General features: G+C 43.0%; 111 protein-coding genes, 2 tRNA genes and 2 riboswitches (1 of these 115 running past the window's edge). Of the genes, 91 read left to right on the top strand and 22 right to left on the bottom strand.

Features of this window, described 5'->3' with window-relative positions; translation table 11 throughout:
- Positions 1-49: 49 nt before the first annotated feature.
- Both HMPREF9378_RS10810 and HMPREF9378_RS10805 read left to right on the top strand, forming a co-directional pair.
- Positions 50-123 (top strand) — tRNA-Arg (locus HMPREF9378_RS10810).
- A 46-nt stretch (positions 124-169) separates the two neighbouring features.
- Positions 170-243: transfer RNA gene (locus HMPREF9378_RS10805), tRNA-Pro, on the top strand.
- Between the two features lie 338 nt (positions 244-581).
- Here HMPREF9378_RS10805 and HMPREF9378_RS10800 read toward each other — a convergent pair.
- The 4 genes from HMPREF9378_RS10800 to HMPREF9378_RS10785 all read right to left on the bottom strand — a co-directional run bounded on the left by HMPREF9378_RS10800 (position 582) and on the right by HMPREF9378_RS10785 (position 3,226).
- Positions 582-899 carry a DUF960 domain-containing protein gene (locus tag HMPREF9378_RS10800; protein ID WP_002899683.1) on the bottom strand — a complete coding sequence of 106 codons (318 nt, stop codon included), beginning with the start codon at positions 897-899 and terminating at the stop codon, positions 582-584.
- A 127-nt stretch (positions 900-1,026) separates the two neighbouring features.
- Complete coding sequence (ntdP, locus tag HMPREF9378_RS10795) at positions 1,027-1,560, bottom strand: nucleoside tri-diphosphate phosphatase (RefSeq protein WP_002896978.1); 534 nt, start codon at positions 1,558-1,560, stop codon at positions 1,027-1,029.
- A gap of 86 nt (positions 1,561-1,646) precedes the next feature.
- A complete protein-coding gene (gene recX, locus HMPREF9378_RS10790; protein ID WP_002899684.1) occupies positions 1,647-2,423 on the bottom strand; it encodes a recombination regulator RecX in 777 nt (258 codons plus the stop codon).
- A 26-nt stretch (positions 2,424-2,449) separates the two neighbouring features.
- Positions 2,450-3,226, bottom strand: coding sequence for an aminoglycoside 3'-phosphotransferase (locus tag HMPREF9378_RS10785; RefSeq protein WP_002894527.1), 777 nt, complete (start codon positions 3,224-3,226; stop codon positions 2,450-2,452).
- Positions 3,227-3,281: 55 nt separating this feature from the next.
- Between HMPREF9378_RS10785 and rlmD the strand changes: the two genes are divergently transcribed.
- Positions 3,282-4,652, top strand: coding sequence for a 23S rRNA (uracil(1939)-C(5))-methyltransferase RlmD (gene rlmD / locus HMPREF9378_RS10780; protein WP_002913231.1), 1,371 nt, complete (start codon positions 3,282-3,284; stop codon positions 4,650-4,652).
- A 200-nt stretch (positions 4,653-4,852) separates the two neighbouring features.
- Here rlmD and HMPREF9378_RS10775 read toward each other — a convergent pair whose 3' ends face one another.
- The 4 genes from HMPREF9378_RS10775 to HMPREF9378_RS10760 form a co-directional block, all read right to left on the bottom strand.
- Positions 4,853-5,557, bottom strand: a complete 705-nt coding sequence (locus HMPREF9378_RS10775; protein ID WP_002899687.1) for an MIP/aquaporin family protein — start codon at positions 5,555-5,557, stop codon at positions 4,853-4,855.
- Between the two features lie 67 nt (positions 5,558-5,624).
- On the bottom strand, positions 5,625-7,451 hold the full coding sequence (glpO, locus tag HMPREF9378_RS10770) for a type 1 glycerol-3-phosphate oxidase (RefSeq protein ID WP_002899688.1): 1,827 nt from the start codon (positions 7,449-7,451) through the stop codon (positions 5,625-5,627).
- A 68-nt stretch (positions 7,452-7,519) separates the two neighbouring features.
- A complete protein-coding gene (glpK, locus tag HMPREF9378_RS10765; RefSeq protein WP_002913232.1) occupies positions 7,520-9,028 on the bottom strand; it encodes a glycerol kinase GlpK in 1,509 nt (502 codons plus the stop codon).
- A gap of 156 nt (positions 9,029-9,184) precedes the next feature.
- Positions 9,185-10,612: a helix-turn-helix domain-containing protein gene (locus HMPREF9378_RS10760; protein WP_002913233.1), complete on the bottom strand. Its 1,428-nt coding sequence runs from the start codon at positions 10,610-10,612 to the stop codon at positions 9,185-9,187.
- Positions 10,613-10,865: 253 nt separating this feature from the next.
- Here HMPREF9378_RS10760 and HMPREF9378_RS10755 point away from each other — a divergent pair, with 253 nt between their 5' ends.
- The 28 genes from HMPREF9378_RS10755 (at position 10,866) to HMPREF9378_RS10620 (ending at position 41,773) form a co-directional block, all read left to right on the top strand.
- Entirely contained in the window at positions 10,866-11,096 is a 231-nt protein-coding gene (locus HMPREF9378_RS10755; protein WP_002894544.1) for a DUF1858 domain-containing protein, read from the top strand.
- Positions 11,097-11,098: 2 nt separating this feature from the next.
- Positions 11,099-12,460: a DUF438 domain-containing protein gene (locus tag HMPREF9378_RS10750; RefSeq protein WP_002899691.1), complete on the top strand. Its 1,362-nt coding sequence runs from the start codon at positions 11,099-11,101 to the stop codon at positions 12,458-12,460.
- Positions 12,461-12,486: 26 nt separating this feature from the next.
- On the top strand, positions 12,487-12,741 hold the full coding sequence (locus tag HMPREF9378_RS10745) for a DUF1912 family protein (RefSeq protein WP_002899692.1): 255 nt from the start codon (positions 12,487-12,489) through the stop codon (positions 12,739-12,741).
- Positions 12,742-13,141: 400 nt separating this feature from the next.
- Positions 13,142-13,612 carry a ribonuclease H family protein gene (locus tag HMPREF9378_RS10740; RefSeq protein WP_002905172.1) on the top strand — a complete coding sequence of 157 codons (471 nt, stop codon included), beginning with the start codon at positions 13,142-13,144 and terminating at the stop codon, positions 13,610-13,612.
- A gap of 13 nt (positions 13,613-13,625) precedes the next feature.
- Positions 13,626-16,274, top strand: a complete 2,649-nt coding sequence (locus HMPREF9378_RS10735) for a valine--tRNA ligase (protein WP_002913234.1) — start codon at positions 13,626-13,628, stop codon at positions 16,272-16,274.
- A 104-nt stretch (positions 16,275-16,378) separates the two neighbouring features.
- Complete coding sequence (locus HMPREF9378_RS10730) at positions 16,379-17,437, top strand: DNA cytosine methyltransferase (RefSeq protein WP_002899696.1); 1,059 nt, start codon at positions 16,379-16,381, stop codon at positions 17,435-17,437.
- Positions 17,427-19,331 (top strand): ATP-binding protein, encoded by a 1,905-nt coding sequence (locus HMPREF9378_RS10725; protein ID WP_002899697.1) that lies wholly within the window; start codon positions 17,427-17,429, stop codon positions 19,329-19,331. Before HMPREF9378_RS10730 ends, HMPREF9378_RS10725 begins: the two co-directional genes overlap by 11 nt.
- Positions 19,328-19,726 (top strand): hypothetical protein, encoded by a 399-nt coding sequence (locus HMPREF9378_RS10720; RefSeq protein ID WP_002899698.1) that lies wholly within the window; start codon positions 19,328-19,330, stop codon positions 19,724-19,726. The genes HMPREF9378_RS10725 and HMPREF9378_RS10720 overlap by 4 nt, the downstream gene beginning before the upstream one ends.
- 25 nt (positions 19,727-19,751) lie before the next feature.
- Positions 19,752-19,913 carry a type II toxin-antitoxin system RelE family toxin gene (locus tag HMPREF9378_RS11830; protein WP_002899700.1) on the top strand — a complete coding sequence of 54 codons (162 nt, stop codon included), beginning with the start codon at positions 19,752-19,754 and terminating at the stop codon, positions 19,911-19,913.
- Positions 19,914-20,101: 188 nt separating this feature from the next.
- Entirely contained in the window at positions 20,102-21,526 is a 1,425-nt protein-coding gene (gene gndA / locus HMPREF9378_RS10710) for an NADP-dependent phosphogluconate dehydrogenase (RefSeq protein ID WP_002899701.1), read from the top strand.
- Between the two features lie 9 nt (positions 21,527-21,535).
- Positions 21,536-22,225 (top strand): response regulator transcription factor, encoded by a 690-nt coding sequence (locus HMPREF9378_RS10705; protein ID WP_002903255.1) that lies wholly within the window; start codon positions 21,536-21,538, stop codon positions 22,223-22,225.
- Positions 22,226-22,512: 287 nt separating this feature from the next.
- The gene (locus HMPREF9378_RS10700) at positions 22,513-24,705 is read left to right on the top strand and encodes a PTS transporter subunit IIBC (RefSeq protein ID WP_002903254.1); all 2,193 of its coding nucleotides are present in this window, start codon (positions 22,513-22,515) and stop codon (positions 24,703-24,705) included.
- Positions 24,706-24,722: 17 nt separating this feature from the next.
- Complete coding sequence (locus HMPREF9378_RS10695) at positions 24,723-25,538, top strand: endonuclease/exonuclease/phosphatase family protein (RefSeq protein ID WP_002903253.1); 816 nt, start codon at positions 24,723-24,725, stop codon at positions 25,536-25,538.
- Positions 25,539-25,709: 171 nt separating this feature from the next.
- Positions 25,710-26,183, top strand: a complete 474-nt coding sequence (gene nrdR / locus HMPREF9378_RS10690) for a transcriptional regulator NrdR (protein ID WP_002894570.1) — start codon at positions 25,710-25,712, stop codon at positions 26,181-26,183.
- Positions 26,184-27,338 (top strand): replication initiation and membrane attachment family protein, encoded by a 1,155-nt coding sequence (locus tag HMPREF9378_RS10685; protein WP_002903252.1) that lies wholly within the window; start codon positions 26,184-26,186, stop codon positions 27,336-27,338.
- Positions 27,339-28,238 carry a primosomal protein DnaI gene (gene dnaI / locus HMPREF9378_RS10680; RefSeq protein WP_002899709.1) on the top strand — a complete coding sequence of 300 codons (900 nt, stop codon included), beginning with the start codon at positions 27,339-27,341 and terminating at the stop codon, positions 28,236-28,238.
- A complete protein-coding gene (locus HMPREF9378_RS10675) occupies positions 28,235-28,951 on the top strand; it encodes an NADPH-dependent oxidoreductase (protein WP_002899711.1) in 717 nt (238 codons plus the stop codon). Before dnaI ends, HMPREF9378_RS10675 begins: the two co-directional genes overlap by 4 nt.
- A gap of 42 nt (positions 28,952-28,993) precedes the next feature.
- Positions 28,994-30,304 (top strand): ribosome biogenesis GTPase Der, encoded by a 1,311-nt coding sequence (gene der / locus HMPREF9378_RS10670; protein ID WP_002899712.1) that lies wholly within the window; start codon positions 28,994-28,996, stop codon positions 30,302-30,304.
- Positions 30,305-30,431: 127 nt separating this feature from the next.
- The gene (locus tag HMPREF9378_RS10665; protein ID WP_002899713.1) at positions 30,432-33,533 is read left to right on the top strand and encodes a DEAD/DEAH box helicase; all 3,102 of its coding nucleotides are present in this window, start codon (positions 30,432-30,434) and stop codon (positions 33,531-33,533) included.
- A gap of 54 nt (positions 33,534-33,587) precedes the next feature.
- Positions 33,588-34,247, top strand: coding sequence for a hypothetical protein (locus HMPREF9378_RS10660; RefSeq protein WP_002894576.1), 660 nt, complete (start codon positions 33,588-33,590; stop codon positions 34,245-34,247).
- 280 nt (positions 34,248-34,527) lie between these two features.
- Positions 34,528-35,862: a UDP-N-acetylmuramate--L-alanine ligase gene (gene murC, locus HMPREF9378_RS10655; RefSeq protein ID WP_002913235.1), complete on the top strand. Its 1,335-nt coding sequence runs from the start codon at positions 34,528-34,530 to the stop codon at positions 35,860-35,862.
- An 11-nt stretch (positions 35,863-35,873) separates the two neighbouring features.
- Entirely contained in the window at positions 35,874-36,386 is a 513-nt protein-coding gene (locus HMPREF9378_RS10650; RefSeq protein ID WP_002913236.1) for a GNAT family N-acetyltransferase, read from the top strand.
- On the top strand, positions 36,386-36,889 hold the full coding sequence (locus HMPREF9378_RS10645) for a GNAT family N-acetyltransferase (RefSeq protein WP_002913237.1): 504 nt from the start codon (positions 36,386-36,388) through the stop codon (positions 36,887-36,889). The genes HMPREF9378_RS10650 and HMPREF9378_RS10645 overlap by 1 nt, the downstream gene beginning before the upstream one ends.
- A gap of 62 nt (positions 36,890-36,951) precedes the next feature.
- A complete protein-coding gene (mltG, locus tag HMPREF9378_RS10640; RefSeq protein ID WP_002899718.1) occupies positions 36,952-38,451 on the top strand; it encodes an endolytic transglycosylase MltG in 1,500 nt (499 codons plus the stop codon).
- Between the two features lie 140 nt (positions 38,452-38,591).
- Positions 38,592-39,074 (top strand): transcription elongation factor GreA, encoded by a 483-nt coding sequence (gene greA, locus HMPREF9378_RS10635; RefSeq protein ID WP_002894584.1) that lies wholly within the window; start codon positions 38,592-38,594, stop codon positions 39,072-39,074.
- 153 nt (positions 39,075-39,227) lie between these two features.
- On the top strand, positions 39,228-39,848 hold the full coding sequence (locus HMPREF9378_RS10630) for a GTP pyrophosphokinase (protein ID WP_002899719.1): 621 nt from the start codon (positions 39,228-39,230) through the stop codon (positions 39,846-39,848).
- Positions 39,849-39,852: 4 nt separating this feature from the next.
- A complete protein-coding gene (locus tag HMPREF9378_RS10625) occupies positions 39,853-40,554 on the top strand; it encodes a response regulator transcription factor (protein WP_032908925.1) in 702 nt (233 codons plus the stop codon).
- Positions 40,538-41,773 carry a sensor histidine kinase gene (locus HMPREF9378_RS10620; RefSeq protein ID WP_002899723.1) on the top strand — a complete coding sequence of 412 codons (1,236 nt, stop codon included), beginning with the start codon at positions 40,538-40,540 and terminating at the stop codon, positions 41,771-41,773. Before HMPREF9378_RS10625 ends, HMPREF9378_RS10620 begins: the two co-directional genes overlap by 17 nt.
- A 116-nt stretch (positions 41,774-41,889) precedes the next feature.
- Here the strand turns inward: HMPREF9378_RS10620 and yidC are convergent, their stop codons facing one another.
- Entirely contained in the window at positions 41,890-42,813 is a 924-nt protein-coding gene (yidC, locus tag HMPREF9378_RS10615) for a membrane protein insertase YidC (protein ID WP_002899724.1), read from the bottom strand.
- A gap of 81 nt (positions 42,814-42,894) precedes the next feature.
- Positions 42,895-43,173, bottom strand: coding sequence for an acylphosphatase (locus tag HMPREF9378_RS10610; protein WP_002899725.1), 279 nt, complete (start codon positions 43,171-43,173; stop codon positions 42,895-42,897).
- A gap of 84 nt (positions 43,174-43,257) precedes the next feature.
- Here HMPREF9378_RS10610 and HMPREF9378_RS10605 point away from each other — a divergent pair, with 84 nt between their 5' ends.
- The 14 genes from HMPREF9378_RS10605 (at position 43,258) to yidD (ending at position 52,721) form a co-directional block, all read left to right on the top strand.
- Complete coding sequence (locus HMPREF9378_RS10605) at positions 43,258-43,998, top strand: TrmH family RNA methyltransferase (protein ID WP_002899726.1); 741 nt, start codon at positions 43,258-43,260, stop codon at positions 43,996-43,998.
- Positions 43,999-44,042: 44 nt separating this feature from the next.
- The gene (locus HMPREF9378_RS10600) at positions 44,043-44,534 is read left to right on the top strand and encodes an HD domain-containing protein (protein ID WP_002899728.1); all 492 of its coding nucleotides are present in this window, start codon (positions 44,043-44,045) and stop codon (positions 44,532-44,534) included.
- Between the two features lie 25 nt (positions 44,535-44,559).
- Entirely contained in the window at positions 44,560-45,243 is a 684-nt protein-coding gene (locus HMPREF9378_RS10595) for a Bax inhibitor-1/YccA family protein (RefSeq protein WP_002913238.1), read from the top strand.
- A gap of 103 nt (positions 45,244-45,346) precedes the next feature.
- On the top strand, positions 45,347-46,597 hold the full coding sequence (locus tag HMPREF9378_RS10590; protein ID WP_002913239.1) for a diaminopimelate decarboxylase: 1,251 nt from the start codon (positions 45,347-45,349) through the stop codon (positions 46,595-46,597).
- Positions 46,598-46,652: 55 nt separating this feature from the next.
- A complete protein-coding gene (locus HMPREF9378_RS10585) occupies positions 46,653-46,901 on the top strand; it encodes a YneF family protein (RefSeq protein ID WP_002894600.1) in 249 nt (82 codons plus the stop codon).
- Between the two features lie 98 nt (positions 46,902-46,999).
- Positions 47,000-47,794, top strand: a complete 795-nt coding sequence (racE, locus tag HMPREF9378_RS10580) for a glutamate racemase (RefSeq protein ID WP_002899734.1) — start codon at positions 47,000-47,002, stop codon at positions 47,792-47,794.
- On the top strand, positions 47,791-48,795 hold the full coding sequence (locus HMPREF9378_RS10575; protein ID WP_002899736.1) for a nucleoside-triphosphate diphosphatase: 1,005 nt from the start codon (positions 47,791-47,793) through the stop codon (positions 48,793-48,795). Before racE ends, HMPREF9378_RS10575 begins: the two co-directional genes overlap by 4 nt.
- A complete protein-coding gene (locus HMPREF9378_RS10570; RefSeq protein ID WP_002913240.1) occupies positions 48,774-49,295 on the top strand; it encodes a metallophosphoesterase in 522 nt (173 codons plus the stop codon). The genes HMPREF9378_RS10575 and HMPREF9378_RS10570 overlap by 22 nt, the downstream gene beginning before the upstream one ends.
- Positions 49,292-49,753: a cyclic-di-AMP-binding protein CbpB gene (cbpB, locus tag HMPREF9378_RS10565; RefSeq protein ID WP_002894606.1), complete on the top strand. Its 462-nt coding sequence runs from the start codon at positions 49,292-49,294 to the stop codon at positions 49,751-49,753. The genes HMPREF9378_RS10570 and cbpB overlap by 4 nt, the downstream gene beginning before the upstream one ends.
- Positions 49,750-50,481 (top strand): site-specific tyrosine recombinase XerD, encoded by a 732-nt coding sequence (gene xerD, locus HMPREF9378_RS10560; RefSeq protein ID WP_002894607.1) that lies wholly within the window; start codon positions 49,750-49,752, stop codon positions 50,479-50,481. The genes cbpB and xerD overlap by 4 nt, the downstream gene beginning before the upstream one ends.
- A gap of 1 nt (position 50,482) precedes the next feature.
- The gene (locus tag HMPREF9378_RS10555) at positions 50,483-51,193 is read left to right on the top strand and encodes a segregation/condensation protein A (RefSeq protein ID WP_002899740.1); all 711 of its coding nucleotides are present in this window, start codon (positions 50,483-50,485) and stop codon (positions 51,191-51,193) included.
- Positions 51,186-51,755 (top strand): SMC-Scp complex subunit ScpB, encoded by a 570-nt coding sequence (scpB, locus tag HMPREF9378_RS10550; protein WP_002899741.1) that lies wholly within the window; start codon positions 51,186-51,188, stop codon positions 51,753-51,755. The genes HMPREF9378_RS10555 and scpB overlap by 8 nt, the downstream gene beginning before the upstream one ends.
- Entirely contained in the window at positions 51,742-52,470 is a 729-nt protein-coding gene (locus tag HMPREF9378_RS10545) for a pseudouridine synthase (protein ID WP_002899743.1), read from the top strand. Before scpB ends, HMPREF9378_RS10545 begins: the two co-directional genes overlap by 14 nt.
- Positions 52,467-52,721, top strand: a complete 255-nt coding sequence (yidD, locus tag HMPREF9378_RS11020) for a membrane protein insertion efficiency factor YidD (protein ID WP_080555356.1) — start codon at positions 52,467-52,469, stop codon at positions 52,719-52,721. Before HMPREF9378_RS10545 ends, yidD begins: the two co-directional genes overlap by 4 nt.
- A 48-nt stretch (positions 52,722-52,769) precedes the next feature.
- Here the strand turns inward: yidD and HMPREF9378_RS10540 are convergent, their stop codons facing one another.
- Positions 52,770-54,209, bottom strand: coding sequence for a TrkH family potassium uptake protein (locus HMPREF9378_RS10540; RefSeq protein ID WP_002899746.1), 1,440 nt, complete (start codon positions 54,207-54,209; stop codon positions 52,770-52,772).
- Positions 54,210-54,214: 5 nt separating this feature from the next.
- Positions 54,215-55,564 carry a Trk system potassium transporter TrkA gene (gene trkA, locus HMPREF9378_RS10535; RefSeq protein WP_002899748.1) on the bottom strand — a complete coding sequence of 450 codons (1,350 nt, stop codon included), beginning with the start codon at positions 55,562-55,564 and terminating at the stop codon, positions 54,215-54,217.
- A 340-nt stretch (positions 55,565-55,904) separates the two neighbouring features.
- Here trkA and HMPREF9378_RS10530 point away from each other — a divergent pair, with 340 nt between their 5' ends.
- From HMPREF9378_RS10530 to HMPREF9378_RS10520, 3 genes are all read left to right on the top strand, one after another.
- The gene (locus HMPREF9378_RS10530) at positions 55,905-56,408 is read left to right on the top strand and encodes a tRNA (cytidine(34)-2'-O)-methyltransferase (RefSeq protein WP_009659168.1); all 504 of its coding nucleotides are present in this window, start codon (positions 55,905-55,907) and stop codon (positions 56,406-56,408) included.
- A gap of 116 nt (positions 56,409-56,524) precedes the next feature.
- Positions 56,525-56,671: riboswitch (FMN riboswitch) on the top strand.
- A gap of 131 nt (positions 56,672-56,802) precedes the next feature.
- Positions 56,803-57,360, top strand: a complete 558-nt coding sequence (locus HMPREF9378_RS10525) for an ECF transporter S component (protein WP_002899751.1) — start codon at positions 56,803-56,805, stop codon at positions 57,358-57,360.
- Positions 57,350-58,000, top strand: a complete 651-nt coding sequence (locus tag HMPREF9378_RS10520; RefSeq protein ID WP_002913241.1) for a phosphatase PAP2 family protein — start codon at positions 57,350-57,352, stop codon at positions 57,998-58,000. The genes HMPREF9378_RS10525 and HMPREF9378_RS10520 overlap by 11 nt, the downstream gene beginning before the upstream one ends.
- A 202-nt stretch (positions 58,001-58,202) precedes the next feature.
- Here HMPREF9378_RS10520 and HMPREF9378_RS10515 read toward each other — a convergent pair whose 3' ends face one another.
- A complete protein-coding gene (locus HMPREF9378_RS10515; protein WP_002913242.1) occupies positions 58,203-58,775 on the bottom strand; it encodes a TetR/AcrR family transcriptional regulator in 573 nt (190 codons plus the stop codon).
- Positions 58,776-59,115: 340 nt separating this feature from the next.
- On the opposite strand from HMPREF9378_RS10515, the gene HMPREF9378_RS10510 reads away from it, so the two are divergent.
- The 7 genes from HMPREF9378_RS10510 to HMPREF9378_RS10480 all read left to right on the top strand — a co-directional run bounded on the left by HMPREF9378_RS10510 (position 59,116) and on the right by HMPREF9378_RS10480 (position 65,473).
- On the top strand, positions 59,116-60,459 hold the full coding sequence (locus HMPREF9378_RS10510) for an MATE family efflux transporter (protein WP_002913243.1): 1,344 nt from the start codon (positions 59,116-59,118) through the stop codon (positions 60,457-60,459).
- 610 nt (positions 60,460-61,069) lie between these two features.
- Complete coding sequence (locus HMPREF9378_RS10505) at positions 61,070-61,369, top strand: MGMT family protein (protein ID WP_002913244.1); 300 nt, start codon at positions 61,070-61,072, stop codon at positions 61,367-61,369.
- Positions 61,370-61,428: 59 nt separating this feature from the next.
- Positions 61,429-62,376 carry a tRNA modification radical SAM protein MnmL/YtqA gene (gene mnmL, locus HMPREF9378_RS10500; RefSeq protein ID WP_002913245.1) on the top strand — a complete coding sequence of 316 codons (948 nt, stop codon included), beginning with the start codon at positions 61,429-61,431 and terminating at the stop codon, positions 62,374-62,376.
- Positions 62,370-62,921 (top strand): tRNA 5-(aminomethyl)-2-thiouridylate-methyltransferase MnmM, encoded by a 552-nt coding sequence (mnmM, locus tag HMPREF9378_RS10495; RefSeq protein WP_002913246.1) that lies wholly within the window; start codon positions 62,370-62,372, stop codon positions 62,919-62,921. Before mnmL ends, mnmM begins: the two co-directional genes overlap by 7 nt.
- A gap of 239 nt (positions 62,922-63,160) precedes the next feature.
- The gene (locus HMPREF9378_RS10490; protein ID WP_002913247.1) at positions 63,161-63,757 is read left to right on the top strand and encodes a TetR/AcrR family transcriptional regulator; all 597 of its coding nucleotides are present in this window, start codon (positions 63,161-63,163) and stop codon (positions 63,755-63,757) included.
- Complete coding sequence (locus HMPREF9378_RS10485; RefSeq protein ID WP_002913248.1) at positions 63,757-64,710, top strand: ABC transporter ATP-binding protein; 954 nt, start codon at positions 63,757-63,759, stop codon at positions 64,708-64,710. The genes HMPREF9378_RS10490 and HMPREF9378_RS10485 overlap by 1 nt, the downstream gene beginning before the upstream one ends.
- On the top strand, positions 64,697-65,473 hold the full coding sequence (locus tag HMPREF9378_RS10480) for an ABC transporter permease (RefSeq protein WP_002913249.1): 777 nt from the start codon (positions 64,697-64,699) through the stop codon (positions 65,471-65,473). Before HMPREF9378_RS10485 ends, HMPREF9378_RS10480 begins: the two co-directional genes overlap by 14 nt.
- A 541-nt stretch (positions 65,474-66,014) precedes the next feature.
- Here HMPREF9378_RS10480 and HMPREF9378_RS10475 read toward each other — a convergent pair.
- The 4 genes from HMPREF9378_RS10475 to HMPREF9378_RS10460 all read right to left on the bottom strand — a co-directional run bounded on the left by HMPREF9378_RS10475 (position 66,015) and on the right by HMPREF9378_RS10460 (position 69,738).
- On the bottom strand, positions 66,015-66,779 hold the full coding sequence (locus HMPREF9378_RS10475; protein WP_002913250.1) for a class I SAM-dependent methyltransferase: 765 nt from the start codon (positions 66,777-66,779) through the stop codon (positions 66,015-66,017).
- Between the two features lie 119 nt (positions 66,780-66,898).
- Positions 66,899-67,273 carry a hypothetical protein gene (locus HMPREF9378_RS10470; protein ID WP_002905901.1) on the bottom strand — a complete coding sequence of 125 codons (375 nt, stop codon included), beginning with the start codon at positions 67,271-67,273 and terminating at the stop codon, positions 66,899-66,901.
- Between the two features lie 111 nt (positions 67,274-67,384).
- Positions 67,385-68,947 (bottom strand): hypothetical protein, encoded by a 1,563-nt coding sequence (locus tag HMPREF9378_RS10465; protein ID WP_002913251.1) that lies wholly within the window; start codon positions 68,945-68,947, stop codon positions 67,385-67,387.
- Positions 68,944-69,738, bottom strand: coding sequence for an ABC transporter ATP-binding protein (locus tag HMPREF9378_RS10460; RefSeq protein WP_002913252.1), 795 nt, complete (start codon positions 69,736-69,738; stop codon positions 68,944-68,946). Before HMPREF9378_RS10460 ends, HMPREF9378_RS10465 begins: the two co-directional genes overlap by 4 nt.
- A gap of 74 nt (positions 69,739-69,812) precedes the next feature.
- Here HMPREF9378_RS10460 and HMPREF9378_RS10455 point away from each other — a divergent pair, with 74 nt between their 5' ends.
- Together HMPREF9378_RS10455 and HMPREF9378_RS10450 are read left to right on the top strand one after the other, a co-directional pair.
- Positions 69,813-70,937, top strand: coding sequence for an AI-2E family transporter (locus tag HMPREF9378_RS10455; RefSeq protein WP_002894636.1), 1,125 nt, complete (start codon positions 69,813-69,815; stop codon positions 70,935-70,937).
- A gap of 151 nt (positions 70,938-71,088) precedes the next feature.
- Complete coding sequence (locus tag HMPREF9378_RS10450; protein WP_002913253.1) at positions 71,089-72,429, top strand: hemolysin family protein; 1,341 nt, start codon at positions 71,089-71,091, stop codon at positions 72,427-72,429.
- Between the two features lie 367 nt (positions 72,430-72,796).
- Here the strand turns inward: HMPREF9378_RS10450 and treR are convergent, their stop codons facing one another.
- Positions 72,797-73,510, bottom strand: a complete 714-nt coding sequence (gene treR, locus HMPREF9378_RS10445) for a trehalose operon repressor (protein ID WP_032911121.1) — start codon at positions 73,508-73,510, stop codon at positions 72,797-72,799.
- A 187-nt stretch (positions 73,511-73,697) separates the two neighbouring features.
- Here treR and treP point away from each other — a divergent pair, with 187 nt between their 5' ends.
- From treP to HMPREF9378_RS10400, 9 genes are all read left to right on the top strand, one after another.
- Positions 73,698-75,743: a PTS system trehalose-specific EIIBC component gene (gene treP / locus HMPREF9378_RS10440; protein ID WP_002913256.1), complete on the top strand. Its 2,046-nt coding sequence runs from the start codon at positions 73,698-73,700 to the stop codon at positions 75,741-75,743.
- A 72-nt stretch (positions 75,744-75,815) separates the two neighbouring features.
- Entirely contained in the window at positions 75,816-77,447 is a 1,632-nt protein-coding gene (treC, locus tag HMPREF9378_RS10435; RefSeq protein ID WP_002913257.1) for an alpha,alpha-phosphotrehalase, read from the top strand.
- A gap of 188 nt (positions 77,448-77,635) precedes the next feature.
- On the top strand, positions 77,636-79,885 hold the full coding sequence (locus tag HMPREF9378_RS10430; RefSeq protein ID WP_002913258.1) for an endonuclease/exonuclease/phosphatase family protein: 2,250 nt from the start codon (positions 77,636-77,638) through the stop codon (positions 79,883-79,885).
- A 245-nt stretch (positions 79,886-80,130) separates the two neighbouring features.
- Positions 80,131-80,940, top strand: a complete 810-nt coding sequence (gene pflA / locus HMPREF9378_RS10425; protein ID WP_002899778.1) for a pyruvate formate-lyase-activating protein — start codon at positions 80,131-80,133, stop codon at positions 80,938-80,940.
- A 139-nt stretch (positions 80,941-81,079) separates the two neighbouring features.
- Complete coding sequence (locus HMPREF9378_RS10420) at positions 81,080-82,015, top strand: manganese-dependent inorganic pyrophosphatase (protein WP_002899779.1); 936 nt, start codon at positions 81,080-81,082, stop codon at positions 82,013-82,015.
- Positions 82,016-82,107: 92 nt separating this feature from the next.
- Positions 82,108-82,620 (top strand): YiiX/YebB-like N1pC/P60 family cysteine hydrolase, encoded by a 513-nt coding sequence (locus HMPREF9378_RS10415; RefSeq protein WP_002903235.1) that lies wholly within the window; start codon positions 82,108-82,110, stop codon positions 82,618-82,620.
- Positions 82,613-83,266, top strand: coding sequence for a DUF1803 domain-containing protein (locus tag HMPREF9378_RS10410; protein ID WP_002903232.1), 654 nt, complete (start codon positions 82,613-82,615; stop codon positions 83,264-83,266). The genes HMPREF9378_RS10415 and HMPREF9378_RS10410 overlap by 8 nt, the downstream gene beginning before the upstream one ends.
- Positions 83,267-83,366: 100 nt before the next feature.
- Complete coding sequence (locus HMPREF9378_RS10405; RefSeq protein WP_002894655.1) at positions 83,367-83,561, top strand: CsbD family protein; 195 nt, start codon at positions 83,367-83,369, stop codon at positions 83,559-83,561.
- 180 nt (positions 83,562-83,741) lie between these two features.
- A complete protein-coding gene (locus HMPREF9378_RS10400; RefSeq protein WP_023916573.1) occupies positions 83,742-84,497 on the top strand; it encodes a CPBP family intramembrane glutamic endopeptidase in 756 nt (251 codons plus the stop codon).
- 45 nt (positions 84,498-84,542) lie between these two features.
- Here HMPREF9378_RS10400 and HMPREF9378_RS10395 read toward each other — a convergent pair whose 3' ends face one another.
- Positions 84,543-85,988, bottom strand: a complete 1,446-nt coding sequence (locus HMPREF9378_RS10395) for a UDP-N-acetylmuramoyl-L-alanyl-D-glutamate--L-lysine ligase (protein WP_002899784.1) — start codon at positions 85,986-85,988, stop codon at positions 84,543-84,545.
- An 86-nt stretch (positions 85,989-86,074) separates the two neighbouring features.
- On the opposite strand from HMPREF9378_RS10395, the gene HMPREF9378_RS10390 reads away from it, so the two are divergent.
- The 14 genes from HMPREF9378_RS10390 (at position 86,075) to HMPREF9378_RS10325 (ending at position 101,561) form a co-directional block, all read left to right on the top strand.
- Positions 86,075-87,703, top strand: coding sequence for a putative polysaccharide biosynthesis protein (locus HMPREF9378_RS10390; RefSeq protein WP_002899786.1), 1,629 nt, complete (start codon positions 86,075-86,077; stop codon positions 87,701-87,703).
- 96 nt (positions 87,704-87,799) lie between these two features.
- Positions 87,800-88,957 carry a cystathionine gamma-synthase gene (locus HMPREF9378_RS10385; RefSeq protein ID WP_002899788.1) on the top strand — a complete coding sequence of 386 codons (1,158 nt, stop codon included), beginning with the start codon at positions 87,800-87,802 and terminating at the stop codon, positions 88,955-88,957.
- On the top strand, positions 88,950-90,125 hold the full coding sequence (locus tag HMPREF9378_RS10380) for a MalY/PatB family protein (protein WP_002899790.1): 1,176 nt from the start codon (positions 88,950-88,952) through the stop codon (positions 90,123-90,125). The genes HMPREF9378_RS10385 and HMPREF9378_RS10380 overlap by 8 nt, the downstream gene beginning before the upstream one ends.
- Before the next feature lie 74 nt (positions 90,126-90,199).
- Positions 90,200-90,356: riboswitch (M-box (ykoK) riboswitch) on the top strand.
- 149 nt (positions 90,357-90,505) lie between these two features.
- Positions 90,506-91,117 carry a glutathione S-transferase family protein gene (locus tag HMPREF9378_RS10375; RefSeq protein WP_002899791.1) on the top strand — a complete coding sequence of 204 codons (612 nt, stop codon included), beginning with the start codon at positions 90,506-90,508 and terminating at the stop codon, positions 91,115-91,117.
- A gap of 157 nt (positions 91,118-91,274) precedes the next feature.
- On the top strand, positions 91,275-93,935 hold the full coding sequence (gene mgtA / locus HMPREF9378_RS10370; protein ID WP_002913260.1) for a magnesium-translocating P-type ATPase: 2,661 nt from the start codon (positions 91,275-91,277) through the stop codon (positions 93,933-93,935).
- Positions 93,936-94,033: 98 nt separating this feature from the next.
- Positions 94,034-94,663, top strand: a complete 630-nt coding sequence (upp, locus tag HMPREF9378_RS10365; RefSeq protein WP_002903228.1) for a uracil phosphoribosyltransferase — start codon at positions 94,034-94,036, stop codon at positions 94,661-94,663.
- An 80-nt stretch (positions 94,664-94,743) separates the two neighbouring features.
- A complete protein-coding gene (locus tag HMPREF9378_RS10360; protein ID WP_223312420.1) occupies positions 94,744-95,361 on the top strand; it encodes an ATP-dependent Clp protease proteolytic subunit in 618 nt (205 codons plus the stop codon).
- Between the two features lie 161 nt (positions 95,362-95,522).
- Positions 95,523-95,792, top strand: a complete 270-nt coding sequence (locus tag HMPREF9378_RS10355) for a YlbG family protein (RefSeq protein WP_002899797.1) — start codon at positions 95,523-95,525, stop codon at positions 95,790-95,792.
- Between the two features lie 88 nt (positions 95,793-95,880).
- Positions 95,881-97,041 (top strand): ABC transporter substrate-binding protein, encoded by a 1,161-nt coding sequence (locus HMPREF9378_RS10350; RefSeq protein ID WP_002894677.1) that lies wholly within the window; start codon positions 95,881-95,883, stop codon positions 97,039-97,041.
- Between the two features lie 241 nt (positions 97,042-97,282).
- Entirely contained in the window at positions 97,283-98,152 is an 870-nt protein-coding gene (locus HMPREF9378_RS10345) for a branched-chain amino acid ABC transporter permease (RefSeq protein ID WP_002894678.1), read from the top strand.
- Between the two features lie 3 nt (positions 98,153-98,155).
- Positions 98,156-99,109 carry a branched-chain amino acid ABC transporter permease gene (locus tag HMPREF9378_RS10340; RefSeq protein ID WP_002899799.1) on the top strand — a complete coding sequence of 318 codons (954 nt, stop codon included), beginning with the start codon at positions 98,156-98,158 and terminating at the stop codon, positions 99,107-99,109.
- The gene (locus tag HMPREF9378_RS10335) at positions 99,109-99,873 is read left to right on the top strand and encodes an ABC transporter ATP-binding protein (RefSeq protein ID WP_002913262.1); all 765 of its coding nucleotides are present in this window, start codon (positions 99,109-99,111) and stop codon (positions 99,871-99,873) included. The genes HMPREF9378_RS10340 and HMPREF9378_RS10335 overlap by 1 nt, the downstream gene beginning before the upstream one ends.
- The gene (locus HMPREF9378_RS10330) at positions 99,873-100,583 is read left to right on the top strand and encodes an ABC transporter ATP-binding protein (protein WP_002894681.1); all 711 of its coding nucleotides are present in this window, start codon (positions 99,873-99,875) and stop codon (positions 100,581-100,583) included. The genes HMPREF9378_RS10335 and HMPREF9378_RS10330 overlap by 1 nt, the downstream gene beginning before the upstream one ends.
- A gap of 321 nt (positions 100,584-100,904) precedes the next feature.
- Positions 100,905-101,561: a CBS domain-containing protein gene (locus HMPREF9378_RS10325; RefSeq protein WP_002913263.1), complete on the top strand. Its 657-nt coding sequence runs from the start codon at positions 100,905-100,907 to the stop codon at positions 101,559-101,561.
- A 33-nt stretch (positions 101,562-101,594) separates the two neighbouring features.
- Here HMPREF9378_RS10325 and HMPREF9378_RS10320 read toward each other — a convergent pair whose 3' ends face one another.
- Positions 101,595-102,482, bottom strand: coding sequence for a YitT family protein (locus HMPREF9378_RS10320; protein WP_002913094.1), 888 nt, complete (start codon positions 102,480-102,482; stop codon positions 101,595-101,597).
- A gap of 312 nt (positions 102,483-102,794) precedes the next feature.
- On the opposite strand from HMPREF9378_RS10320, the gene tmk reads away from it, so the two are divergent.
- The 8 genes from tmk to nth all read left to right on the top strand — a co-directional run bounded on the left by tmk (position 102,795) and on the right by nth (position 109,283).
- Positions 102,795-103,433, top strand: coding sequence for a dTMP kinase (gene tmk, locus HMPREF9378_RS10310; protein WP_002899801.1), 639 nt, complete (start codon positions 102,795-102,797; stop codon positions 103,431-103,433).
- Positions 103,430-104,320, top strand: coding sequence for a DNA polymerase III subunit delta' (locus tag HMPREF9378_RS10305; protein ID WP_002899802.1), 891 nt, complete (start codon positions 103,430-103,432; stop codon positions 104,318-104,320). The genes tmk and HMPREF9378_RS10305 overlap by 4 nt, the downstream gene beginning before the upstream one ends.
- A gap of 24 nt (positions 104,321-104,344) precedes the next feature.
- Complete coding sequence (yabA, locus tag HMPREF9378_RS10300; RefSeq protein ID WP_002899803.1) at positions 104,345-104,662, top strand: DNA replication initiation control protein YabA; 318 nt, start codon at positions 104,345-104,347, stop codon at positions 104,660-104,662.
- A 2-nt stretch (positions 104,663-104,664) separates the two neighbouring features.
- Entirely contained in the window at positions 104,665-105,531 is an 867-nt protein-coding gene (rsmI, locus tag HMPREF9378_RS10295; RefSeq protein ID WP_002899804.1) for a 16S rRNA (cytidine(1402)-2'-O)-methyltransferase, read from the top strand.
- A 259-nt stretch (positions 105,532-105,790) separates the two neighbouring features.
- Positions 105,791-106,882 (top strand): 3-phosphoserine/phosphohydroxythreonine transaminase, encoded by a 1,092-nt coding sequence (gene serC / locus HMPREF9378_RS10290; protein ID WP_002899805.1) that lies wholly within the window; start codon positions 105,791-105,793, stop codon positions 106,880-106,882.
- A gap of 12 nt (positions 106,883-106,894) precedes the next feature.
- A complete protein-coding gene (locus tag HMPREF9378_RS10285) occupies positions 106,895-108,070 on the top strand; it encodes a 3-phosphoglycerate dehydrogenase family protein (RefSeq protein ID WP_002913273.1) in 1,176 nt (391 codons plus the stop codon).
- A gap of 135 nt (positions 108,071-108,205) precedes the next feature.
- Positions 108,206-108,559: an arsenate reductase family protein gene (locus HMPREF9378_RS10280; RefSeq protein ID WP_002913274.1), complete on the top strand. Its 354-nt coding sequence runs from the start codon at positions 108,206-108,208 to the stop codon at positions 108,557-108,559.
- 94 nt (positions 108,560-108,653) lie between these two features.
- Positions 108,654-109,283, top strand: a complete 630-nt coding sequence (nth, locus tag HMPREF9378_RS10275; protein ID WP_002913275.1) for an endonuclease III — start codon at positions 108,654-108,656, stop codon at positions 109,281-109,283.
- A gap of 27 nt (positions 109,284-109,310) precedes the next feature.
- Here the strand turns inward: nth and HMPREF9378_RS10270 are convergent, their stop codons facing one another.
- Together HMPREF9378_RS10270 and HMPREF9378_RS10265 are read right to left on the bottom strand one after the other, a co-directional pair.
- Positions 109,311-109,697 (bottom strand): bleomycin resistance protein, encoded by a 387-nt coding sequence (locus tag HMPREF9378_RS10270; protein ID WP_002903223.1) that lies wholly within the window; start codon positions 109,695-109,697, stop codon positions 109,311-109,313.
- Between the two features lie 11 nt (positions 109,698-109,708).
- Positions 109,709-110,536, bottom strand: a complete 828-nt coding sequence (locus tag HMPREF9378_RS10265; RefSeq protein WP_002899813.1) for an exodeoxyribonuclease III — start codon at positions 110,534-110,536, stop codon at positions 109,709-109,711.
- A 140-nt stretch (positions 110,537-110,676) separates the two neighbouring features.
- Between HMPREF9378_RS10265 and HMPREF9378_RS10260 the strand changes: the two genes are divergently transcribed.
- The 3 genes from HMPREF9378_RS10260 to metG all read left to right on the top strand — a co-directional run.
- Positions 110,677-111,132, top strand: a complete 456-nt coding sequence (locus tag HMPREF9378_RS10260; RefSeq protein WP_002903222.1) for a DUF3290 family protein — start codon at positions 110,677-110,679, stop codon at positions 111,130-111,132.
- Positions 111,129-111,761 (top strand): DUF421 domain-containing protein, encoded by a 633-nt coding sequence (locus HMPREF9378_RS10255; protein ID WP_002903221.1) that lies wholly within the window; start codon positions 111,129-111,131, stop codon positions 111,759-111,761. The genes HMPREF9378_RS10260 and HMPREF9378_RS10255 overlap by 4 nt, the downstream gene beginning before the upstream one ends.
- Before the next feature lie 128 nt (positions 111,762-111,889).
- Positions 111,890-113,102, top strand: the 5' portion of a protein-coding gene (gene metG, locus HMPREF9378_RS10250; protein WP_002903220.1) for a methionine--tRNA ligase. The gene runs 785 nt beyond the window's last position; only the first 1,213 of its 1,998 coding nucleotides appear in the window; the start codon lies at positions 111,890-111,892; its stop codon lies off the right edge, out of view.

Genomic DNA, 113,102 nt, shown 5'->3' on the forward strand with positions numbered 1-113,102 from the left:
TTTGATTTTTTCTGAAGTTTTGGTATAATGAAATTAATATGAATAGTGAGCACCCTTAGCTCAACTGGATAGAGTACCTGACTACGAATCAGGCGGTTAGAGGTTCGACTCCTCTAGGGTGCATTTGGCAGCGAAGCCTTAGGGCTCCGTTTTTAGATTGTTTAAACACCGGGAAGTAGCTCAGCTTGGTAGAGTACTTGGTTTGGGACCAAGGTGTCGCAGGTTCGAATCCTGTCTTCCCGACTAGATAACATAGAAGATAGATGTACTAATCTATCTTTTTGTTTTTAAGAAAACTGTATTTACAGTATTTATGACTTAGCTTACATTGGATTTAATTAGCGATAGAATCTTTTAGAACTTCTGGTCTTGTCTCTTTATATAATCCTATTTGAATGCAAGGGATTTGATTATTCAACTAGGTTTAGTTTGATTTTAAAGTCTAGTGTTCCAGAAGTTTAGTTTGTATCAAGCTGCTCAAATGTACTTTCCACTTGAGATGAGTAATATTAAAGATAAAAACCTCTGATAGCGGTGAATAGTTGCTTTCAGAGGTTTTTATATGTGCTGAGTTTGATTTACTACATCAAAGAGTATTCATCAGATAGCATAATGGTTTCTTTGCCCTTGTTATCAACGATGTAGACTTTTCTGGGAAAGAAAGGGTCAAATTGATAGTTTAAGTCAAATGAAATAATGGTGTTGAAGTTCTTTTGTGAGAAGCGTAGAGATACTCTTCCTTGGCGGTTGATGATTTCGAACTTGAGGACCGGGCGGAGTTCAAAGACGCCTTTGAGATTGTTATCGATGATATACCAGAATGAGTCGACAATTTCTTCAGGGAGGCTCGTCATGATGCCAAAGCTGGCATATCGGCCGAGAGTATTTGTAAATGCCATGGGAGACTCCTTTCTTACGGTCTGGATTTTCTTATATGATACCCGAAAATGCTTGAGATTGCAAGAATTTGACCTCTTGTGAGGACGAATTAGACAAAAGAAAAAGAGCTTACGCTCTTTGACAACTTTATCGATTCTTTAGTTCAACATAACGTTTGTACCAAATATTGACATAGGCATCTGAAAATGGACCTCTTCCGTTGTTAATCCAATCAACTAGGATTTTGACATTTTCTTTGAGAATGAAATCCAAATCATCAGAATAGTGCATCTGTTTTTTGTGACGTTCATATTCTTCTACATCCAACAGGCGTTTTTCACCATCAGCAAAGACTTTGACGTCTAAATCATAGTCAATGTATTTTAGAGCTTCATTATCCAGATAGTAAGGGCTGGCTAGGTTGCAGTAGTATGAAGTTCCATTGTCTCGAATCATGGCAATGATATTAAACCAGTATTTTTTATGAAAATAGACAATGGCTGGTTCACGTGTTACCCAACGTCGGCCGTCACTTTCTGTTACCAATGTGTGGTCATTAACACCAATAATGGCGTTTTCTGTTGTCTTTAGTACCATGGTATCTCGCCAGGTGCGGTGAAGATTCCCATCATGCTTATAACTTTGAATTGTAATAAAGTCGCCTTCTTTTGGAAGTTTCATAACTTACCAACTTTCTACAATTTATAAGTTTATCTTCTTTATTGTAACATATTTTCATAGAAATGCATAAGTTTTCATAGAAAATCTTAAAGATATTCTCTCAGAGCGCTGGCGATGTCGGAGAAATCATAGCCTTTGCGAGCTAGAGCTTGGGTCAGACGCTGTTTTAAGTCATAGCCGTCGTATTTTTTTGAGTACTTGCGGTATTGCTTGTCTAGCTCTTTATAGAGCAGTTCTTGCTGGTTTTCTTGGTCTTCTTCGATTTGCAAATGCTGATAGGCGGTTTTGGCTTGACTATAGGAAAAACCTTTGTTTATCAAGGATTGAAGAATTTTATCTTGTAAGGCCTTGCTGGGCAGTTTTCCCTGGTATTTTCTGAGCAGCTTTTGGGCAACCTTGTCTGTTAGTTCAGTGAAATCAAACTGGCTCAATTCGTCTTCAATAATAGTGCTAGAAATCCCTTTTTGACTGAGTTTTTGTTTGAGAACAAAAGCGCCTTTGTCACCAGTGAGAAGGTTGGATTGGATAAAAGAATGAGCATATTTTCTATCATTAATCCAATTATCCTTTTTTAGATTGTCCAAGACCTGACTGATGATTTCTGGTTGGATGTCGTGCTGCGTTAAGTAGTCTTTAACTTCTTTAGCAGTTCTTTGCTTGAAGGAGAGATGATAGAGGGCTAGATTTTTTCCGTAAGAAAATTGGGCATAGTCTTGAATTTTTGATAGCTCCTGCTCTGTGATTTCCATTCCTTTGGACAGCATGAAGCGAACGATGGTGTCTTCTGTAATATAGAGCTTTTCACTGTCGTCCAACTCCAAGAGGTAGAGTCTTTTTTTCTTTTCGATTTTTGTGATTTTCATAAGAGATTTTGGTAGAATCCTTTCTTTTAGCCAAATGCTTCAAAGGCAGCTATCAAGCGCAGTTTGTCTGTATCAACATCCTTCTGGCCATAGTAGTCAAGAAAGAGCTCTGCGTATTGGGGGTCAGATAAATTATAAGTAAGAGACCAGATTGCCCAGTAAAGGTCAAGGTGGCGATCACTAAGGCCAGCGAGTCCAAGGTCAATAAAGCAGGAGAAGGTTGCTGCGTCTTTCAAAATGAAATTGGGTAAGCAGGCATCTCCGTGAATCAAGGCATCCACCGTCAGTAAGTGTCCCTGTTCTTGGATAAGCTGATATGCTTCCTCACGGCTTTGGATATGAAACTGAGGCAGTAAAGCTTTTTGATAAAAGCAACCTTTATGGTAATTTTCCTCTGCTTGTTCTTTATAGTGTTGGAGGCGATGCTGGATTGGGAAATGCTGGGGTTGGAGGCTGTGAAGTTTTCTGAGTGTGACAGCCATCGTTTGGCAAAGTTCTTCTGGCTGTTGGAGAAAGGCTAGGGCGTCCTTACCCTCGGCTTCTTTAGTCAGTAAGTAGTCTTTATCTGCTGTTAGGTAGTGAATGACCGGCACACCGAGTCCTTGCTCTTCAAACCATTTGGCAAGTGTGGCTTCTTGTGCTAACTGGCCTTTTTGATCGATTTTCAAATAATAGCCCGTATCGGCATAGAAAACACTGGCTACAGAATGTGAGGAACTGTCGTAAAAAGTGGCTCCCTCTAGATAAGTTCGTATTTGCTCAGGAAAATGGTCTACTGGAAGGGATGTCTTTTCTGCTTTCATACTTTTATTGTAACATATTCTCAACTAATGCGAGGCAGCGTGGTATAATAGAAGCATGAATGTGAAAGTGAAACAAAGAATCCCTTTGAAAATTAAGAAAATGGGGATTAATGGGGAAGGGATTGGATTTTATAAGAAAACGCTGGTCTTTGTGCCAGGGGCTTTGAAGGGTGAGGAAGTCTACTGTCAGGTGACCAGGGTTCAGCGTAATTTCATCGAGGCCAAGCTCTTGACCATCAACAAGCGGTCAAAATTTCGGATGGAAGCGCCTTGTGAGATTTATGATAGCTGCGGGGGCTGTCAAATCATGCACCTCCACTATGACAAGCAGTTGGAGTTTAAGGAAGATTTGCTGCGTCAGGCCTTGAAAAAATTTGCGCCAGCTGGTTACGAAAACTATGAGATTCGTCCAACCATTGGTATGCAGGAGCCGCTCTATTATCGGGCCAAGTTGCAGTTTCAGACTCGGAAATTTAAGGATGAGGTCAAGGCGGGGCTCTATGCCCAGAATTCCCACTATCTGGTCTCGCTGAAAAACTGTCTAGTTCAGGACAAGGTAACGCAAAAGATCATAAATAAGGTAGCTCGGCTTTTAGGGAAGTATAGACTGCCCATCTATGATGAGAGAAAGACTGCTGGAGTACGTACCGTTATGATTCGTAGATCCAGAAAGACGGGTCAGGTGCAGATGATTTTTGTGACGGGGCGTAAGCTGGACTTTTCTCCAGTCGTTCGAGATCTAGTGGCTGAATTTCCTGAGTTGGAAACAGTGGCAGTTAATTATCATACGAGCAAGTCCAGTGAGATTTACGGGGATAAGACAGAGATTATCTGGGGCGAGGAGGCTATCCAAGAAGGGGTGCTGGACTATGAGTTCTCCCTGTCTCCTCGAGCTTTCTATCAGCTCAATCCTGAACAGACAGAGGTGCTCTACGGGGAGGCGGTTAAGGCGCTGGATGTAACGGAAGAAGACCATTTGATTGATGCCTATTGCGGGGTTGGGAGCATCGGCTTTGCCTTTGCTAAAAGGGTCAAGTCTTTGAGAGGTATGGACATCATCCCTGAGGCCATTGAAGACGCCAAGCGCAATGCCAAGCGCATGGGCTTTGACAATACTCTCTACGAGGCTGGAACGGCAGAGGAGATTATTCCTCGCTGGTATGCTGAGGGCTATCGGGCGAATGCCTTGATTGTCGACCCGCCGCGAACGGGTCTTGACGATAAGCTGCTGGAGACGATTGTCCGCTATGCACCTAAAAAGATGGTCTACGTTTCCTGCAATGTCTCAACTCTGGCTCGGGATTTGGTCAAGCTCTGTCAGGTCTACGATGTCCACTATATCCAGTCGGTTGATATGTTTCCGCATACTGCTCGGACCGAGGCAGTGGTGAAATTGTCTAAGAGAGATAGCACTCGGTTGAGTTAATCGGAAACGGATTGCTAGAGTTGGCAAAATCATTCTAAAAAGGACTTAGTTTTCTTGTAATACAGAGCTAAGTCTTTTCTTTTGTCAAAATTGCAAAGGTTTTATCGGAAGCGTAAGCTTGGAAGGTTAGTCTCTTCCTAATCTATTAGTCAAAAAAAAGAGAACACTCGTCAAGTGTTCTCCAATGATAATCAGTTATATTAGAATAAACCGAAGACTAGGACTGCAAGGACGGCACCAATAATTGGTCCGACAACAGGAATCCAAGCATAGCTCCAATCGCCATTTCCTTTGTTTGGAATCGGAAGGAGACTGTGCATGATGCGAGGTCCTAAGTCACGAGCCGGGTTTAGGGCATAACCTGTTGTTCCACCAAGCGAGAGACCAATTCCGACAATGAGTGTTCCGACTGCAAAAGTGCCAATGCCTGCTTGCAGCTTATAAAGTCCAAGAGCGAAGATAGTCAGTACAAGGACAAAAGTTCCAAGGATCTCGCTAATCAGGTTAGAGAAGGTATCTTTGATAGCTGGGCCTGTGCTGAATGTGCCTAGGACGTTAGCTGGATTTTCTTCAGCTAGATAGTGAGGTTTGAACTGTAGGAAGACGAGGAACTGTCCGACCATAGCACCTGCAAACTGAGCAAGGACGTAAGGAAGAACAGATGCCCAAGGCAAATCACCTTTCAGAGCTACTCCGATTGTTAGGGCAGGGTTCAGATGGGCTGGGCCAAGGTTGCCGGATACAAAAGCAGCGATGGCAACAGCGATCCCCCATCCCATGGTGATTACAATCCAGCCTGAATTGTGACTCTTAGTTTTGGGAAGAACCACACCTGCAACTACACCATTACCCAGAAGGAGCAAGAGCAGTGTTCCTAAAAATTCGCCAAATATTTCTTTCATCATCTATGTTACTCCATTTAAAAGAAGGGGTGGCAGACAGTTGTTAGTCTACCGCCTCTTCTTGTATTTTCTATTTTTTTAATTCTTCTAAATCGTTATTTGCAAGGGCAGCTTGTACGTCGTTTCGATAAGCTGCTTTTTCTTCTTCTGTCCAGTCGTAGAATCGTCCCATTTCATCCAGAACAGGCTCTACAATAGCATCTAAACCATCCCGCATAAAGAGCATGTGATTTGTCCGGCGAAGCAGGAAGTCGACTGGGCTGAGTGCTAATTCATTACGCATAGCATAATGCAGTGACAAGGTATCCGCTAGGCTGAGACCTGGTGCTTGTTCAATGCTGTGAGCGAGGGCAAAGACTTTAGGAGCATTGGAACCGTAAAGGTTTGCAAGATAGAAGGCTTCTTTGCTGTCTAAGCCGCGTGAGACACCAAGTTGAGCAAAGGCTTCGATTTCGGAATCCACATTTGCTGGATTGAGCTCTCCGCCTGAAACAGGGTAGGTCTTAGAGTTGATGATCTTGAAGCTGCGGTCAAATTCTCCTTTGAGGATTTCAACCACACGCTCCATAGCGCCCTCAGCCATCTTACGATAGTCTGTGATCTTACCGCCAGCAAGGGTCAAGAGGCCATTGTTATCACGTTCTAAGCTGGAACCGCGGGACACAGCAGATGGATCCAAGTGTTTTTCAGAAGTGCTGCTTTCGAGTTGCGTAACAGCTGCTTCAACATCCTCACGAGATTTTTCTTTGGCCAGATAGCTTTCAACAGTCGCAATCAGTGCATTGAAACTTTCGTCGCTAATGGTACCGTTGTTTCCGCCGTTGTAGTCAGAAGCACTGTTTCCTGCAATCAGAGGACGCAGACCAGCCCAGCTGCTTTCGATATCGTCAATTGTAATCTTTGCTTCTGGGAAGCGATTATTGACAATGCCTAAGAGGTAATCCACATCTTCTTGTGTTACTTTTGGATGCTCTAGGTCGCCAGTGTAGTCAGTGTCTGTCGTACCAAAGTAAGTTTTATTTTCACGTGGAAGGACAAAGACCATCCGGCCGTCTCCCAAGCCTGTGTCAAAGTAGACTGGCTGAGAAACCTTAATCTTGCTAGAGTCAACCACTAAGTGAACACCCTTAGTTGGACGCATTTGTGAATATTGCTCACCGTCATTTGACAGATTGCGCACCTTGTCGCTCCAAGGTCCAGTTGTGTTGATGACTAGGCGAGCCTTGATTTCAAAGACTTCATCCGTTAAGAGGTCACGCGCAACAACACCTGTAATCTTTCCAGCTTCATCAAAGAGGAAACCTTCTGCCTTGACATGGTTGGCAATCAGTGCGCCGTCTTGGTTGGCGCGTTTGATATTTTCAATCACAAGGCGTGCATCGTTGTTGCGGAAGTCAAGATAGACACCACCGCCGACCAGGCCTTCCTTCTTGAGTTCAGGTTCCCGTTCTAGGACTTCTTCCTTGCTCAAGACCTTGTTGGCAGCAGGAGTGTTGTTAACACCGGCCAAGAGGTCATAGAGGTCCATAGCCACTTTGAGACGGAAGAGACTGAAAGTAGCACCCTCTTCTTCGTAGACAGGAAGTAGCATAGGATCTGGTTTTGGAATATGAGGGGCAATTTGCTGGACCACAGCACGCTCAGAAACTGTATCTGAGACCACCTCTACGTCGAATTGCTTGAGGTAACGAAGGCCACCATGGACCAATTTCGTAGAGCGGCTAGAAGTCCCTTCGGCAAAGTCCTGCATTTCAATCAGACCAGTCTCCAGGCCACTTGCAGCTGCTTGCAAGGCTACTCCAGCACCGGTAATCCCACCGCCAATAATCAGGAGGTCCAAGGTGCGTTCCTGCATTTTTTTTATCGATAATTCACGTGTTTTCTTTGAAAATTCCATAATTACACACTTTCTAACTTAGTCGTTTCCTGCTTCTGCTGACTTTATCATCAAAATAAGAATCAGTATTAGTCATCGATTTCTGCAAAGACTTGAGTTGCCTTAACGGCTTTTTTCCATCCTTTGTAGAGTTGTTCCTTACGGGATTCATTCATAGACGGCTCAAAGAGTTCTCCTGTTTCATTGAGAGTGCGGAGTTCGTCTAAGTCTTTCCAGTAGCCTACTGACAGGCCTGCCAAGAAGGCTGCACCGAGAGCAGTTGTTTCTAAGTTTTTAGCACGGGCAATATCGATTCCCAAAATGTCAGCCTGGAACTGCATGAGGAAGTTGTTCATAGCAGCACCGCCGTCGACTTTGAGGACTTGAATAGCTGTCTTAGCGTCAACCTGCATAGTGTCAATGATGTCGCGTACTTGGTAAGCGATGGATTGCAGAGTAGCCTTGATAAAGTCTTCCTTGCTGGTTCCGCGGGTCAAGCCAAAGACAGATCCACGTGCATTTTGATCCCAATACGGAGCGCCTAGACCTGTAAAGGCAGGTACGACATAGACTTCGTCATTGTTTTGAGAATTGAGGGCATATTTTTCAGATTCTGGTGAATTTTCAACCATCCGAAGACCGTCGCGTAGCCATTGAATAGCACTTCCGGCAATGAAGATAGAACCTTCTAAGGCATAGTAAACTTTACCGTTGATACCGTAGCCAATAGTTGTCAAGAGGTTGTTTTCAGATAGTTGCATCTCTTCACCAGTGTTCATGATGATGAAGGAACCAGTTCCGTAAGTATTCTTGACCATGCCAGGCTCAAAAGCTAACTGTCCAAAGAGAGCTGCCTGCTGGTCACCAGCCATACCAGAGATTGGAACTTCTCCCCCGTAGAAATGGAATGGAGCAGTCTTACCATAGATTTCTGAGTTAGAACGAACTTCTGGAAGCATAGCCTTTGGAATGTTAAGGATTTCCAAAATCTCATCGTCCCATTTGAGTTCCTTGATATTATAGAGCATGGTACGGGCTGCATTTGAGTAGTCGGTCACGTGAGAAGCACCGTCAGTCAATTTCCAAACCAGCCAGGTATCGATGGTACCAAAGAGCAATTCGCCCTTTTCAGCTCTTTCTTGTGCTCCCTCTACATGGTCCAAAATCCAGCGAACCTTGGTAGCAGAAAAGTAAGCGTCAATAATCAAACCAGTCTTTTCATGGAATTTTTCCACATAGCCTTGGCTTTTCAGCTGTTCAGCCAGAGGAGCAGTCTGACGAGATTGCCAAACGATAGCATTATAGATAGGAAGACCAGTATTCTTATCCCAAACGACAGTTGTTTCACGCTGGTTGGTGATTCCGATGGCTTCGATTTGATTAGGTTTGACTCCACTTTCGATGAAGGCACCTGCGATAACGGACTGCACGGAGTTCCAAATTTCATTGGCATTGTGCTCAACCCATCCAGCTTGAGGGAAAATCTGAGTAAATTCTTTTTGACTGGAGCTAACTTTTTCTCCTTTTTTGTTAAAGATGATGGCGCGTGAACTAGTTGTTCCTTGGTCGATGGCCATGATGTATTTTTCTTGTGACATGAACTGTCCTCCTAGTAAAAATCTTGAGGAGTTTTCCTCTACAGTAACTAGTATATAAAATAAAGCGCTTTCTTTTTTATCAACTTTTTTTAAATTTTAAAAAAATCTGAGGAGATTGTGCGAAAATCACAAGAAACCTGGAGAAATCCAGGTTTCTTAATGGAATATCATGTGACGGATTTGAGCCAAATCTTCCAAATCTAAGTCATTTTTTAAATAATAGATGGGAACTTGCTGGGTTTGATGGATGGGATTGTTGGTGATGATGAGGTCATAATTTCTGCTAAGGTCGTAGGATTCAATCGTAATAAAGCGATTGTACTCTAAATAGCGTCTTAAAATGGCCGTCATCCTGGAAACAACGATAAAGCTATCTGTCAAGTCCATGCCTATCTTGATTACTTGACCGTCGTTTTCAGCAATGTACTCCATCAGCTGGAGCCATTCCCACAAAACCTTTTTATCCAGAGATGTTCCCTGCTGGAAAATAGGCAGTTTGCTAAAAATAGTGTCAGCCACTTGTCGGTAATCGTATTCGCTCCATAAGTAAGGATGGCGCAATTCCAGATCGTGCTTGTATTTGTCTTGCAAGAGATAGCCTCGAAAAAGAAAGACACGGGCACAGAGCTGACTGAGTTCGTAGGTCACCTGGTCCTCGATGTAATCCCCTAGCAAGTCCTGAGACTTCATCTCTTGAATGAGTTGCGTAATCAGACTGGCAATTTCACCACCAAAGCCCAGTATATATTCCATGGTGTGCAGGGGTAAAATCCGATGGGAAAGCAGAAATGAAAAGAAAATCATCATTTCCCCGTCTTCTTGGCTCAGAGTGATGTGCTGACCGGCAAAGAAATCATTTGTCCGGCGATGCAAGCGTTGGTAGAAGATGTTTTCAAAATAGCCCTGCATTTTCTGTTCAATGTTTTGGAATTGACTGGCTTTGACTCTTAGGCGCTGTTGGGTGATGTGTGCCCAAAGAGCCAAGTCCAATCGCTGCCCTTGAGAGAGTTGGGCTCCGCAGAGTTCTTCTAAGACGGCAACTTCCTGCCTTCTTTCTGATTTTTGAAGTTCTTTTTCCCAATCTTGACTAGACCAGACCTTGCGAAAGAGGCAGAAATAAAAATAGCGGATCTGGTGCTCAGGCCCTTTTAAGCGGCCATTTTGGATAGATAGCTCAAACTCTGATAAAATCTGATTTAGACCAGATATATGGCGGCCGAGGGTTGCTTCACTGATCATCAGTTCCTGAGCTAATTGATGGGCTAAAAACTGCTGATGATAGAGCAAGTAGTTTAAAATCTGGTGTTTGATAGCATTGCCCAAAAAGAGTCTGCGAATGTCCCGTCCCTTGGTATCCGGTCCGATGGACAGACTGAGTGTTTCGTCTTGAAGCTGGATGGATAAGGTTGCATGATGGTCCATAGCCTTGTCGTTAATCAAGCTAATGTACTTGGTCAAGGTTGCTTTCGAGAAGCCTGTTTCAGACATGACGTCCTTCAAACTGGATGTAGAATGCTGCTGTAAATAAGACAGGACAATAAACTGCCCCGCTTCACTCTTTTCCATTAAGTCTGCAAGATACATACGAAAACCCTCTCAATTCACTAATCTTAGCTTATCACAAAAGGGAAAAAAGACGAAGCAATGTGCTTTATATTTTCTTATCGTTGCCTGAGGCAATAATGGAAGCATAAGTCTAACATCTTATCTATCTTAATTCGCTATTCCATTTCTTTTGAATAAGCATAAGAGGAGCAGACACTCCTGCTTTTTTTGCTTTGAGTCTGATAGCTTTTTTATGGTATAATTGTAGAAAAATGACGATGAAGGAGCAGCTATGGATAATGTGATTGATTTGTCTATCCCGGTGGCAGAAGTGATTGAGAAGCAGCCAGAAGTTTTGGATGTTCTGGTCGAGTTGGGCTTTACGCCTCTGGCCAATCCCGTTATGCGCAATACAGTCGGGCGCGTGGTTTCTATCAAAAAAGGTGCTGGTATGAATGGCATTGACCTTAATAAAATCAAGCAAACTCTGGAATTAAATGGCTATGAAGTGGTGGGGATTTAGGCATGGCTACTGAACGCATTGAGGTCCTCAAGTCTATCTTGCTGGACCTACATAATGGAGCTTCAGCAGAATCTGTTCAGGAGCTTTTCAACGAGCATTTTGCAGGTGTGTCCGCTATTGAGATCAGCCTGATGGAGCATGAGCTAATGAACTCAGATACGGGAGTGACCTTCGAAGACGTCATGTCCCTCTGCAATGTCCATGCCAACCTCTTTAAAGGGGCCATTCAGAATGTAGAGGTGGCGGATACTGACCATCCAGGCCATCCGGTTCAGATCTTTAAGCAGGAAAATCTAGCCTTGCGGGCTGCCCTCATGCGGGTTCGCAGGCTCCTATCTACCTATGAAAGCACAGAAGATGAGGACCTTCTTCCTGAAATCCGCAAGGGACTCCAGCGCCAGCTGGGTTTGGTAGGGCAGTTTGATATCCACTATCAGCGCAAGGAAGAGCTCATGTTTCCCATCATGGAGAGCTACGGCCACGATTCGCCACCCAAGGTCATGTGGGGGGTAGACGACCAGATTCGAGAACTTTTTCAAGAGGCTAAGATTGCTGCAGAGCAGTTGCCTGATACTTCGATTGAAGAAGTCAAGGACAAGTTTGAGACTTTTGCTGCTGAGTTTGAAGCTATGATCTTCAAGGAAGAATCAATCCTTCTCATGATACTCCTAGAGTCCTTTCATCAGGATGACTGGCTCAAGATTGCTGAGGAGAGCGATGCTTATGGCTATGCTATCATCAAGCCAACGGAGAAATGGATTCCTGCGCGGCACTCATTCTCGGAGGAGGAAGCTGGGGATGCTGCTGATGAAGGAAGCGAAGCGTCAGCCAGTAGAGAGCAGTCTAGTGATGGCAGATTTGAGCAGGTCATTGATACGCCAGATGGTCAGGTCACCATTTCCTTTAAGCCTAAGGAAAAGAAGGAACAAGCCTTTAATCGGGAGTCCCAGCAGCCTTTTGGTCATGGCTATCTGTCGGTGGCGGAGGCCAATCTGATTTTGGACCATCTGCCTATGGAGATTACCTTTGTCAATAAGGACGATATTTTCCAGTATTATAATGACAGTGTGCCGGCAGATGAGATGATTTTCAAGCGGACGCCGTCCCAGATAGGGCGCAATGTTGAGCTCTGCCACCCGCCCAAGCTATTGGACAAGGTGCGGCGGATTTTCAAGGCTCTGCGCGAAGGAGAGCGGGATAAGTTTGAGATGTGGTTCAAGTCGGAATCACGGGGCAAGTTTGTCCATGTGACCTATGCGGCGGTGCGGGATGAGGCCGGTGAATTTCAGGGGGTGCTGGAGTATGTACAGGACATTCAGCCCTTCCGTGACATTGACAGTGATTTTTACCGAGATTTGGACTAGGTATTTGCAGTTAGAAAGTGAGAAAAATGAGTTACGAACAGGAATTTTTACAGGAGTTTGAAGCTTGGGTCAAGACCCAGGTCATGATTAACGAGATGGCCCTCAAGGAGAGTCAGGCGGTCTACGAGGCGGATCAGGACGAGCGGGCCAAGGAAGCGGCCATTCGCTATGAAAGTCGTCTAGATGCCTACCAGTTCCTTTTAGGAAAATTCGCCAACTATCAGGCGGGCAAAGGATTTCACGACCTGCCAGACGGACTTTTGGGTGAGAGAAATTATTGATTTTTTACTGGAAAGGTGATAAAATAGGTTCATCAGAGGTGTTTTGAGTCAAGCATTTTACAGAAAGTGGCGGTGCTGAGAAGTCCACAAGTGTGTCAAAACTGGTTGCTGATGAGATGAAAAATTGAAATAAAAGTGTCTTTTTGTTTCCTTTTAGGACTAGGCAAGGAGCTGCAGGCTATACTAGCGTATGCCAAAGCGACTTAACGACATCATAAAAGAGAAAGAAGAAGAGAAAAGTTGCGGGCATCTGCCCGAAATTGGGTGGTACCGCGGATGAACACATTCGTCCCTGTCATGGATATGGCAGGGACGATTTCTATGTACCTTTGTGAGATAAGTCCTAGGGATAAAATCAAGCTTAGGTACATTGAAGTATTAGAATTAAGGAGAATAGATAATGAGTACTAATATGATTTTTTTTGATGCAAGTACAATTGGACATAATGGAAATCAAGATAGAAATCAAACAAAAATAAAAGTTGTTGATTCATCAAAAAATTCTTTACTTTCCAAGTTAGATTTATCAAATTATTTTAAAAGTCCTTTTGGAATTGAGGAATATGATGAAACTAGTGGAATAGCAACTTTGAATGATGGTTTAACCAATAATCACGGAGAGCTCTTAGGACTTTACTTAGCTATGAAAATAGCTGAACAAATTGGTATAAAAGTGATTTGTGGCGATAGTAATAATGCGATTCAGTATTGGTCCAAAGGACAGTATAATCAAAAAAATATTAAGAATAATGAAACTATAGATTTAATAAAATTAGTAACTAGTCAGCGCATTGGTTTTGAAAAAGATGGGGGAGAAGTTAGGAAGATTTCGGGAGATTCTAATCCTGCCGATTTAGGATATCATAAGTAGAAAGGACAAACACATGTCTAAACAACTTTCACCTAAATACAATCCAGCCGAGGTTGAGGCTGGGCGTTATCAAAAATGGCTTGATGCTGATGTTTTCAAGCCTTCTGGAGATCAAAAGGCCAAGCCTTATTCGGTTGTGATTCCACCACCAAACGTGACTGGGAAACTTCACCTTGGTCACGCTTGGGATACGACCTTGCAGGATATCATCATCCGTCAAAAACGTATGCAAGGCTTTGATACGCTTTGGCTACCAGGGATGGACCACGCGGGGATTGCGACTCAGGCTAAGGTCGAGGAGCGCTTGCGGGAGCAAGGCATTTCCCGGTATGACCTTGGTCGTGAGAAATTTCTCGATAAGGTCTGGGAATGGAAAGACGAATACGCGACGACCATCAAGGAACAATGGGGCAAGATGGGGCTCTCTGTAGACTATTCTCGTGAGCGTTTTACCCTTGATGAAGGTCTATCAAAAGCCGTCCGCAAGGTTTTTGTCGAGCTTTACAAGAAAGGCTGGATCTACCGTGGTGAGTTTATCATCAACTGGGACCCAGCAGCTCGCACAGCACTGTCTGATATCGAGGTTATCCATAAGGATGTCGAAGGTGCTTTCTACCACATGAACTACATGCTGGAAGATGGCTCACGCGCCCTTGAAGTTGCGACTACTCGTCCTGAGACTATGTTTGGGGATGTTGCGGTTGCGGTCAATCCAGAAGACCCACGCTATAAGGATTTGATTGGTCAAAACGTTATCCTGCCGATTGCCAATAAATTGATCCCGATTGTGGCCGATGAACACGCAGATCCTGAGTTTGGGACTGGTGTCGTGAAAATCACGCCTGCTCACGATCCAAACGACTTCTTGGTTGGTCAGCGCCATAACTTGCCGCAAGTCAACGTGATGAACGACGACGGAACCATGAACGACTTGGCCTTCGAATTTGCAGGCATGGACCGTTTTGAGGCTCGTAAGGCAGTCGTTGCCAAGTTGAAAGAAATCGGTGCTCTAGTTAAAATCGAAAAACGCGTCCACAGTGTTGGTCACTCAGAGCGGACTGGCGTTATGGTTGAGCCGCGTCTGTCTACCCAGTGGTTTGTCAAGATGGACCAATTGGCTAAGAATGCCATTGCCAACCAAGCTAAAGATGACAAGGTAGAATTCTACCCGCCTCGTTTCAATGATACCTTCCTCCAATGGATGGAAAATGTCCATGACTGGGTAATCTCTCGTCAGCTCTGGTGGGGTCACCAAATCCCTGCTTGGTACAATGCAGACGGCGAAATCTATGTAGGCGAAGAAGCACCAGAAGGCGATGGTTGGACGCAAGATCCGGATGTACTGGATACTTGGTTCAGTTCTGCCCTCTGGCCCTTCTCAACCATGGGCTGGCCTGATGTGGACTCAGCTGACTTCAAGCGTTACTTCCCAACTTCAACCTTGGTAACAGGTTACGACATCATCTTTTTCTGGGTGTCTCGTATGATCTTCCAATCTTTAGAATTCACTGGTCGTCAGCCATTCCAAAATGTGCTCATCCACGGTCTTATCCGTGACGAGGAAGGTCGCAAGATGTCCAAGTCACTGGGAAATGGGATTGACCCGATGGATGTCATTGACAAATACGGTGCCGATGCCCTGCGTTGGTTCCTGTCAAACGGATCTGCCCCTGGACAAGACGTGCGCTTCTCTTACGAGAAAATGGATGCTTCTTGGAACTTCATTAACAAAATCTGGAACATTTCCCGCTATATCCTCATGAACAATGAAGGCTTAACGCTGGATGCTGCGCGTGAGAATGTCGCTCAGGTGGCGGCTGGTCAGGCAGGTAATGTCACCGACCGCTGGATTCTCCACAACCTCAACGAAACCATTGGCAAGGTCACTGAAAACTTCGATAAATTTGAGTTTGGTGTGGCTGGCCATATCCTCTACAATTTCATCTGGGATGAATTTGCCGACTGGTATGTGGAGCTGACGAAGGAAGTGCTTTACAGCGAAAATGAAGACGAGAAAGTCATCACTCGCTCTGTCCTCCTCTACACGCTGGACCAAATCCTGCGCCTGCTTCACCCAATCATGCCTTTCGTGACCGAGGAAATCTTTGGTCAAATCTCAGAAGGCACCATTGTGACCGCAGCTTATCCAGTGGTTCGTCCAGAGTTTGAAAATGCCGAGGCAGCAGCAGGCGTGGAAGCTATCAAGGATCTGATTCGTTCGGTGCGTAATAGCAGAGCAGAGGTCAATGTGGCGCCAAGCAAGCCGATTACCATCTTGATTAAGACGACAGACAGCGCGCTGGAAGCCTTCTTCAAGGGTAATGTCAACTACATCAAGCGTTTCACCAATCCTGAGCATCTGGAAATTGCGGCAGACCTTGCTGTGCCAGAGCTGGTCATGTCCAGCATCATCACAGGCGCAGAAATCTACCTGCCGTTAGCAGACCTCCTCAATATCGAGGAAGAACTGGCTCGTCTCGAAAAAGAACTAACCAAGTGGCAGAAAGAACTGGATATGGTCGGCAAGAAACTCTCTAACGAACGCTTCGTAGCCAATGCCAAACCAGAAGTCGTCCAAAAAGAACGAGACAAACAAGCCGACTACCAAGCTAAGTACGATGCAACAGTAGCGCGGATTGATGAGATGAGGAAACTCGCGTAAGTTATTAAAATCAGTTGTGAATTTGACTTAATTTCACAACTGATTTTTAAGTTGATTTATGGTATAATGAATGATAAAAAGCAAAAAAATAATAGGAGGCCGATATGAAAATAAATGCAATTGATTTATTTTGTGGCGTAGGCGGTCTAACGTATGGAGTTCAACAAGCTGGGATAAATGTGGTTGCTGGCTACGATATTGATGACAAAAGCAAATTTGCATACGAATATAATAATGACGCAAAATTTATTTTAAAAGATATAAAGGAAATTGAGGATGATGAAATTTTAGCTTTGTATCCAAAAGATACAGATATAAAAATATTGATTGGTTGTGCTCCCTGTCAACCATTCTCGTCCTATAGCCATAAATACCAAAACAACGAGAATACTCTAAAAAAAATAGATCTATTAGATTACTTTGGAAAACAAATTGAACTTGTACAACCGGATATAGTTTCAATGGAAAATGTTCCTCAAATGGAAAAGAGGGAAGTTTTTCAGCGTTTTAGAACTTTATTAGAAAAGAATGGTTATAAGGTAACTTTTAAGGTCGTGTACGCACCAGAATATGGTGTGCCTCAAATGAGAAAACGCCTACTTTTACTTGCTTCTAAATTGGGTGATATCTCATTACTTGAACCAGAATTTAATTCAGAAAGTTATCCGACTCTTCGTGACGCAATTGAAAACTTACCGAAAATAAAAGCTGGGGAAACATATGCTAAAGATCCATTGCATAGAAGTAGAAATATGTCTACTTTAAATTTAAAAAGAATCCAACAATCAAAACCTGGTGGTACGTGGAGAGACTGGGATGAAGATTTACTTTTGGAAGCGTACAAAAAAGAAAGTGGGCAGTCGTTTGGTTCAGTTTATGGTCGATTAGAGTGGGATAAACCAGCTAATACCATTACTACTCAGTTTCCTGGCATAGGTAATGGTCGCTTTGGCCACCCAGAACAAGATAGAGCACTTAGTCTTCGAGAGGGGGCATTACTCCAAACCTTCCCCTCAAATTATCAGTTTGTTAGCCCTAAACAGGGTGGGAATTATCCAATAGGCCAAGTAGCGTTACAAATTGGGAATGCAGTGCCACCTAAATTAGGTGAGATTATTGGTAGAAGTATTATAAAACATTTGGAGGAACTTGATGAATTCTAACAAAGAGTACCCTATACATATTAGTCCCGAAATTTTGGAGCTTTTAGGACCTAGTCTTTATACAAATATTTATTATATATTAGCAGAACTTATTGCAAATAGTTATGATGCTGATGCGGAAAATGTTTGGTTAGATCTGTCTGGAGATTCCATTATTATAGAAGATGATGGACATGGTATGACTTATGCAGAGACAGTTAATAAATATCTTGAAGTTGCAAAATCAACAAGAAATACAGAAGCTGAATCAAAGAGTAGAAAATTCCAGAGACCTAAAATGGGAAGAAAGGGAATAGGTAAACTTGCGGCTCTGGCTGTTTCAACTGAAGTTAATGTAAAAACTAAGTCAAATGGTGAATTATCTGGTTTTGTTTTAACAAGAAATGTCCCAAAAGATCGTAACCTTCATCCAATTCCAGAATCAGAAATCACATTTTCAAATATTTCTGAATCAGGTACTAGGATTGAGATGCTGAATTCGGAATTTAAGCTACCTGCTACGACAATAACAGTAAAAAATAATCTAGCTAAATTTTTCCCTCAGTTAAGTTCAAATCCTAAAAATCCATTTGTACTCCATATTAGGGGAAAAGATGGTATTAATAAAAAATTAGATAATTTCGTGGATTCATTGGCGACATCGTTAGATTCTCTATTATTATTAGGAGAAGATAAGTATGCTATTTTAGATAAATTTGAAAAGACTGCACCAAAGTATGCAAAAGATAATCTGAAAAAAGAACCACCTCGAACTCTTTCTTATAATATAAATAATAATCAAGGAGAACAAGAAAATAGAGAATTGAAGATAGAAGGTTGGATTGGAACATACCATACAACAAGAGGATTAAAAGCAAAAGAATCTTCCGATTTTCCTGATAATTTTTTAGCTATTTATTCAAATGGAAAGTTAGGTCAATTTAATATATTAAACGAAATTGGACAAAATCGATTGAATGAAGTTTATGTTGTAGGTCAATTGTATGTTGATGAATTTGAGGAAACTAATTTACCCGACATGGCATTAAGCAACAGGCAAGGGTATAAAACTGATGATATCAGATTTCAAATTTTCCTTGCAGAGGCTAAAAAGCTCCTTACCCAAGTTCTACAATTGAAAGAAAAGGCAATTAAAGCTAAAAATAAAAAATCTGAAAAAAGTAAAAAGGAGAAAAAAATAAAAGAAGAGGAACTGTTATCTAAAAAGGTAGAGACGTCAATTGAGTATATGGAAAAGGTTATCCAAACTCAGAGTTTTAATAAAAAAGATGCAGAAAAGATTTTTACAGATTTGGGAATTAAAAAAATTGCGACAGATCAAGATAGTAGAAAAATTTTAATTAGTCATACGAGGAGTGATCAGCAATTAAACAATGTTTTATACGGCTTATTATTGTTGAATGGCTTCTCTCCAGATGAAATTATTTACACAAGTGATCCTAGCTACAACTCAGTTGTACCATATGGACTAGATGTTTTCGAGTATCTTAGAGAGTTTTTTATTAAGAGTTATTCAAAGAAAGAAATATATGTGTTGTATGTTTACTCTGACAATTCTTCTAAAAGACCTGGAGTTTTACAGGAGATAGGAGCCGGTTGGGTTGTTAAGACTAAACATGGAATTATTAAAGCTGGAAAAACTAATCCTGAACCTCCTTTGAATATCTCTATCACTTATCCTAGTATTTATTTAGATAAAAAAGACAATAGGGTGTTTACGACAGAAAATCACTTTAGAGTTTTGTATGCGTTGATTGACTCTATTTGCTCAATGTTTAATAAAGAGATTAAGTCTTTTGAGGAAAATAGGGATTATTTTGAAAATAATAATGGAGCTATTATTGATGAAAGTTCATTTGATTGCAAAATAAATAGTGAGGAGATAATTCTATGAAAGAATCAAAATTAAAACATATAGATATAATTCAGTCAACGATTAGTCGGATGGCGCAAAATTCATTTACAATCAAAGGTTGGACCATCACAATATTAGTTGGATTATTTGTTTTTTTACAAAAGGATAATTTTAGAAATAATATGATCATTTATCTAGTTCCGATAATATTTTTTTGGATCTTGGATTCTTATTATTTATGGCAGGAGCGTCTTTTTAGGAAGTTATATAACGATGTAATAGTTAATGTAACTGAAGAATCAGATTTGTCTATGAATATTATACAATATAAAAATACTGTTAAATTTTTTAGTTCATTGTTCTCAGTATCAGAAATAATGGTTTATTTGCCACTTTTATTAATTACATTGTTGCTTTTATGCAACGGGAACTGAAAGCAGGTTAAATGTCGATTTTCCTATGGCGCCTGGAAAATATTTGTCAGGTAATCTCTCTGGCTATGTGCGCTTTCGTGTAAGCTCTTATCGGATTATTGCAAAGGTTGATGATGAAGATTTTGTAATTCTGAATGTTCACGTAGGAAAGAGTTCAAAAGTCTATCTGTTTAGAGAGCAAGATTGAACCTAAGTTCATTTAAAAAATCGGTCATCTTACTTTGCTCTTTACTGTCCCCCCCTCCACAACCAAGTTCAGTTTCATCTGAGCTTGGTTTTTCTATTCATCCACCCTCACAATCCGTCACCGACTTAATACTTTCTTTTAAGCCCTAAAAATGATAAAATAAGACAAACAAACTATAGGAGAACATAATGACTAAAGCAAATTTTGGTGTTGTTGGTATGGCTGTTATGGGCCGTAACCTTGCCCTAAATATCGAATCTCGTGGCTACACAGTTGCCATTTATAATCGCTCAGCAAACAAGACAGAGGACGTCATTGCCTCTCATCCTGAGAAAAACTTTGTGCCAAGCTATGATGTAGAGTCTTTTGTGAACTCTATTGAAAAACCGCGTCGGATTATGCTGATGGTTCAAGCTGGTCCTGGTACCGATGCGACTATTCAAGCGCTGCTCCCTCACTTGGATAAGGGCGATATCCTGATTGACGGTGGGAATACTTTCTACAAAGATACTATTCGCCGTAATGAAGAGTTGGCTAACTCTGGTATCAATTTCATCGGTACAGGTGTTTCTGGTGGTGAAAAGGGCGCATTGGAAGGGCCATCTATCATGCCGGGTGGTCAAAAAGAAGCTTATGAGTTGGTAGCGGATGTCTTGGAAGAAATCTCTGCTAAAGCTCCTGAAGACGGTGCACCATGTGTGACCTATATCGGTCCTGATGGCGCTGGTCACTATGTAAAAATGGTCCATAACGGAATTGAATATGGAGATATGCAGCTTATCGCTGAGAGTTATGACCTTATGCAGCACTTGCTGGGCCTTTCAGCTAGTGAAATGGCAGATATCTTCACAGAGTGGAACAAAGGCGAACTGGACAGCTATCTGATTGAGATTACAGCGGATATCTTGACACGCAAGGACGATGAAGGTCAAGATGGCCCAATCGTTGACTACATTCTGGATGCGGCTGGTAATAAAGGAACTGGTAAGTGGACCAGTCAATCTTCTTTGGATTTAGGTGTGCCGCTGCCATTGATTACTGAGTCAGTCTTTGCGCGTTACATTTCTACCTACAAAGATGAGCGTGTGGCTGCCAGCAAGGTATTGCCAAAACCAGCTGCATTCACCTTTGAGGGAGATAAGGCGGAGTTGATTGAAAAGATCCGTCAGGCTCTGTACTTCTCAAAAATTATGTCTTATGCTCAAGGTTTTGCTCAATTGCGTGTAGCGTCTAAGGAAAACAACTGGAATCTGCCGTTCGGTGAGATTGCTTCTATCTGGCGTGCTGGCTGTATCATCCGTGCCCGCTTCTTGCAAAAGATTACAGACGCATACGGCCGTGATGCTGACCTTGCAAACCTGCTCTTAGATGAATACTTCATGGATATTACGGCTAAATATCAGCAGGCAGTCCGTGATGTTGTCAGCTTGGCTGTGCAAGCAGGAGTACCAGTGCCAACCTTCTCTAGTGCCATTGCTTACTTTGATAGCTATCGTGCGGAAAATCTGCCAGCGAATCTGATTCAGGCGCAGCGTGATTACTTTGGTGCTCATACATATAACCGTAAAGACAAAGAAGGTACCTACCACTATTCTTGGTACGACGAAAAATAGGATAGGCCTATGGCAAAGCGAATTTTACTAGTAGAAAATGAAAAAAATCTTGCCCGATTTGTGAGTTTGGAACTGCAAAAGGAAAGCTTTCTTGTAGATTTAGCTGAGACTGGTCAAGAGGGGCTAGCTCTGGCTAAAGATGCCGATTATGACTTGCTTCTGCTCAACTATAATCTTCAGGATATGACTGCCAGCGACTTTGCTCAGCAGCTGAGTTTGATTAAGCCAGCGTCCGTCATTATCGTCCTGGCTAGTCGCGAAGAGATTGCAGAGCAGCAGGAAGCAATCCAGCATTTTGCCGTTTCATACGTAGTCAAGCCTTTCATTATCAGTGACTTAGTGGAGCGTGTCTCTGTCATTTTCCGCGGGCGTGACTTTATCGACCAGCACTGCAGCCTCTTGAAAATTCCGACCTCTTATAGGAATCTGCGAGTGGATATTAAAAATCACACGGTTTACCGTGGTGAGGAAGTTATCGCACTGACGCGGCGGGAGTACGATCTGTTGGTGACCCTGATGGGCAGCAATAAGGTCATGAGCCGTGAGCAGCTGCTGGAGCGTGTCTGGAAGTACGAGAGTGCAACGGAGACCAACGTTGTAGATGTTTATATTCGTTATCTGCGCAGTAAAATTGATGTGGAAGGGCAGCCAAGCTATATCAGAACCGTTCGCGGTGTTGGTTATGCCATGCAAGAATAAAAATTCAAAACTCTGTTCTCCTTAGGGAGACGGAGTTTTTTGCGCTTGTTACAGTATTGATAGGAGAAATAATGCGGACTTTCTGATTATTCTATGCAATCGTTTTCGTTGAAATATAGCAAAAATATGTCTCGTAAAAAGGGATTTTAGCCTTTGGAATGCAAAAAAAGAGAAAATATTTTTATAAAAGCCTTTACAAAATAAAAAATCGTGCTATAATAGAAGTATCGACATGCAAACGATTTCACAAAAACGGACTTGTTTGCAAAAAATATAAGGAGGTCTGAATGATGAAAGATTCATTCAAGAACATTTTTAGCTTTGAATTTTGGCAAAAATTCGGTAAAGCTTTGATGGTGGTCGTTGCTGTTATGCCGGCAGCAGGACTGATGATTAGTATCGGTAAATCGATCCCGATGATTAATCCAAATCTAGGTGTTTTAGTCACTATCGGTGGTGTTTTAGAGCAGATTGGTTGGGGGGTTATCGGTAACCTGCATATCCTCTTTGCTTTGGCTATTGGTGGAAGCTGGGCAAAAGAACGCGCAGGCGGTGCCTTCGCAGCAGGTCTGTCCTTTATCCTGATTAACCGTATCACTGGTGTTATGTTTGGTGTTACCAGCGATATGCTCTCAGATAAGGCTGCTGTAGTTAAAACAATGTTTGGCGCATCTATTAAGGTTTCTGATTATTTCATCAGCGTTCTGGAGTCACCAGCTCTGAACATGGGTGTCTTTGTCGGAATTATCGCTGGTTTTGTTGGAGCGACAGCTTATAACAAATACTATAATTTCCGTAAATTACCGGATGCCTTGTCATTCTTCAATGGTAAGCGTTTTGTACCTTTCGTTGTTATCTTGCGCTCAGTAATCGTAGCAATTGTTTTGTCATTCGTATGGCCAGTTGTTCAATCAGGTATCAACAGCTTTGGTATTTGGATTGCTAACTCACAAGATACTGCACCAGTTTTGGCACCATTCATCTATGGTACTCTGGAACGTCTCTTGCTTCCGTTTGGTTTGCACCACATGTTGACCATTCCAATGAACTACACAGAACTAGGCGGTGTTTATCACGTTATTACTGGTTCTGGTGCGGGAACAACTGTAGCTGGTCAAGACCCTCTATGGTTGGCTTGGGTAACTGACTTGGTTGGTACGAAATCAGCTGATCCTTCTACTTACCAACACTTGCTTGATACAGTTCATCCAGCTCGATTCAAGGTTGGTCAGATGATTGGTTCATTCGGTATCCTTATGGGGGTAGCGGCGGCTATCTATCACAATGTGGATGCTGACAAGAAGCACAAATACAAAGGTATGATGATTGCGACTGCTTTGGCAACCTTCTTGACAGGGGTTACTGAGCCAATCGAGTACATGTTCATGTTCGTTGCAACACCGCTGTATATCATCTATGCATTTGTACAAGGTGCTGCGTTTGCAATGGCTGACATCGTTAACCTTCGTGTGCACTCATTCGGTTCTATCGAATTCTTGACCCGTACTCCTATGGCCATCAATGCTGGCTTGGGAATGGATATCATCAACTTCATTTGGGTAACTATCCTATTTGGTGTTGTGATGTACCTCATTTCTAACTTCATGATCAAGAAGTTCAACTATGCAACTCCAGGACGTAACGGTAACTATGAAACAGCAGATGGTTCAGATGAAGCTTCTTCATCAGAGTCAACTGGCGGTAAAGTTGCTGAAGCTTCTCAAGCAGTAAATGTTATCAATCTTCTGGGTGGTCGCGCTAATATTGTAGATGTAGATGCATGTATGACTCGTCTGCGTGTGACTGTCAAAGATGCTGAAAAAGTTGGAACAGAAGAACAGTGGAAAGCTGAAGGCGCTATGGGCTTAGTTATGAAAGGTCAAGGCGTTCAAGCTATCTACGGACCAAAAGCTGACGTTCTCAAATCTGATATTCAAGACTTGTTGGATTCTGGTGAAGTGATTCCTGAAACACTTCCTAGCCAAAAAGCAGAATCAGCAGCTGCCGAAGTTACTTACAAAGGTGTGACTGAGGAAGTTGAAACTGTTGCGGACGGTCAAGTCATTGACTTGGTAAATGTTAAAGATCCAGTATTCTCACAAAAAATGATGGGTGACGGATTTGCAGTTGAGCCTGAAAATGGTAAGATTTATTCACCAGTTGCTGGTACAGTAACTAGCGTCTTCCCTAGCAAGCACGCTATCGGTCTTGTGACAGATAACGGCTTAGAAGTCTTGGTACATATTGGTTTGGAAACTGTTAGCCTTGAAGGTAAACCTTTCGAAGTTCATGTTTCAGAAGGTCAAAAAGTTGCAGCTGGAGATCTCCTAGTCACGGCTGACTTGGAAGCGATCAAGGAAGCAGGACGTGAAACTTCAACAATCGTAGTCTTCACAAATGCAGCAGCTATCAAGTCTGTAACAGTAGAAAAACTTGGTCAAGCATCTGCTAAGACAGTTGTTGCTAAGGTTGAATTGTAATATAGAAAAGAGAAATCATGGCAAAATTCCTGACATTAAATACTCATAGTTGGATGGAAGAAGAGCAAGAAACCAAGCTTAATGAGCTTGCAGAACGCATTCTTCAAGAAAAATATGATGTCATTTGCCTGCAGGAAGTCAATCAATTAACGGAGTCTGAACAGGTTGTTCAGGCTCCTTTCTATCAGGCGGTTGAGGGCGCAATTGAGATCCATCAAGACCATTTTGCTCTATGTCTGGTAGAAAAATTGGCTGAAGCAGGATTGGACTATCATTGGTCCTGGGCCTATAATCATATTGGGTTTGATATTTACAACGAAGGAGTGGCAATTCTATCCAGAAAACCACTGACTCCTAGAGAAGTCCTGGTATCAGAGGCTAATGATCCTAGAGATTACCATACCCGTAAGGTCTTGCTAGCCGAGACTGAGGTAGATGGGCAATTGCTGACAATTGCCTCCTGCCATCTGTCTTGGTGGGACAAAGGTTTTCAGGGAGAATGGGCTAAGCTTGAAGAAGAGCTGCTAAAAGCAGAAACTCCTCTGGTTCTCATGGGCGATTTCAACAATCCAGTCGGCCAACAAGGCTACCAGACCATCTTGGCCAGTCCACTGAAGCTGCAGGATAGCCATACTGCTGCAAAAGAAGCTATCGGAGAGGCGACAGTAGAAGGGACTATTGCAGGCTGGGATGATAATAAACATGCTCTGAAGATAGACTATGTTTTCACTAGTCAAGGGATGGATGTTGAGCGCTCCGCTGTCGTTTTTGACGGGAAAGAAACCCCTGTTGTCAGTGACCACTTTGGTTTAGAAGTGCAAGTGGCATTATAATAGTAAAAAGATGAGGCAAGACTGAGAATGCAACAGATTTGTCTCGCTTTTTATTTTTGATAAACACATTTTTAGAGCAAAATGGTGAAATATTACACCCCAAAACGGCTGTCTTTTGTTATTCTTGAAAACGTGTTATAATGAAGTATTAGGATTCTAGGAGGAAATGGTATGCGTTGTCCGAAATGTGGTGGGAATAAATCAAGTGTAGTTGATAGCAGACAGGCAGAAGATGGAAATACAATCCGTCGCCGTCGTGAGTGTGAGGAATGTCAACACCGCTTTACGACCTACGAGCGTGTTGAAGAGAGAACCCTAGTTGTTGTCAAGAAGGACGGGACACGCGAGCAATTTTCTCGGGATAAGATTTTTAACGGTATTATTCGCTCCGCTCAAAAGCGGCCAGTATCTAGTGACGAAATAGAAGAGATTGTCAACCGAATCGAGCAAAAGGTCCGCAGTCAGAGCGATAATGAAATCAATAGTGAATATATTGGATCCTTAGTCATGGATGAACTGGCAGAGCTGGATGAAATCACCTACGTTCGTTTCGCCAGTGTTTACCGGAGTTTCAAGGATGTGGGAGAGCTAGAAAGCCTGCTCAAGCAGATTACTAAGGGGTCCAAGAAGAAAAAGGACAAATAAATGAAACCGAACCATCAGTTTTCTTTCTTGCGCAATAATGCAGTCAGCCCAGATATTGCTATCTTGACCAAGCTCTATCTGCCGATTTTGGGGAGAGAAGCAGCAGCACTTTATCTTTATCTGCTGTCTTTTGTGGATAATGGACAAAAGCAGCATCTCTTCAGTCAGATTCTTAATCATTTAGATTTTGGACTTAATATTTTAGAAGAAAGTTTTGAGCGTTTAGCGGCGATTAAGCTAGTAGATCTTTATCAAACAGATGACCACTATCTGGTTCAACTCCACCCAACCTTAACGACGGAGGAATTTTTCAGCCATAATGTGTACAGTCGGCTCTTGGAAAAGAAAATCGGTGAAGCTGCTGCAGATGCCCTGCGACCAGAAAATCCTAGTGGAGAGAAATTGGTCAAGCCTTTTATGCAGGTGTTTGGTATGGAAGCTGAGCAAGCAAGGGCAGTGCGAAAGGCCAATGATTTTGACTTGGAGTATTTCAAGCAACGGATGGCTCAGGACAATCTTCGCTTTGCCAATGAAAAGGAAGATTTGTTAGAATTGTTTGCAATTGCTGAGCAGAAGAAGTGGACTTGGTATGAGACCTATGTCTTGGCTAGAGAAACTGCTGTTTCTCAGGTTATTTCTACCAAGCGGATGAAGCAAAAGCTTGCTCAGAAGCCGGCAGAAGGTCAGTTTTCTAAGCAGGAGCAGTCTATTATCCAAGAAGCGAAACGAACATCACCAATGGTCTTCCTGGCAGAAATCAAAAAAATTCGTCAGGCTGCTATTACGCGGACGGAGAGAAAGCTTTTGCTAGATTTAGCTGAATTAGGCCTTTTGGACGAGGTTATCAACGTAATCTTGCTCTTGACCTTTAATAAGGTGGATTCAGCCAATCTCAATGAAAAGTATGCCCTCAAGGTAGCTAATGATTTTTCTTATCAAAAGGTGACGACAGCTGAGGAAGCAGTCTTGAAAATCCGTGAGCGCAACCAGCAGCCCCAGAACCGTCCAGCTAAATCTGGACAAGGCTCTACCAAGAGCAATGTACCTGACTGGAGTCAGCCGGATTATAAAAACGAAACGAGTGCAGAGAAGCAGGCCGAGCTAGAAGAACAGAAACGTCGGCTCTTAGCCAAACTTGAAGGAGGAGGCGAATAAATGGAGAAAATAGGACAGAATATGCCTCATATGAATAGGGTGCGGCAGTTTGACTATCAGGAGCTGGTCAAGCAGATTATGGCGGACCCAGATGTCGCGGCCTTTATCCAACAGGAAAAGCTGACCCAAGTTGAGATTCAGCGCAGTGTCTCCAAGTTTAACCAGTATATTACGGAGCGCAACCGCTTTTTGCTGGGGGATGAGACCTATATTGCTAAGGGCTATAAGCCAATCTTGGTGAAAAATGAAGGCTATGCGGATGTTGCCTATGAGGAGACGCCTGAGTTGATTGAGCAGGAGAGGCAGGAGGCCATTAGAAGCCGTCTCAATCTTATCAGCTTACCAGCCAGTCTCAAGGAAGCAAGCCTAGCTCAGGTGGATCTGGATGATGTTGGCCGCTACAAGGCTTTTGAACTGTTGACCAACTTTGTTGCGGAGTTTCCGAATTATCAGAAGGCTGTTTATCTTTACGGTGATTTTGGGGTCGGAAAAAGCTACATGATGGCTGCTCTGGCGCATGATTTGTCAGAAAAACGCAGTGTTTCAACGACACTGCTCCACTATCCGAGCTTTGTTTTAGATGTTAAGAATGCGATCAGCTCTGGCTTGGTCAAGGAGAAGATTGATCAGGTCAAGACAGCTCAAGTGCTGATTTTGGATGATATTGGTGCAGAGCAGTCTAGCCCCTGGATGCGCGATGAGATTTTGCAGGTCATTCTCCAACACCGTATGCAGGAAAATCTGCCAACTTTCTTTACTTCTAACTTTAAGTTTGCAGATTTGGAGCGTCACTTTGCCAGCTCTAAGAATGGCGATGAGACTTGGCAGGCCAAGCGGGTTATGGAGCGGATTAAGTTTCTGGCTCAGGAGGTGCGCCTAAAAGGAGAGAACCGCCGATGAATGAAACGATTAACTTGATGAATGCTCACACGTCTGTTCGCCGCTTTACGGAGGAGCAGATTTCGGATAAGGAACTCCGTGTCATCATTGATGCTGGGCGGGCTGCGTCCAGCTGGAAGAATTTCCAGTCCTATTCTATCATTGTGGTGCGAAGCAAAGAGAAAAAAGAAGCCCTCTTTGATTTGGTGCCCCAAGAAGCCATTCGGCAGTCTTCGGCCTTCCTGCTTTTTGTTGGCGACCTCAATCGTGCCCAAAAGGGCGTTCAATTGCATACGGAAGACTTTTATCCTGAGGGAACGGAGAATCTCCTGATTAGCTCAGTAGATGCCGCTCTGGCGGGGCAAAATACTCTCTTAGCGGCTGAAAGTTTGGGTTATGGTGGAGTAATCATTGGACTGGTTCGTTATGCTGCCAGTCAAATAGCAGAGCTTTTTAAGCTACCGGACTACACTTATCCGGTCTTTGGGATTGCTCTGGGAACTCCCAACCAGAACCATGCAGTCAAACCGCGGCTGCCTTATGAATCAGTGGTCTTTGAGGAAGAATATCGTGAACAGGATCGTTCAACTATCCAAGCCTATGACCGCGTACAGACTGAATATGCTGGTGAGCGGGCTAAGGAAACCTGGAGTCAGCGCCTAGCTACCCAATTTGGTCAGGAGCCAAATCAAGCTATCAACCAACTGTTCAAAGAAAAGAAATTAGAAAAATAGGGTGGAGTTTGGCTCTGTCCTAAAGAATGAAAGAGGAAAAACATGGCCTTACCAACTATTGCCATTGTCGGCCGTCCCAATGTCGGCAAATCAACGCTCTTCAATCGGATTGCCGGTGAGCGAATTTCTATTGTGGAAGATGTTGAAGGGGTGACCCGCGACCGAATCTATGCGACAGCAAGCTGGCTCAACCGTAAGTTTAGTATTATTGACACGGGCGGAATTGACGATGTTGACGCGCCTTTTATGGAGCAAATCAAACACCAGGCTGAGATTGCTATGGACGAAGCAGATGTTATCGTTTTTGTCGTGTCTGGCAAGGAAGGTATCACGGATGCGGACGAGTATGTGGCTCGCATGCTCTACAAGACCCATAAGCCGATTATTTTAGCGGTCAATAAGGTCGACAATCCTGAAATGCGCAATGAGATTTTTGATTTCTATGCGCTGGGCCTAGGTGATCCATTCCCAGTTTCCTCAGTCCACGGGATTGGTACAGGGGATGTTCTTGATGCCATCGTTGAAAATCTGCCAAATGAAGAAGTGGCTGAAAATCCTGATATGATTAAGTTTAGCTTGATTGGCCGTCCTAATGTCGGTAAGTCTAGCTTGATCAATGCCATATTAGGTGAAGAGCGGGTTATTGCCAGTCCTGTTGCTGGTACTACGCGTGATGCTATTGATACGGTCTTTACGGACAGTGAAGGTCAGGAATTTACCATGATCGACACGGCTGGTATGCGCAAGTCAGGCAAGGTCTATGAAAATACAGAGAAATACTCTGTCATGCGGGCCATGCGGGCGATTGACCGCTCAGATGTCGTTCTGATGGTGCTTAATGCTGAAGAAGGAATTCGTGAGTACGACAAGCGAATCGCCGGCTTTGCCCATGAAGCAGGAAAAGGTATTGTTATCGTTGTTAATAAGTGGGACACACTGGAAAAAGACAACCATACCATGAAAGACTGGGAAGAAGATATCCGAGACCAGTTCCAGTATTTGTCTTATGCGCCAATTATCTTTGTTTCTGCCCTGACCAAGCAGCGTCTCCATAAGCTGCCGGACATGATTAAGCAAATCAGTCAGAGTCAGAATACCCGTATTCCCTCTGCGGTCCTCAATGATGTTATCATGGATGCTATCGCGATTAATCCGACACCGACTGACAAGGGCAAGCGTCTCAAGATTTTTTATGCGACTCAGGTAGCGACCAAACCGCCAACTTTTGTCATCTTTGTCAACGAAGAAGAGCTTATGCACTTCTCTTACCTGCGTTTCTTGGAAAATCAAATCCGCAAGGCTTTTGTCTTTGAAGGGACCCCACTTCACTTGATTGCAAGGAAGCGGAAGTAGAGTTGGAAAACAGTAATTTGACAAACATACGTTTATATGTAAAAATGAAAGTAAGCATAAGAGCTTGCTTTTCTTTTTTTATGTCGAAAGTATGGTATAATGGTGAGATAAATGTAAGGTGGTAATTATGGCAAAATTAATTCCTGGTAAGATTCGGACAGAAGGAATTGCCCTGGTTGAAAACAATAAGGTAGTAATCCTTGAGGTCAGTGATTCACTTTTATATGCTCGTGTGGATGAGTGCAATCTGCGCTATAGCTTGGATGATGATGTCATCTTTTGTTATTGCGACTTTTTCCAGAAGAAAAAATATTGTGCCCATCTGGCAGCCTTGGAGTATTATCTGAAAAATGCTCCATCTGGAAAAGATGTGCTAAAGAGTATGGAAGAAGAGGAGTTGACCAGTCAGGAGACCCAAGAGCTGGTTTCTTTTGGAAGCTTGTTCTTGGATAAGGTCTTGCCGGATAAATCTAATCAACAGGTTCGTTACGAGCTCTCGGCTACTGGTCAAGAGGACTCTTATACTGGACAGTTTCTCTGGAGTCTCCGAATCAGTCGCTTGCCGGACGAGCGCTCTTATGTTGTCCGAGACGTTCTTTCCTTCCTTCGAACCTTGGAAAAGGGCGGACATTATCAGATTGGTAAGAGTTACTATGAGGCTATTCATTTGGAGGATTTTGATGAAGCCAGTCAAGATTTGCTCGTTTTCCTGCAAGGACTAGTGTCTGACTATCAGGGGCAAGATTCTTCTTTGATTTTCCCAAATGCTGGGCGCAATCTTTTCTTCCCGGCTAGTATCTTTGAAGAGGGGGTTATCTTCCTGATGAATCTGTCTTCTTTCCGCTTAGAGTACAGCCTTTATGACTACAGTGAAGTCTTTTTCCAAGATTTACATGAAGAGGCAGAAGTTTATACTTTCCAAGTGGAAGAGTATGAAGAGCATTTTGAGCTAGTCATTGCTGAGAAGAATTATAAGATGCTTTATGATGGGCAGTTTATCTTTTATGGAGATACCTTCTATCAGCTAAATCCTCAGCAGATAAGACTAATTAAGGCTTTACGGGAGTTGCCTATAGAGCATGATCGGTTGAAGCGCCTGCAATTCGACTTGTCAGAGAGAACGAAGCTGGCTTCCAGTCTGTCTGAGTTTAAAAAGGTTGGTCGGATAGAAGCACCTGAAAGTATGATGATTCATGACTTTACAGCCAAGTTTGACTTTGACATCGGTCCTGACAAGCGTCTGATTTTGGACACTGTCTTTGACTATGGAGACAGGAAGGTGACGACTCGTAAAGATTTGGAACGTCTGCCTTTTGCGGGTAATTTTGAGCATGAGCAGCAAGTCTTTAAGCAAATGCTGCAGGCAGGTTTTGTGGCAGATTTTTACAGTCAGCGACCGCCTCTGAAACCGGAAGAAATTTATCATTTCTTCTCGGAAGTGATTCCCAATTTTGAGGCTTTGGGCCATGTCAGTATGACAGAAGAGTTAGAGGCACTGGCACAGACAGAAAGTCCAAGGATCTCTGTCAAGATGAAGGGCGGCCTCTTAGATGTTGGTTTCGATTTTGCTGGCATTGCGCAGTCAGAGATTGACGCAGTTCTTGATTCGCTCTTTAAGGAGCAGGACTTCTTTATCAGTAAGTCTGGGCAAGTCTTGATTTTTGATGAAGAGACCAAGGAGATGATTCGGACTTTACAGCAGCTGCGGAGTAAGCGGACTAAAAATGGTTTCATTCAGACCAGCAGTCTGGCAGCTTATCAATTGGCAGAGTTTTTCAAGGGCAAGGATAGGGTACAGTTTTCAAAAGATGTGCAGCAGCTGGCCTTTGACCTGACTCACCCTGAGGAATTTCCTCTTCCTGAGCTGCAAGTCAAGGCTGACCTTCGGGATTACCAAGAGACGGGTGTCAAGTGGTTATCCATGCTGGATAAATATGGCTTTGGTGGCATCTTGGCTGACGATATGGGGCTAGGAAAGACCCTGCAGACGATTTCTTTTCTGAGTTCGCGTATAGATGACTCTAAGAAAGTCTTAATCTTGGCGCCATCCAGCTTGATTTATAACTGGAGCGATGAGTTTGCTAAATTTGCTCCACATTTGGATGTGGCGGTGGTGTATGGTCTGAAAAATGTTCGTGATGAGCTGATTGCGGAGAAGCATCAGATTACCATTACCAGCTATGCTTCTTTCAGGCAGGATGTGGAAGAATACAAGGATAACCACTTCCAGTATCTGATTTTGGATGAGGCTCAGGTGATGAAGAATGACCAGACCAAGATTGCCCAGTATTTGCGGGATTTTGAAGTGGAGCATACTTTTGCTCTTTCTGGGACGCCGATTGAGAATAATCTGGGAGAACTTTGGTCTATTTTCCAGATTGTCATGCCAGGACTTTTGCCAAGCAAAAAGGAATTTTTAAAACTGCCGGCTGAGAAAGTCGCTCGCTATATCAAACCATTTGTCATGCGGCGCAAAAAAGAAGATGTGTTGCAGGAACTGCCTGATTTGATTGAAGTCGCCTATCGCAATGAATTGGCAGATAGTCAGAAGACTATTTATCTGGCTCTGCTCAAACAAATGCAGGACAGAATTATCCATGCGACAGAAGATGAAATCAACCGCAGCAAGATAGAGATTCTGTCAGGTCTTATGCGCCTCCGTCAGATCTGTGATACTCCGAAGCTGTTTATGGAAGATTACGAGGGCGAGAGCGGTAAGCTAGAAAGTTTGCGGGAATTACTTGAACAGATACAAGATGGTAATCGTCGTGTCCTCATATTTTCACAATTTCGTGGTATGCTGGATATTATCGAGAGTGAGTTGGACAAGATGGGCATGGAGTCCTTTAAGATTACAGGCTCTACTCCAGCCAAGGAGCGTCAGGACATGACAACAGCCTTCAATGACGGCCAGCGTTCAGCCTTTCTAATCTCCCTCAAGGCTGGAGGTGTCGGTCTCAATCTGACCGGTGCTGACACAGTCATCTTGGTCGACCTCTGGTGGAATCCAGCGGTTGAGGCCCAGGCCATCGGCCGTGCCCACCGTATCGGTCAGGAGCGCAATGTCGAAGTCTATCGGATGATTACACGGGGTACGATTGAGGAGAAGATACAGGAGTTGCAGGAGAGCAAGCGCAATCTGGTTTCGACTATTCTCGACGGAGCAGAAGCCAAATCCAGTCTCTCTGTGGAGGAAATTCGAGAAATTCTGGGAATTTCGGCAGAATAGCTTGAAAAATAGCCTGAATAGTTTATAATAATGAAGGGTTGAAAGGAAAAAGATATGACTGATAAACAATTTCCTCTGGTGTCAGATGATGAAATCATGCTGACGGAAATGCCGCATATGAATCTTTATGATGAACTGGATCTCATTAGCAACATTACCGGAGACTATACAGACCGTAATTATTTGGAATGGATGCCGATTGTGGATTCCAGCAGGCATGCTCCCATCGCTGCCAGTCAGGCTATCAGAAGACCGCTGCAAAAGCAGTCTGCTTTCAAGGATTTTAAAAAGCCGATTGATAAGAAAGATCCAGCTATTCGTTATGCTGAGCAGGCACGCGAGGAAGCTCGGGCAGATTTGAAAAAGAAGCGTTCAGCGTCTTATCTGACCAGCGACCTTCCGACTAAGGTCCGCAGCAGAAAGCTTCCAACAGCTTCTAATGCGGAAAGACCGAAGCCAACAGCCCCTTTTCAGAAGAATACATCAGGGGAATTTACGAAGTTTGGCGACAGGCTTCAGCAGGATAACTATATTTTGGCAGATATTCAGCCTGAGTATAGCCCTCAGCCGCAGGAGCCAGAAGAAAAGCCTAAGAAAAACAATTATGATTTTTTAAAAACCAGTCAGATCTATAATCAGGATAGGGCTAAGGAGGAGCAGTTGAAGCATTCCAAGGCTCAAGAGCTGAATTTGACAGGCTTGGACAGCGAATAAAGCTGGCTTGCTCGAGTCTTTTCTGCCTACAATTTTCTGATGTATAAAGGAAATTGCTGTTTGCTTATGTAAATGTAAAATCTATCTGCATATAACATCCATCATCGGTTGAAAAAGACCGATGCTAGAAGCTAGGACTTACTGATTGGTCCGGCTTCTTTGGTGTTTTGGTGGTGCCTAAAAGCTTGTAAAGAAAGAAAATCCCTGCGGGCTGATGAGGGTCTGCGGAGATTTTCCTATTTGGATTTGCTTTTATGGCCTTGTATCTTAAGGAGTAATCATGACGAAAACCTATCATTTTATCGGGATTAAGGGCTCTGGTATGAGCGCTTTGGCTTTGATGCTGCATCAGATGGGCCATAAGGTTCAGGGCAGTGACGTTGATAAATATTATTTCACTCAGCGCGGTCTGGAGCAGGCTGGCATTTCCATTCTGCCTTTTGATGAAAAGAATATCCAACCAGACTTCGAAATTATTGCCGGCAATGCCTTTCGTCCAGATAACAATGTAGAAATTGCCTATGCAGACGCAAACGGCATCAGCTATAAACGCTACCATGAGTTTTTAGGCAGCTTCATGCGTGACTTTGTCAGCTTGGGAGTGGCTGGTGCCCACGGGAAGACCTCTACAACGGGTATTCTCTCCCATGTTCTCTCCAATATCACGGATACTAGTTATCTGATTGGTGACGGTACAGGCCGTGGTTCTGCCAATGCCAAGTATTTTGTCTTTGAGTCAGACGAGTACGAGCGTCATTTTATGCCTTATCATCCGGAATATTCGATCATTACCAATATCGACTTTGACCATCCGGATTATTTCACGAGCCTGGAAGATGTCTTTAACGCTTTCAATGACTATGCCAAGCAGATTACCAAAGGACTCTTCATCTATGGAGAAGATGAGCAGCTACGTCGGATTACTTCCAAGGCTCCGATTTACTACTATGGCTTCAAGGAAGAGGGCAATGACTTTGTTGCTCACGACCTCTTGCGTTCTACCAGTGGTTCAGGCTTCAAAGTTTCTTTCCGCGGGCAAGAGCTGGGTGAGTTCCAAATTCCAAGCTTTGGCCGCCACAACATTATGAATGCGACAGCAGTAATCGGCCTCTTGTATACTGCAGGTCTTGATTTGGATTTAGTTCGGGAACATCTCAAGACTTTTGGCGGAGTTAAGCGCCGTTTTACTGAAAAGATTGTTAATGAAACAGTTATCATTGATGACTTTGCTCACCATCCGACGGAAATTATCGCAACTCTTGATGCAGCTCGTCAGAAGTATCCAAGCAAGGAAATCGTGGCAATCTTTCAGCCGCATACCTTCACTCGAACCATTGCTCTCTTGGACGAATTTGCGGAAGCCCTCAATCAGGCTGACTCAGTTTATTTAGCTCAGATTTACGGATCTGCGCGTGAGGTGGACAATGGCGATGTTAAGGTCGAAGATCTGGCTGAAAAGATTGTGAAGCGGGCCAAGGTTATTGATGTGGATAATGTTTCTCCGCTTCTTGACCACGATAATGCCGTTTATGTCTTTATGGGAGCTGGTGACATCCAGACCTATGAATATTCCTTTGAACGTCTCCTGTCCAATCTTACCAGCAACGTTCAGTAGGAGGAGACTTGATGGAAGCACCGATTCGAATCAGACAGGCCGACTTGAGCGACTGGGTAGAAATTCTTGCAATTGAGCAGCTGAATTTTCCAGCAGCAGAAGCGGCCGGTGCAGAAGTTCTCAAAGAGCGGATTGAGCAGATTGCTGATACTTTTTTGCTAGCAGAGCTGCATGGTCAGCTGGCGGGCTATATTGTTGGACCAGCTGTTCAGGCGCGATATTTGACAGATGATCTCTTTAGCAAGGTGGGTGCTAATCCTCCAGAAGGTGGCTTCATTGCTGTCCAAAGTCTGTCCGTCCATCCAGATTTTCAGAGGCAGGGGGTCGGAACCTTGTTGCTTGCAGCTCTCAAGGAGATAGCTGTTCAGCAAAATCGAAAGGGCATTAGCCTTACCTGTCATGATGAGCTGATACCTTATTATGAGATGAATGGTTTCGTCCACGAAGGGATTTCTGACTCAACTCATGGTGGGGCTGCTTGGTCTGATATGGTGTGGGAAAATCCCAATTTTAAGGAGAAGTGATGATTATCCGTCAAGCTCAAATGGCTGACTTAGATGCCATTTATGCTATCGAATTGGAAAATTTCAGTCCAGAAGAGGCTGTTAGCCGCGAAAGTCTAGCAGCTCATATCCAAACCCTATCTTCAACTTTTTTGGTGGCAGAAAAGGACGATAAGATTTTGGGCTATCTGGAGGGACCTGTCCGTCCAGAACGTTATTTAAAGGACATTTCCTTTACAGAGGAGATTGAAGATTATAGTCATCTGGACGGCGGCTTTATCTCTCTGACCAGCCTTTCTATCTCGAAAGATGCTCAGGGGATGGGGGCCGGTCGCAAGCTATTGGAAGCTATGAAAGAGATTGCTATAGCAGATGAACGCCACGGCATCAATCTGACCTGCCACGACTATCTCACCGCTTACTACGAGAAGCATGCCTTTGTAAATGAAGGTTTGTCACAATCAACTTACGCAGGTGCCACTTGGTTTGATATGGTCTGGGAAAATCCTAGTCTCAAACTGTAAAAAAACCAATAATAAGCTAGAAAATCCTACTCTTATTGCATTTATCTGACTTTTAAGATATAATGTTAGGGATTATGATGAAGGAGGTCAAATTTTTGACTGAAAAATCACAAGACAAAGAGAAGAATCTGAGCTTTAAAGAGCAGATTTTGAAAGACTTAGCTGGAGAAAAGGAAGAACAAACTCCCTCTTCAACTAGCCAGTCAGAAGCGGACTCTGCTTCTGCAAAAGAAACAGCAGCTGCGGAGGACTTTGAAGCTAGACCGGCTTCGGTAGATGTTTCCTACAAGGTTGCAGAGAATGAAAAGGCTCACCCTCAGGTCTATGGCCGAGTGGATGAGGAAGATAAGAAGCCCAATGAGGTCCTATCTCGGGCTAATCGGGCCAACAACACGGTCAAGAAAAAACGTCAAAACACCTTAGCCCGCAGGATTATGACAACGGTTCTGCTGATTGTCCTGCTGGGACTTGTGGTCACAGGAGTTGTCGGCTATACTTATGTATCTTCAGCTCTTAAACCTGTTGATGCAAACGCAACAGAGTATGTGACGGTTGAAGTGCCAGAAGGCTCTAGCTCTAAACAGATTGGGGAAATTCTCGAGAAAAAGGGGCTGATTAAAAATGCCCAAGTTTTTAGTCTGTATTCCAAGATTAAAAGCTTTAACAATTACCAGTCTGGCTATTACAATCTCCAGAAGAGTATGGACCTAGATACCATTGCTCGGCAGCTTCAGGAAGGTGGAACAGATACACCGCAACCACCAGTTGTTGGTAAGGTTACTATTCCTGAAGGATATACACTGGAGCAGATTGCAGAGGCTGTGACGGTTAATGCAGCTGCAACTTCTAAGAAGACTAGTAAGACACCTTTTAGTAAGGACGATTTCCTAGCTAAGGCGCAGGATGAAGCTTTCATTTCCAAGATGGCGGCTAAATATCCACAGCTGCTGGGCACATTGCCAAGCAAGGACAGCGGAGTCAAGTATCGCTTAGAAGGTTATCTCTTCCCTGCCACTTATAACTATGGCGAGGATGCGGATTTGGAAAGCTTGATTGACCAGATGTTGGGCGCAATGAATACCAATCTGTCTTCTTACTACTCTACTATCGAAGCGAAGAACCTAACGGTTAATGAAGTTCTGACTCTTGCTTCTCTGGTGGAAAAAGAAGGTTCAACAGACCAGGACCGCAAAGATATTGCCAGCGTCTTTTACAACCGTCTCAATCAAGCGATGCCGCTTCAGAGTAATATCGCTATCCTTTATGCTCAAGGCAAGCTAGGAAAGAAAACGACTCTGAAAGAGGACGCTGAGATTGATACCAATATCGACTCGCCTTTCAATGTCTATAAAAAAGAAGGGCTTATGCCTGGACCAGTTGATAGTCCGAGCCTATCAGCTCTGGAAGCTACCATTAACCCAAGTAAGACGGACTACCTCTACTTTGTGGCAAATGTTGAAACAGGCGCTGTTTACTTCGCTAATACTTATGAGGAACACGCTAAAAATGTTGAGGAGCATGTCAACAGCAAGCTCACTCAATCCAGCAGCAGTTCTAATTAGACTGCTATCATTGCAGATAAGAGAAAGCTAGTGCATTTAGTTCTAGCTTTCTCAGTCCTGCTATATAAAAAAGGGACTGATACAGACTTGTCTCAGCCTCTTGTTTTAGTTTTAAAATAAAATAAAAGAAAAGAGAAAAAATGGCTGAAAAAACTTATCCTATGACCCTAGAGGAAAAGGAAAAACTAGAAAAAGAATTAGAAGAATTGAAATTGGTGCGTCGTCCAGAAGTGGTAGAACGTATTAAGATTGCCCGCTCATATGGCGATTTGTCAGAAAACAGTGAATACGAAGCTGCAAAGGACGAACAGGCTTTTGTGGAAGGACAGATTTCTAGTCTGGAAACCAAGATCCGCTACGCTGAGATTGTAAACAGTGATGCTGTAGCCAAGGACGAGGTAGCTATCGGCAAAACAGTTACCATTCAAGAAGTAGGCGAAAGCGAAGAGGAAGTCTACATTATTGTTGGTTCTGCTGGTGCAGATGCTTTCGCAGGCAAGGTATCCAATGAAAGCCCGATTGGTCAAGCTCTAATTGGCAAGAAAACAGGCGATACTGCAACAGTCGAAACACCAGTTGGCAGCTACGATGTTAAAATTCTCAAGGTTGAAAAAACCGTTTAATAAATACCAAAAGGAACTGGCTAGAAGACTGGTTCTTTTTTCGTTTCTTTTAAGACAGAGAGTGTAGGCTAGATAAGAAGAGCAGGGAAAAAATAGAGAAAAGGCAGATGCTTATGCTATAATGAGAATAAGCTAGAAAAGTAGGAGAACTGTATGCAAGAGCAAGATATTTATGGGAAATATGGGGCCTACCTGCCCAAGATTTTAGAGGATCTTAGTCAGCGTATTCAAGAGGCTAATGATCGAGTCAAGCAGGAAACAGGGCAGAAGCTTTTTGAGCATTTTAATGCACGAGTCAAGCAGGCAGCCAGTATGGAAGAGAAATGTCAACGCAAGAATTTGCCTAGGGCGCCAGAGTCAGCCCTGAAAGAAATTCGTGATGCGATTGGGATTCGGATTGTTTGCGGTTTTATTGAGGACATCTATCAGACTATTGAGGTGATTCGTCAGCTAGAGGGCTGTGAGATTGTTCTGGAAAAGGACTATATCCGAGCTGCCAAGCCTAATGGGTATCGCTCCTACCACTTGATATTAGAGGTGGAGACTCCTTACGAGGACTGTCATGGTCAAAATCCCGGCCGCTATTTTGTAGAAATCCAGCTTCGAACCATTGCTATGGATTCTTGGGCCAGCTTAGAGCATCAGATGAAGTACAAGCATGAGATTAAAGACAGCAAGCGGATTGTCCGCGAGCTGAAACGCTGTGCAGATGAGCTGGCTTCCTGTGATGTGACCATGCAGACCATCCGCAATTTGATTCGAGAAAGTGAGTGAGATGATGAAGATTTTATTAGCTGAAGATGAGCAACAGCTGTCCCGTGTCTTGGAAACGGCGATGACCCATGAAGGCTATCAGGTTGATACAGCCTTTGATGGGCAAGAAGCTGTGGACTTGGCCAAGGAAAATGCCTATGATTTGATGATTCTTGATATCATGATGCCAGTCAAGACAGGCATTGAAGCGCTGAAAGAAATCCGCCAAACCGGCAATACGACCCATGTCATCATGCTGACAGCTATGTCAGAGGTAGATGACAAGGTCACAGGGCTGGATGCCGGTGCAGATGATTATCTGACCAAGCCCTTCTCTCTGAAAGAGCTTCTGGCTCGCCTGCGCTCTATGTCCAGACGGGTAGCGACTTTCACCCCCAATTTGCTGCAGATTGGCCAAACCAGCCTCAATGTCGGAGAGCATGAGCTCATTAGCTCCAACTCTATTCGACTAGCCGGTAAGGAATCTAAAATGATGGAATTTCTTATGCTCAATGCCCAGAAGAGTCTTTCCACTCAGGAAATCTTCCGTCATGTTTGGTCCAAAGACGAGGATGAGGATTTGGACGAAGGCTTCGTCTGGATTTATATTTCCTATTTGCGTCAGAAGCTGAAGGCTATTCATGCTGACCTTGCTATCTTGGGTGAGGAAGGCGGCAGTTTCACTCTGGTGCCGCTGGAAGGAGATAGCCATGTTTCGGAAACTTAAAATTCGGTTCATTCTGCTGGCTTCGGCGGCTATTGTCTGTATTTTGCTGACCATGATTGCTGTCTTAAACTCTGTTCGTTTTCTGCAGACCAACGGAGAAATCCAAGCTGTTCTCAATATTCTATCTGCCAATAATGGAGATTTTCCCAGTGTAGAAGAAACGGCAGAGAGCTTGCAAAACGACCGTATCACCATTGATACCATCTACCAATACCGCTATTTCAGTGTGGTCTATAAGGAAGATAAAACTCTTTACTCCACCAACTTGGACCATCTTTCCAATCTATCTAAGGAGCAGGCGCTCAGCTATGCAAACAAAGTGATTAAGAACAGCCGCAGCAGTGGGGTTTTTAAGGTAGGCAGTCAATTTTATTCCTACCAGATAACGCAGGATTCCAAGACCAAGCGCTATTTACTGGTGGTCTTAGATTCGACCAATTATCTCGAAAGCCGCAATGACTTTTTCTGGCTGTCTATCCAGTTGTGTTTCTATAGCTTTATTTTCTTTGTCTTAGTCGTGTCTGGATTTTCCAACTTTGCCATCCGTCCCTATATCAAAAACTATGAAAATCAGAAGCGTTTTATCACTAATGCGGGACATGAACTGAAGACGCCATTGGCAATCATTTCAGCCAATACGGAGCTGCAAGAGCTGATGACTGGCGAAAATGAATGGACAGAGAGCACTAAGGACCAGGTCAAGCGCCTCAGTAATCTAATCAATCAAATGGTCGTTCTGGCCCGTCTGGAAGAGCAGCCAGATGTTACTTTGGTAGATGTGAATTTTTCAGAAGTTGTTAAAAAAGTAGCAGGAAACTTCAAGTCTGTCATTGAGAAGGCAGGCAAGAAGTACGAGATCAAGCTGCAGGAAGACATCCATGTCAAGGCAACTGAAGATGAACTCTATGAATTGGTTAGTATCCTGATTGACAATGCCTGCAAGTATTGTGACGAAGATGGACAAATTTTTGTCACCCTGACCAAGGCCAAGCGTGGGAAACGAGCTCGTCTGACGGTAGCCAATAGCTATGCGGATGGTAAGAATGTTGATTACAGTCGTTTCTTTGACCGTTTCTATCGTGAAGACGAATCGCACAATCAGAAGCAGCCTGGCTACGGGATTGGCCTATCCATGGCAGAAAGTCTGGTGCGGATTTTCAAGGGCAGGATTTGGGTTTCATATAAGAAAGGCTTGATTGGCTTTACCGTTTTACTGTGATAGAGTCACCTCGTTAATCAGTTATTGCTTTCTTTGCTGAGTTTTTGGTATCGGTTACGCCGATTCTTACTCGAGATTAAAAAAAATCTTCTAGTGTTAGCTAGAAGATTTTTTCTTTATCTTGACCGTTGCTTACCAGCATTGCGGTTCTTTTTCTTTTTGTTCTTTTGCTCAATAGCCTGCTGAGCTTTTGGAGTAACATCTTTAGCTCGACTCGCTTTTTTCAAGCCTTTAGGAGGATTTTTTTCAAATTCCTCTGCCACCTGTTTTCTCAGGCGAGGTCGGATGATGTAGTTGATGATAAATTGCTGGATGATTTGGATAAATCCACCGACTACCCAGTAGAGAGTGACTGCGGCAGGTGAGAGGAATGAGAAACCAACAATCATGATAGGACTCATATAAGAAGCCTGTTTCATGCTGTTTCTTTGAGTTTCATCTTCAATACCATGCAGAGAGAGCACCGACTGGATATAGTAGAGGATACCGACAATGGCAGTCAAAGCCAAGTCGCTTTTGGCCAGGTCTTTAATCCAGAGGAAGGAACTGCCTGCAACTCCTTGAGTATACTGAGCGGCAAAGAAGAGGGCTGAGAAGAAAGGCATTTGGATAAGCAGAGGCAGACAGCCTATACCGCCAAACATGCTGAGTCCATTCTCTTTTTGAGCAGCCATCAGTTCTTGCTGAGCCTGCATTTTCTCTTCCTGAGTCTCAGCATTTTTGATTCGCTCTTGGATTGGGGCAAAAATTGGCTTGAAGTAGTTCATCTTTTCAGACTGAAGCGTTGCCTTCCAAGACTGATAGATTCCCAGCGGTAGAATGATAATCCGCACGATGAGCGTAACGATGATAATCGCCAGACCATAACCCAGACCTGAATTCTTGGCAAAGAATTGGATACCATCCGCCATAGGCTGACCAATCACGTCCCAAATCAGACCAGAAGGATTACCGGCCTTGTCGCGGCCCACACAGCCGGACAGGAAAAGAAGCGCAGCCAGTCCCATACCGGAGAATAAAAAGCGTTTGAAATGTTTCACGAGTTCATATCCTTTGTTTCTAAAAAATAATACCTATCTATTCTACTGTTTTTTTGCAAAATATACAATAGTTCTGCAGACCTAATTTGAAATTTTAAAGTCGGGATAGGAGTCGAAATTAGCCATGGTCACATCCAAATAACTGACCTTAGAAAAAGGGGTCGGTCCCTTGCGGATTTCTTGGATAAATTTGGCCATCAGAGCTGGGTCATCAGCCTGAGCCAGAATGCCAACAGTACCATCGTCGTTGTTCCAGACCCGGCCGGTGATACCTCCGATTTCCAGCGCTATAGAATAGACTCCCCAGCGGAATCCAACCCCTTGTACCCGTCCTTGGGCTATCATTTTTACTTTCTGCATGGCGTCCTCCTTTAGTGAGCGGACCGAGGGGATTTAAGCCCTCAGTATGAGTGCAAGTCTGCTAAATTGTGGTATAATGTTCTTATGAATATTATAACCTCAAAAGCCAATAATGTGGTAAAAAAAGCTAAAAAACTTCATCACAAAAAATACCGCAAGGATTCTTATTTGATCGAAGGCTGGCATTTATTTGAGGAAGCTGTCAGCAGCGGGGCTGAGCTGATTCGGATTTTTGCTTTAGCGGAATACGCAGAACAATTAGCTGATTTTTCTCTGGTGATCTTTGTCAGTTCGGAAATTTTAGCAGATTTGGCTGATAGTAAGACGCCACAGGGCATTGTCGCAGAAGTGGCTTTTGAAAGGAAAGAAATACCATTGGAGTTAAGCGGACGCTATCTTTTCTTGGAGGACGTTCAGGATCCAGGTAATGTCGGTACCATCATTCGGACCGCGGATGCAGCTGGTTTTGACGGGGTTTTCATCTCTCAATTGTCGGCAGATATCTATAACTTAAAAACGCTGCGCTCTATGCAGGGGAGTCATTTTCACCTGCCCGTTTATCGGATGGATACGGCTGATTTTATTAGGCTGGCTCAGTCTTCCCGTCTGCCAATTCTAGCGTCGACCTTGTCGTCAACATCTATCGATTACAGAAATGTAGATAGCAAAGAGAGCTTTGTCCTAGTCATGGGCAATGAAGGTCAGGGAATTAGTCCAGAAATGACGGAAGCAGCTGATGTTCTGGTCCATATTTCCATGAAGGGGCAGGCAGAAAGTCTTAATGTTGCTGTCGCTGCTGGTATTTTAATCTTTCATTTAAGCTAAAAATCAGAAAAAGAGATATAATAGTTGGCAAGGGAGGTGATTCTATGCCTTACAAAAAGGACGAGGAGTTTATGGCCTATGTTGGGCACTTGATTGAAAAGCCTAGTGTGCAGCGCCTGAAAGAAATTCCCCATCATATTCATTCCAATAGACTTGAACATTCCATCAATGTAAGTTATACTAGTTACAGAATTGCCAAAAAATTTGGTTGGAATGCCCGCAGCACGGCACGCGGTGCCCTGCTTCATGACTTATTCTACTATGACTGGCGTGTGACCAAGTTTAAGAAGAGTCATGCTTGGGTTCATCCGAGGTTGGCAGTTCGCAATGCTCGTAAGATTACTAAGCTTAATAAAGTCGAAGAGGACATTATCGTCAAGCATATGTGGGGCCTGACTTTGGCACCGCCTCGCTACAAAGAATCATTCGTTGTGACGATGGTGGACAAGTATTGGGCCGTCAAAGAAGCAACGGCACCTTGGAGACGCAAGGGCAGTAATCGCAAGCTCTTTCATCGAAAGATGCTGAAACCGTAAATGTTTTATTATAAAAGGAGTAACTATGAATCATTCTATTATTCAAGATCAATCAGATATTAATTCTTTCTATGCCAAGATTTATTCTATCGTTGGTGTCGGTATCGGAATCTCAGCAATCGTATCCCTCTTGATGCTGAACTTCTTTCAGGACATTATTATCTCTGTTCTGACAGGCTCCACTTGGATTTTCTATGCGGCTATTGCAGTTGAGTTTATCCTTGTGTTGGTAGCATCTGGAACTGCTCGGAGCAATAGCCCAGCGGCGTTGCCTATGTTTTTAGCTTATTCAGCCATCAATGGTTTTACCTTAAGTATTATCATGGCCCTGTATCTTCAGTCAACTGTTCTCTTAGCCTTTCTGACAACGACCGTGATGTTCTTTGCTATGGGCTTCATCGGCAAGGTGACCAAGAAGGATCTTTCTGGAATGGGCAGAGCTTGTATGGCCGGTTTGATTGGTATTATCGCTGCTAGCTTCCTTAATATCTTCTTGAGAAGCAGTGGCTTGGACTTTATCATCAGTATCGTTGGTGTCCTTATTTTCTCAGGACTCATCGCTTGGGACAATCAGAAGATTCGCTACGTCTATGAGCAGACCAATGGCAATCCAGGAAATGGCTGGGCAATTTCGCTGGCTCTGCACCTATATCTGGACTTCATTAATCTCTTCCTCAGCTTGCTGCGTATTTTTGGAAGAAACAAATAACTCAGCTAAATAAGACTCAAGCATTGGGCGCTTGCCCAGTGCTTTTTGTTTCTCCTATGGATTTATGGTATAATAAATCCAGCAAATAGAAAGCGAGAACAGTATGAAAACTCCTTTTGTCAGTCGTGAAAAGTTAGCTGAGATTACGGATCAGTTTCCAACCCCTTTCCATCTTTATGACGAGAAGGGAATTCGGGAAAGAGCGCGTGCCCTGCATGAGGCCTTTTCTTGGAATCCAGGTTTTAAAGAATATTTTGCCGTCAAGGCCACTCCCAATCCTGCTATTTTAAAAATCCTCAAAGAAGAAGGCTGTGGGGTGGATTGTGCCAGCTATGTTGAGCTGCTCATGAGCCAAAAGCTGGGCTTTGCTGGACAGGATATCATGTTTTCGTCCAATAACACACCAGCTGAGGAATTTCAGTTTGCGCGTGACTTGGGAGCGACTATCAATCTGGATGCCTATGAAGATGTGGCTTTTCTAAAGGAAGCCGCGGGTATTCCAAAGATTATTTCCTGCCGTTACAACCCTGGTGGTGTCTTTGAGCTGGGAACCAGCATCATGGATAATCCGGAAGAAGCCAAGTTTGGTATGACTAAGGACCAGCTGATTCAAGCTTTCAAAGAGCTCAATGAGTTGGGAGCTGAGAAGTTTGGGATTCATGCTCTCTTGGCCTCAAATACTGTCAGCAATGACTACTATCCTGAACTGGCTCGTCAGCTTTTTGAGCTGGCTGTAGAAGTAGTGGCTGAGACAGGAGTTGAGTTGGACTTTATCAATCTCTCTGGTGGTGTTGGTATCAATTACCAGCCTGATGGCGAGGAAAATGACATTGCGGTCATCGGTCAGGGAGTTCGTCTGGCATATGAAGCTATTCTGACACCGGCTGGTCTAGGACAGGTCAAGATTTATACGGAGTTGGGCCGCTTTATGTTGGCACCTTATGGCCTGCTGGTCACCAAGGTTACCCATAAGAAGCAGACCTACCGCACCTATCTGGGAGTGGACGCCTCTGCAGTCAATCTGCTGCGTCCTGCCATGTATGGCTCTTATCACCACATTACTAATATGGATCGACCTGAGGGTGAGACAGAGATTGTGGATGTTGTCGGCAGCCTCTGTGAGAATAACGATAAATTCGCCATAAATCGACCGCTGCCCGTCAGCCAAATCGGTGATACACTGGTGATTCACGATACGGGTGCTCATGGTTTCTCTATGGGTTATCAGTACAATGCCAAGCTCCGCTCCAGCGAAATTCTCTTGGAGCAAGATGGCAATGTTCGCATGATTCGTCGGGCTGAAAAACCAGAAGATTATTTTGCGACACTGTATGGCTTTGATTTTGAAAAATAGAGAAAATTTGATATAATGAAGAGCAATGTAAAAATGGAATAGAGGAGTTCTCGATATGAATTTAGTTTTAGCAATTTTCTTGATTATGGCAGCATTTGCTGGAGGCGTGATCTTGGGTATGTATCTGCTTCGTCGGCAAGTGGAGAAGGAATTTGCAGAAAATCCGCGTTTGAATGTAGAAGCAGTTCGGACCTTGCTTAGCGCTAGCGGCCAACGGCCAAATGAAGCGAAAGTGCAGCAAGTCTACCGTCAAATTATCAGCCAGCAGAAAGCTGCGCTTGCTAAGAGCAAAAAGAAAAAATAATTTTCTAGAGGCTGGCTTTTAATACCAGTAGAGAAAATCTATAAAAAAATGGGGATTTGGAATCGGCTTCCAGTCCCTTGTTTTAGAAAGAAGACCTTATGGATAATCGACCAATCGGTTTTTTAGACTCAGGAGTGGGCGGTTTGACTGTAGTCCGTGAGCTCATGCGGCAGCTCCCCCACGAAGAGGTCATTTATATCGGAGATTCGGCGCGGGCTCCTTACGGTCCTAGGCCTGCTGAGCAGATTCGCGCTTATACCTGGCAATTGGTCAACTTCCTTCTGACCAAGGATGTTAAGATGATTGTCATTGCCTGCAATACAGCGACTGCTGTTGTCTGGGAAGAAGTGAAGGAAAAGCTGGATATTCCCGTACTGGGTGTGATTCTGCCGGGGGCTAGTGCAGCTATTAAGTCAACTGCCAGCGGCCGCATTGGTGTTATTGGAACACCAATGACAGTTTCTTCTGATATTTATCGTCAGAAGATTGAAGCGCTCTCGCCGGAGATGCAGGTGGAAAGTTTGGCCTGCCCTAAGTTTGTACCTTTGGTAGAGTCCAATGAACTTCATTCCAGTCTTACCAAAAAAGTTGTCTATGAAACCCTGCAACCTCTGGCTGGCCGAGTAGATACCCTGGTCTTGGGCTGTACCCACTATCCCTTGCTCCGGCCTATCATTCAAAACAGGATGGGACCGAATGTGAAGCTAATTGACAGCGGGGCAGAGTGCGTACGGGATATTTCTGTCCTACTCAATTACTTTGAAATCAATCGCAGTCGGGAAAAACAGGAGCTCAATCACCAATTTTACACAACTGCCAATGCCAAAAGCTTTTCGGAGATTGCAGAAAGCTGGCTGGGCCTGAAAGTGAATGTGGAGCATGTAAGCTTATGACAAATAAAATTTATGAATACATTGACGAGAACAATTGGTATATCGGAGAATGGACCCGCTTTCGCAAGGCTGGCTATCATTTCAACGACATCCCATACAGGCTCTTGGAGCATATAGATGCAGAGTTGAGTGAGCTGATTGAGCGGGATTTGGATGAAGAATACAACGCCTTTACCACAGTTGTGGTCAAATACGGCTCGCCCATGTCCTATATCCAGTTTGTCCTTAATATGATTAACGACCGCCAGAAGCGCGATTTTAAGGCGACCAGTCATAAGGGGGCTATTCTGATTACAGAAAAGGACTTGCTGCGCAAGGTTTTCTTCCTGTCTAAAGATGGAGTTAAGATGACCGACTTTTTTGGTCAGGGGCAGGAGTCAGAGATGGCTGTCGGAGATACCATCTTGATTGCGACTCGCAACGAAGGAAAGACAGCAGAGTTTCGCAAACTCTTTGATAAGCTGGGTTACAAGGTTGAAAATCTCAATGATTATCCTGACTTGCCAGAAGTGGAAGAGACTGGAACTACCTTTGAGGAAAATGCGCGGCTCAAGGCGGAGACAATCAGTAAGTTGACCGGTAAAATGGTGCTAGCTGACGACTCAGGTCTGCAGGTCGATGTTTTAGGCGGCTTGCCTGGAGTCTGGTCGGCTCGCTTCGCTGGAGTAGGCGCGACAGATGATGAAAACAACATCAAGCTCCTGCATGAATTGGCTATGGTGTTTGATGTCAAGGACCGCTCGGCCCGTTTTCATACGACCCTAGTGGTGGCCAGTCCTGAAAGGGAGTCTCTGGTAGTTGAAGCGGATTGGCCGGGCTACATTGCCCATGAGCCAAAAGGGGAAAATGGCTTTGGCTATGATCCCTTGTTCTTAGTGGGAGAAACAGGAAAAACATCTGCCGAACTAACGATAGAAGAAAAAAATGCGCAATCCCATCGGGCTCAGGCAGTTAAGAAATTAGTGGAGGTATTTCCAGCATGGCAAAGCAAACCATTATAGTCATGAGTGATTCTCATGGCGACCGTGCTATTGTAGAAGAAATTAGGAATCATTATATTGGAAAGGTAGATGCGATTTTTCATAACGGAGACTCTGAGCTTCCTTCTGATGATGAGGTATGGCAAGGGATTCAGGTTGTTGCAGGGAATATGGACTTTTACGACGGCTATCCAGAACGCTTAGTGACGGATTTGGCGGGGACCATTATTGCCCAGACTCACGGGCATCTCTTCCATATCAACTTTTCTTTTCAAAAGCTGGATTTGTGGGCGCAAGAGGTTAATGCAGACATCTGTCTCTATGGTCACCTGCATATTCCAGATGCTCAAATGGAGGGCAAAACGCTCTTTCTGAATCCGGGCTCCATTAGCCAGCCACGCGGCCTGATCAACGAACGTCTCTACGCTAAGGTAGAGATTGATGATGACCGCTTTAAAGTTGATTTCTATACACGAAATCATGAACTTTTTCCAAGCTTGTCCAAGGAGTTTAGCCGATGATTGCTAAGGAATTTGAAGACTATCTGCTGGAACATGAAGAAACTTTTTTGACGCCTGGGGAAAATTTGGCGGTTATGATTGACACCCATAATGTGGATCATGCTATCCTATTGCTGAGCCAGATGACATACTCACGTGTTCCAGTCGTGACAGCAGATAAAAAGTTTGTTGGCACGATTTCCCTGACAGACATCATGTCTTATCGCATGCGCCATGATTTGCCAGAAGAGGAATTCATGATGACAGACATCGTCCACATGACCAAAATGGACGACTTGACAGTTGGGCCAGATTATACTGTATCAGATGTGCTTCATAAGCTGGTCGACGAGTCTTTCCTGCCGGTTGTGGGCGAGGATCAGCATTTTTACGGAATTATTACTAGAAAGTCCATTTTGAAAGCTGTCAATTCTTTGTTGCACGGCTTTAGCAAGAAGTACGAAATTCGCAAAAAATGAAAGAATACATTAGACCGTTTTTAAATCAAAAAAACATCTCAGAAAATTCTAAAATTGCCTATTCTTATGATTTGGAGCAGTTTATCGAGGAAGTGCATGGCCGGATTACCGAGACCAATCTGCGGATTTATCAGGCCTCTATCAAGGATTTTAAGGCAGCTGTTCAGAAGAGGAAGCTCTCAGCAGTCAATCAATTTCTTTACTTTCTTTATCAGCAGCAGCTTATTGAGGAGTTTCACCGCTTGGTCCTGCCCAAGGTCTCCATATCGAAGGAGCAGGAAAATGAACTGCTGGACCTGTCTGCTTTTTGGCAGGAATCAAGCGTTCCTAGGGGGCGGCTGATGGCTCTTCTTATCTTGGAAATGGGCTTGTTGCCCAGCGAGATTCTGCAGGTCAGAGTGGCAGATGTTAATCTGGACTTTCAGGTTTTGAAGATTGAAAAGGCCGGTCAGAAGCGGGTTATCAAGATTCCTGAGAGCCTGACGGGTGAGTTAGAAGACTATCTGACGGGGACGTATTTATTTGAGAAAAACGGCAAATCCTATTCTCGTCAATGGGGCTTCCGTCAGCTAGAGGCCTTCTTGATTGAGCAGGGACAAGCCAGTCTATCTGCCCAAAGCCTGCGTGAGCAGTTTATTTTGCGTCAGCGGGAGAAGGGGATTGGCCTCTATGATATTGCCCAAGATTTGGGCTTGAAAACCATGATTACACTAGAAAAATACAGATAAAATGGATATCAAACTAAAAGATTTTGAAGGCCCGCTTGACCTGCTGCTCCACCTCGTATCTAAGTACCAGGTGGATATTTATGATGTGCCCATTACGGAGGTCATCGAGCAGTATTTGGCTTATGTGGCCACCTTGCAGGCCATGAAACTAGAAGTGACGGGTGAGTACATGGTCATGGCCAGCCAGCTCATGCTGATTAAGAGCCGCAAGCTCCTGCCTAAGGTGGCGGATAATGCTGAGCTGGAAGATGATTTGGAGCAAGACCTCTTGAGCCAGATCGAGGAATACCGCAGGTTCAAGCTCTTGGGTGAGAAAATGTCGCTCCAGCACGAGGACCGGGCTCTTTATTATTCTAAGCCCAAGCTGGAGCTGGTTTATGAAGACGCTGAGCTCCTACATGACAAGTCAACGATTGATCTTTTTTTGGCTTTTTCCAAAGTTATCGCCAAGAAGCAAGAGGAGTTTTCTAAGAGCCACACAACCATTGTGCGAGACGAGTACAAGATTGAGGACATGATGGATGTGGTGCGTCAGCGCTGTGCTGGTAAGAACCGTCTGGCTCTGCAGGAGATTTTCGCAGAGACCAAGGACATGAATGAAGTTATTACTCTCTTTCTGGCGACATTGGAATTGGTCAAGGTGCAGGAAGTGCAAGTCATTCAGGAAGAAAATTTTGGAAATATTTATTTAGTAGGAAGAGGAAATGAGTAAGTTAGCAGAGATTGAAGCCCTGCTTTTTGTGGCGGGAGAAGATGGACTCAAGGTTCATCAATTGGCAGAAATCCTTTCTTTGCCGCCGACCGGGGTTATTCAGAGTTTGGAGAAGTTGGCTGAGCAATATGAAGCCAATCCAGACTCCAGTCTGACCCTACTGGAAACCTCAAAGACATACAAGCTGGTCACTAAACCAGAGTTTGCTGAGATTCTGCGGGCCTATTCACGGGCTCCAATCAATCAAAGTTTGTCGCGAGCAGCGCTGGAGACCTTGTCTATCATTGCCTATAAGCAGCCGATTACAAGGATAGAAATAGATGACATTCGCGGGGTTAATTCCAGCGGTGCTTTGGCTAAGCTCTTGGCTTTTGAACTGGTTCGAGAGGATGGCAAAAAGGAAGTCATTGGCCGGCCAAATCTCTATGTGACAACGGATTATTTCTTAGACTATATGGGGATCAATCACCTAGATGAGCTGCCGATTGTCGAAGAAACAGAGCTAGTTGCTGAAGAAAGCCAGCTCTTTATTGAAAGGACAGATATCGATGAGAATCAATAAATACATCGCTCATGCTGGGATAGCCAGCCGCCGTAAGGCAGAAGAGCTAATCAGGCAGGGGAAGGTCAGTATAAACGGCCAAGTGGTACGTGAGCTGGCGACAAACGTCAAGTCTGGCGACCGTGTGGAAGTAGAAGGCCAACCTATCTACAATGAGGAGAAGGTTTATTACCTCCTCAATAAGCCGCGCGGAGTCATTTCCTCTGTTAGTGATGACAAGGGTCGTAAGACGGTCGTGGAGCTCTTGCCTCAGGTCAAGGAGCGGATTTATCCGGTCGGTCGTTTGGACTGGGATACTTCTGGCATCCTCATTCTGACCAATGACGGGGACTTTACCGACGAGATGATTCATCCCCGCAATGAGATTGATAAGGTCTATGTGGCTCGTGTTAAAGGATTGGCCAATAAAGAAGTTCTTCGTCCTCTAACTCGTGGTATTGAGATAGAGGGGCGCAAAACCAAGCCAGCGGTTTATGAGATTATCAAGGTTGACCCGGCAAAAAATCGCTCGGTCATTCAGCTGACCATCCACGAAGGCCGTAACCATCAGGTCAAAAAGATGTTCCAGGCGGTCGGATTGCAAGTGGATAAGCTTTCACGGACTCGCTTTGGTCATTTGGACTTAACTGGTCTTAAGCCTGGTGAGTATCGAAAACTCAGCAAGAAAGAAGTCAGCCAGCTGCATACACTGGCTGTAACCAAGACCAAGAAATGATAAAGAAACTGCTTATTGCTCCTGTCCGCTTGTATCAACGCTTCATATCGCCTGCTTTCCCTCCATCTTGCCGCTTTCGGCCCACCTGCTCTAACTATATGATAGAAGCTATCCAGAAGCATGGAGCTAAAGGTGTCCTAATGGGCTTGGCGCGCATTCTCCGCTGTCATCCCTGGTCTCAGCCGGGAGAGGATCCTGTACCAGACCATTTCAGTTTGAGAAGAAATAATTCAAGAAAAAAGTCACACTAGATAAGTATCTAGTGTGACTTTTATATATCTATATTTTCCGAATATTTCCTATCTTCTAGACCAAGTCTTAGGCAGGAAGAGCAGGAGAATCGGGTAGATTTCCAAGCGACCGCCAATCATAGCAAAGGCTAGCAGAAGTTTAGAAAAAGGACTAAAGATAGAAAAATTATCTGTCGTCCCAATCATAGGACCGATATTGTTAAAGCAGGATAGGACACCACTGACAACTGTCATGAGATTGTTGTTATCCAGGCTGACGATGAAAATGAGTGCCAGCACGATCAAAACATAGGTTGCTAAATATTTGAGAACCTTGTGCTGGGTATCCTTGTCTAAGACTGCACCATTGACATGCATGGTTAGGACCCGATTAGGTGATAGGGTAGAGAGGATTTGATTTTTGGCAATGCGGGAAATGATAATCCCCCGAATAACCTTGAATCCCCCAGCGGTTGATCCAGCCGAACCCCCGATACACATGAGCAGGAGCAGGATGACCTGAGAAAAGAGAGGCCACTTGACCGTATCGCCATAGCCAAATCCAGTTGTTGTGATGACATTGGCTACCTGGAAGAAGGAAATCTCCACGCTCTTGGCAAAGCCTTGATAGAGGTGGAAGACATTAAAGGCAATCAAGGCTGTGGAAAGAAAGACAATCCAGAGATAGCCCCTAAGCTCTTCATCACCAAAGCAGGCCTTAAACTTACGAATCAGCAGATAATAATAGAGGTTGAAGTTGACCCCGAAAGCTAAAACTCCAAAGCTGACCAGATAAGTAATCAGCGAGCTGTTATAGTGGGCGATACCGTCATTGTATACGGTGAATCCGCCCGTACCAGCTGTTCCCATGGCAATGACCAGACTGTCAAAGAGGGGCATGCCCGCTAGGAAATAAAGCAGAGCAAAGATAGCAAAGAGAGCCAGATAGATGATATAGAGGATTTGGGCCGTACTCTTGAGCTTGGACACAACCTTGCCAAAGACTGGGCCCGGAACTTCTGCTTTCATGACCTCCAAGTGACCATTTTTAGCATTGTCCATAATAGCTAGGGCAAAGACCAGCACTCCCATCCCTCCGATTAAGTGAGTAAAACTGCGCCAGAAGAGCAGCGAATGAGAGAGAACGCCGACATCGTTGAGAATAGTTGCTCCCGTGGTTGTAAAGCCGGAGCTGACCTCAAAGAAGGCATCAATGATGTCCGGTATCTGACCAGAGAAGACAAAGGGCAGGGCTCCGAAGAAGGACCAGAGAATCCAGCAAAGGGCTACAATCAGTACACCTTCCTTGGCGTAGATATGCAGGTCCTTGGGCTTGAAATAAGAGCCTATGCCACCTAAAACTAGCAGGATAGCCATGGTCGCCCCGATAGAGAGAAAGACTTTTAAAGGCTCACCGTAGATTAGAGCGACGATAATGGGTACAATCAGCAGAGCCGCCTCAATCAGTAGTAATTTTGCCAGCAGGTAGCGAATCATAGATCTATTCATGGGGCCTACCTCGCTAACAGATCGTAAATCTGCGTGATATTTTGGAGCAGAGTGGTCACGACAATTTTATCTCCAACTTGCAGATTGTCATCGCCTGTAGGAAAGATAGCTTTACCTTGGCGGATAATGGCCGCAATCAGAACATCTTTCTTCAGATGAAGCTGAGACAGAGGAATACCAGTCATCTTGTTTTCTTCCTTGATTTGGAACTGCAGGGTCTCGATTTGGCCGTTGGCTACATGGTGCAGAGCTTCTAGGTTAGAGAACTGAGCATTGTAGCGACCGCGGATAAAGTGCATAACTGTATCAACGGCGATACCTTTAGGTGTCACGATGCTGGCAAAGTCTTGGTTATCAATGATTTCCAACAAACTAGTCCGGTTGACCTTGGTGATGTTTTTCTGCACACCCAGATTATTAAGGAACATAGAAGTAATGATATTTTCTTCGTCTACACCAGTCAGGGTAGCGATGGCATCAAAGTTATTGGCGCGTTCCTCCAGTAGGATATCCTTGGCAGTACCATCTCCATGGACAACATAGAGATCAGGAAATTCCTGACTGAAAAAGGTTGCCCGTTCATGGTTAGATTCAATGACTTTGAGCTCGATTTTACTATTCTTGAGAATATTGAGCAGGTAATAAGCAATCTTGCCTGCCCCGATAATCATCAGGCTCTTAACCACTCTAGGTCGTACCATATTATGGAATTGAACGATGTCCAGGCGGTTACCTGTGACATAGATTTTGTCGCCGGCATCCAAAGTGAAGTCTCCATCAGGAATTTCCAAGTGCCCTTTTCTCTCAATGGCACAAACAATGATATTTCCAAATTTCTTGCGGAACTGGGAAATACTCATCTGGCAGAGATTGCTGTCTTCCTTGAGTTTGAACTCCATCAGTGCCACCCGGCCATTGGCAAAGTGCTCTACTGACAGGGCATTAGGGAAATCAATGATATTGGCAATATAGCGAGCAGTTAGGAGCTCAGGATTGACCACCAGCGAGAAGCCTAGAATGTTCTTCTCCTTAAAGTAAGGGTTGGAATATTCAGGATTACGCACCCGAACGACGGTTTCCTTAGCGCCCATTCGTTTGGCCAGAACAGCTGAGACCATGTTGACTTCATCATGCTCAGTCATAGAGATGAAGATGTCACAGTGACTAACATCCGCTTGTTCTAAGATTTTGAAGTTGGCTCCATTGCCAGCAATACCGATAATGTCATAGCGCTTGGTAATCTGGTTGAGAACAGCCTCATCCTGCTCAATCAGGATAACATCATGATTTTCAGCCACTAAGGAGCGACAGAGGGCCGTCCCGACCTTCCCGCCACCGACAACAATAATTTTCATAAGTTTAGATTCCTCCAAAGTATGTATCTATCATACTCTTTTTTCAATTAAATTTCATCTATAAAATACAGAATAGCTTGCTTATTTATAGAATTCCGAATATTTTTTTACCAAAATGGTATCTTCCTGTGATATTTAAAAAAAAGTACAACTTTTTGAGCATTTTTTATTGACTTGTAGGCTGAAAGTGTTATACTAAATGAGTACCTTCATTGGTTTACCTCAAACCTGTTGTGATGTAAGTTAATGAAGCCTTAACCACGCTGTTTGCTGAGCTTGACTCCGGGCAGTGTGGCTATTTTTTTATCTAAAGAAAAATACTAGGAAAAATATTCTTATTATGAAAAATCATATTGTTCTTTTTGAGCCTCAGATTCCGCAGAATACCGGCAATATTGCCCGTACTTGCGCCGCGACTAATTCACCGCTTCACATCATCAAGCCCATGGGTTTTCCCATTGATGATCGCAAGATGAAGCGGGCTGGGCTGGACTATTGGGATAAGCTGGACATCACCTATTATGAGAGTTTAGACGATTTTATGGAGCAGATGGATGGCCGTCTTTATCTGATTTCTAAGTTTGCAGAGAAGGTCTATTCTGAGGAAAATTTTGCAGCAGAAGGTTCGCACTATTTTATGTTTGGTCGTGAGGACAAGGGATTGCCAGAGGAATTTATGCGTCGTCATCCAGAGAAGGCACTGCGTATTCCCATGAATGATCAGCATGTTCGCAGCCTCAATGTTTCAAACACAGTCTGTATGATTGTTTATGAAGCCCTGCGCCAGCAGAATTTTGCTGGCTTAGATTTGGTACACGAGTATGAAGCGGACAAGCTGAAGTAGCGGAATGAATGTATCTAAGCAGTTAATTTTCCTGATTGATAGAACACTAATGTTGAAACATTTTTGATTACATCAATCAAATTGCTTGCTCTGGCAGGCTTTTTTTGTTATGATAATGATGTCTTCAGGGCAGGGTGAGATTCCCGACCGGCGGTAATTTTTGGATTGGAAATTTTTTCTCAATGCCAATTAAGTCCGCGAGCGCAAGCTGATGTGGTGAGATTCCACAACCGACAGTATAGTCTGGATGGGAGAAGACGAGAGGCAGTGAAGCATACTTGCCGTTTAATCTTTATTTAAGGGCTGAGCCTTATACTAAATAATCATTAGCTGACAAGCTTTTTTCAGTGGCCTTTCCGGCTTCTCTAATTTTTATAAATTGGAGGAACCTGTGATGACAAATACTCGTAAGTTGGCGATTGTAGCAGTTTTATCTGCACTTTCATTTCTACTCATGCTTTATGAGATTCCCTTGATAACTGAGTTTCTAAAGTTGGATTTTTCAATTATTCCGATTTTACTGGCTTTGGTAGTCTTGGATCTAAAAAGCTCTCTAGCAGTGCTCTTGATTCGCTCTGTCTTAAAGCTAGCTTTGAATAATAATGGCGTAGGCACTCTAATCGGTCTACCCATGAATATACTAGCGGTAGCTGTCTTTGTTTGTGCTTTTTCCCTCTTGTGGAAAAAAAGAAAGAGCTTATCTAGCTATGTGAAGGCTTCCTTAGCAGCAACACTTGGTCTAACGATTACTATGATCATTCTAAATGTCATTTATGCTGTGCCTCTCTATGCGAGGTTTGCTGGTTTTGATATTAATAAGGCATTTGGTCTTTCCAAGTATCTGCTGACTATGATTGTCCCTTTTAACCTATTAGAAGGAGTAATCTGGGCTGCTGTCTTTTGGCTAATTTACAAACTCATACAGCCCGTTCTAAAACGCTATGAAAAATAAACAATCTTATCTAACAAAGGGCTCTTTTGCCCTTTTACTTTTCTTTATGCTAGGCTACATGGTCAAATTTTATCCTGAGCAGCTGACCAGCTTTGACACCCCGATTCAGACCTGGTTGCGGGGAGACTTGCCTGCAGCTTTGACGACTTTTTTCAAACTAGTGACCAGTGTGATTGATCCGATGGGGATTATCATCTGGGTTTCGGCTCTTGTCCTGTTTTTCCTTTATAAAAAATGGAAGCTGGAAGCTGCCTTGCTAGCGGGAAATCTGGTCTTACATGGGATTTTGATTAAGCTGATTAAACTCCTTTACCAAAGAAGCCGGCCCAGTCTTTCGCATTTGGTCAAAGAGGGTGGTTACTCTTTTCCGAGCGGGCATGCCATGGCGACAGCCGTTGTTGTTGGGACCTTGATTATCATTGCCCAGCAACGAATTCAAAACCAAAAAATCAAGCGATTGGTACAAGGTTTGCTCTTTCTCTTTATCTTCATGATTATGGCTTCCAGAGTCTATCTGGGAGTGCACTACCCGACAGATGTAATCGGAGGAGCCTTGATGGGCTTTGCCATCCTCAATATTGAATTTCCTTTTTATGACAAGCTGCGTTTCCAGTGGCGTTTCAAGGGAAAGCAGAAATAGCGTTTACTTTGATAAGAATAATCAATAGGAACAGAGTTACAGAGTCGAAAAATTATTTATGGCATAATTCTTGAGTTTTAGAATTCAAACTTAGTTTTGGATTACAGTTATCATACACTGGCCGTTAAAAAATGAGTTATAATTGAATTATTGAAAAACACCAAATGAACATGGTAAGTAGTTCATTTGGTGTTTTTTAGTTTTAAGCATTTTGAATAATATCTTGAATAGATAGCTTGCAAAGTGATTTGAATTTTTTAGAAAAGACTTCAGGAGATTCTGGAATTGCTTGTGTAATCCATGACTTTATAATTGATAGAGTATAATTAACAAGTAATTCTTCAGTAAACTCTTTAGATAAACCCATTTTACTAGACAGTTGAATGTTTTGGCTAATCCAAGTCTTATATTGGTTCTTTAAAAAAAGTTCCCAATTAGGATCAGCTGCAGTTGAATAAAGATATTTTAGCCAGATTCTATTCTCAAAAATTAATGGTATTATTTCAGAAGCAAGGAAGTCAATAAAAAGAGCATTATCGGATCCATTTGAACCTGGTACAAAATCTAGCATTTTTGACATTATTCGTTCGTCAATGTCGTGATGAATAGCTTCAATTATTTCGTTAGGAGAGTTGAAATGATTTTTATAGATTGTTTGTCTTGCTATGCCTGCTTCTTCTGCAATCTCAGAAAAAGAAAAGTTAGATTTATCAGGATATTTTTCAGAAAGTCGAAAGAAAGCAGTGATAATATTTTCTCGCGTATCTTTGGTCATTGCCGTTATTCTCCTTGTCAGTCAATATGTAGCCTAGTACTTCTAATGTTATTAGTAAAAAATTATTTTAGTCTAAGTATAATTAATTAGATTCAATACTAACAAAAAAATTACAGTTTGTAAAAAATTTTCTAAATTGCTTTTGATTATTCTGTAAAAGCGAGATATTTTGGCTACATTTTGTAAATTTTTGGTACTGGAAGTAGTGTAATGAAAATGTTATTATGTAATTTATGTTGTGTCTATGCTCTTTATCAAAATGGGAAATGTTGTCTAAAAGGGTATATGACTGGAAGAATCTTTACGAGTAGAAAGAGCTTTGAACAAATGAGACATAGTCATGAATAAATTAGAAAATATATCTGTAAAAAAACTGTTAGTTCAACTAATTATTCCCTCATTAGTTACAGCAATAGTAAGTGGATCTTATAATTTAGTTGATGGCATATTCATTGGACAGACCTTAGGGCTTGAGGGGAATTCTGCTAATACATATACATTTATGATATATGCCTTGGTCTATGCTTTTTCAGCTCTAGCGAGTGAAGGAACAGCATCCTTGTTGACAATCTCACTTGGCAAAAAGGATTACAAAAATGCCCGATTAATTTTAGATTCCTCTATCCAAGTTTCTTTAATTTTATCAATTCTACAGTCGATACTTTTGTGGTTTTCCTTAGAAGGCTTATTGATTATTTTTGGGGCACCACAAGAACTGTATCATTATGTTAAGGAATTTTGCCTTACATTTCTTATTGGAGCGCCTATATATTTTGTCTCACACACTCTTTTGTACTGTTTGCGGGCTCAAGGTAAGATTAAAGAAGTTTTACATATCAATGCTATTTCATTTCTTGTGAATGCAGGGACTGGTGCAGTTCTAATTCTTGTATTTCATACTGGTTTTTTTGGATCAGCTTTATCTACAGTTCTGGCTAATCTTGCTGCACTTATCTTGATATTCAGAGAGTACACTGGAAAATCTAACGATTTAAAAATAGATTTGAAGAGCTTATTATTTATTGATAAAAAGCTTATCAATAAAATTATTGCAATGGGGTTGCCATTCTTTCTTACAACGGTCATATCTGTGATATTACTGATATTATATAATAGGGTTGCTTTTGATTATGCAGGTACTTATGGTATTGCTGCTTTATCTATAACCTCTTCAATCTATCGCTATATTATTTCTTTGATGAATGCTATTACTAATGGAGTTCAGCCTGTAATTAGTTTTAATTATGGTGCAAAAAATTATAGTAGAATAAAGCAATCACTTAGCCTTTCACTAATAATCAGCACAATTTTTTCTCTGTGCTTGTTCCTTATAATTCAAATTTTTGCAGCGCAAATAGCTACACTGTTTAATTCAAGCGATCCAAAATTTATAAAGTTTTCTAGTACAGCCTTAAGACTTGTTATGATTTCGTTACCTGTACAAGGAATCATCAATATCGGAACTAACTATTTTCAATATATTTCTTTCTCGCGGATATCTACTTTTTTAGTTATTTTGAGACAGATTATTTTTCAAATACCTTTAGCATTATTTTTACCAATTTTGTTTGGAATAACTGGCCTATGGTCCTCTTATTTTATTTCAGATTTTTTGATACTTGTGATTATAATGTTTTGGCTAAAATTTATGATGACTAAATTAAGGAAAATTATGGAGGCATAAAATGACCTATATAGAGATGTGTAATTCTTTTAAACGATATAAATCAGGAGACAGCGAGATTGTCGCTAATAATAATATAAATTTTAAAATAGATAAGAGAGACGATGTATGTTTATAAAGAAATAATTTGATTTTATCTATTCTAGGTTCTGTAGTAAATTTTTGTTTAAAAAACATAAACATGTTAGAAGCATTAAAATCTGTAGATTGATTATATTTTGTTTTATATATATTATTTGAGTATAATTATATCCCTTTTTCTTTATGGAAGAAGGGATTTTTCGAGTCACTGCCGGATTTTGTGGTAGAATGGAATTTATAAAAACTTATAACCTCTTAAACTTTCATTATTGGAAGTTTTTAGAGGGTTAGCTAATCAATAAAGTTGTAGAAGTAAGTTTCGATTGCTTCTATCTTAGGAACGATCTTGCCATGAACTGGAGGGTAAGAAAGCTTTATAACTATAAGTGGAATGAAAGTTGCTCGGAAATGATATGAGTACATCATCAATGAAAGAGGTTTTATAATATATATATATATATATTATAAAACGAAGGATAGTGTTCTGGCCTTTCTGATCCACTTTGTAAAAAGGAGGGTCATTTCCGTTTTGAATCAAGAACTCATAGATGCTGTTTTGGCATTAGTAGATAGCATTCCCTCTGGGCGCGTGGCGACCTATGGCCAGATTGCCCGTTTGATTGGGCGGCCTAAAAACGCTCGCTTGGTGGGAAAGATTCTCAGTCAGTCGGAACTTTATGGCGGCAAGCATCCTTGCCATCGGGTAGTCAATGCGGCAGGACGCCTCGCACCAGGCTGGGAAGACCAGAAACACTTGCTTTGGGCAGAGGGAGTAGACTTGAAGGCCAATGGCTGTGTGGATTTGAAAGTCTATTTGTGGAATCGGTGATTTCCTTCTTTCTTTGTGAAAGAGGGAATTTTTGTTTCTAAACTCTTTTTTGTGGTAGAATGAAAGGTATGAAATCTTACAATTCTTTGAATGATTATTATCGAAAACTTTTTGGAGAGAAGACTTTTAAGGTGCCCATTGATGCGGGCTTTGACTGTCCCAATCGGGATGGTACGGTAGCGCATGGAGGCTGTACTTTTTGTACCGTTTCGGGTTCTGGTGATGCCATTGTGGCACCAGATGCGCCCATCCGCGAGCAGTTCTATAAGGAAATTGATTTTATGCACCGCAAGTGGCCAGATGTTCGTAAGTATCTGGTCTATTTCCAGAACTTCACCAATACACATGAGAAGCTTGAAGTGATTCGTGAGCGTTATGAGCAAGCCATTAACGAGCCAGGTGTCGTTGGACTTAATATCGGGACTCGGCCGGACTGTTTGCCTGATGAGACCATCGCCTACTTGGCTGACCTGTCCGAGCGTATGCATGTGACCGTGGAACTGGGGCTTCAGACTACCTATGAGGAGACTTCGGACCTCATCAATCGTGCCCATTCTTATGAGCTCTATGTGGAGACGGTCCAGCGAGTTCGTAAGCTGGCTCCCAAGGCGGAGATTGTCTCTCACTTGATCAATGGCCTGCCGGGCGAAACCCATGAGATGATGCTGGAGAATGTCCGTCGCTGTGTGACGGACAATGACATTCAGGGAATTAAACTTCACTTGCTTCACTTGATGACTAATACCCGCATGCAGCGGGATTATCATGAGGGGCGACTGCAGCTGCTCAGTCAGGAGGAGTATGTCTCCATCGTCTGCGACCAACTGGAGATTATCCCCGAGCATATCGTCATCCACCGTATCACAGGCGATGCCCCGCGAGATATGTTGATTGGCCCCATGTGGAGCCTCAATAAATGGGAAGTTCTCAATGCCATCGAGGCGGAAATGCGTCGTCGTGGCAGCAAGCAAGGCTGTAAAGCAAAGGAGCAGAGATTCGTATGTTAAGACCATTGCAGATGGCCCATGCCTTTTTGGCAGAAGTCGTGACCAAGGAAGATATCGTGGTGGATGCTACTATGGGCAACGGGCATGACACCCTCTTTCTGGCTCAATTGGCCAAGCAAGTCTATGCTTTTGACATTCAGGAGCAGGCTGTGGAAAAGACGCGCCAGCGCTTGGCAGAAGCTGACTTGGACAATGTTCAGCTAATCTTGTCTGGGCATGAGACTATGGACCAATACACGGACCATTTCAAGGCAGCTATTTTTAATCTTGGCTACCTGCCTTCGGCGGACAAGTCTGTCATTACTCGACCTGATACGACGCTGGAAGCTTTGGAAAAGGTCTGCCGAGGCTTAGAAAAAGGCGGCCGTGCAGCGATCATGATTTACTATGGGCATGAAGGTGGCGAAGTTGAAAAAGATGCGGTGCTAGACTTCGTTAGTCAACTGCCCCAGCAGGACTTTACCGTTGCCCTCTATAAGACTATCAATCAGATTAACAACCCGCCTTTCTTAGTCATGATTGAGAAATTGAGGGAAGAAACTTGATATACAATAAGGATACAGAGAGAAAAGCCAGACAATAGGAGCTTTCAGTGCTGTATCCTTATTTTTTAAATTGCGAAACTCAAATAAATAGGTCTAAAAGAAGAGAATTATGATGTGTGTAAATTTAAAGTCTTATATTTTCTTACAAAGAAGATATAAGACTTTTGACATTTTTTAGTTTATATGATAAGCTATGACTGTAAAATCAAAAAACGTCACAGAGTTTTTAGGAGGAAGTTATGGCTACTGCTTTTACTAGCGAAGAAAAAGAAGTTATTAGAAAGAAATTACATAAAGTTGCAAAGGAATGCCTTCAAAGATATGGGGTTAAGAAAACCACAGTTGACCAAATGGCAGCAATGGTAGATATTTCCAAAGGTTCTTTTTATAATTTTTATTCCTCAAAAGAAATGTTATTTTTTAAGGTCTTAGAAGAATATCAAATAGATGTTATGAATCGTCTGACAGAACAATTAGGTATGGAAACCAAGATAGATACAAATCGTCTGGTACAGTTACTTTATGATTTTTATCAAGATTTTCGCTATTCATTTATGTATACCATATTTAAAAATCATGAAATGGAATTACTCGTAAGAAAATTGCCAAAAGAGGCGATAACAAATCATCATCTGATAGATGATAGGATGGTAAAAGAAATTGTATCTCGAATCAACATTAGAGAAAATGTATCGGTAGAAATCGTCTCTGCTTTATTTAGAACGATTGCTATGACTATATTACACATCGAGGAAATCGGTGAAGAACAATTTGATACTACATTGAAGTTAGTCATACAAGGAGTTGTGGAACAAATTACTAAGGAGGATAGGTAATGGTGAAAGAAGCAATTAGAACCGCAAACCTTTCTAAAAGATATGGAACAAAAAATGTTGTCAACAACTTGAATCTATCAATAAAACCTGGTGAAATAGTAGGGTTTTTAGGACTGAATGGTGCAGGGAAAACAACGACGATGAGAATGATGCTAGGATTGATAAAATCTACATCAGGAGAATGCTATATTCAAGGAAAAAAGTTAGATCTGAATAATTTAGAACTTCGAAACGAAATAGGTTATATTATTGAGACGCCTTATTCTTATCCGGATTTAACGGTGAGAGAAAATTTAGAAATCGTTGGTAAATTAAGAGGGGTTAATAAAGATAATATTGACTGGGTAATTGAAAAATTAAAACTAAAGCAATATGAACATAAACAGGAGAAGCATCTTTCTTTAGGAAATGTTGCGCGTTTAGGAATTGCAAAAGCGATTATTCATAAACCTAAAATTCTAATTCTTGATGAGCCGACAAATGGATTAGATCCTTTTGGAGTTATTGAAGTGAGAGAACTGTTAAAGGAATTGGCGAATCATCTAGGTACAACTGTTCTTATTTCAAGTCATAATCTAGAGGAAATATCTAAAATTGCTACTAGGATAGTCATTATACATGAGGGCAGACTTATAAGAGAAGTTGAAAGCAATGAATTAGAGCAGTACTTAGAAAAGAAGTTACTAGTAAGTGGTTCTAATAATAAGGCTATGAAAGAAGTATTATCTAACCAGGGCTATCATGTAAACATTCAATCAGACACAGAAAATAATATCAATTTCTTAGAACTAATTGATACAAAATCTGTGGAATGCCCGGAAGATGTTGCTACATTGCTAGTCAATGCAGGTTATCCACCCAAATCGCTGGCTGTTGAAAAAGAAGATTTAGAGCATTATTTCTTAAGAATACTGAATGACTATCACGGAGGTATTTCGAATGAAAAAGCTTAGTTCCTGTATTTTAATTGAATGGAGAAAGTTAATAAAATCAAAACTTTCCATCGTAACTGCTTGTTCTATCTGTTTAGTTCCTTTTATTGTTGGCTTGTTTGCAACTATGATGAAATATCCAGAGAATTTCAAAAATCTTGGTTTGATTTCTGCAAAAATGGAAATGATGAGGATAACAGACTGGTCGTCATACTTAATGACCATATCACAAGTCATTTCTGTTGGGGGATTGCTCATTTTTGGATTTACAGCATCTTGGGTTTTTGGTAGAGAATATTCTGATAAAACTATGATTGACCTATTAGCACTCCCGATAAGAAGAGATACAATCGTATTATCCAAGTTTATCGTTATCGCTCTATGGAGCTATATTCTATCAATTTTTGCTCTTTTATTAGGATTATTAGCTGGCAATCTGATTGGACTTGAGGGTGGGAGCTTAATGGTGATTTTCAAAGGTATACTTACTTTTGTTTTTTGTACTACTCTTACGATTGTACTCTCTACTCCATTGGCTTTTTTTGCTTGTTTAGGCCGGGGATATTTGTCTCCATTGGCATTTATTATTTTTACAATTATTTTTTCTCAACTTGGTTCTGCTCTTAACTTTGGAAAATATATTCCATGGGCGATTCCTGCACTCGCAAGTGGTATTGCAGGAAAAGCACTATTGAATTTTGGGAGCATTGTCAGTTTATTTGGGGTAAGTATCCTAGGTCTTATCGCAACAATAGCTTGGTGGAGATATGCTGATTACGATTAAAATGAAGTGATGAAAATGCTAATAACACGAAACTAAGTCTTATTCATTTCCATTCAAAACAACCCCTCCTGTTCAGATTGAAAAACAAGAGGGGTTATATTATGACAATCGAAAGTTTTGGGGGAGAGGGGACTATGTGAATATCGTTGGCCTAAATGAAAAGATAGTTTCTAATATACGTGATTGGGAAAAAATGACCTTGTCTTTGATAAGTTAAGTGTCAAACCGTTCTCAGATGGCAGTTTTAGAATAAGATAAAAGCCTGTTTTTACGGGCATTAGTCAAACGAACATAGCATTGCCCCGAACAATGTTCAGCGAACTTCTTTAGATGTCGCTGGAGGGAAATTGCATATAGCCGGTGTACAAGTTACCTGTTTTCACAGGTGGTTAAGACTTCTCAAAATGAGCAAAAAAACAGTAAACCTTTGTGATTTACTGTTTTAAAAATTCTTTTATTCAATTAGACAAACTGGGATTTTTAGATTTTAACCCTTAAGGAAAATAAAATGGGCTATTCTCCTGAAGTATGTTCTATAACATTATAGTTTAATGCAAAGTGTAGCTATATAGTCATTTCCATAACGTGATAATCTATTTCTTTTATCACATGATTCATAAAAATCTATCATAGCGAGACCATTTTTAAGTTGTCCTCTAATCTGAGTTTCTAAGGTATGGCTAAATTCATATCCATATTCTGGATTTATGGATATCTTGCCTTCCTCTTCAAGCTCTTTTGAATTAAAAGGTATTGAAAACTTTAAAAATAATTCCTCATCAGGTTTGTCCCATACAATGTCAGCATCATACATGTATATCCATGGATTCATGAATCCGACCATTAACAGTCCACCCTTTTTCAATACTCGAGAGGCTTCTTTATACATGTTTTCTAAATCTTCTATATATGCATTTGAAACCGGATTAAAAATAATATCAAAAGTTTCATTTTCAAATGGAAATGGTTTTGTCATATCGCCTTGAACTGTATTGATTTTTAAGCCTTCTCTTTTAGCAACCAACTCATCTCTTTGTAATTGTGATTTAGAAAAATCCATTATGGTTACATCATAACCCTTTATAGCAAAAACTGGTCCCTGCTGTCCACCACCACAAGCTAAACCTAATATCTTTTTTCCGTTTGCTTTTTCAAACCATTCTTTTGGAACTTTTTTCCCGACAGTTAATGCAACAGAAATTGGATGTTTTCTAACTTCTTCTAATTCTTCATGTGTCAATGGCTCAGTATAGTCATTTTTTACATTATTCCATCTATCTTCATTTAATTTTATATAATTGTTCATCTTATAATCTCCTCATAATTTTATATTATTTCGATTTAAGTTGAATATGTTGCCATTACATTTTTCTCACCTCTACAAATTCCAATTTGGCGCACTGTAGATGATCTTCATTTCATATACTACATCTGAAATGCTGTTATCCAAAAACATATTCCGGCTATAAGTGAAATCGGAGTCATAACATATTTTTCTTTCTTACTTTTTGAAATCATGTTCATAATCGTATTCAAGGATAGGTAAGCGGCAAAGAAGAAACAAATATATTTAGTAACCTTGAAAGACAGCCACAGGGGAATAAAACCTCCGGCTTGCAAAATAATGATCATGGCAAAAATTTGAATAGCTATCGAAATGACTGCCGCAAGTCTAAATTTCTTAGGTAAGATTTTATGTTGTCCACCCATTGTATATTCGCCCAAAGGCAGACCGCAAGCAACAAGAACTGTCATAATTGCTATAATTCCAAATAATACTGCACCTAATATTGAAAACATAAATCACTATTCTCCCTTCGCAGAATACAAAAAATTTTAATTACAAATTCAACTTTGTTTCACTTAATGTTCCTATAAAATTATAAGGAATTCTTGTCAAATGTTCAAGTTTTATAGGTCTTTCTCAAGCTGGTCTGTTGATTTCCCTTTTCCTTTGTTCTTCCACCAATCGCTCAGGTCGACTATGGATTGAGCGGCGGAAGGGATGAGAAGGAGGACATAGATATAGACATACTGGCTCTTGGTTTCCCAGAAGAAGTGGAAGAGGCCGCCCCCCAAGAGAGAGATGAAGGGATAGAGGTCAAAAGGCGTCAGCTTTTCCTCGGCGACGAAAAATTTATGCAGGATAAAAAAACAGGAGAGCAGATAGATACTAGCTAGCAGGGTCAAGAGCAGGAAATTAACAATCTGATAACCTTTTCTTTCCTCATAAATGCTGCGCAGGACAGCTGGTTTCATATATTGCTGGCGCTCAATCTGAGGTCCAGTCCAAATAGACTGAAAAGTTGGCTCAGTCCAGGTCGACTTGACCTTTTCGTAGAAGAATTTGAGCGCATAAGCCGGATGCTTACTGAAGTGAATCAAAATGTCCTTCAAATCCCGAGTAGCCATTTCTGTAGCCAATTTTTCATCGTATTTGTTGCGCTTGAGAATCTTGGTATTGTAGGCATCGTACCAGCCTCCCAAGGTCTGCCGATTGGGATCATCCCGCAGGCCCATAGTGATGTAGGCGATTTTTGGGGTACCGACACCAATCTTGCCCCCAATCAGCTGCTCATAGTAGGCCGTCAGACCCTTGTTTGAAAGGACGATACCGGCTAAAATCAGGATGATAGCTAAGGGTTTCTTCCAAGACCATTTATAAAAGATGGACAGGAAGCAGACTCCAATCAGCATGATGGCAAAGATGATGTAGTTGTTGCGCAGGAGGCAGGCCAGACTGATACTGGCCGCTCCCAGCAAGGCATAGAGCAGGTTTCCTTTCTGATCCAGCTTGATAAAAGCATAGAGACTGAGCAGACAGAAGAAGAGCCCGGGAATGGTACCGTAGACAAAGAGGATGAAAAAGAGCTGTGGTAAAAAGAGAAAGGTCAGTAGAATCGTGTATTTCTGAATCATTTCTCTGGCATTGAGGAGAGCTGTGATTTTGTAAATTAAGAAATGACTGAGTAAAGTCCAGACGACATTCATGCTAAAAACAAACTGAGTCGTCGGAGAAATAAAAGCATAAAGTCGCTCCAGAGTCATCAGTCCTAGCTGATGGGGATTGCGATACATGTAGCTTCCGACGGTTGTCAGCGAGCTGTAATCTCCTCGGTTGAAGGCCAGCGCTGCATTGAAAACGTGCTTGGCGTCAGCTCGGATGCGGCCATCGTAGGCCGTTATCAGAAAAATCGCTGCTGCTATAAAGAGGAAGGACAAAAACCAAAAAAGATGCTTGGTCTGAACCTTTTCCAACAGGGGCCGGATTAAAAAGAGGCTGAGGAGAAAAAGTAAGAGTATAGGGTAGAAATACCAAGGATTACTGACGAATTGGACCCCTTCAGCAATCCTTAAAGGGATGTAAGTATGGGACAGCAGAATCTGTCCAGACAGGAAAAGTAAGGCAATCGCAGTCATGGTCAGAATCAGGAAGTAGCCTAGGTTGAAGATGGTATTAGAAAATTGCTTCATGAGGACCTGCCCTCCACCTTGACGAAATAGCGGTCTTCTCCCAGCTCAATCAGCTCGACTGGCTGGGGATAAAATTGATTCATGACCTCTTTTTGAAGAATGTCTTCTTTAGGACCTTGGGCTATGATTTCTCCTTCTTTTAGGAGCAGGACATGATCCATAGCAGCAGTGATTTCCTCTACATGGTGGGTGACATAGAGGATGGTTGGAGCTTGGTCCATCTGTGTAATCTTACCAATCTGATCCAGCAGGCGCTCGCGGGCAAAGAGATCCAGACCGCTGGTCGCTTCGTCTAGGATAAGTAGTTCTGGCTTTTCCATGAGACTGCGTGCAATCAGCAGGAGCTGCTTTTCCCCTTGAGACAGACTGATGTAGCTTCGGCCAATCAATTCTTGCCCGCCAATGGAAGCCAGCATTTCCCTAGCTTGGTCCAGTTCCTCTTGCCCGTAAGGAGCGTAGAGAATACTGCTTTTATACTTGCCTGTCAGGACGATTTCTTCAGCTGTGAGACGGCTGGGCAGGCGTTCAGCAATGAAGGAGCCAACTACTCCAATCTTAGTTCGCAGTTGAGGAATGTCGCCGGCGCCAAATTCTGTACCGAGAACCGTCACCTTGCCCTTAGTCTTCCAATGCTCAGCCATGAGCAAGCGCAGGAGAGTAGACTTTCCAGAACCGTTGAGACCGAGAATAGCCCAATGCTCCCCCTTTTTCACCTGCCAGTTGAGATCTTTTAAGATGGTTCGGCCTTGTTTAGCCAAGCTCACATTTTCCAGTTTGATAATCTTTTCCATTTTTACTCTTTCTTTCGTTAAATCTCCTTTATTATAACAAAATTTATGGTAAAATAACTGATAGGAGGAGTCAAATGTTTCATAAAAGTAAGCTGATGTTTTGGACCAGTGAGGTCCTTTTGCTAACGATTATCTTCTTTATCTGGCGCCAAATGGGGGATATGATAACCCCGATTGTTAGCGTTGTGAATACCATCTTGATTCCCTTTCTTGTGGGAGGATTTCTTTATTATATTACGAATCCGCTGGTGAAATTTCTCCAGGACAAGCTCAAAATCAACCGAATGATTGGGATTCTGATCACGCTCAGCCTTTTGTTTGGCTTAATTGCTTTGGGCGTTATTTACCTCTTGCCGATTTTGATTAATCAGCTGAGCAGTTTGATTAATTCAACGCAAGGACTTTATTGGGAAATTCAAAGTTTTGTTAATCAATTATCTAAAAATCCGCTCTTTCGAAATCTGAATATCCAGTCCACCATCCAGCAGCTCAATCTATCTTATGTGGATATTCTGCAGAATATTCTCAACAGTGTGACCAACAGTCTGGGTAGTGTTCTGTCAGCAGTTGTCAACACGCTGATGATTTTGATTATGACGCCGATTTTCTTGGTTTACTTCCTCATGGACGGCCATAAGCTTTTGCCCATGCTGGAGCGGACAGTCCTCAAGCGCGATAAGCTCAATATCTCCAGCTTACTGACCAATCTCAATGCTACTGTTGCCCGCTATATCAGCGGAATTTCAATCGATGCCCTGATTATCGGTGCTCTGGCCTATATTGGCTATAGTGTCATTGGGCTCAAGTACGCTTTGGTCTTTGCTATTTTCTCCAGTCTGGCTAATCTGATTCCTTATGTAGGACCGAGTATCGGCTTGATTCCCATGGTCATTACGTATGCCTTTACGGATCCTCAGAAGATGGTGGCGGCCTTGATTTACATGCTGATTATCCAGCAGGTAGATGGCAATATCCTCTATCCCCGTATCGTTGGTGGTGTGATGAAGGTCCATCCTATTACCATCATGGTTCTCCTGCTCTTATCCAGCAATATCTATGGTGTGCTGGGGATGATTGTGGCAATCCCGACCTATTCTATCCTCAAAGAAATCGCCAAATTCCTAGCCAATCTCTATGATAATCACAAGGAAGCCCAGCAGCAGAAGAAGAACGAAGAGTTTGGGATTATTAATAAATAAGGATGAGTTTGGAAATCGATTGATTCCAGAGTCTCGGTACCAGAAAATAAGACGGAAAGAAGGCCTTCCGTCTTATTTTCATTTCCTGTGCACTAAATTTAAAAATATGATATAATCAGATTTACTTATACATTTCGAGGAGAAAGAATCAATGGAAGACCCTGGCAGTCAGAATATGTTATGGCAAGCCTTATTACTGTTTATATTGACTTTGTTAAATGCCTTTTTCTCAGCAGCTGAGATGGCAATGGTATCGCTCAATCGGGCGCGTGTGGAGCAAAAGGCTGAAGAGGGTGACCTCAAGTATATCCGGCTCTTAGCTGTCTTAGAAAGCCCCAATAACTTCTTATCAACTATTCAGGTTGGGATTACTGTTATCAATATCCTGTCCGGGGCCAGTTTTGCGGATAATCTGGGAAAACTGTTCTCTTCTTGGATGGGAAATTCCGAGACTGCACGTGCTATCGGAACTTTCTTGGCTTTGGTTCTATTGACCTATATTTCTATTGTTTTGGGCGAGCTTTATCCTAAGCGGATTGCCATGAACCTGAAAGACAATCTAGCTGTGCGGGCTGCTCCGGTTATTATTTTTCTTGGCAAGATTGTCAGCCCCTTCGTTTGGTTGCTGTCAGCGTCGACTAATCTACTGAGTCGGATAACCCCGATGAAGTTTGATGATGCAGACGAAAAGATGACTCGGGATGAGATTGAGTATATGCTGACTAAGAGTGAGGAGACCTTGGATGCAGATGAGATTGAGATGCTGCAGGGGATTTTCTCTCTGGATGAGCTGATGGCGCGTGAACTGATGGTGCCGCGGACGGATGCCTTTATGGTGGACATTCAGGACGATACCAAGGAAATCATCGAGAGCATTCTCAAACAGAGCTTCTCGCGGATTCCCGTTTATGATGGGGATAAGGACAATGTCATCGGTCTGATTCATACCAAGCGACTGCTTAATGAAGGATTCGTCAATGGTTTTGACAATATCGTTCTGCGCAAGATTTTGCAGGAGCCACTCTTTGTACCGGAAACCATGTTTGTCGATGATTTGCTCAAGGAGCTACGCAATACGCAAAATCAAATGGCGATTCTCTTGGATGAGTATGGCGGTATGGCTGGTCTGGTCACACTGGAAGACCTTTTGGAGGAGATTGTTGGTGAGATTGACGATGAGACTGACAAGGCTGAGATTGAAGTTCATGAAATTGGTGAGAATACCTACATTGTCTTAGGAACCATGACCCTCAATGACTTTAATGAATATTTTGAAGTCGAAATCGAAAGCGATGATGTGGATACGATTGCTGGCTATTACTTGACTTGTGTGGGGACTATTCCAGATCCGAAGGAACGCATTAGCTACGAAGTCGAAAGTCAGAATAAGCAACTCATTTTGACCAATGACAAGGTTAAAAATGGACGTGTTACGAAGGTAAAAGTTGAAATTTCAGAAATTGTTGAAGAAGCAGAAAAGGCTGAGAAATAAACTCAGCCTTTTAAGTTTCCTTCAAGTTTTTTATAAGTCTGTCTTAAGTTTCTGGGATTATACTAATACCATCAAAATAGAAATGAGGACAGTCCAATGACATCTAAAGTTACCCTATATGATAAGCAAGTATTGACATTCCCACAGGCGCAAAAGTAAGAAAGGAAGTAATAAGAATCAGTAACGTTTAAAAAGCAGCAGAAGCCCTTAACTAATTTTTTCATATAAATCTCCTAAAACAAGTAAAAAGAATTTTGAGGCTCTTTGTTGCTCCAAAACAAAGCAGCCTTAGACTACTCATAAAAGAAACCACCTCTGCCAGCTGGAAGGCAGGGGTGGTTTTGTGGTCTGGATGGGGAACTCAAGGTTATTCTTTCTGGCGCTTAGCAAAATCCACAAAGCGAAATTTGTCTAGCTTGTGCCGGCTCTCAGTATATTGAAACTGGCGGCCGTCTGCCAGATAGACCTGGGATTTGACAGAGACGACCTGCTGGTCCTTGCCTAGGTCCATGAGAATCTTGTCTCGGTCATTGGCATGGTCAATGGTAAATTCCTTTTTGGCATAAGCGATATTGAGCTTTAAGTCATTTTCTAAATAGGCGTAAATGGATTGCTCAGCGATTTCCCTTGTCAAGTAGGGGACGATACCCTTGTCTAAATAGTCAATGTCTAAGACAGAGGCGACTTGGTCTACAACGCGTTGACGGACGATTCGCCAAACTAGTCGGTAGGGAGGGAAGCCAGTGATATCAGACAGTTTCTGATCTACGGTAATCTTTTCCAAGCTGACAACATTGGTTTTGGACTGCATATTATTCTGCTTGACTACTTCTTGATAGCTGGTCAGCTTAGACACAGGAAAGTCAAACTGTTCATGCTTGATGACTTTGGAACCCTGTCCGCGGACTTTTTCAATCAATCCTTCTTCTTGCAGCAGCGCCAGAGCCTTGCGAACAGTGTCGCGGCTGACCTGGTAGTCTTCTGTCAGCTGGTGTTCGCTGGGCAAGAAGTCTCCGACTGCATAACGTTCCTCTAAAATATCTTTCTCAATTTGTTTGAATAATTGTTTATATTTCTTCATCATAAACTCCACTTGTTTTCTTTTTTACATACAACCCAGAAAATTTTATCAAAAACGAGGGCTTTTTTCAACAAACAACTTGCATACATCTTTGAAATCGATTACAATAATTTGTAGAGATGTGTTGAAAAACCGACTCGTAAAAAATATAAGGAGAGTGCTGGATTCTCATTCAGTCAGTAGTCAAATGGGAAAATTTGAGAAGGAAGCTAAAGATCTGCTAGATGCAATCGGCGGCAAAGAGAATGTCACAGCAGTTAGCCATTGTGCAACGCGGATGCGCTTTGTACTTGGCGACGATAAAAAGGCCAATGTCAAGGCCATTGAGACAATCCCAGTGGTCAAGGGAACTTTTACAAATGCTGGGCAATTCCAAGTCATCATTGGAAATGATGTGCCAATCTTTTACAATGACTTCACTGCTGTATCAGGTATTGAGGGAGTGTCAAAAGAAGCAGCCAAGTCTGCTGCTAAGAGCAAGCAAAATCCCCTTCAGCGGGTTATGGCCACTCTGGCGGAAATTTTTACACCCTTGATTCCAGCCTTGATTGTCGGAGGGTTAATCCTTGGCTTCCGAAATGTCCTTGAGGGCGTGCATATTGAAGCTTTGGGTAGAAAGATTGTTGACGGAGTTGCACAAGTAAAAAATGGACAGCCAGTTTATAATACAATTGTTGATGTGTCCAAATTCTGGAGCAATGTTAATGACTTTCTTTGGCTGCCGGCACAAGCAGTATTCCACTTCTTACCAGTGGGGATTACTTGGTCTATCTCCCGTAAGATGGGAACCAGTCAGATTCTTGGGATTGTCTTAGGGATTTGTTTGGTTTCTCCACATTTGTTGAATGCTTATGAGGTAGCCAATACCTCTAAAGCTGTGATTGCTAAAGACTTCACTTGGTATTTTGGAATACTTAAGTTTCACAAATATGGTTACCAAGGTCAGGTCATTCCAGCTCTCTTGTCTGGTCTGTCTCTCTCTTACTTAGAAATTTTCTGGCGTAAACGGATTCCAGAAGTGATTTCTATGATTTTTGTTCCTTTGCTTTCTCTGCTTCCAGCTCTGATTTTGGCCCACACGGTTTTAGGACCTTTTGGTTGGTGGGTTGGACAAGGCATGTCTAAGTTTGTATTTCTTGGTTTGACAGGATCATTCAAATGGTTGTTTGGTGCAGTATTTGGTGCCCTTTATGCTCCGTTTGTGATTACAGGTCTTCACCATATGACCAATGCCATTGATACACAGTTAGCCAATGATTATGGTGGAACAGCTCTTTGGCCCATGATTGCTCTGTCTAATATTGCTCAAGGTTCAGCTGTATTTGCCTACTATCTCATGCATCGTCGTGATGAAAGAGAGGCACAAATTTCGCTTCCAGCGACCATTTCTGCTTACCTTGGAGTTACTGAGCCGGCTCTCTTTGGGGTCAATGTCAAGTACGTTTACCCATTTGTTGCGGGGATGATTGGTTCGTCTATTGCCGGAGTCTTGTCCCTTAGCTTTAATGTTACAGCAACTGGTATTGGTGTCGGTGGCTTACCAGCCATCCTTTCTATTCAAGCAAACTATTGGCTTCCTTTCCTTCTAGTTATGCTTGTAGCAATCCTTGTACCAATGTTCCTGACTTTCTTTTTCCACAAGACAGGCTTCTTGACGAAGACAGAGGAAGATCCAGAATTGCAGGCAGAGTTTGCAGCTCAGGAAGAGGCTGAATTTGCCGGGCCATCCAAAGCCGAGTCATCTCCAGAGGTGCAAGCAGCTGATTCATCAGCTCCTGTAACGATTACTAGTCCGCTGGCAGGAGAAGTCAAAGAATTGAGTCAGGCAACAGATCCTGTCTTTGCACAAGGTTTGATGGGGCGTGGAGTTGTCATTGTTCCTAGCCAAGGTGAGTTGGTTTCACCAGTCAATGGTAGAGTAACAGTCTTCTTCCCAACCAAGCATGCCATCGGCATCTTGTCAGATGAAGGTGTTGAAATCCTGATGCATATCGGAATGGACACTGTTAATCTGGAGGGCAAAGGATTTGAAGGTTATGTGTCTCAGGGAGATAAGGTCAAGGTTGGCGACAAGCTCATTTCCTTTGATATAGACATGATCAAGAAGGCGGGCTATGTAACGGAAACACCAGTCATCATTACGAACTCAGACAAGTATCAGGTGGAGGAGCTTGAACAACTTCCTCAGGCAGTTGAGCGAGGAAGTCAGTTGATGGCAGCTAATCCACTTTAAAGAAAAATGAAATGACTTATAGAAAGGGACGGTGCTTTAAAATCTGTCCCTTTTCTCAAAAAAGGAGAAAATATGACACTTGATAAAACAAAGGTTGTCTACCAAATTTATCCAAAATCTTTTAAAGACACAACTGGCAACGGTTTGGGAGATTTTCGCGGGATTATTGAAAAACTTCCTTACCTGAAAGAGCTGGGAGTGGATATGATCTGGCTCAATCCTTTCTATCCGAGTCCGCAACGGGACAATGGTTATGATATTTCTGACTATACTGCGGTTGATCCTATCTTTGGAGATATGGCGGATTTTGAAGAGATGGTCAAGGTCGGCCAGCAGCATGGTATTGACTTTATGCTGGATATGGTTCTCAATCATTGCTCGATTGAGCATGATTGGTTCCAAAAGGCACTGGCTGGGGATTCCTACTATCAGGACTTCTTTATCCTGCGAGATGAGCCAACGGACTGGCTGTCCAAGTTTGGCGGCAGTGCCTGGGCGCCATTTGGCGATACGAGCAAATATTATCTGCATCTCTATGATGTCACTCAAGCTGATCTTAACTGGCGCAATCCCAATGTTCGTGAAGAGCTCTTTAAAGTGGTGAATTTTTGGCGGGACAAAGGAGTCAAGGGCTTCCGCTTTGATGTCATAAATGTCATCGGAAAAGATGAGGTGCTGACGGACTGTCCAGAGCAGGAGGGCAAGCCAGCCTATACTGATAAGCCAATTGTGCATGACTATCTGCGTATGATGAACGAAGCGACCTTCGGGCAGGATGCTTCCGTTATGACGGTTGGCGAAATGAGTGCTACGACGATTGAAAACTGTATCCTTTACACCGCACCAGACCGGCAGGAGCTATCTATGGCTTTTAATTTCCATCATCTCAAGGTGGACTATGAAGCTGGACAGAAGTGGACCCTTAAGCCTTTTGACTTTGAAGAATTAAAACGCCTTTTCCATACTTGGGGCAAGGAAATGAGCGAACACGACGGTTGGTCGGCCCTCTTTTGGAACAACCATGATCAGCCGCGAGCTCTCAACCGCTTTGTCGATGTAGAGAATTTCCGCAATGAAGGGGCAACCATGTTGGCAGCCAGTATTCATCTGTCGCGCGGGACGCCTTATATCTACATGGGTGAAGAGATTGGCATGGTGGATCCTGACTACGACTCCATGGAAGATTATGTGGATGTCGAGTCTGTCAATGCTTATCAGAGTCTGCTTGCTGAAGGGCAATCGCCAAAAGCAGCCTTCAGGATCATCAAGGCTAAATCTCGTGATAATTCTCGGACGCCTATGCAGTGGAATGATTCAGTCAATGCAGGTTTTACAACAGGAACTCCATGGCTGAAAGCGGGCAAATCCTATCCTCTTATCAATGTGGAAAATGAAATAAAGGGTCCAATCTTTACCTTTTATCAGAAATTGATTGCCCTGCGTAAGAAACTGCCGATCATTGCAGAGGGCAGCTATCAGCCAGCCTATGAAGAAAGTCCCCAGGTCTATGCCTTTGAGCGAGAGTGGCAAGGACAAAAACTTTTAGTCCTTAACAACTTTTATGCTGACCCGATTACGGTGGATATCCTGACGGACTATCAGAATGGTCAGGTTCTCCTATCCAATTACGGCAAGACTCAGATTGACCATGTGATGACCCTGCAGCCATACGAAACCTTGGCTATCTTAGTGGGAGAAAACTAAAGTCTCGAAAGAATCTGGAAATGTTTCCAGATTCTTTTTTTCTGTGTTGGGCCAGCCTAGACAAGTATTTTTCTGAAGTGAGAGAAACTAATACAGAATTTTAAGAAAGCCTTTGCAAAATTTGATTCTTTTCTTTATAATAAAAATTAAATAGGATAATATACATTTATACAGAAAAGGAGAAGTTCATGAAAAAACAAGTTTCTTACAGGCAGCTCTTTCCCACAGCGGTTTTGCTAGCTGCTTTTCTACTCCTGATTTTTTCTGTCCAACCGGTCGGAGCAGAAGAAGCGGTAAGTTCGTCGACTTCTGAGGCGGCTGCTCTTACAGAGAATCCGGCTGTAAGTGATGCGTCGGTTGCCAGTCAAGCAGAAAGCTCTCCTGCAGAATCGGGAGAGTCAAGGGCAACTTCTGAAGAGGCAGTGGAAAAGGCAGACCAAGCCCCTGCTGCAGCACAAGCTGCGGCTAGCAGACCAGAAGCTGTGCCCAATGTAGGAACCATTCAGGGAGAATCACAAGCCTCTCCCTATGAGGACAAAGAGGTTCAAGTTTCCAATGTAGTTGTGACGAAAACAGACCGCTATGGTTTTTATGTTCAAGACGTGACTCCTGATGGAAATAGAAGGACTTCTGATGCTCTTTATGTTGTTTCTAAAGAAAAAGTTGATGTCGGAGACAAACTTAGTCTTGAAGGACGCGTCAAAGAAGGTTATATGGAAGAGCTCAGCGTTCGTCAGGGACAGACTTTTAACAAGCCCAGTGGTAGTTTGACAGTCACCATGCTTGTCGCTTCCAAGGTGACCAAGGAAGGGAAAGCTGACCTACCTGCTCCAGTAGACATCGTGGCTAATATGCCTCAGGATACGGTCGATAACGATATTAATAATTATCAGCCTCAAAGTGAAGCGTTGGACTACTGGGAAAGTTTGGAAGGAATGTTGACGACGGTGAAGAGTCCCCGAGTTTTAGGCCCGCAGTACCGTGGAGATATTTATCTCTTGCCGGAAGGCTACCAAGCCTTACCGCTAAACAATATCGGAGGTCTCAATCTTCGTCCAAACGCTCAAAATACAGCAACCATTCCAGTCTATGTTGGCAATAAATTCATTGCCAAGGCCAAGGATTATTTCAATGGAGATGTGGTCGGAGTCGTGACCTATCGTGGGAAGATTTACAAGTTGGAGCCGACTCAGCTGCCTGATTTGGTGGACGGGGGCTTGCAGAGACAGGTCTCTCCTATCTATCCAAGCGAAGACAAGCTGACTATTGCTTCCTACAATATCGAGAATTTTTCTGCTAATGCTAAAAAAGGTGAAACGCCTGAGGAAAAAGTGACTAGAATCGCTAATTCCTTCATCAATGAAATCCATAGTCCAGATATCATCACGCTCATCGAGGTTCAAGATGAGAATGGCAGTGTCAATGACGGAACGACCAGTGGTGTCAAAAGCGGTGAGAAACTAGCGAGCCGCATCAAAGAATTGGGCGGAAAAACTTATAAGTACACCGAAGTTGCCCCACTTGACGGTCAAGATGGCGGCAAGCCCGGCTCTAATATCCGTGTGGCCTTTCTCTACGATCCAAATCGGGTGAAGTTAGTCGAAAAAGAAGCCGGTACGAGTGACGAAGCGGCTAGCTTCTCCGGTGGTCATCTGGTTAAGAATCCTGCCCGGATTGCTCCAACAAATCCAGCCTTTACAAAGGTTCGTAAATCCTTGGCAGCTGAGTTTGAATTCAAGGGACAGCATATCGTCGTTATCGCCAATCATTTGAAGTCCAAGATTGGGGATGATGCTGTTTATGGCTCCGCTCAGCCAGCAGTTCAGCATACGCAGGCAGCCCGAATTGAGCAGGCTAAAATTTTAAATAGCTTTATTCAAGAAGGGCTGAGACAAAATCCTAACCTTAAGTTTGTGCTGACTGGTGATTTCAATGATTTTGAATTTTCCGAAACGGCTAAAGCACTGGCGGGTAATGAACTCATTAATCTTATGCAGGAACATGATGCGGCTGACCGTTATTCCTATTTCTACCGCGGCAGCAACCAAAGCTTGGATAACATTTTCATTTCGAAGAACCTAGCAGGCAAGGCAGTCTTTGCGCCTGTCCATATCAATGCCTCTTTCATGGAGGAACATGGCAGAGCTTCAGACCATGATCCAGTAGTGGTGCAGCTGGACTTTTCTAAGGATGTTGCAGCTTCAACATCTGACAGCTCCCAGCCGTCTCAATCAACTGGACAATCTTCTGTAGCAGCAGAACAAGGAGCTCCGTCTCAGACCAATCCTTCGTCGTCTAAACAAGCTGGACAAGGACAGACTGCTGGCAGCAAGAAGAAGGGACTCCCGCTGACCGGTCAAAATAACAATGGCTGGGCAGTCTTGGGATTGACCTTGCTGATGTTTGCTTTTACTCTCAAAAAGAGAAGTCGAAATTAACTAAAATCAGTTTAAAAGTGAGATCAGGGTGGAATAGAGAATCTTCCCTGATTTTTTATTTGCCAGCTTCTAAGAGCAAGTCTTAATCAGCTTTCTCCCTAAAATTTCATCTGTTGTAAAACACTGAAAATGAAACTGAAAAACAGTTTGTTTTCTAAAAAATAGGCAAATTAAGTCTATTTTTGCTTTAATCATGTTATAATGTAGTTAGTTATAAAACGTTTTCAGAGTTAAGAGGTTGCGCGATGGTTGAAGAGAAAATTGAAGAAGCAGTTGATTATGGAAAGGTAACGGGCATGGTCCACTCCACCGAAAGTTTTGGAGCTGTTGATGGACCGGGTATCCGTTTTATTGTTTTTTTGCAGGGCTGCCACATGCGTTGCCAGTATTGCCATAATCCGGACACGTGGGAAATGGAGACCAACAAATCTCAGTTGCGGACAGTGGATGATGTCTTGCAAGAAGCTCTTCGTTATAAGGGCTTCTGGGGCAATAAAGGCGGCATCACCGTCAGCGGAGGAGAAGCCTTGCTGCAGATTGATTTTCTGATTGCCTTCTTTACCAAGGCTAAGGAGCTGGGCATCCACTGTACATTGGATACCTGTGCCCTACCTTTTAGAAATACGCCCCGCTACCTGAAAAAATTTGACAAGCTTATGGCAGTCACCGACCTTGTCCTGCTAGATATCAAGGAAATTAATGAAGAACAACACAAAATAGTGACCAGCCAGACCAACAAGAATATCTTGGCCTGTGCCAAGTACCTATCTGACATTGGAAAGCCAGTCTGGATTCGCCATGTCTTGGTGCCAGGATTGACCGACCGTGATGATGACCTGATTGAGCTAGGTAAATTTGTAAAGACGCTGAAGAATGTAGATAAGTTTGAAATTCTACCTTACCATACTATGGGAGAATTCAAATGGCGGGAGCTGGGCATCCCTTACAAGCTGGAAGGGGTTAAGCCTCCGACAGCTGATCGGATCAAGAATGCCAAGGAACTCATGCAGACTGAATCTTATACAGAGTATATGAATCGGGTGCATAATAGCTAATCTATTATGAGTATGAATTAATGGGCTGGTGGGTTGACCAGTCCATTTTTCTTAAGAAAATGCCCTTCTGTTTTTGTGAAATGCCTGTAATTGTGGTAAAATAAATGCAATAAACATTATATAAAAGAAGAGGTTTATCATGTCTAAAATTTTAGTTTTCGGTCACCAAAATCCTGATTCAGATGCTATCGGTTCATCTTACGCTTTTGCTTACTTGGCTCGCGAAGCTTATGGCTTGGATACAGAAGCTGTTGCTCTGGGTGAGCCTAATGAAGAAACAGCCTTTGTTTTAGATTACTTTGGCGTGGCGGCACCGCGCGTGATTACATCTGCCAAGGCAGAAGGAGCTGAACAAGTTATCCTGACAGACCACAATGAATTCCAGCAGTCTGTGGCAGATATTGCTGAAGTTGAAGTTTATGGCGTAGTGGACCACCACCGTGTTGCTAACTTTGAAACAGCTAGTCCACTCTACATGCGCTTGGAGCCAGTGGGATCTGCTTCCTCTATTGTTTACCGCATGTTCAAGGAGCACGGCGTAGCAGTTCCAAAAGAAATTGCAGGATTGATGCTGTCTGGTTTGATCTCTGATACTCTCTTGCTCAAGTCACCAACAACTCATCCAACTGACAAGGTCATTGCACCAGAATTGGCTGAGCTAGCTGGTGTCAACTTGGAAGAGTATGGTTTGGCAATGCTTAAGGCAGGTACAAACTTGGCTAGCAAGTCTGCAGAAGAATTGATTGACATCGATGCGAAAACATTTGAGCTCAACGGAAACAATGTCCGTGTGGCACAGGTCAACACAGTTGATATTGCTGAAGTTTTGGAGCGTCAAGCAGAAATCGAAGCGGCTATTGAAAAAGCAATCGCTGATAATGGCTACTCTGACTTTGTCTTGATGATTACAGATATTATCAACTCAAACTCAGAAATTTTGGCTATCGGAAGCAATATGGACAAGGTCGAAGCAGCCTTCAACTTTGTTCTTGAAAACAACCATGCTTTCCTAGCAGGCGCTGTTTCTCGTAAGAAGCAAGTGGTGCCTCAACTGACAGAAAGTTTTAATGCTTAAAGAGCTCATTTGAGGAAATAAGTTACTAGATGAGGGATATTCCCCTCATACTTAAAAAGGGGTCTCGGCTCCTTTTTTGATAGGCGAGAGAAATGAAGATTCAAGATTTACAAGATGGAGATTTGATTTTTACAGTCGGATCTTCAGAAATTGCTGCTGCAATCCGAGCAGCAACTGGTTCATACAGCCATGTGGCCATCTTTTTTAATGGTGAGATTTATCATGCAACCCATGAGAAGGGGGTTGTCAATCAAGATTTGTCTGATTTTTTGCAGGATGAGGATGTTTATGATGTCTATCGCTATCCAGCTATTGATGCAGATGCTGTCTTTAAAAGGGCCAAATTGCATCTAGGAAAGCCATACAATTTTAGCTTCTATCCGCAGTCCGATGGTTTTTACTGTTCGGAGTATATTGCGGAAATTTTGCCGATTTTTGATACGATTCCCATGCAGTTTGGTGATGAGAAAAATCTGATTTCTGATTTTTGGCAGGAATATTATCGGGATTTGGGCTTGGCTGTACCTATAGGCCAGCCTGGGACGAATCCTAGCCAGCTGGCTCAGTCAAGAAAACTCATCTACAAAGGAGAACTACATGATTAAAATCATCAATCCCAGTCGTTTGACGCGCCAGCCTTTTTTTCAGGAGCTGATTGATTATTTGGATCGGCATGAGGCAGTGATTCTGCGGGAGATTAAGAGAGAGTTTGAGGGCGTGGCCAACATTGACCGCTCGATAGAAGAGTATATCAAGGCTGGCTATATCAAGCGGGAGAACAAGCGATATTACCTGACGCTGCCCTTTGTGGAAAGTTTGGAGGACTTGTGTTTGGATCAGGAAGTCTTTATCCGTGATGATAGTCCCCTCTATCAGGAATTGTTGGATCAGCGCTTTGAGACCCGGCTTTCCAATCAGACCAATGCGGCGATTTTGCTGGAAGAGACAGATTTTCTGCGGGATAAGCTAACCTTGGCAAATTATTTTTACAAGATGCAGCGCCAGTATCCCCTGTCTGAGGCACAAAAGCCTCTCTATGCTATCTTAGGCGATGTCAATCCCGAATATGCACTCAAGTACATGACGACCTTCCTCCTCAAGTATGTCCGCAAGGATGAGCTCATGCAGAAGCGGCGGGACATTTTTGTTGATAGCTTAGTAATTTTAGGTTATATTCAACAAAATGAAGCAGGCAAGTATGAGTTACAGGCAAGCTTTGATAAGAAGAGATTGACTTTTCATCTGGACTGATTTTCCCATAGTATGAGCAGAATATTTGACCTTTGAAAAGAAAAAACTTATACTACTGTAAACGGTATCAGAAACCGTAAAAAAGAACGGAGGCAATCATATGTCACTAGAAAATAAATTCGATCAAGCTAAGGGCGCTGTTAAAGAAGGCGTGGGCAAAGTTACAGGAGATAACAAGACCGAAGCAGAAGGCTTTGTAGAAAAAACAGTTGCCAAAGCAAAAGAAGTTGCTGAAGATGCTAAAGAAGCTGTTGAAGGTGCTGTTGAAGGTATCAAAAACAGCTTGGATAAATAAGAATAGTGAGAAGAGAGTTAAAATTTAACTCTCTTTTTTGTTTCCAATAGCAGCAAGCAGCAATAAAAAAGTTTTATAAATTTGTAAATAATAAAAATTTAAGCTTTTCATGCTAAGATAGAAATATAAAAAAGAACCTGAAATGATGACATAAATTTACAGGTGGTGAAAGGAAATATGATGAAATTATTGACAAACCTACGCCCCTCTAAGCCTTTGAAAGAGCTGAGGTGGTTTGATATTGCAGTGATTACCCTGCTCATGTTTGGGCAGTTTATTTATCGCTCAACAGAGCTTTATCTAGCTAGCTTTGCGCCAGCCGCCAGCACAAGAGCGACTGAAACGGTGACCAATACAGCCAGTGAGGGAGCGGCTTTTTCTAGTAATTTCAATTTTCAGCTACTGATGCTGGTCTTGACCATTCTTTACCTATTGCTTCGGCGCTTTGACTTTAAGCAGCTTCCCATCCGTCTGAGCTGGTCGGTTCTCCTTTGGACTCCTCTTATTTTTGTAGTGGTAGGGTTCTTTGGTGACATTGTAACGACACTGAGCGGCGAGTATAATTACTTTGATCCAACTCTCTGGTCTTATGTAGATATTCTGGAAATCTTCCGGAAATTTGCTGAACTGACACCTATGGCCATTCTCTACGGACTTCTAAATGGCTTCTATGAGGAATTCTTCTTTCTGGGGCTTATGACCTCTGTTAAGGATAAGTATAAGTGGTGGGCTCTGGCTTACTCTACTATCATTCGGATTTCTTTCCACACCTATCAGGGCATGCTGTGGGCCTTGGTTATCGGAGTGGTGTACGGTCTCTTTTACTATTTCCTTTACAAGTACAAGGTCAAGAACCTCTTGCCTTTCTTTCTCATGCACGCCTTGGCGGATATGTTTGGCTCCAGCTTGATGTACGTTCTGATTAAATGGCGTTAATTTTTACAAAACGACAATAAAAAGGCGATATTCTCGCCTTTTTTCTTATAAATACTTTTCTGCTAAGGCATAGTCTCCTGAATAGGCTACTTTTTCTCCTTCTATGATTTGGTAAGCATCTGCTCCTTTACCGGCCAGAATGACGGCATCTCCCTCTCGGTCTGTCAGACTGAGAGCTTTTTTGATGGCTTCTTCTCGGTCGGCTATTTTTTCCACTGGATAGGAGATGTAGGATGCGATTTCCTCCGCAATGGCTAGAGGATCTTCATAGTTAGGGTCGTCAGCAGTTAAGATAACAGTCAGCTCAGGATGCTGATTGAGTAAGAGACCGAAGTCTTTGCGGCGGCTTTCACCCTTGTTGCCTGTAGCACCCAAGAGGAGAATAATCTTGCCCTTTTGGTGTTCCTCTACCACAGAAAGCAGGTTGCTTAGGCTGACGCCATTGTGAGCGTAGTCAACGAAGACCTTGGCGCCGTTTTTTTGAGTCAGGACTTCCATACGGCCTGGGACTCGGGTTGCGGCAATTCCTTTTTTGATGTCTTCGAGGCTAGCACCCAGTCGCAGACAGGCAAGACCAGCAGCTACTGCATTTTCCTGATTGAAGTGGCCGATGAGCTGGATATCGTAGCGGCCAGCTAACTTACCAGCAACTTCAAAGCTGAAGGCCTGAGAATCTATGATGGTATTGCTTGAGCCTGCTCCATAGAAATCATGTTCCATAGAAGCGACTTGCTCTTTCACGATTTGGAAATGATCCATATCGCTATTTACGATAACTGCTCGGCTATTATCCATCAAAAGACGTTTATTGTAGAAGTAATCCTCAAAAGTCGGATGCTCGATAGGGCCGATATGGTCTGGGCTGATATTAAGAAAGACACCCACATCAAAGGTTAGGCCGTAGACTCTTTTCTTGAGATAAGCCTGACTGGAAACTTCCATGATGAGATGAGTCCGATTATTAGCAAGGGCTTGGGCCATCATTTTGATAAGATCCAGACTCTCTGGTGTGGTCAGAGTTGACTTGAAGAAAGTCTCGCCATCCAAAGTAGTGTTCATAGTCGAGAGTAGGGCAGGACGATGACTTTGAGAAAGGGTTTGATAGGCAAAATAAGCTGTAGTTGTCTTGCCCTTGGTTCCAGTAAAGGCAAGTAGTTTGAGCTTTTTCTCAGGATGGCCGTAAAATTCCATGGCTAAGAGACTCATGGCTTGCTTGACATCGTTGACCAAGAGGACCGGAATGCCCACTTGAAAGTCTGTCTCGCTGATATAAAAGCGCAGGCCAGCTGAGACGGCTTTTTCTAGAAATTCTTTCTTAAAAGCCTCACCCTTGACAAAAAAGAGGGTAGAGGCATCCGCTTCCCTGCTGTCATAACTGATACTATCGAAAGTCAAGCCGCTGTAGGAGAAAAAGTATTCTCCGTCTTTGACAATATCACGAAAATTATGGTCTTCTTTTAAAATATTTAATACGGTTTCAATTTTAATCATAAATCTATTGTAAACCTTATGGCTGGGTTTTACAAGAGGCAAGGAAAAGTTTATAATAAAAGAAGAATAAATAGAAGAGGTTTTCTATGAGCCAAGAAACAACAAGCCAGCAGCAGCAGATGCTGCGGGGAACTGCCTGGCTAACTGCCAGCAATTTTATCAGTCGTCTTCTGGGTGCCATCTATATCATTCCTTGGTATATTTGGATGGGCAAGCACGGCGCCGAGGCCAACGGCCTTTTTACTATGGGCTACAATATCTATGCCTGGTTTTTACTGATTTCTACAGCCGGCGTGCCAGTGGCAGTAGCCAAACAGGTAGCTAAGTACAATACCATTGACAAGGAAGAGCACAGTTTCACTCTCATCCGAGAGTTTCTCAAGTTTATGCTGCTTTTGGGAGCTGTCTTTGCAGTGATGATGTACCTGCTCTCACCAGTTTTCGCTTCTATGTCTGGCGGTGGTTCAGACTTGGTGCCAGTCATGCAGAGTCTGTCTCTGGCCGTTTTGATATTCCCATCCATGAGTGTTATCCGAGGTTTTTTCCAAGGTTTTAACAATCTCAAGCCTTATGCCATCAGTCAGATTGCGGAGCAGGTCATTCGGGTTATCTGGATGCTGCTGACAGCCTTTTTCATCATGAAAATCGGTTCTGGCAACTATGTAGAAGCGGTTACCCAGTCAACATTTGCAGCATTTATCGGTATGCTGGCTAGCATGGCTGTCTTAGCCTTCTATCTCTGGAAGACAGGTATGCTGACTTCTATCCTTCATAAGTCTGCCAATGCAGGGGAGATCAATAGCCGTGCCCTCCTCTGGGATACAATCCGAGAAGCCATTCCTTTCATTATCACAGGATCTGCCATTCAGCTTTTTCAGATTATTGACCAAAATACCTTTATCCATGTCATGGGCTGGATCAGCAAGTACAGCAAGTCCGAGCTGCTGGTTCAGTTTGCCTATTTCTCAGCCAATCCTAATAAAATTACCATGATTTTAATTGCAGTGGCTACCTCTATTGGCGGTGTCGGGATTCCTCTCTTGACTGAGAACTATGTCAAAGGTGATTTCCGATCGGCTGCACGCTTGGTGCAGGATAATCTTAGTATGCTGATTTTCTTTATCTTACCAGCAACCATTGGTGCTGTTTTGGTAGCGGAACCTCTGTATACCGTTTTCTATGGCAAGCCAGATGGTCTAGCACTAGGGCTTTTCATCTTTGCTATGCTGCAGACCATTATCCTCAGTCTATATACGGTGTTGGCTCCGATGATTCAAGCCCTCTTCCAAAATAGAAAGGCAATTATCTATTTCCTCTATGGAGTGGGAGTCAAGTTGGTGTTGCAAGTACCCTTGATTTATATTTTTAAAGCTTATGGTCCTCTTCTTGCGACGACAGTCGGCTTGATTATCCCAATCTTGCTCATGTATCAGGAAATTCGCAAGGTAACAGGTCTGAATCCTAAGAACCTCTTTAAGCGGAGCCTCCTGTCAGTGATTCTGACGGTTCTGATGACCATCTTTGTCTTGGTGGCAGAGCTTCTTATCGGTCTCTTCCTTCATCCAAGCGGTCGGATTTCCAGCTTTGTCTATATCACTCTGATTGGCGGTATCGGTCTCGCTGTCTATGGCGGTCTGGCGCTCAAAGTTCGCCTTATGGATCGCTTCATCGGTTCAAAAGCTGCTAGTCTGCGCCGACGCTTTCATATTTATTAAAAAGCCATAAGGCTTTTTAATTTTTAGCTTTGTTTTTCTAAAACTTTAACATTATAGTTTCAAACTATAGCTAGCTCTTGAAAAGAAAAAAGAAAAATGTTTTCAAAAGATGTTACAATAGAGGGTGAAATATTAGCGAAGGATTGGAAGGTTAATATGAGTAAGGACGTAAAATTAAATACACTACTGGCTCAGGCTGGGGTTAAAAAAGATGAAACAACTGGTGCTTTAACAACACCCCTGCATTTTTCAACAACCTACCAGCACCCTGAGTTTGGCCAGTCAACAGGTTATGACTATACTCGGACCAAGAATCCAACGCGGGTTAGCTTGGAAGAGACTCTGGCTGCTATCGAAAGTGCAAATTATGCTCTAGCGACTAGCTCTGGTATGTCGGCTATTGTGCTGGCCTTTAGTGCCTTTCCATTTGGCAGCAAGGTTTTGGCTGTTCGGGATCTCTATGGTGGCTCTTTTCGCTGGTTTGCTCAGGCTGAAGCAGAAGGGCGCTTTGCTTTTACCTATGCCAATACAGAAGAAGAACTACTGAATAATCTGACAGAGGATATAGATATTGTCTATATCGAGACACCGACCAATCCTCTTATGGTAGAGTTTGACATTGCCCGCATTTCCCAAGCAGCTCATGAGCGAGGAGCAGCTGTCATTGTGGATAATACCTTCTATAGTCCCATTTATCAAAGACCGCTGGAGGATGGAGCAGATATTGTTCTGCACTCTGCAACCAAGTATCTGGGCGGGCACAATGATGTCTTGGCCGGAGCTATCATGACTAATGATGCTGCTATTTATGACAAGCTTTTCTATAATCTCAATACAACTGGGCCAGTCCTGTCTCCTTTTGACAGCTATCTGCTTTTGCGCGGTCTCAAGACACTGGCTCTACGCATGGAGCGCTCTACTCAGAATGCGCAAGAAGTAGTCGCTTTTCTGAAGCAATCTCCTGCGGTAAAAGAGGTTCTCTATCCAGGCAAGGGTGGTATGATTTCCTTTAAAGTTGTGGACGAAGGCAAGATTCCTCATCTCCTAAATAGCCTGAAAGTCTTTACCTTTGCGGAAAGTTTAGGAGGAGTGGAGAGCTTGATTACCTATCCGACGACCCAGACTCACGCAGACATTCCAGTGGAAGTGCGTCATTCTTATGGCTTAACTGATGATTTGCTACGCCTGTCAATTGGAATTGAGGATAGTCGAGATTTGGTAGACGATTTACGTGCAGCCTTGGAGAATGAATAATATGGGAAGATATAATTTTGAAAAAGCACCCTGTCGTGTAGGGCATCATACTTATAAATGGAAAGAAGCGGAGAAGGACAAAGAAGTTCTGCCAGCCTGGATTGCGGATATGGATTTTGAAGTCCTGCCTGAAATCCAGCAAGCTGTTCATGACTACGCTAATCAGTTGGTCTATGGCTATACCTATGCCAGTGAAGAGCTAATCAATGCTGTTCTAGATTGGGAGCGGGATGAGCACGACTATACCTTTGATCGGGATGCTTTGGTATTTATCGAGGGGGTTGTTCCTGCTATTTCGACGGCTATCCAAGCCTTTACCAAGGAAGGGGATGCTGTTCTAATCAACACTCCTGTTTACCCACCTTTTGCCCGCAGTGTCAAGCTCAATAATCGTCAGCTTATTACCAATTCTTTGATAGAGCAGGATGGTCTCTTTCAGATTGACTTTGAGAAGCTAGAGCGGGACATTGTAGACAATGAAGTCAAGATTTATGTTCTTTGCAATCCGCACAATCCTGGAGGTCGAGTTTGGGAACGGGAAGTGTTAGAGAAAATTGGCCGCCTCTGTCAAAAGTACGGCGTTCTCCTGGTCTCAGACGAAATTCATCAAGATTTGACGCTGTTTGGCCATGAACATCAGTCTTTTAATACTGTCTCGCCTGACTTTAAGGACTTTAGTCTGATTTTAGCAAGTGCGACTAAAACCTTTAATATTGCTGGAACTAAAAATTCCTATGCTGTGATTGAGAATCCTAGCTTGCGGCATCAGTTTAAAAAACGCCAGCTGGCCAATAACCAGCATGAAATTCCTGGTCTTGGATTTCTAGCTACAGAAGCAGCCTATCGTTACGGTTGGTCTTGGTTGATGGAGCTCAAGGAAGTTCTGGAGAAGAATGTGAATTTTGTGGTTGATTATTTTGCCAAAGAGGCACCGCGCCTGCGGATCATGAAGCCTCAAGGGACTTATCTGATTTGGCTGGACTTTTCAGATTATGGCCTGACAGATGACCAGCTCTTTCAGCTGCTACGAGAAGAGGCAAAGGTCGTCCTGAATAGAGGAAGTGATTTTGGCCAAGAAGGCAAAGGCCATGCCCGTCTAAATGTTGCTGCTCCAGAGACCATGGTTGAAGAAATCTGCTCCCGTATTGCAGAGGTATTGCCAAAATAAATCAAAAATTTTTTGAAATTTGTTTCAAGTGAGAAAAATGATTGACAATCCTCCCAAAGAGGAGTATAGTAATAGTGGAAAATCGGTAGGTGAGGCTACCATAAGGATACGGATGACTACCGCAAAGCAGTGGAGACACTACTCGTTGGTCAACAGTCCTGATCGCCAAGGTCAAGACTAAGCTCATTTCATCGCCTTATGGAGTTAAAGCTTGAACGGTGAATGCTTGCTTTATCTGTGCTTAAAACAATGAAGCGAATAACCTGACATGCAAACGACCCTGCTGAGAAATTGGCAGGGTATTCTTTTTTGTTGAAAATATTTCAAGAGAGTAAATAGTTGATTGCCTGCCTCTTAAGAAACAAGAAAGAGGAGGAATAATGAAATTTTGGTATTCTAGTACCAGTCCTTTTGCGCGTAAAGTATATGTTACAATTTTACACCATCATTTAGAGGAGCAAGTGGATATTCAGAAAGTTCAGGTGGCTTTTGATAGAAATTCACCGCACAATCAAGATAATCCTTTAGGTAGAATTCCTGCTTTTCAAGCTTCCAGTGGAGAATGGTTATATGGTAGTGATTTAATTTCTCAATATTTAGACGAACTAGGTCAGGAAGTTTCACTTTTCCCCAATGGAATGGATAAATGGCATGTTTTAAATATACTGTCCATTGCTGAAGGAATTTTGGAAAATACAATGCCGATTGTTGCGGAAAAATTTTTCCATGAAAAAGAACATTGGTGGAAAGACAGACATCAGCAAATTGAAGAGAGAAATATACGGAGTTTGTCTTTGTTAGAGAAACTGGCTACTGAGCAAGGGCTCTCTTTAAATATTGCAACAATCCAAGTAGTTGCTCTTGTAGATTGGTGGAATTTACGTGAAGAAGTTATTGGATTATCTTTAAAAGAAAATTTTCCAGAATTGCAAGATTGGACACAGAAGATGAATGCCACTTTTGAGGTCTTGCAGGCATCTTGGGACTTTTAATTGTTTTTATAAATTAAGAAAGGAGACATGCGATGCAAATTGACGATTATCCGGAACCGCACATACACAGCCAATCGCTGATTTGTGTCGTTCTGTCCTCATAAAGTGATTGGTCCCTGTGTATGAAATTTAACAATCATACATCAAGGAGAAACCAATGAAAACAGTAAAAGAAAGATTAGTTGCTGCTCTGCAGCTTCCTGTAAAAGAAACTCTGGCATTTTACAAGAGTTCCTTTCGCGGCCTGACAGAAGAGCAGGTCGAAGAAAATCGTGACCTTTATGGTGAGAATATCATCACAAAGGGTCAGGAAGACTCTATTCTAAAGAAAATTTACGAGTCTATCATTAACCCCTTTACAGTCATCCTATTGGTGATTGCCCTAGTGTCCTTAGTAACAAATGTCTGGCTGGCTAAGCCTGGTGAGGAAGATCCGACAACTTCCATCATCATTGTTGTTCTGGTGCTGATTTCTGGAGGCATTCGTTTTGTTCAGGAATTGCGGAGCGACCGCGCTGCTAGCAATCTGTCTCGGCTGATTGTCAACACGGCTACGGTTATCCGTGAAGGAGCAGAGCAGGAACTTCCGATTGATGAGCTTGTTGTAGGAGACATCATCAAACTTAGTGCTGGAGACATGATTCCTGCAGATGTACTGCTGCTGGATTCGCGTGATTTCTTTGTTCAGCAGTCCGGCCTGACAGGGGAAAGTGATGCAGTAGAAAAGGTCTGTTTGGCCAAGTCAGATGAACAAAATCTCGATAGCCTTTTAGAAACAGAGTCGCTGGCCTTTATGGGAACCAACGTTATTTCCGGAAGAGCTACAGCTCTGGTGCTGGTGGTTGGCGATGAGACCATGATGGGAGCCATTGAGCAGACGCTTAACACCTATGATGAGCCGACCTCTTTTGAGCGCGAGATGAATAGCATTTCCTGGCTCTTGATTCGTCTGATGCTTATCATGGTTCCAGTCGTGTTCTTCATAAACGGTCTGACAGACGGCGACTGGCTGGAAGCAGGTGTCTTTGCTCTCAGCGTTGGAGTTGGCTTGACTCCAGAAATGCTGCCTATGATTATCACAGCGAGCTTGGCTAAAGGTTCTATTATCATGGCTCAGGAAAAGGTCGTGATTAAGAAGCTGAATGCCATCCAAGACCTAGGAGCTATTGATATCCTTTGTACGGATAAGACAGGTACACTGACCCAAGACGAGATTGTGTTGGAATACCCGCTGGATATTCATGGTGATTTGGACCTAGCAGTGCTCCGTCGTGCCTTTCTCAATTCCTACTATCAAACTGGTCTCAAAAATCTCATGGATCGGGCTATTATTAATCGGACGGAGAAAGAAGCAGAAAAGCATGAGATTGTCCGTAATCTAGACCAAACCTTTAAGAAAATTGATGAACTGCCCTTTGATTTCGAGCGTCGTCGTATGAGTGTCATCGTCAAGGATGATGAGGATGTTATCAGCATGGTGACCAAGGGGGCCTTGGAGGAAATGCTGGCTATCTCTAGCCATGTAGAATACAAGAAACGCATTACAGTACTGACTGAGGAGATTCGTCAGGAAATCCTTTCGGAAGTGTCCCAACTCAATGAGCAAGGTCTGCGCGTGCTTGGTGTTAGCTACAAGTCAGACTTAGAAGAAGATTACAACTATGAATTGAAGGATGAGTCCGACATGATTTTGACGGGCTATCTGGCTTTCCTAGATCCTCCTAAGTCATCTGCGGCTCCAGCTATTGAAACCTTGGCTGAGTACGGAGTTGCTACTAAGATTTTGACCGGTGATAATGATAAGGTGACCCAGGCAGTTTGTGAAAAGGTTGGGTTAGATGTAGATAATATCTTACTAGGCGTAGAGGTAGATGCTTTATCAGATGAGGAATTGAGCCAAGCAGTAGAGCATACAACGGTTTTTGCCAAGCTCTCACCTGACCAAAAAGCTCGGATCATTCTCCAACTCAAGGCCAATGGTCACAAGGTTGGCTACATGGGTGATGGTATCAATGATGCACCTTCTATGAAGGTAGCAGATGTGGGTATTTCTGTTGATACAGCTGTCGATATTGCCAAGGAAACGGCAGATGTCATTCTGCTGGACAAGGACCTCATGGTTCTGGAGAAGGGGTTGGTAGAGGGACGCAAGGTCTATGCCAACATGACCAAGTACATTAAGATGACGGTCAGTTCCAATTTTGGGAATATCTTTTCTCTTCTCTTTGCTAGCATTTTTCTGCCTTTTCTACCTATGGCACCAGTTCATCTGATTGTCCTCAATCTGGTTTATGACCTGTCCTGTATCGCTCTGCCCTTTGATAATGTGGATAGTGAATTTCTCAAGAGACCTCATATCTGGTCAGCCACTTCCATTACCCGATTTATGGCTTGGATTGGACCGATTTCATCCGTTTTTGATGTTTTGACCTATCTGGTGCTCTACTTTATTATCGTGCCTATGATAACAGGAGGTAGCTATCAAGCAGGTAGTGGACAGGCAGAGACCTTTATCACTCTTTTTCAAACAGGCTGGTTCATTGAGTCTATGTGGACTCAGACCATGGTCATCTACATGCTACGCTCACCTAAGCTGCCATTTGTGCAAAGCCGTCCTGCTTTATCTGTCATTGTGACGACCATGGCAGCAGCCCTCTTTGTTACTTCCCTGCCATACAGCCTCTTTGCGTCAGTTCTGAAGACAGCTCCGCTGAATGGCACTTATTTCCTTTTCCTCCTCTTGATTATTGCGCTTTATATGGTTAGTGTAACCCTTGTTAAACACCTTTATATCAAGCGCTATAGAGAATGGCTGTAAGGTGAAGAAAATCTGTGAAAAGGCTTGCTTATAGCAAGCCTTTTCACACTTTTTTTTGATATAATAAGAAGAATAAATTGAAAGAAGGAAATCCAATCATGGGAAAACTTGAAGTTATCGCTCATCCACTAATTCAGCATAAATTGTCTATCTTGCGTCGTACAGATACCTCTACCAAGGCTTTTCGTGAATTAGTTGATGAAATCGCAATGCTCATGGGATATGAAGTTTTGCGCGATTTACCACTTGAAGATGTAGAAATTGAAACACCGATTACGAAAACCATTCAAAAGCAGATTGCAGGGAAAAAATTAGCTATTGTACCAATCCTGCGGGCTGGTATTGGCATGGTGGATGGACTTCTGAGCTTGGTTCCAGCAGCTAAAGTTGGGCATATCGGAATGTACCGTGATGAAGAAACCCTGAAGCCGGTTGAATATTTGGTAAAGCTGCCAGAAGATATTGACCAACGTCAGATTTTTGTTGTAGATCCAATGCTAGCCACGGGTGGTTCTGCGATCTTGGCGGTGGATTCTCTGAAAAAACGTGGTGCTAGCCACATTACATTTGTATGTTTGGTTTCAGCGCCTGAAGGAGTAAAAGCCTTGCAAGAAGCTCATCCAGATGTTGATATTTTTACAGCGGCTCTGGATGACCACCTCAATGACCATGGTTATATCGTACCAGGACTAGGAGATGCAGGAGATCGTCTGTTCGGAACTAAATAAAAGTTTCTATTTGACCTTTTTTGACCAAAAGGATATAATAGTCTCGTAATTTGAAATTCTATTTCCTAGTTTGATGGAAAATTTTAAAAAGAGAAAGAGAGAAAACTATGATTCCTGTAGTTATTGAACAAACCAGCCGAGGGGAGCGCTCCTATGATATTTACTCCCGGCTATTAAAAGATCGGATTATCATGCTGACTGGCCCAGTAGAGGACAATATGGCTAATTCAGTCATTGCCCAGCTCCTTTTCTTGGATGCACAGGACAATACTAAAGATATTTATCTCTATGTAAATACGCCGGGGGGATCCGTTTCAGCAGGTCTGGCTATTGTGGATACTATGAACTTCATCAAGTCTGATGTTCAGACCATTGTTATGGGTGTAGCTGCCAGCATGGGAACAATCATTGCTTCCAGTGGTGCTAAGGGCAAACGCTTCATGCTTCCAAATGCAGAATATCTGATTCACCAGCCGATGGGCGGAGCTGGAAGCGGCACTCAGCAAACAGATATGGCCATTGTAGCTGAGCACTTGCTTAGAACTCGTAATACCTTGGAAAAAATCTTAGCTGAAAACTCTGGCAAGTCCGTTGAGCAAATCCACAAGGATGCAGAACGTGATTACTGGATGAGCGCTCAAGAAACCTTGGAATACGGCTTTATTGACGAAATCATGGAAAATAGCAACTTGAACTAACATAGGAGGAGCCAAAACCGGCTCCTTTTTTTGTTGCTTTGAGTCTGACAAGTTACCAAGTTCAGGTGATTTAAGCAGGCCATAAAGCTTTTCAGGGCTAGTTTTTTTGCCCTATCTTTGCTATAATCATCTAAGAACTACATGGACCGGAAAGGAGTTTTATGATAGAGAGAGAAGAAAGAGTGGGCTTGATTGTCTATCTTTACTATAATCGAGATGCCAAAAAACTGGCGAACTTCGGTGATATTATTTATCATTCTAAGAAGCATCGTTATCTGCATCTCTATGTCAAGCAAGAGGACGCCCAGAACTTACAGGAGAATCTGCCCAAGGAGCGCTATGTTAAGCAAGTTCGGATTTCTCACATAAAAGAACTGGATCAAAACTTTGTTGGAAGCCTGTATAGAGAGCAAGAAAACGTTATCATTTGATAAAATTTCTATAAGGGGTTGACAATTGTCAGATAATTCGATATATTCTTACTATATCATCAATCAAATCACTTAAGGAGATTTCGGAATGAAGAAAAAATTTGCACTATCCTTAGTAGCTTTTGCTAGTGCGGCCCTTCTCGCAGCTTGTGGAGAAGTATCCAATAACAACTCAACAGCAACTGGTACAGAAATTGGCGATACGATTAAATTTGGTTTTAACTTTGAAGAATCAGGTGAAGTAGCAGCCTACGGTACAGCTGAACAACATGGTGCTCAGTTGGCAGTTGATGAAATCAACGCTGCTGGCGGTGTTGATGGCAAGAAGATTGAAGTTACTGATAAGGATAACAAATCAGAAACAGCTGAAGCATCTACCATCACTACTAGCTTGGTTACCCAAAGCAAGGTAAATGCAATCATTGGTCCTGCGACTTCTGGAGCTACTGCTTCAGCTACTGCAAATGCTGCTAAAGCAGGTGTACCAATCATTACACCAAGTGCGACACAGGATGACCTGACCAACAAGCAAGATTATCTTTACCGTGCAACCTTCATTGATAGCTACCAAGGTAAAATCATTTCTAAGTATGTTACTGACAACTTGAAAGCTAAGAAAGTCGTTCTTTACTACGACCAATCTAGTGACTACGCTAAAGGAATGGCGGATGCCTTCAAGAAGGAATTCAAGGGTGAGATTGTAGCAACAGAAACTTTCCAATCCAAGGATACAGACTTCCAAGCTGCTTTGACAAAGATTAAGGGCAAAGAATTTGACGCTCTGGTTGTTCCAGGTTACTATACAGAAGCTGGTAAAATTGTCAATCAAGCGCGTGGTTTGGGTATTGACCAAACAATCGTTGGTCCTGATGGGTTTGGTGATGCTAAGTTCGTTGAGCAAGCAACTCCTGCTGCAGCTACAAATGTTTACTATGTATCTGGCTTTACAACTTCTGGTGAAATGTCAGAAAAAGCTAAGAAGTTTATTGAAGCATACAAAGCTAAGTACAAAGAAGAACCATCTATGTTTGCAGCTCTGGCATATGACTCTGTTTATATGGCAGCAGAAGCAGCCAAAGGTGCTAAAACTTCTGTAGATATCAAAGACAACTTGGCTAAGCTTAAAGATTTCGATGGAGTGACCGGTTCAATCACTATTGATAAAGATCACAATCCAGTGAAAACAGCTCTGATGATTGGCTTGAAAGACGGTCAAGTAGATACTGTAGAAACAGTTAAAGCGGAATAATAGTTACGAGGCTGGGGCTATCCCAGTCTTTGACTTGTTTTCTATTTCTAGTTGCTTGAGCAAGTTAGTAGATGATTTCTTTATAAATCTACGGATTTGAAAGAGTATTGTTTTATAATCTATTCTTCTTCGTTTCTCAATCAACTATTATTCGTATTTTGGGAGTGGGATGATAAAATCACGACCTAGTCTGCTGATTTTTGTCCCATTCCTTATTTTATTATAGAAAGAGTGGTGTCTAATGCTCCAACAATTAGTCAACGGTCTAATCCTGGGTAGTGTTTATGCGCTTCTGGCTTTGGGTTATACCATGGTTTATGGGATTATTAAGCTGATTAACTTTGCTCATGGCGATATCTATATGATTGGTGCCTTTATGGGTTATTACTTGATTAATATCTTGAAGTTTAATTTCTTCCTTTCTCTCATTTTAGCGATGATTGGGACAGCGATTCTCGGTGTGCTTATTGAGTTTTTAGCCTATCGTCCTCTGCGAAATTCGACTCGGATTGCGGCTTTGATTACAGCCATTGGGGTCTCTTTTCTCCTCGAGTATGGCATGATTTTCTTTGTCGGTGCCAATACTCGTTCCTTCCCACAGGTTATTAAAACAGTACGCTTTAACTTAGGGCCGATTTCTATCTCAAATATTCAGCTGCTGATTTTGGGAATTTCGATTTTCCTCATGGTGGCTCTGCAGTTTATCGTGCAGAAGACAAAGATGGGTAAGGCTATGCGTGCTGTGTCTGTAGATAGTGATGCTGCTCAGCTCATGGGAATCAATGTCAATCGGACAATCAGCTTCACCTTTGCTTTGGGGTCAGCTCTTGCAGGAGCTGCTGGTGTTCTAATTGCCCTTTATTATAATTCATTGGAGCCTCTGATGGGGATGACTCCAGGTATTAAGTCCTTTGTAGCGGCCGTTCTCGGTGGTATTGGAATCATTCCTGGTGCCGCGCTTGGTGGCTTTGTTATCGGTCTTTTGGAGACTTTTGCGACAGCGCTTGGACTATCTGATTTCCGTGATGCCATTGTCTATGCGATTTTGATTGTCATTCTTCTGATCCGTCCAGCTGGTATCCTTGGCAAAAATGTGAAAGAGAAGGTGTAAGGTATGAAAAAGAATTTAAAGGTAAATATTTTCTGGCTTGGCCTTGTCTTAATTGGCTACTTGTTGATGACAGTATTGGTTAGTGCCGGTGTTCTCAATGCTTTTTACATTCAAATCTTAGAACAGATTGGGATTAATATTATTCTGGCGGTCGGGCTCAATCTCATTGTCGGATTCTCAGGTCAATTCTCTCTTGGCCATGCTGGTTTTATGGCAATCGGTGCCTACGCAGTAGCCATTATTGGCTCTAAATCGCCAACTTATGGAGCTTTCTTTATTGCTATGTTGGCTGGAGCTATCATTGCTGGTATTGTGGCTTTGGCAGTCGGTTTGCCAACGCTTCGTCTTAAAGGAGACTATCTCGCGATTGCGACTCTTGGTGTCTCAGAGATTATACGGATTCTGATTATTAATGGCGGTACTTTGACGAATGGCGCAGCTGGTATCCTATCCATTCCGCCCTTTACCTCTTGGCAGATGGTCTATGTCTTTGTTGTTATCACAACTATTTTAACCTTGAATTTCCTGCGCAGTCCTATCGGTCGCAGCACTCTGTCTGTTCGTGAGGATGAGATTGCTGCCGAGTCTGTTGGGGTTAATACTACTAGAATCAAAGTGACAGCCTTTGTCTTGGGAGCTATCACGGCTTCGATTGCTGGCTCTCTTCAAGCTGGCTTTGTTGGGTCAGTCGTTCCTAAGGACTATTCCTTTACTAACACTATCAATATCTTGATTATTGTCGTTTTTGGTGGTCTAGGATCTATGACTGGAACTATCGTAGCTGCAGTAGTATTGGGAATTCTCAATATGCTGCTGCAGGATGTGTCCAGCATTCGGATGATTGTCTATTCTTTGGCCTTAATCTTGGTCATGATTTTCCGTCCTGGCGGACTTTTGGGAACTTGGGAGCTGAGCTTGTCTAAGCTTTTCAAAAAGAATAAGGAGGTCAAAGAATAATGGCACTTCTTGATGTGAAAAATCTAACTAAAAACTTTGGCGGTCTGACTGCTGTCAGCGATGTAACCTTGGAACTCAACGAGGGCGAGCTGGTTGGTCTGATTGGCCCTAATGGTGCAGGAAAAACGACCCTTTTTAACCTCTTGACTGGTGTTTATGAGCCTAGTGAAGGAACAGTGACACTAGATGGTCATTTGCTCAATGGTAAGGTACCTTACAAGATTGCTTCTTTAGGTCTAGGGCGGACCTTCCAAAACATCCGGCTCTTTAAGGACCTTAGTGTTTTGGATAATGTTTTGATTGCCTTTGGTAATCATCATAAGGCTCATGTGTTGGCTTCTTTCCTCCGCCTGCCAGCTTACTATAAAAACGAAGAAGAACTCAAAGCTAAGGCTTTGGAGTTGCTGAAAATTTTTGACTTGGACAAGGAAGCAGAAACCTTGGCTAAGAACTTAGCTTATGGTCAGCAGCGCCGCTTGGAGATTGTTCGGGCTTTGGCAACGGAGCCAAAGATCCTTTTCTTGGATGAGCCTGCTGCAGGGATGAACCCTCAGGAGACAGCAGAGCTGACTGCATTGATTCGACGGATTAAAAACGAATTTAACATTACCATCATGCTAATTGAGCATGATATGAGTCTGGTAATGGAAGTCACTGAGCGCATCTATGTGCTGGAGTACGGCCGCTTGATTGCGCACGGAACACCTGATGAAATCAAGAATGACAAACGCGTTATTGAAGCATATCTAGGAGGTGAAGCCTAATGTCCATGCTTAAAGTTGAGAATCTCTCTGTCCATTATGGCATGATTCAGGCTGTCCGTGATGTCAGCTTTGAAGTAAACGAAGGAGAAGTCGTTTCCCTGATTGGTGCCAATGGCGCTGGGAAAACGACCATTCTCCGGACTATTTCAGGCTTGGTTCGTCCAAGTGCTGGTAAAATTGAATTTGTCGGCAATGAAATTCAAAAAGTTCCTGCTCAAAAAATCGTAGCAGCTGGACTTTCGCAAGTACCAGAAGGTCGTCATGTCTTTCCAGGTTTAACCGTTTTGGAGAATTTGGAAATGGGCGCCTTTCTCAAAACAAATCGCGAAGAAAATCAAGCCAATCTCAAAAAAGTCTTCTCTCGTTTCCCACGCTTGGAAGAGCGTAAAAACCAAGATGCTGCTACCCTTTCAGGTGGTGAGCAGCAGATGCTGGCTATGGGACGGGCTCTGATGTCTACGCCTAAGCTGTTGCTCTTGGATGAGCCTTCTATGGGCTTGGCGCCAATCTTTATCCAGGAAATCTTCGATATTATCCAAGATATCCAGCGGCAAGGGACTACAGTTCTTTTGATTGAGCAAAATGCAAATAAGGCTCTCTCTATCGCTGACCGTGGTTATGTCCTTGAAACAGGTAAAATTGTTCTGTCCGGAACAGGCCAAGAGCTCCTCGCTTCTGACGAAGTCCGCAAAGCATATCTAGGTGGCTGAAACAATCCGGTGGATTGTTTCAGGTTGCAAATAGGAACTCGCGGTAGCGAGTTTTCTTTAAAATGTCTGGGAGACATTTTTAGGTTGTTGATAGAAAGTTACGATAGTAACTTAACATTTTGAAAAGGTCCAATGGACCTTTTTTCTTCTCTTGGATGTTAAGCTAGTATAGTTGACCATTGTCTATCTTCAATTTTCCCAATCGCGGGATTTTTCTAAATTTTGAAAACTTAGGCACAGGCCTTGGAAGCGTTTGAAATCAGCTTCAAAATAAAGTATAATAAGTATAAGAATTATGGATAGGAAGTAGAGGGAACTTTTATGGCAGTTAAAGATTTTATGACGCGTAAGGTGGTTTATATCAGCCCTGATACAACGATTGCTCATGCGGCAGATATGATGCGTGAGCAGAAGCTCCACCGTCTGCCGGTGATTGAGAATGACCAACTAGTGGGACTGGTGACAGAAGGAACGATTGCAGAAGCTAGTCCGTCTAAGGCAACGAGCCTGTCCATTTATGAGATGAACTATCTTCTCAACAAAACCAAGGTTGGTGATGTTATGATTCGTGATGTGGTCACGATTTCTCAGTTTGCCAGTCTGGAAGATGCGACCTATCTGATGCTGAAAAATAAGATTGGTATCCTGCCTGTTGTGGACAATGAGCAACTTTACGGGGTTATCACTGACCGTGATATTTTCAAGGCTTTCTTAGAAGTATCTGGCTATGGTGAAGAGGGAGTCCGTCTGCGCTTTGTCACTGAGAATAAGGTGGGGGTTCTTGAGCAGATAATCCGTCTTCTGGTGGAAGAAAATCTCAACATCTCCAATACAGTCAATATCCCGCGCAAGGATGGAAAAGTTGTCATTGAAGTACAATTAGCTGGTAATATAGATACGGCGCTTCTCAAGAAAAAATTTGAAGAGCATGCGATTGAGCTGGCTGAGATTACACATACTGCTGCAAAAGCTTTATAAGCGATAAAAAAGCCTCATCATTAGATGAGGTTTTTAACGTACAATAGGTTGTTTGTTGGCATCTAAAGTGAAGCCTTCGCCCAAAATCTCATGGGCTTCGGTAATAGTTGTAAAGGCAAATGGATCGACTTGGTTAATGAGTTTCTTCATCTGTTGCATTTCATTACGGGAAACAACACAGTAGACAATCTGGAGATCCTGCTTGCTATAGAAGCCTTGGCCCTTGAGGAAGGTCACTCCACGATCTAGCTTGTTATTGATAGCTTCAGCCAGTTCAGCCGGTTTGCTGGTAACGATAAGGAATCCCTTGCCGGCAAAGCCTCCTTCTGCAATCAGGTCAATGACGCGCGAGGTGATAAAGACAAACATTAGGGTATAAGACACCATGCGTAGGTCTTTGAAAACAAGGAGAACCAAGGTGATGACCACAAAATCAACAGTCAGCATGAGTTTGCCCATGGAAATGCTCGTATATTTATTAAAGATGCGGGCTACAATGTCAGTACCGCCCGTCGTTCCGCCAGCATTGAAGATGATGCCTAGTCCAATCCCTAAAACAATCCCTGTTCCAAGACAGGCCAGTAAAACATCCCCGTCCAGAGCTGAGAGGAAATAGTCTTGCAGGTTTTTGGAGGCAGGTAGGATTTCAAAAATCTTGAGCCAAGCAGACACGGAGAAGGTTCCCAGAATGCTGAGATAGAGGGTTCGCGAGCCCAGTAGCTTCCAAGCAATAATAAAGAGAGGAATGTTAATAATCAGGTTGGTCGTCGAGACAGGGATTTTAAATAGATAGTAGGCAATCAAGGTCAGACCTGTCGCGCCACCTTCATATAAGTGAAAGGGAATGACCAAATAATGAATCCCAAAAGAAAAAATTCCAGCCCCAAAAATGATGGCCAGTACGTTTTTTAATTTAAACATAACATCCTCCTAAATCTATTTCCAGAAATTTCTTCTGAATATATTTTACCAAAAATTTAGCCTTTGTGAAACACTTTGAAAAAATATTTAAAGTTTTTTCTTATGATGGGCTTTTGGCTTTTTTTTTGGTAAAATAAACAATAGATAAAAAAGAGTGGGATGACAATAATGAGTTGACGGAATCGGCTCTTATCAGGCTGCTCAGTAATGTAGACGGACTCTGAAAAGTAGATTATATCAAGTTTTAGAGCAAGTCTCATCTGCATTTTCTTATAAAGAACGAAAAATAGAAGTTAGAGATTCAAGGTAAAGATGAAAAATGGTATTTTGATTTCGCTGGAAGGTCCAGAAGGGGCTGGAAAGTCAAGTGTGTTGGAAGCCTTGCTTCCTTTTTTGAAAAATTATGGCACTGGTCTTATTACGACGCGGGAGCCGGGCGGCGTCCAGATTGCGGAGGCCATTCGCGAAGTGATTTTGGAACCTAGTCATACGGCTATGGATGCTAAAACTGAGCTCTTGCTGTACATTGCCAGCCGCCGTCAGCACTTGACTGAGCGGGTTTTGCCAGCTTTGGCGCAAGGGAAAATCGTCTTGATGGACCGTTTTATCGATAGTTCGGTGGCCTATCAAGGATATGGTCGCGGCTTGGATGTAACAGACATTGAATGGCTCAATCAGTTTGCGACAGATGGACTCAAGCCTGATTTGACCCTCTATTTTGATATTGATGTGGAAGAAGGGTTGGCGCGGATTGCTAGGAGCGAGAGTCGAGAGGTGAATCGGCTTGATCTGGAGGGTTTAGACCTGCACCAGCGGGTTCGGCAGGGCTATTTGGCGATTCTTGACAAGGAGCCTGAGCGCTTTGTCAAGGTAGATGCCAGCCAACCTTTGGATAAGGTAGTGGCTGATAGTTTGGCCATCATTCAGGAACGATTTGGGAATCCGTCATGAAGATAAAAGAGTTACAGCAAAGCCAGCCCAGCTTGTTTGAGCAGTTTCAGCATATTTTGGAACAGGGGCGGCTTAGTCATGCCTACTTGTTTACCGGAGCTTTTGGCAGTTTTGAAATGGCCCAAATCCTGTCCCAAAGTCTTTTTTGTGAGAATAAGCAAGGCGTCTGGCCTTGTCAGTCCTGTCGTTCTTGTCGTTTGATTGCAGAAGAAGATTTTTCTGATGTAACTGTGGTGCGACCGGTTAATAACATTATTAAAACAGACCGAGTTCGGGAGTTGGTCCGAAACTTCTCTCAAAGTGGCTTAGAAGGCAGTCGGCAGGTTTTCATTATCTGCGATGCGGATCGGATGCACATCAATGCAGCCAATTCCTTGCTCAAAGTCATTGAGGAACCGCAGAGTGAGATTTATATCTTTCTTCTGACTGCTGATGAACAGCTGATTCTGCCGACGATTCGAAGTCGGACTCAGGTTTATCATTTCTTGAAAAATACAGCTGCTCTGCAGCACAGTTTGGAACAGGATGGCTTGATTAAAAGTCGAGCGGAGCTACTAGCTGCTTATAGTCAGACTCAGTCAGAAGCGGCTAGCTTGGCTCATAATAATGCCTTTTTTGAATTAGTCAGCGAATGCGAGCGCTTTGTCAAGGATTTTCAGACTCGCTCCAGTCAGGCATTTCTGCAGGTTTCGCGTCTGGCAAAGCTGGCTAATGATAAGGAGAAGCAGGAACAGGTCTTCAAGCTCTTGGAAGTATTATTTTATAAAGAGATAGCAACAGAAAGCGGTCGACAGGCCTTGGAGCAGCTTTTACTGGCTCGGAAGATGTGGCGGGCCAATGTATCTTTTCAAAACGCTTTAGAATATATGACTTTGAAGGGAAAGTAAAAAGAGGCAGCACAGGAGTATAAAATGGATAAAAAAGACTTATTTGACGCCTTGGATGATTTTTCACAGATGCTTTTAGTGACCCTTGCTGAGGTGGAAGCTGTCAAGAAAAATCTCAAGAGTGTGGTAGAGGAAAATATTGCTCTGCATCTGGAAAATGACAAGCTGAGGGAGCGCTTGGGAGAAGTGGAGAAGGAAGCTCCGGCCAAGACCAAGAAAAACCGAGATAATCTGCGTAAGCTTTACTATGACGGCTTTCATGTCTGTACGGATTTCTATGGTCAGCGCCGGGAGAATGACGCAGAGTGCATGTTCTGCGATGAATTGTTATTTAGGGAGTAGTGATGCAGGTTCAAAAAAGTTTTAAGGGCGAAACTGCCTACGGCAAACTCTATCTGGTCGCGACTCCTATCGGCAATCTGGATGATATGAGCCTCCGCATGGTCAATACCTTGAAAGAGGTTGATAGGATTGCGGCTGAAGATACAAGAAATACGGGCCTTCTGCTCAAGCATTTTGGGATTGAGACTAAGCAGATCAGTTTTCATGAGCACAATGCCAAGGAGAAAATTCCAGTTCTCTTGGACATGCTTCAAAGTGGAAATGATATAGCTCAGGTTTCGGATGCTGGTCTGCCCAGTATTTCTGATCCTGGACATGATTTGGTTCAGGCAGCGCTAGAAGCTGGAATTACTGTAGTGCCAATTCCTGGTCCTAGTGCTGGAATAACAGCCTTGATTGCCAGCGGACTGGCTCCCCAACCGCATATTTTCTATGGCTTTCTGCCTAGAAAGGCTGGCCAGCAGAAGGAATTTTTCACTAGCAAAAAATCCTATCCTGAGACCCAGATTTTCTACGAATCTCCTCATCGGGTTCGGGCTACGCTGGAAAATATGCTGGCAGTTTATGGTGACCGCAAAGTCGTCCTGGTGCGCGAGCTGACTAAGATTCACGAAGAGTATCAACGAGGGCTGATTTCAGAGTTGCTGGCCTATACGGCTGAACATCCGCCTAAAGGAGAGTGTCTCTTGATTGTAGCTGGGGCGGCAGAAGATGCTCCTCACGACATATCTCAAGAGCAGATTCTAGCTGAAATTGATCTTTTAGTTGAAGCCGGCAGCAAAAAAAATCAGGCCATCAAGGAAGTGGCCAAGAAATATGGCAGGAACAAGAGCGAGCTCTATGCGGTGTATCATGAAAATAAGGATTGATAGAAGCTCAGAAATTTCTCAATACAATCAGTTGTCTGTTTAAAAATTGGAAAAAGCTTAACTCAGCTTTTTAGTAAGACTATTTAATCCTGACCTAAACTCAGGATTTTTTTGTTATCTGGATTAGACAGTTGGTTTTGCTTATCTATATTTCAACAATGTTCGGGAATTGGCTAAAAAAGCACTAGATTTCTGAAATAAAATAGATATTTTCTAAACTTTGTGATATGATATACAAAATAAATTTTGGAGGTAGGATATGACGATTTACAATTTTTCTGCTGGACCGGCAGTATTGCCCAAGGAAGTCTTGAAAAAAGCTCAGGCTGAGTTTTTAGACTATGCCCAAAGTGGCATGAGTGTGATGGAGCTGTCCCACCGATCCAAAGAATTTGACGATATTATCAAAGAAGCTGAGAGCTTGCTGCGTGAGCTCATGGATATTCCGGACAATTACCGCGTGCTCTTCCTGCAGGGTGGGGCCTCTACTCAGTTTAGCATGATTCCGCTTAATCTAGCACAAGGCGGCAAGGCCTATTACCTAGTGGCTGGATCTTGGGGAAAGAAAGCTTACACTGAAGCAGTCAAGCTGTCTAAGTTCATTCCTTTTGAGCCCATTCTCTTGGCTTCATCAGAGGACTTAAATTACACGGAAATCCCTTCTTTTGATGAGAAGGAGATTGATCCGCAGGCGGCTTATGTGCATCTGACAACCAATAATACTATCGAAGGAACGGCTATTTATGACTTGCCAGCGACTAATGGCGTGCCGATTGTGGCGGACATGTCTTCTAATATCCTGGCTGCTCAGTACCGAGTAGAGGATTTTGGTTTGATTTATGCTGGGGCTCAGAAGAATATCGGACCTGCCGGCGTGACAGTTGTTATCATCCGAGAAGACCTGCTGGATGATGAGCCAGTTCTATCTAGCATGTTGGATTACCGCATTCAGGCGGACAATGGCTCTCTCTACAATACACCACCGACTTTCGCCATCTATATGGCCAAACTGGTCTTTGAGTGGGTCAAGGAGCTAGGTGGTGTAGCAGAAATGGAAAAGCGCAATCGTGAAAAATCTGGCCTTTTGTACGACTTCATTGAGCAGTCTGACTTTTATCGCAGTCCAGTCCGTTACAAGGAGCAGCGCTCAGTAGCCAATATTCCCTTTGTTTCTCCTAGTCCAGATCTGGACGCCAAATTTAACAAAGAGGCTACAGCAGCGGGATTCAAGAATATCAAGGGGCACCGCAGCGTAGGTGGCATGAGAGCTAGTCTCTACAATGCTTTTCCGCTCCAAGGTGTCAAGGACTTGATTGCCTTTATGCAGAAATTTGAAGAAGAAAATTCTTAAGAGAGGGAAACTATGGTCTTTAGTGTCAAAACCTTTAACAATATTAATCAAATCGGGCTTAAGGAGCTGGGCAATGCTTTTCAGATTGACGGAGATAAGTCTGACAATCCGGATGCTTATATCCTGCGCAGTCAAAACCTGCATGGACAGGAATTTCCGAGCAAGCTCAAAGCCATTGCGCGAGCAGGTGCAGGAACCAATAATATTCCTGTCGATCAGGCAACGGCTCAGGGAATTGTGGTTTTCAATACGCCAGGAGCTAATGCCAATGCTGTGAAAGAAGCAGTCTTGGCTTCCATTCTCCTGTCTGCCCGTGACTATATCGCAGCTAACAGTTGGGCTAACGGCCTTTCTGGTGATGATGTTCCCAAGCAAGTGGAAGCTGGTAAGAAGCAGTTTGCTGGGACAGAGATTGCAGAGAAGACTTTGGGAGTCATTGGGTTAGGAGCAATCGGTGGCCGTATTGCGAACGATGCCTATCGTCTGGGAATGAATGTCCTTGGTTATGACCCTTATGTATCCATTGAAACAGCTTGGAATATCTCTAGCCATGTCAAACGGGTAGCAGACATTAAGGAAATCTTTGAGAAGAGTGATTATATCACTATCCACGTCCCTCTGACTGAGGATACACGCGCTACTTTTGATCAGGCTGCTTTTGGTCTTATGCAAAAGGGAACAACCCTCATCAACTTTGCCCGTGGCGAGCTGGTGGACAATGCTGCCCTCTTTGAAGCCATAGAAGCTGGTGTAGTCAAGCGCTATATCACAGACTTTGGTGTAGAAAAGCTGCTCCGTCATCCGCAGATTACAGTCTTTCCGCATTTGGGTGGCTCGACCGAAGAAGCTGAGCTCAACTGTGCCATTATGGCTGGCAAAACCATTCGCCGCTTCATGGAAACGGGCGAGATTATCAACTCAGTGAATTTCCCTAATGTCCGTCAGGCACTCTCAGCGCCTTATCGGATTACCCTGATTAACAAAAATGTACCGAATATTGTGGCTCGGATTTCAACAGCGGTCAGTGATTTGAATATCAATATCGACAATATCATCAATCGTTCCAAGGGTGATTATGCCTATACTTTGCTGGATCTGGATGAGTCAGACGAAAGCAAGATTCAGGAGCTGGTTGATAAATTTGAGGATAGCGACAATATTGTGCGCGTGCGTTTGATTAAGAAATAATCGAAAAATAGACGTGTTTCTTTATGGAATGCGTCTATGCCTGCCGATGAGCCTTTCGCTTGTCGGCTTTTTCTAATGAGTCTCGGCTTGACAAGAAGGAGCTAGCTAGGCTATCATAGGGACGGAGGAAAAACAATGTTACAATTTATCGAATACCCAAAATGCTCTACCTGCCGCAAGGCCAAGGCTGAGCTCAATCAATTAGGAGTGGACTTTGAAGCGGTGGATATTGTCCAAAATACACCTAGCCGGGACCAGCTCCTAGACTGGATTCAGAATTCTGATTTTGAGATCAAGGCTTTTTTCAATACCAGCGGCCTCAAATACCGTGAGCTAGGTCTCAAAGAAAAAGTTCCGCATTTGACAGCTCAGGAAGCTGCAGATTTATTATCGACAGACGGCATGCTGATTAAACGGCCGCTCTTGGTTCGAGATAACCAGATTTTACAGATTGGCTACCGAAAGGCGTATGAAGAGTTAGGCTTGTGAAATATTAAGAACAGCTGCATTCTCAATCATGTTTTTTGGATGCTTCTTCCTTTCATGATATAATAAATCTATCTCAATCTTAGAAAGAAGAATCATGGTTTTATCAAAAAAACGGGCTCGTCATGTGATTGAGGAAATTATTGCTCTTTTCCCTGATGCTAAGCCCAGTCTAGATTTTCGTAATCACTTTGAACTCTTAGTAGCGGTCATGCTGTCGGCTCAGACGACGGACGCTGCGGTCAATAAGGCAACGCCGGATCTGTTTGAAGCCTATCCAAGTCCTCAAGACATGGCTATGGCTGGTGAAGCAGACATTGCTAAATACATCTCCCGCCTAGGGCTCTATCGCAACAAGGCCAAGTTTTTGAAGAAATGTGCTCAGCAGCTTTTGGATGACTTTGACGGTCAAGTACCACAAACGCGGACAGAATTGGAAAGTCTAGCTGGTGTTGGTCGCAAAACGGCCAATGTAGTCATGAGTGTGGGCTTTGGTATTCCAGCTTTTGCTGTTGATACTCATGTGGAGCGCATCTGCAAGCACCATGATATCGTTAAAAAGTCGGCAACGCCACTGGAAGTAGAAAAGCGAGTTATGGAGGTCCTTCCACCTGAACGTTGGCTGCCAGCCCATCAGGCTATGATTTACTTTGGACGGGCTATCTGCCATCCTAAAAATCCCGAGTGCGATCACTATCCGCAACTTTATAACTTTAAAGACATTTAAAAAGCGAGGTCAAATGACTTCGCTTTCTTATTCACTAAATCTTAAAAAATAACCATCTGGATCCAAAATCGCAAATTCATGGGGATAAATAAAGCTATCTCCCACTCGAAATTCTCTTTTCGTCAGCGGACGATGGATGGAATAGTCAGCTTCCAGTAGTTTTTTGTGGAGCTGAGGGACATCCTCGATGCCAAAGGAAATATTGACACCGCGTCCGAAAGGATAGGTCAGTTGGGCTAATTCTTCTGCGCTGCCTTCTTCTAGCATAAGTTGGCAGTCTTCAAGCGAGAGGAAGAGAAATTTGTCCTCTGGACGCTCGTATTCGACAGAGAATCCCAGCAAGTCGCAGTAGAAGTGGCGTGACTTGTCGATGTCAGATACCACGAATTCAGGAATGACAGCTTGATAGTCCATTAGATTTCTCCTTAGAGCTCAATTTCCATGACAATCGGTGTGTGGTCTTGGCGCGCACCGGAGTCGATCATATCAGACTTGGTCACCTTGTCAGCTACACGGTTACTGGTCAGCCAGTAGTCGATTCTCCAGCCTGTATTGTTGATTTTAGAAGTCTTGCTGCGCTGTGCCCACCAAGTGTATTGGTTAGGGATATCGCCGTGCAAGTGGCGGAAGGTATCGGTGAAGCCTTTAGCCAGCAGGTTAGTGAAGCCAGCGCGCTCTTCGTCAGTAAAGCCTGGTGAACGGCGGTTGCTGGCTGGATTGGCCAGGTCGATTTCCTTGTGGGCCACATTGTAGTCGCCAGTAGCGAGGACTGGTTTTTGTTGATCTAGTGTTGCCAAGTATTCAGCGTATTTGGCATCCCAGACTTGACGGTCATCCAAGCGTTTGAGTCCATCGCCAGCATTAGGCGTATAAACTTGAGTGACAAAGAAACCGTCAAATTCCAGCGTAATGATGCGACCTTCAACATCCATGGTTGACGGAGCGCCGATTTCTGGGAAGGTTACGGTTGGCGTCAGTTCTTTTTTGTAGAGGAACATGGTTCCAGCATAGCCCTTGCGGGCCGGCTCTTGGGAGGAGCGCCAAGTGTTTTCATAGTCTGGGAAAAGATTTGTCAAAATCTCCAAGTGCTTTTTAGTCGGACCTGTCGCAGACAGTTTTGTTTCCTGAATGGCTATAATATCTGCATTTTCTGCTTGCAAGGTTTGGAGGACGGCCTGAGAGAGCTTAGCTCGGGCAGAATCACTGGTCAATGCAGCGTTGAGAGAGTCAATGTTCCAAGAGATGAGTTTCATAAAATTTCCTTTTCTAGTAGAAGTTTACTGAGTTTATTATAACAAAATTTAGAACTGATTTATAGCAAAGTGATTGTAAGAAAGCTTGAAAAATAATGAAAATTTTTCTATAATATAGCGAGAAAAAATAGGGGGAAGCCATGAAATTCTATTCTTATGATTATGTTTTGAGTCAGATTAGTCAGCAAAACTGGGTGACTGTTGCGCTTTCTGTCTTGCTACTGCTTGTGACAGGATTTTTTGCTTTTAAGGCCTATCGCAATAAGCGTGATTCAAAATTTCGAGAACTAGCCATCATCTCTGTTTTGGCCTTGGTGGCCATGGTCTTGATTGGTATTAGTAATTTTCAGACTGACCAAGCCTCTAACAACCAGTTTCAAACCTCTCTTCATTTTATTGAGGTCATTTCAGAAGACTTGGGTGTGGATAAGTCGGAGGTCTATGTCAATACTTCAGCCGCAACTGATGGAGCGATTTTGAAGGTCGGAAAAAACTTTTATCGGGCTATGAGCGGCAGTGAGCCGGATAAATATCTGCTTGAAAAAATTGACTTGCATAAGACGACAGATATCGAAATAGTGGAGGTTGAAAAATGACATTGAATTTTCTTGAAATCCTAATTAAACTAGCGCTGGGGCTTTTCTCACTCGTTTTTGTCATCAATGTGACGGGAAAAGGCAATCTGGCGCCAAATTCAGCGATCGACCAGATTCAAAACTATGTTCTTGGTGGTATTATCGGTGGGGTGATTTACAATAGCTCCATTAACATCCTCCAGTATGCGGTCATTCTCATCATGTGGACTATCTTGGTCTTGACCCTAAAGTGGCTCAATAATAATGTCCGTGCGGTTAAGCATTTGATTGACGGCAAGCCGACAACGTTGATTCAGCACGGGAAATTGAGTCCCGAAGCCTGCCGTTCTGTTGGTCTTTCAGCAGCAGATGTAGCTTTGAAGCTACGCAGCCAAGGTATTTTCCAGCTCAAGCAGGTCAAACGGGCGGTTATAGAGCAAAACGGCCAGCTGATTATTGTACAAGCTGGTGAAGAGAATCCTAAATATCCGCTTATCACAGATGGTGTTGTCCAAATTGATATTCTGGAGTCTATTGATAAAACAGAAGAATGGCTGGTGGATAGACTGGCTAAAGATGGTTATACTGATATTTCTAATATCTTCATCGCAGAATACGAAAGAGGCAATTTGAATGTTGTGACCTATTAAACCTAGAATATTTTCTAGGTTTTTTAATTGATTTTATTGTAAATGAATGTCTTTTCGCAAACTTAACAAAATATGATATAATGAAGTGCTATCAAAAAAGGTTTCATTAGCCTTGAAAGGATTAAAAAATGACTGAGAAACAATCGTTTTATATTACGACACCTATTTACTATCCGAGCGGCAAGCTCCACATCGGGTCTGCCTATACGACCATTGCTTGTGATGTTCTGGCTCGCTACAAGCGTCTCATGGGCTACGATGTTTTCTATCTGACTGGTCTTGATGAGCATGGACAGAAGATTCAGCAAAAAGCTGAAGAAGCTGGTATCAGTCCTCAAGCTTATGTCGATGGGATGGCAGTTGGGGTCAAGGAACTCTGGAAACTGCTGGACATTTCTTATGATAAATTTATCCGGACAACTGATGACTACCATGAAAAGGTTGTAGCTGATGTCTTTGAAAGACTTTTAGCCCAAGATGATATCTACTTGGGTGAATATTCAGGCTGGTACTCTGTATCTGATGAGGAATTCTTTACCGAAAGCCAGCTGGCTGAAGTCTTCCGTGATGAAAATGGAAAGGTAACCGGCGGAATTGCGCCGTCTGGACACGAAGTGGAGTGGGTATCAGAAGAGTCTTACTTCCTCCGTCTCAGCAAGTACCAAGACCGCTTGGTAGAATTTTTTAAATCTCATCCAGACTTTATCACACCAGACGGGCGTCTCAATGAAATGCTGAAAAACTTTATTGAGCCGGGTCTGGAAGATTTAGCCGTATCTCGGACGACCTTTACTTGGGGCGTGCCGGTGCCATCTAACCCTAAACACGTTATTTATGTCTGGATTGATGCACTACTCAACTATGCGACAGCACTTGGCTACGGTCAGGATAATCATGCTAACTACGATAAATTCTGGAATGGAACAGTCTTCCATATGGTGGGCAAGGACATTCTGCGTTTCCACTCTATCTACTGGCCAATCCTGCTCATGATGCTGGATATTAAGCTGCCCGACCGCTTGATTGCTCACGGCTGGTTTGTCATGAAGGATGGCAAGATGTCCAAGTCCAAGGGCAATGTGGTCTATCCTGAAATGCTGGTAGAACGCTATGGCTTGGATGCCCTGCGTTATTACCTCATGCGCAGTCTTCCTGTTGGTTCAGACGGAACCTTCACTCCTGAGGACTATATAGGTCGGATCAACTATGAGTTAGCTAATGACCTTGGGAACCTGCTTAACCGTACTGTTTCCATGATTAACAAGTACTTTAACGGTCAAGTACCAGCCTACGAAGAAAATGTAACAGACTTTGATGGAGCTCTGGCTCAGGTAGCAGCTC

The sequence above is a fragment of the Streptococcus sanguinis SK1 = NCTC 7863 genome (assembly GCF_000194945.1).
Taxonomy (GTDB): domain Bacteria; phylum Bacillota; class Bacilli; order Lactobacillales; family Streptococcaceae; genus Streptococcus; species Streptococcus sanguinis.

What these genes read in the sequence shown, in the direction of transcription:
- recX (WP_002899684.1), bottom strand. Translation starts at nt 2,423, where the DNA reads ATGAAAATCACAAAAATCGAAAAGAAAAAAAGACTCTACCTCTTGGAG.
- treP (WP_002913256.1), top strand. Translation starts at nt 73,698, where the DNA reads ATGGGAAAATTTGAGAAGGAAGCTAAAGATCTGCTAGATGCAATCGGC.
- glpO (WP_002899688.1), bottom strand. Translation starts at nt 7,451, where the DNA reads ATGGAATTTTCAAAGAAAACACGTGAATTATCGATAAAAAAAATGCAG.
- ntdP (WP_002896978.1), bottom strand. Translation starts at nt 1,560, where the DNA reads ATGAAACTTCCAAAAGAAGGCGACTTTATTACAATTCAAAGTTATAAG.
- HMPREF9378_RS10270 (WP_002903223.1), bottom strand. Translation starts at nt 109,697, where the DNA reads ATGGACTATCAAGCTGTCATTCCTGAATTCGTGGTATCTGACATCGAC.
- racE (WP_002899734.1), top strand. Translation starts at nt 47,000, where the DNA reads ATGGATAATCGACCAATCGGTTTTTTAGACTCAGGAGTGGGCGGTTTG.
- mgtA (WP_002913260.1), top strand. Translation starts at nt 91,275, where the DNA reads ATGAAAACAGTAAAAGAAAGATTAGTTGCTGCTCTGCAGCTTCCTGTA.
- HMPREF9378_RS10660 (WP_002894576.1), top strand. Translation starts at nt 33,588, where the DNA reads ATGACTGATAAACAATTTCCTCTGGTGTCAGATGATGAAATCATGCTG.
- HMPREF9378_RS10675 (WP_002899711.1), top strand. Translation starts at nt 28,235, where the DNA reads ATGAATGAAACGATTAACTTGATGAATGCTCACACGTCTGTTCGCCGC.
- HMPREF9378_RS10485 (WP_002913248.1), top strand. Translation starts at nt 63,757, where the DNA reads ATGGTGAAAGAAGCAATTAGAACCGCAAACCTTTCTAAAAGATATGGA.
- HMPREF9378_RS10755 (WP_002894544.1), top strand. Translation starts at nt 10,866, where the DNA reads ATGGATAATGTGATTGATTTGTCTATCCCGGTGGCAGAAGTGATTGAG.
- HMPREF9378_RS10595 (WP_002913238.1), top strand. Translation starts at nt 44,560, where the DNA reads ATGAATCATTCTATTATTCAAGATCAATCAGATATTAATTCTTTCTAT.
- greA (WP_002894584.1), top strand. Translation starts at nt 38,592, where the DNA reads ATGGCTGAAAAAACTTATCCTATGACCCTAGAGGAAAAGGAAAAACTA.
- nrdR (WP_002894570.1), top strand. Translation starts at nt 25,710, where the DNA reads ATGCGTTGTCCGAAATGTGGTGGGAATAAATCAAGTGTAGTTGATAGC.
- HMPREF9378_RS10255 (WP_002903221.1), top strand. Translation starts at nt 111,129, where the DNA reads ATGACATTGAATTTTCTTGAAATCCTAATTAAACTAGCGCTGGGGCTT.
- rlmD (WP_002913231.1), top strand. Translation starts at nt 3,282, where the DNA reads ATGAATGTGAAAGTGAAACAAAGAATCCCTTTGAAAATTAAGAAAATG.
- mnmL (WP_002913245.1), top strand. Translation starts at nt 61,429, where the DNA reads ATGAAAGGTATGAAATCTTACAATTCTTTGAATGATTATTATCGAAAA.
- der (WP_002899712.1), top strand. Translation starts at nt 28,994, where the DNA reads ATGGCCTTACCAACTATTGCCATTGTCGGCCGTCCCAATGTCGGCAAA.
- pflA (WP_002899778.1), top strand. Translation starts at nt 80,131, where the DNA reads ATGGTTGAAGAGAAAATTGAAGAAGCAGTTGATTATGGAAAGGTAACG.
- HMPREF9378_RS10725 (WP_002899697.1), top strand. Translation starts at nt 17,427, where the DNA reads ATGAATTCTAACAAAGAGTACCCTATACATATTAGTCCCGAAATTTTG.
- HMPREF9378_RS10285 (WP_002913273.1), top strand. Translation starts at nt 106,895, where the DNA reads ATGGTCTTTAGTGTCAAAACCTTTAACAATATTAATCAAATCGGGCTT.
- HMPREF9378_RS10585 (WP_002894600.1), top strand. Translation starts at nt 46,653, where the DNA reads ATGAATTTAGTTTTAGCAATTTTCTTGATTATGGCAGCATTTGCTGGA.
- HMPREF9378_RS10540 (WP_002899746.1), bottom strand. Translation starts at nt 54,209, where the DNA reads ATGAATAGATCTATGATTCGCTACCTGCTGGCAAAATTACTACTGATT.
- HMPREF9378_RS10605 (WP_002899726.1), top strand. Translation starts at nt 43,258, where the DNA reads ATGAATATTATAACCTCAAAAGCCAATAATGTGGTAAAAAAAGCTAAA.
- HMPREF9378_RS10330 (WP_002894681.1), top strand. Translation starts at nt 99,873, where the DNA reads ATGTCCATGCTTAAAGTTGAGAATCTCTCTGTCCATTATGGCATGATT.
- HMPREF9378_RS10515 (WP_002913242.1), bottom strand. Translation starts at nt 58,775, where the DNA reads ATGACCAAAGATACGCGAGAAAATATTATCACTGCTTTCTTTCGACTT.
- murC (WP_002913235.1), top strand. Translation starts at nt 34,528, where the DNA reads ATGACGAAAACCTATCATTTTATCGGGATTAAGGGCTCTGGTATGAGC.
- upp (WP_002903228.1), top strand. Translation starts at nt 94,034, where the DNA reads ATGGGAAAACTTGAAGTTATCGCTCATCCACTAATTCAGCATAAATTG.
- HMPREF9378_RS10280 (WP_002913274.1), top strand. Translation starts at nt 108,206, where the DNA reads ATGTTACAATTTATCGAATACCCAAAATGCTCTACCTGCCGCAAGGCC.
- HMPREF9378_RS10380 (WP_002899790.1), top strand. Translation starts at nt 88,950, where the DNA reads ATGAATAATATGGGAAGATATAATTTTGAAAAAGCACCCTGTCGTGTA.
- HMPREF9378_RS10735 (WP_002913234.1), top strand. Translation starts at nt 13,626, where the DNA reads ATGTCTAAACAACTTTCACCTAAATACAATCCAGCCGAGGTTGAGGCT.
- HMPREF9378_RS10570 (WP_002913240.1), top strand. Translation starts at nt 48,774, where the DNA reads ATGGCAAAGCAAACCATTATAGTCATGAGTGATTCTCATGGCGACCGT.
- HMPREF9378_RS10400 (WP_023916573.1), top strand. Translation starts at nt 83,742, where the DNA reads ATGAAATTATTGACAAACCTACGCCCCTCTAAGCCTTTGAAAGAGCTG.
- nth (WP_002913275.1), top strand. Translation starts at nt 108,654, where the DNA reads ATGGTTTTATCAAAAAAACGGGCTCGTCATGTGATTGAGGAAATTATT.
- HMPREF9378_RS10645 (WP_002913237.1), top strand. Translation starts at nt 36,386, where the DNA reads ATGATTATCCGTCAAGCTCAAATGGCTGACTTAGATGCCATTTATGCT.
- HMPREF9378_RS10415 (WP_002903235.1), top strand. Translation starts at nt 82,108, where the DNA reads ATGAAGATTCAAGATTTACAAGATGGAGATTTGATTTTTACAGTCGGA.
- HMPREF9378_RS10465 (WP_002913251.1), bottom strand. Translation starts at nt 68,947, where the DNA reads ATGAAGCAATTTTCTAATACCATCTTCAACCTAGGCTACTTCCTGATT.
- HMPREF9378_RS10340 (WP_002899799.1), top strand. Translation starts at nt 98,156, where the DNA reads ATGAAAAAGAATTTAAAGGTAAATATTTTCTGGCTTGGCCTTGTCTTA.
- HMPREF9378_RS10490 (WP_002913247.1), top strand. Translation starts at nt 63,161, where the DNA reads ATGGCTACTGCTTTTACTAGCGAAGAAAAAGAAGTTATTAGAAAGAAA.
- HMPREF9378_RS10455 (WP_002894636.1), top strand. Translation starts at nt 69,813, where the DNA reads ATGTTTCATAAAAGTAAGCTGATGTTTTGGACCAGTGAGGTCCTTTTG.
- HMPREF9378_RS10385 (WP_002899788.1), top strand. Translation starts at nt 87,800, where the DNA reads ATGTTTTCAAAAGATGTTACAATAGAGGGTGAAATATTAGCGAAGGAT.
- HMPREF9378_RS10265 (WP_002899813.1), bottom strand. Translation starts at nt 110,536, where the DNA reads ATGAAACTCATCTCTTGGAACATTGACTCTCTCAACGCTGCATTGACC.
- HMPREF9378_RS10775 (WP_002899687.1), bottom strand. Translation starts at nt 5,557, where the DNA reads ATGATGAAAGAAATATTTGGCGAATTTTTAGGAACACTGCTCTTGCTC.
- rsmI (WP_002899804.1), top strand. Translation starts at nt 104,665, where the DNA reads ATGCAGGTTCAAAAAAGTTTTAAGGGCGAAACTGCCTACGGCAAACTC.
- HMPREF9378_RS10610 (WP_002899725.1), bottom strand. Translation starts at nt 43,173, where the DNA reads ATGCAGAAAGTAAAAATGATAGCCCAAGGACGGGTACAAGGGGTTGGA.
- HMPREF9378_RS10685 (WP_002903252.1), top strand. Translation starts at nt 26,184, where the DNA reads ATGAAACCGAACCATCAGTTTTCTTTCTTGCGCAATAATGCAGTCAGC.
- HMPREF9378_RS10545 (WP_002899743.1), top strand. Translation starts at nt 51,742, where the DNA reads ATGAGAATCAATAAATACATCGCTCATGCTGGGATAGCCAGCCGCCGT.
- HMPREF9378_RS10320 (WP_002913094.1), bottom strand. Translation starts at nt 102,482, where the DNA reads ATGTTTAAATTAAAAAACGTACTGGCCATCATTTTTGGGGCTGGAATT.
- HMPREF9378_RS10600 (WP_002899728.1), top strand. Translation starts at nt 44,043, where the DNA reads ATGCCTTACAAAAAGGACGAGGAGTTTATGGCCTATGTTGGGCACTTG.
- HMPREF9378_RS10620 (WP_002899723.1), top strand. Translation starts at nt 40,538, where the DNA reads ATGTTTCGGAAACTTAAAATTCGGTTCATTCTGCTGGCTTCGGCGGCT.
- xerD (WP_002894607.1), top strand. Translation starts at nt 49,750, where the DNA reads ATGAAAGAATACATTAGACCGTTTTTAAATCAAAAAAACATCTCAGAA.
- HMPREF9378_RS10355 (WP_002899797.1), top strand. Translation starts at nt 95,523, where the DNA reads ATGATAGAGAGAGAAGAAAGAGTGGGCTTGATTGTCTATCTTTACTAT.
- HMPREF9378_RS10390 (WP_002899786.1), top strand. Translation starts at nt 86,075, where the DNA reads ATGAGCCAAGAAACAACAAGCCAGCAGCAGCAGATGCTGCGGGGAACT.
- scpB (WP_002899741.1), top strand. Translation starts at nt 51,186, where the DNA reads ATGAGTAAGTTAGCAGAGATTGAAGCCCTGCTTTTTGTGGCGGGAGAA.
- HMPREF9378_RS10395 (WP_002899784.1), bottom strand. Translation starts at nt 85,988, where the DNA reads ATGATTAAAATTGAAACCGTATTAAATATTTTAAAAGAAGACCATAAT.
- dnaI (WP_002899709.1), top strand. Translation starts at nt 27,339, where the DNA reads ATGGAGAAAATAGGACAGAATATGCCTCATATGAATAGGGTGCGGCAG.
- HMPREF9378_RS10630 (WP_002899719.1), top strand. Translation starts at nt 39,228, where the DNA reads ATGCAAGAGCAAGATATTTATGGGAAATATGGGGCCTACCTGCCCAAG.
- HMPREF9378_RS10520 (WP_002913241.1), top strand. Translation starts at nt 57,350, where the DNA reads ATGAAAAATAAACAATCTTATCTAACAAAGGGCTCTTTTGCCCTTTTA.
- tmk (WP_002899801.1), top strand. Translation starts at nt 102,795, where the DNA reads ATGAAAAATGGTATTTTGATTTCGCTGGAAGGTCCAGAAGGGGCTGGA.
- HMPREF9378_RS10345 (WP_002894678.1), top strand. Translation starts at nt 97,283, where the DNA reads ATGCTCCAACAATTAGTCAACGGTCTAATCCTGGGTAGTGTTTATGCG.
- HMPREF9378_RS10405 (WP_002894655.1), top strand. Translation starts at nt 83,367, where the DNA reads ATGTCACTAGAAAATAAATTCGATCAAGCTAAGGGCGCTGTTAAAGAA.
- cbpB (WP_002894606.1), top strand. Translation starts at nt 49,292, where the DNA reads ATGATTGCTAAGGAATTTGAAGACTATCTGCTGGAACATGAAGAAACT.
- HMPREF9378_RS10695 (WP_002903253.1), top strand. Translation starts at nt 24,723, where the DNA reads ATGGCAAAATTCCTGACATTAAATACTCATAGTTGGATGGAAGAAGAG.
- HMPREF9378_RS10555 (WP_002899740.1), top strand. Translation starts at nt 50,483, where the DNA reads ATGGATATCAAACTAAAAGATTTTGAAGGCCCGCTTGACCTGCTGCTC.
- HMPREF9378_RS10525 (WP_002899751.1), top strand. Translation starts at nt 56,803, where the DNA reads ATGACAAATACTCGTAAGTTGGCGATTGTAGCAGTTTTATCTGCACTT.
- HMPREF9378_RS10260 (WP_002903222.1), top strand. Translation starts at nt 110,677, where the DNA reads ATGAAATTCTATTCTTATGATTATGTTTTGAGTCAGATTAGTCAGCAA.
- HMPREF9378_RS10750 (WP_002899691.1), top strand. Translation starts at nt 11,099, where the DNA reads ATGGCTACTGAACGCATTGAGGTCCTCAAGTCTATCTTGCTGGACCTA.
- HMPREF9378_RS10430 (WP_002913258.1), top strand. Translation starts at nt 77,636, where the DNA reads ATGAAAAAACAAGTTTCTTACAGGCAGCTCTTTCCCACAGCGGTTTTG.
- HMPREF9378_RS10625 (WP_032908925.1), top strand. Translation starts at nt 39,853, where the DNA reads ATGAAGATTTTATTAGCTGAAGATGAGCAACAGCTGTCCCGTGTCTTG.
- mnmM (WP_002913246.1), top strand. Translation starts at nt 62,370, where the DNA reads ATGTTAAGACCATTGCAGATGGCCCATGCCTTTTTGGCAGAAGTCGTG.
- HMPREF9378_RS10590 (WP_002913239.1), top strand. Translation starts at nt 45,347, where the DNA reads ATGAAAACTCCTTTTGTCAGTCGTGAAAAGTTAGCTGAGATTACGGAT.
- serC (WP_002899805.1), top strand. Translation starts at nt 105,791, where the DNA reads ATGACGATTTACAATTTTTCTGCTGGACCGGCAGTATTGCCCAAGGAA.
- HMPREF9378_RS10350 (WP_002894677.1), top strand. Translation starts at nt 95,881, where the DNA reads ATGAAGAAAAAATTTGCACTATCCTTAGTAGCTTTTGCTAGTGCGGCC.
- HMPREF9378_RS10665 (WP_002899713.1), top strand. Translation starts at nt 30,432, where the DNA reads ATGGCAAAATTAATTCCTGGTAAGATTCGGACAGAAGGAATTGCCCTG.
- HMPREF9378_RS10705 (WP_002903255.1), top strand. Translation starts at nt 21,536, where the DNA reads ATGGCAAAGCGAATTTTACTAGTAGAAAATGAAAAAAATCTTGCCCGA.
- HMPREF9378_RS10720 (WP_002899698.1), top strand. Translation starts at nt 19,328, where the DNA reads ATGAAAGAATCAAAATTAAAACATATAGATATAATTCAGTCAACGATT.
- HMPREF9378_RS10420 (WP_002899779.1), top strand. Translation starts at nt 81,080, where the DNA reads ATGTCTAAAATTTTAGTTTTCGGTCACCAAAATCCTGATTCAGATGCT.
- HMPREF9378_RS11830 (WP_002899700.1), top strand. Translation starts at nt 19,752, where the DNA reads ATGGCGCCTGGAAAATATTTGTCAGGTAATCTCTCTGGCTATGTGCGC.
- HMPREF9378_RS10785 (WP_002894527.1), bottom strand. Translation starts at nt 3,226, where the DNA reads ATGAAAGCAGAAAAGACATCCCTTCCAGTAGACCATTTTCCTGAGCAA.
- HMPREF9378_RS10800 (WP_002899683.1), bottom strand. Translation starts at nt 899, where the DNA reads ATGGCATTTACAAATACTCTCGGCCGATATGCCAGCTTTGGCATCATG.
- HMPREF9378_RS10305 (WP_002899802.1), top strand. Translation starts at nt 103,430, where the DNA reads ATGAAGATAAAAGAGTTACAGCAAAGCCAGCCCAGCTTGTTTGAGCAG.
- HMPREF9378_RS10460 (WP_002913252.1), bottom strand. Translation starts at nt 69,738, where the DNA reads ATGGAAAAGATTATCAAACTGGAAAATGTGAGCTTGGCTAAACAAGGC.
- HMPREF9378_RS10700 (WP_002903254.1), top strand. Translation starts at nt 22,513, where the DNA reads ATGATGAAAGATTCATTCAAGAACATTTTTAGCTTTGAATTTTGGCAA.
- yabA (WP_002899803.1), top strand. Translation starts at nt 104,345, where the DNA reads ATGGATAAAAAAGACTTATTTGACGCCTTGGATGATTTTTCACAGATG.
- HMPREF9378_RS10335 (WP_002913262.1), top strand. Translation starts at nt 99,109, where the DNA reads ATGGCACTTCTTGATGTGAAAAATCTAACTAAAAACTTTGGCGGTCTG.
- HMPREF9378_RS10740 (WP_002905172.1), top strand. Translation starts at nt 13,142, where the DNA reads ATGAGTACTAATATGATTTTTTTTGATGCAAGTACAATTGGACATAAT.
- gndA (WP_002899701.1), top strand. Translation starts at nt 20,102, where the DNA reads ATGACTAAAGCAAATTTTGGTGTTGTTGGTATGGCTGTTATGGGCCGT.
- HMPREF9378_RS10480 (WP_002913249.1), top strand. Translation starts at nt 64,697, where the DNA reads ATGAAAAAGCTTAGTTCCTGTATTTTAATTGAATGGAGAAAGTTAATA.
- trkA (WP_002899748.1), bottom strand. Translation starts at nt 55,564, where the DNA reads ATGAAAATTATTGTTGTCGGTGGCGGGAAGGTCGGGACGGCCCTCTGT.
- HMPREF9378_RS10475 (WP_002913250.1), bottom strand. Translation starts at nt 66,779, where the DNA reads ATGAACAATTATATAAAATTAAATGAAGATAGATGGAATAATGTAAAA.
- yidD (WP_080555356.1), top strand. Translation starts at nt 52,467, where the DNA reads ATGATAAAGAAACTGCTTATTGCTCCTGTCCGCTTGTATCAACGCTTC.
- HMPREF9378_RS10650 (WP_002913236.1), top strand. Translation starts at nt 35,874, where the DNA reads ATGGAAGCACCGATTCGAATCAGACAGGCCGACTTGAGCGACTGGGTA.
- HMPREF9378_RS10745 (WP_002899692.1), top strand. Translation starts at nt 12,487, where the DNA reads ATGAGTTACGAACAGGAATTTTTACAGGAGTTTGAAGCTTGGGTCAAG.
- HMPREF9378_RS10325 (WP_002913263.1), top strand. Translation starts at nt 100,905, where the DNA reads ATGGCAGTTAAAGATTTTATGACGCGTAAGGTGGTTTATATCAGCCCT.
- HMPREF9378_RS10375 (WP_002899791.1), top strand. Translation starts at nt 90,506, where the DNA reads ATGAAATTTTGGTATTCTAGTACCAGTCCTTTTGCGCGTAAAGTATAT.
- HMPREF9378_RS10470 (WP_002905901.1), bottom strand. Translation starts at nt 67,273, where the DNA reads ATGTTTTCAATATTAGGTGCAGTATTATTTGGAATTATAGCAATTATG.
- treC (WP_002913257.1), top strand. Translation starts at nt 75,816, where the DNA reads ATGACACTTGATAAAACAAAGGTTGTCTACCAAATTTATCCAAAATCT.
- HMPREF9378_RS10730 (WP_002899696.1), top strand. Translation starts at nt 16,379, where the DNA reads ATGAAAATAAATGCAATTGATTTATTTTGTGGCGTAGGCGGTCTAACG.
- glpK (WP_002913232.1), bottom strand. Translation starts at nt 9,028, where the DNA reads ATGTCACAAGAAAAATACATCATGGCCATCGACCAAGGAACAACTAGT.
- HMPREF9378_RS10510 (WP_002913243.1), top strand. Translation starts at nt 59,116, where the DNA reads ATGAATAAATTAGAAAATATATCTGTAAAAAAACTGTTAGTTCAACTA.
- HMPREF9378_RS10410 (WP_002903232.1), top strand. Translation starts at nt 82,613, where the DNA reads ATGATTAAAATCATCAATCCCAGTCGTTTGACGCGCCAGCCTTTTTTT.
- treR (WP_032911121.1), bottom strand. Translation starts at nt 73,510, where the DNA reads ATGAAGAAATATAAACAATTATTCAAACAAATTGAGAAAGATATTTTA.
- HMPREF9378_RS10530 (WP_009659168.1), top strand. Translation starts at nt 55,905, where the DNA reads ATGAAAAATCATATTGTTCTTTTTGAGCCTCAGATTCCGCAGAATACC.
- HMPREF9378_RS10450 (WP_002913253.1), top strand. Translation starts at nt 71,089, where the DNA reads ATGGAAGACCCTGGCAGTCAGAATATGTTATGGCAAGCCTTATTACTG.
- HMPREF9378_RS10575 (WP_002899736.1), top strand. Translation starts at nt 47,791, where the DNA reads ATGACAAATAAAATTTATGAATACATTGACGAGAACAATTGGTATATC.
- mltG (WP_002899718.1), top strand. Translation starts at nt 36,952, where the DNA reads ATGTTAGGGATTATGATGAAGGAGGTCAAATTTTTGACTGAAAAATCA.
- HMPREF9378_RS10760 (WP_002913233.1), bottom strand. Translation starts at nt 10,612, where the DNA reads ATGTATCTTGCAGACTTAATGGAAAAGAGTGAAGCGGGGCAGTTTATT.